This is a genomic window from Erythrobacter sp. RANMB8 (assembly GCF_056848235.1).
Map to the genome: position 1 here is coordinate 110,740 of NZ_JBREHG010000005.1, position 85,053 is coordinate 195,792.

Sequence of the window (85,053 nt, forward strand, 5' to 3'; positions counted from 1 at the left end):
AGCTGCTTCGCCAGCTTCTGCGCCTGCTTGTTGAGATCGCCCTGCAGCTTCAGCGCGAAGGCCACGGCACGGCCGTGGTGCGGCTGGAAGCCCTGTGCCGGATCGACAGTGAAGGTGGTGATCAGTTCGGGCGTGTCATGCGCCACGGTTTCGATGTCCATCCCGCCCTCGGTCGAAACCACGAAGGCGACGCGGCCCGTCGCGCGGTCGACCAGCAGCGAGAGGTAGTATTCCTTGGCGATGTCCACGCCGTCGGTGATGTAGAGGCGGTTCACCTGCTTGCCCGCTTCGCCCGTCTGGATCGTGACCAGCGTGTTGCCGAGCATTTCCTCGGCGTGGGCGCGCACTTCATCGAGGCTCTTGGCGAGGCGCACGCCGCCCTTGGCGTCGGGGCCGAGTTCCTTGAATTTGCCCTTGCCGCGTCCGCCTGCGTGGATCTGCGCCTTCACGACATAAAGCGGCCCGGGCAGCTTCTTGGCGGCTTCCACCGCTTCCTCGACGCTCAGCGCGGCGTGACCGGCGGGCACCGCGATCCCGTGCTTGGCGAGCAGTTCCTTGGCCTGATATTCGTGAACGTTCATTGCGTATCGATCCCTTCAATGCGTGTCTCTGGGGAGAGGTTCGTCCACGCGGGGCCTAAGCACGGATCGTCCCTCTTGAAAAGTGCCCAGTGCAGGGGCAACACCGCAGGCTCTCATGATTGACAGGTCGCACCTTCTGGCCATCGTCCGCGAGGCGGGCAGGATCGCTCTTTCCCGCTGGCCGGGGGCGGGCCATGCCTTGCACAGCTGGGACAAGACGCCGGGCAGCCCGGTGAGCGAGGCCGATCTGGAGGTCGACCGCTTCCTCAAGCGCGAGCTGGGCCGGTTGCTTCCCTCTGCCGCCTGGCTTTCCGAGGAAACGGCGGACGACAAGGGGCGCACCGCCAGCGGGCTCATATGGCTGGTCGATCCGATTGACGGCACCCGCGATTTCGTCGCCGGAAGGCCGGGCTGGGCGGTGTCGGTCGCGCTGGTGAGTTCGGGCAGGCCGCTGATCGGGATGCTGGCGGCACCCGCCCGCCGCGAGGAATGGGTGGCGGTCGCAGGGCAGGGCGCGACGCTCAACGGCGTGCCGATCCGGGCCAGCCAGCGCACCCAATTTGCCGGAGCCCGCGTGCCGACCCACACGCTGATGAGGGACGACAGCGATCTGGTCGCGGTCGAACAGCCCAATTCGATCGCGCTGCGCATCGCGATGGTCGCCGATGACCGCGCCGATCTGGTGGCGACGCTGCGCTGGGGTTACGAGTGGGATATCGCCGCCGCCACCCTGATCGCACGCGAGGCGGGGGCCGAGGTCACCGACGCATTCGGCAACCCGCTCGCCTATAACAAGCACGACCCGCGGGATTTCGGCGTGCTGGTGTGCTCGCCCGCGATCCACGCGGCGGCGGTGGAGCGGCTGGCGGCGCGGGCTGCGGCGCTGCGGTAAAGCACCACTGATCCCAACTTCAATGTGTCAGAACGAAAACGGGCCACCCACCCGGGCGGCCCGCAAGGCCGGAGTCGAAGCCGAAGGCGCAGACGTGCGAAGCACACCTGCACGGCCGCCCGCAGTGACCAGAGGGAGCGAGGAAGCGGGGCTGCGGAGGCAACCCCGCTTCAATCATTGCGAACGCGCGGCGGAAACATCTTCCTGGCTGACCGGGATGATCTTGATTTCGACCCGGCGGTTGAGCGGTTCGTTGACATTGTCGCCGGTCTTGACGCGCAGGTAATCATACTGCTCGCCAAAGCCCTGCGTCGCGATGCGGGCACGGGCCACACCGCGCGCTGCAAGGTAATCGGCCACCGCCTGTGCGCGCTGTTCGGACAGGCGCTGGTTGGTGGCGGGCGATCCGGTGGTGTCGGTGAAGCCGTAAACGTCGATCAGGCTGTTGGGATAGCGGATCAGCGTTTCCGCGACATTGTTGAGCGTGTCGAGGAAGCCGGGATTGATCGCGGCCGAACCGGTGGCGAAGGTGACGCCATCGGGCAGGCGGACGAGGATCGCGTCCTGATCGCCCACTTCCTCGACATCGACGCCGCTGCCGGCGGTCTGTTCCTTCAGTTCCTTGATCTGGTCGTCATACTGCTTGCCGAGGATCGCCCCGGCCGAACCGCCGATGCCTGCGCCGATGATGCGGCCCGTGTCGCCGCCAATCGCCCCGCCCAGCAGATAGCCGAGCGTGCCGCCGAGGCCGGTGCCGATTGCGGTGCGCGAAATCTTCTTTTCGCCGGTGTTGGGATCGGTGACGCAGGCGGTGGTGGTGCCCAGCAGCGCGAGAGCCGCCGTGCCGGACATCAGGATACGCGAAAAAGTCATGTGAATTCCTCCCTCAATTCTCGTGCCGACAATGCCACGCCGCCCGGATGGCGACAAGGCCGCGGCCTGTCGGGGATGGCATCCCCTGCGCCGCCCCGCATTGACCTTGGTTGAACAAACCGCACGAATTGCCGGCAGACAGGCGTTTTGTGCGCCCTACGATTGCACAGATGGCAAGGCCGCCGGTTTGTGCTAGCGGCCTTGGCGTGACACCTTTTCCCTGGACCGACCTCGCCATCATCATCGGGCTCGTCGTGCTCAACGGCGTGTTCGCCATGTCCGAACTCGCCATTGTTTCGGCCAAGACCAGCGCGCTGGAGGCCAAGGCCGAAGGCGGCTCGTCCAGTGCGCGCATCGCGATCGCGCTGGCGGCTGACCCCGGCAAGTTTCTGTCGACCGTGCAGATCGGGATCACCCTGATCGGCATTATCGCGGGCGCCTATTCGGGTGCGAGCCTCGGCGGGCCGATGGGCGAGCGGCTGGACGCGCTCGGCCTGCCCGAACGCTATGCCGATGAAGCCGGGTTCGCCGTGGTGATCGCGCTCACCACCTATCTCAGCGTGGTGGTGGGCGAGCTGGTGCCCAAGCAGCTGGCGCTGCGCAATGCGGTGCCGCTGGCGCTGATCATGGCGCGGCCGATGGCGTTCCTGTCGCGCGCCGCCGCGCCGCTGGTGTGGCTGCTCGATTCGAGCTCTGCGGCGATGATCCGCCTGTTCGGCATCCGGCGGACCGATGAAGCCTCGGTCACCGCCGAGGAGCTCCAGATGATCTTTGCCGAGGCGACGCGGTCAGGCGTGATCGAGGATGAACAGCGCCAGATCCTCACCGGCGTGGTGCGGCTGGCCGAGCGCCCCGTGCGCGAGATGATGACCCCGCGCACCGAAATCGACTGGATCGAAGCCGATGCCGATGCGGAGGAAATCCGCGAGACGATCGAGGACAGCTCGCATTCCCTGATGCCGGTGGCCGAAGGTTCGCCCGACACGATCCTTGGCGTGGTCAAGGTGCGCGATGTGCTCGCGGCGCTGGTGCGCGGCGAGCCGGTGTCGATCCGGGCGATGATGCGCAAGCTTGAAGTCGTGCCCGACCAGCTTGACGCGATGGACGCGCTGCGGGTGCTGCAATCCGCCGAAGTGGCGATGGCTGCCGTGACCGACGAATATGGCCACTTCGAAGGGATCGTCACGCCGGTCGATCTGCTGACCGCGATTGTCGGCAATTTTGCCAGCGATTCGGACGATGGCGATCTGCCTGCCGTGATCGAGCGCGAGGACGGATCGCTGCTGGTGTCGGGCTCGCTATCCGCCGATGCGCTGGCTGACCGGCTGGGGCTGGACTATGGCGAGGACCGCGAATTCGGCACGGCGGCGGGCTATGCCCTGTCGGTGCTCAAGAAGCTCCCGTCCGAAGGCGAACACTTCCACGATCAGGGCTGGCGCTTCGAAGTGGTCGACATGGACGGCCGCCGCATCGACAAGCTGCTGGTGAGCAAGGCGGGCGAGGAAGGTTAGAGCCCCTCTAGCGTTCGCGTGGAAGCACCGGTCGCACAGCGACCGCAAGCGCGACCGCGCGCCCGAGCTTACGCGAGGAAAGCCAAGGCGGACGGATGTCCGCCGCCCGGCGTTTGAGGGTCAAATCAGGAAGGTATAACAGTCGAGGCCGACTGCCCGTCACCTTCGGGTGCGGCGATGATGTCGCGGGTGACGCGGCCCTTGGCGACCGTGTTGGTGCCGGTATCGCCCACCTGGCTGCGGATGCTCGGCGCGGCGCTGCCTGCGCGGTCGAGCACGCTGGCTTCGATCCGGCTGCGCGGGGCGGGGCCGCCGAACAGGGCTTCGAGCGCCTGCTCGGACGCGGTGCCTTCGGACGGGCGCGGGGCGCCGGGCGCGGGCGGGGTGAGCGAGAAATCGGGCGGCACCACCAGCGGAGCCTGCCGCTGCACCGCGAATTCATCGGGCCGGTCGCGGTTGAACACGCCGCCGCCACCGCCACAGGCCGCCAGCATGGCCGAAGCTCCGGCAAGCAGGATTACGGGTGCAAACTTACGCATTGTCAGGCTCTCCACGGGGCGCATCCCCGTCTGCGGTTTCCTCCTTGTCGCGCACGAACAGGCTGCGGGCAAGGATTATGACGACACCGATGGTAATCGCGGCATCGGCAATGTTGAAGATCAGGAAGGGGCGGAAATCCCCGATGTGGAAATCGGCAAAGTCCACCACGTAGCCGAGGCTGTAGCGGTCGCGGATATTGCCCAGCGCCCCGCCAAGGATCAGCGCGAGGCCGGCGATGTCGCCCAGCCGCTTTTCGCGCATCATCCACACCAGCACCACCACCGCGATCGCCGCTGTCATCAGCACCAGCAGCCAGCGGGTTTCCATATTGGTCGCCTGCAACAGCCCCAGCGAGATGCCGCGGTTTTCGGTATAGGTGAGATCGAAGAACGGCAGCAGATCGATATTGCCGACCTGCCGCAGCGCGAGCGGCCCGGTGACATACCACTTCGACACCTGATCGATCACCGCGACAAAGGCAGCGAGCACCAGCCCGATCACGCGGTTGCGGGTGAACAGACCGGTCATGCGCCCGAGCCCTCCGATGCATCCATCGCGCCGACCACATCATCGCAGCGCCCGCACAATTCGCCCTCGCCCGCCACATCGGGAAGGTGGCGCCAGCAGCGGCCGCATTTGTGGTGGCTGGTCTTGGTCACGATCACGGCATCGCCCTGCCCGCGGGTAACTGTCGCGGTGATGAACAGCTCGGCGAGGCTCTCGTCGCTGACGCCTTCGGGCACCATGCTGGCGGGGACGATCACTTCGGCTTCGAGGCTGGAGCGGATGGTCTTGTCGCGCCGCAGCGGTTCGATCGCCTCGTTCACGGCATCGCGCAACAGCCGCAGCTGCGCCCACTTGGCGGTGTCCACCGCCACGCCGGGAACGCTCGGCCATTCGAGCAGGTGGACGCTCCCGCGCTGGCCGTTTTCGTCAGCCTCGCCATCTTCGGGATAGCGGCTCATCCACACTTCTTCCGCCGTGAACACCAGCACCGGCGCGGCGTAGCGCACCAGCGCGTGGAACAGCAGGTCGAGCACGGTGCGATAGGCGTTGCGCGTGGTGCTGTCCGGCCCGTCGCAGTAGAGGCTGTCCTTGCGGATATCGAAGAAGAAGGCGCTGAGGTCCTCGTTGCAGAAATCGACCAACAGGCGGGTGTAGGTGTTGAAGTCGTAGGCCTCTGCCGCCGCCTTCAGTTTCCCGTCGAGGTCGCCCAGCAGGGCGAGGACATAAAGCTCCAGCTCCGGCAGTTCGCCCGCATCGCTCATGTCCCCCACGAACCCGTCGAGCGCGCCCAAGAGGTAGCGGAAGGTGTTGCGCAGCTTGCGATACTGGTCGCCGACGCCTTTCAGGATTTCATCGCCGATGCGGTGATCCTCGGTGAAGTCGACCGAAAGCGCCCACAGCCGGATGATGTCCGCGCCGTAGGTCTCCATCACCTTCAGCGGATCGACCGTGTTGCCGAGGCTCTTCGACATCTTCTTGCCCTTGGCGTCCATGGTGAAGCCGTGGGTGAGAACCTGATCATAAGGCGCGCGGCCCCGCGTGGCGGCCGATTGCAGCAGCGAGGACTGGAACCAGCCGCGATGCTGGTCGCTACCTTCGAGGTAGAGGTCGGCGGGCCATTGCAGGTCCGGCCAGCGCCCGCTTTCGAGCACGAAGGCGTGGGTGCAGCCGCTATCGAACCACACGTCGAGAATGTCGGTGACCATGTCGAATTCGTCGGGGTTGTAATCGGGGCCGAGGAAGGCGGCCTTGTTGGCGCTGTTCCACGCGTCCATCCCTTCCGCGTTCACGGCGGCGACGATGCGGGCGTTCACTTCCGGGTCTTGCAGATACGAACCATCAGGCCGCACGAACAGCGTGATCGGCACGCCCCAGGCGCGCTGGCGGCTGAGCACCCAGTCGGGCCGCCCCTCGACCATCGCGCCGATGCGGTTGCGGCCCTTTTCGGGGATGAACTGCACGCGCGCGATTTCGGCGAGGGCGGTGTCCCTCAAAGTCCCCCTCCCGCTTGCGGAAGGGGCTAGGGGTGGGCCTGTCTCCGCACCGTCGGTTGTGGACGCTCCCACCCCCGACCCCTCCCGCAAGCGGGAGGGGAGTTCCTTGTCCATCGGCACGAACCACTGCGGGGTGCAGCGGAAGATCACCTTGGCCTTGGAGCGCCACGAATGGGGGTAGGAGTGCGCGTAATCCGCGCTCGCGGCGAGCAGCGCGCCCGCTTCGCGCAGGTCCGAGCAGATCGGGCCGTCGGGCGCGTTGAACTTGGGGTTGATGACGCTCATGCGCCGCTCATCCGCGCCGCCGAGCCAGCCCCAGTCGTCACGGTAGCGCCCGTCGTCCATCACCGCGAAGACGGGGTTGATCCCTGCCGATTTGCACAGCTCGAAGTCGTCCTCGCCATGATCGGGCGCCATGTGGACGAGGCCCGTGCCGCTGTCGGTGGTGACGAAGTCGCCGGGGAGCAGCGGGCGCGGGGCCGCGTAGAACCCGCCGAGGTGATGCATCGGGTGGCGGGCGAGGGTGCCGGCAAGCGTCTTGCCCGCGTAGAAGCCGAGCGTGGAGTAGTTTTGTTTCGGATCGCCTTGTGCGCGAACTCGCGAGCGGAAATTGTCGTAGAGTTCAGTCGCAACGAGGTAGCGCCGACCGGTCGGCTCGGCCATGTCGTCGAGCGCTTCGATCAGAGCGTAATCAACCTCAGGCCCATAGGCCAAAGCCTGGTTCACCGGGATCGTCCACGGCGTCGTCGTCCAGATCACCGCATGGGCGCCGACCAGTTCAGGGATCGGCGATTCAACAATCTCGAACGCCACATCGATCTGGGTCGAGGTGATGTCCTCGTATTCGACCTCCGCCTCGGCCAGCGCGGTCTGTTCGACGGGCGACCACATTACCGGCTTCGAGCCGCGATAGAGGTTCCCCGCCTCGGCCAGCTTGAGCAGCTCGGCGACGATCACCGCCTCGCTCTCCTTCTGCATGGTGAGGTAGGGGTGGTCCCAATCGCCCATGATGCCGAGGCGCTTCAGCTGCCCGCGCTGCACGTCGACCCAGTGCTGCGCATAGGCGCGGCACTCGTCGCGGAACGCCTTGACCGCCGCCTCGTCACGCCCCTGCCCGGTGAGGACGGGCTTGGCCTTCTTCTCCTTGCGGTACTGCTCCTCGACCTTCCACTCGATGGGGAGGCCGTGGCAGTCCCAGCCGGGCACGTAAGGCGCGTCCTTGCCCAGCAGGTTCTGGGTGCGGCAGACCATGTCCTTGAGGATGTGGTTCAGCGCATGGCCGATATGCATGTCGCCATTGGCGTAGGGCGGGCCATCGTGGAGGATGAACTTCTCGCGGCCAGCCCGCGCCTTGCGCAGCGCGTCATAGAGCCCGATCGCTTCCCAGCGCGCGGCAATGCCCGGCTCCTTCTGGGGGAGGCCGGCCTTCATGGGGAAATCGGTCTTCGGCAGGAAGACGGTGTCCCGGTAATCGCGCTGTGTCGTCTCGTCAGTCATGGTCGCGGGGCCTTAGCGGGCGGGCGGGCTTTGCGCAATTTGTCTTGGAAGAAGGGGTTCACGCGAAGACGCGAAGGCGCGAAGAGGTCAATCCTTGCGGCGAAGCCGCGCCCAAGGTCGAACGACGGTTCCGAAAACCGGATACGGCCTGCGGCCGGGTGCGCGCTCTTCGCGCCTTCGCGCCTTCGCGTGCCCCAATCAGCCGAGCAGCCGCCGCGCCCGTTCGCAATCCTTGTCCATCTGGGCGATCAGTGCCTCGAGCGAATCGAACTTCGCCTCGCCGCGCAGGTAGTGGTGGAAGGCGACTTCGATTTCCTGCCCGTAAAGGTCTCCGGAAAAATCGAAGAAGAACGGCTCCAGCAGCTCCTTGGGCGGTTCGAACTGCGGGCGGATGCCGATATTGGCCGCGCCGTGGAGCACCTGCCCCGTCGCCAGAATGCGCCCCGTCACGGCGTAGATGCCGTATTTTGGGCGCAGGTAATTGTCGATCGCGACATTGGCGGTGGGATAGCCGATGGTGCGCCCGCGCTTGTCGCCGTGTTCGACGATGCCCCTGATCGCGAAGGGGCGGGTGAGCAATTGCGCCGCCAGCTGCGGATCGCCGTCGCGCAGCGCCTGACGGATGCGGCTGGAGGAGACGACCTCCTCGCCCGCCGTCACCGCCTCGACCACCCGCGCTTGCAGGCCCAGCTCTCCGCCGAGGGTGCGCAGCAGTTCCACGTTCCCCTTTGCGCCCTTGCCGAAGGTAAAATCACCGCCCGTGACCACCCCGTGCGCGCCGAAACGCTCGATCAGGATTTGCGCGATGAAATCCTCCGCACTGGTGCCGGCGAGGTCCGCATCGAAGTGGAACACCAGCATCGCGGTGGCCCCTGCGGCGAGATAGAGCTCCTGCCGCTGTTCGAGCGTCGTCAGGCGGAAAGGCGGCACATCGGGGCGGAAGAAGCGCACCGGATGGGGATCGAAGGTGGCGATGATCGAGGGGCGGCCCTCGGCCTTGGCCCAGCCGATCGCCTCGCCCGCCACGGCCTGATGCCCGCGGTGGAACCCGTCGAAATTGCCCAGCGCGATCACCGCGCCGCGCAGTGCCTCGGGAATGGCCTTGCGGTGATCGAGCCAGCGCATCAGCTCTGCGCCCGCCGGAACGTCAGGAAGGAAAAGGCCGGGTGCGGATCGCTGGCGGCGTGATCCTCGCGCGCGGTCAGCACCCATTCGCGGCCCGGCTCGGCCATAAAGGTATCGCCCTTGTAATCGGCGTGGATCTGCGTGAGTTCGATGCGGTGGGCGAGCGGCAGGAACACGTCATAGATCGCCGCCCCGCCGATAATCGCGATCTCGCCGCTGTCATTGCCCTGCGCGGCGAGCGCCAGCGCCTCCTTGACCGAACCGGCCATCTCGACCCCTTCGGCCTTCAGATCGTCGCGCCGCGACAGCACGATGTGGCGGCGGCCGGGCAGCAGGCCGGGCAGGCTCTCGAAGGTCTTGCGGCCCATGATCATCGGCTTGTGCATCGTCAGCGCCTTGAAGCGCTTGAGATCGGCCGGCAGGCGCCAGGGCAGATCGCCCTCATTGCCGATCGCGCCATTGGCGGCGCGGGCGTAGATCAGCACGATTTCAAGCGTCATTTCAGCACGTGTCCGACGCGGGTGACATGGCCCATCTTGCGTCCTTCGCGGGCTTCGGCCTTGCCGTAGAGGTGGAGGTGCGGCTCGCCCGGTTCGGCCAGGATGGCGTGGGCCTTCAGCGCATCCTCGCCCACGATATTGCGCATCTCGATCGCCTCGAAGCGGGTCTTGGTGACGCCCAGCGGCAGGCCGCAGATGGCGCGGATGTGGTTTTCGAACTGGCTGGTGGCCGCGCCCTCGATGGTCCAGTGGCCCGAATTGTGGACGCGCGGGGCCATTTCGTTGAACACCGGGCCTTCGCGGGTGGCGAAGAATTCCAGCGTCAGCACCCCGACATAGCCGAGCGCGTCCGCGACCTTCGCCGCCAGTTCCCGCGCCGCGCCGACCTGCGCTTCGACCAGCGGGCCGGCGGGCAGGACCGACACCGCCAGCATCCCGCCTTCGTGGATGTTCGCGGTCGAATCCCAGAACTTCACCGCCCCGTCGCGCCCGCGCACGAGGATCACCGAGAATTCGGTCTCGTAGGTGACGAAGCCTTCGTAGACGCAGGGCACGCCGGGGAAGGGCAGGCCCGCCGCCTCCAGCGCGGATCGGGCGCGCCACTGGCCCTTGCCGTCATAGCCGTCGCGCGCGGTCTTGAGGATGCCGGGGGTGCCGATCCGGGCGATGGCGGCGACGAGGTCCTCCGCGCTCGTCACCTCGGCATAGGGCGCAGGCGTACCGCCCAACCCGGCGACAAAGCGTTTTTCGTTGAAGCGGTCCTGCGCCACCTCGAGCGCGCGCAAGGGGCAGGCGAGCAGGGCCTGCGGCAAGGCAGCGACCGTGCTGACGGGCACGTTCTCGAACTCCCACGTCACCACATCGCAGCGCCCTGCGAAATCCGCCAGCGCCGCCGCATCGTCCCAATCGGCGGTGATGAAGCCGGAACAGGCGTCGGCGGCGACATTGTCGCCCTCGGGCGCATAGCCGACGACGCGGTAGCCGAGCTGGAGCGCGGACATTGCCATCATCCGGCCCAGCTGCCCGCCGCCCAGAATGCCGATGGTGGAACCCGGTTGCAGCATCAGTCTGCGGGCACCTCTGCCACGGCAGCGCTGTTGGCGGCGCGCCAGTCCTGCAGCCGTTCGGACAGCGCCTCGTCTCCCAGCGCGAGGATAGCGGCGGCCAGCAGCCCCGCGTTCTTCGCCCCGGCCTCGCCGATCGCCAGCGTGCCGACCGGAATGCCGCCCGGCATCTGCACGATCGAGAGCAGGCTATCCATGCCCGACAGCGCCTTCGACTGCACCGGCACGCCCAGCACCGGCAGGTGCGTCATGCTGGCGATCATGCCCGGCAGATGCGCCGCGCCGCCGGCCCCGGCGATGATCACGCTGAACCCCTCGCCCTCGGCGCCCTTGGCGAAGGCCACCATCCGGTCGGGCGTGCGGTGGGCCGAGGTGATCCGCGCCTCATGGGGCACTTCCAGCTCGTCCAGCACATCGGCAGCGGCCTTCATGGTCGGCCAGTCCGACTGGCTGCCCATGACAATCGCGACCTTGCCCCCCGTGGCTTCCATCATGCGTCCTTCAGGTAATAGCGGTCACCCGCAACCGCGCCGCCTTCGAAGTCATAGATGATCGGCTGGCCGGTGGGAATCTCCAGATCGGTGATGTCCGCATCGGAGATGTTCGACAGGTGCTTGACCAGCGCGCGCAAGGAATTGCCGTGGGCCGCGATGATCACTGTCTCGCCGCTGGCCAGCACCGGCAGGATCGTGCTTTCCCAATAGGGCAGCACGCGTTCAATCGTCAGCTTGAGGCTTTCGGTGTTCGGGATCGGGATCCCGGCATAGCGCGGATCGGCGGCGAGATCGAAGGTGCTGCCCGCTTCGAGCACCGGCGGCGGAATGTCGAAGCTGCGGCGCCAGATCTTGACCTGATCCTCGCCATGCTTCGCCGCTGTCTCGGCCTTGTCGAGCCCGGTCAGCCCGCCATAGTGCCGTTCATTGAGGCGCCAGTCCTTGATCTCGGGGATCCACAGCCGCCCCGCCGCCTCCAGCGCCAGATGCAGCGTCTTGATCGCGCGGGTCTGGAGCGAGGTGAAGGCGTAGGAGGGCAGCACGCCCTTGTCCTTCAGCAGCGCGCCCGCCGCGGTCGCTTCGGCCACGCCCTGCGCGGTCAGATCGACATCCCACCAGCCGGTGAAGCGGTTTTCGAGGTTCCACTGGCTCTGGCCGTGGCGGACAAGGATCAGCTTGGGCATTTTGACTCCGGGGTTCCGTGCCGCCCGCACCCCTATCAGGCGGATCGAGCGGGCGGGTTAGCTTTCGCGGGACGGATTGGGAAGGGGCTGTGTTGCATCCGAATCGCCCATCTGGCGCGCCTGCGCCTTCCTGCGCCGCAGGTTTTCGCGCAGTTTGGCCGCGAGGCGCTCCTCGCGGGACAGGGGCGAGGACATTTTCTTGCGGGGTTCTTCACTCATGCGCAACGCATTGGCGTTATCAGGGGCGCTCCTCAAGTGGCAAAGCGATAGGAGAGCAGGGACTCTTCAAGTATGCTTGACATCGCGAGGCAGCGCGACAATAGGGCGCGCCTGTTCCGGCGCTGCTGTAGCTCAGTGGTAGAGCGCACCCTTGGTAAGGGTGAGGTCGGGAGTTCAATCCTCCCCAGCAGCACCATCTTCGCCCCAATGGGGGCGAAGATGAGTCTTTGGCGTTTCGTCGGCGCCTCCGCGCCGACGTCCTCGGTGCCGATCCTCCACTTCGCTACGCTACGTTCCGGGCACCTGCGGGCGCGCAGTCGCGCTTGCGGTCGCTGTGCGACCGATGTCATTTCCAATTTTCGATGCCTTTGGAAATGCTAACACTGATTTTCTGAATTGCGTCTTCAAGGTGAGTGCGCAACTCGGGAAGTGAAAAGACATCACCGAAAAGCTGTACGGTTTGATTTGCCGCATCGTATATAATTGCTGTCGACTCGATAAGTTGATCCCGCATATCGCCGAGCGGAGGCATGTCATCATGGATCACGATTTCGATTGTTGTGAAAAGACGGGGCGATTTTGCAGTCCATGCATCCAATCTTTCATCGATATGCTCGATGTGATTTCTAAGTGTCCGATCACTAAGGCCGTGATCATTCGCTAAATCCACAAGTTCTCTTAAATGTGCCCCCCGCTCTGAATTGCGCGGAGGCCAGAAAAGACGAGAGGCGTTCGCCGCCATCTGCAATCCCAAACGAATATGGTCGAAGATTCGTCCGTTCTCTCGCACTTCTAGACCGTGGTCGCTCACAGTGCGCATTGCGGCAAGAGCCTCGACCTCGGCCAAATTGTCTAGCGCTCTACGACATTCGGTCAGCGCGAACGACAGCATGATAAATTCTCGATCAACCTCTGTTGCTACCATTGTATCCTCCGCTGCTTATTTGACGCACTTAAGCTGGGCGACAGGCGGGAGCTATTTCTCCATCCCCCCAAAAGTGCCAATCCGCCCCGCCCCTTCACTCGGCTATCCCCTTTCCCCATAACGGCAAGCCGGGGAGAGGCGCTATGGATCTGGGATTGAAGGGCAAGAAGGTCATCATGAACGGCGGGGCGCATGGCCTTGGCTTTGAATCATTGAAGCTGTTCGCTGCCGAGGGCGCGGATGTCGCCTTTTTCTCCCGCAAGGAAGACAAGATCGCCGCCGCCGTGGCCGCGATCGATGCCGCAGGGCCGGGCAAGGTCTTCGCCGAAGTGTTCGACATGGCGAGCGGGACCGAGGCCTATCAGGCGTGGCTGGAAAAGGCCGCCCAGGAACTCGGCGGGTGCGACATCTTCGTCCACACCGCTTCTGCTTCCGGAACCGGCGGCGCGGGCGACTGGCAGGCGTGCCTCGACATGGACCTGAAAGGCGCGGCCTATGCGGTCGAGACGCTCACGCCTTACCTCGAAGCTTCGGACACCGGCTCGATCGTGATGCTGTCCTCCACCGCCGCGCTTGAAACCTTCATCGCACCCAACCCCTTCAATGCGATCAAGGCGGCGCTGATCACCTATGCCTCGCAACTCAGCCAGGCGCTCGCGCCCAAGGGCATCCGCGTGAACACGGTCAGCCCCGGCGCGGTCTACTACAAGGGCGGCAACTGGGAGATCATCGAGGAGCACATGAAGCCGCTGTTCGATGCCACTCTCGCCAAGATGCCCACCGGCCGCTTCGGCGAGCCGGTCGAGGTCGCCAAGGCGATCGTCTTCGTCGCCAGCCCGGCGGTGCCCTACATGACCGGCGCGAACATCGTGGTGGACGGCGGGTTCACCCAGCGCGTCCAGTTCTAAATCTCCCTCAAGAAGGCTCAAAACCATGGCGCAGATCGACCGCGACAAGCTGCTCGACATCTACACCCGCACGATGAAGGTGAACCGCACCGACGAGAAGTTCCGCGAGCTTCTCATGGGCGGCAAGGTGGCGGTGATGTATTACTGCGTGCGCGGGCAGGAGCTGGTCTCGGCCGCGGCGATGGCGGCGCTGGAGAAGGAGGACTACGTCGTCTGCACCTATCGCGGGCAGGGCGAGCAGACCGCCAAGGGCATCCCGATGGAAAAGTGGTGGGGCGAATGCCTCGGCAAGGCGACCGGCACCTGCAAGGGCAAGGGCGGCACCATGCACATCACCGATCCCGAAACCGGGATCATGGTGACGACCGGCGTGGTCGGATCGGGCCTCCCCATCGCCAACGGCCTCGCGATGGCGAGCCAGAACAACGGCGACGGGCGCGTGACGCTGGTCAGCTTCGGGGACGGAGCGGCCAATATCGGCGGCTTCCACGAAGCGATGAACATGGCCCAGCTCTACAAGCTGCCGGTCATTTTCCTGTGCCAGAACAACCGCTACGGCGAACACACGGCCTATGCCGACCACACCGACAGCCCCAATATCGCGAGCCGCGCGGCGGGGTACGGGATGCCGGGGGTGACGGTTGACGGCAACGACGTCCACCAGATCTACCCCGCGGTGAAGGAAGCGGTCGACCGCGCGCGCCGGGGCGAGGGGCCGACGCTGGTGGAAGCCATGTGCTACCGCATGATGGGGCACTTCTTCGGCAGCGATTTCAGCTACATGCCGCCCGAACACATTGCCGAAATGAAGGCCGAGGACCCGCTGCCCAAGCTGCGCAAGGTGATGCTCGAGCACCAGTTCACCGAGGAAGAGCTGGACGCCATCGTTGCCGACATCGACGCGCAGATCAACGCGGCGGTCGAACACGCGCTGGCCGCGCCGCTGCCGGACGTGAACGAAATCTACAAGGACGTGCTGGAGGAGACCGCCTGATGGCCCAGATCACCATGACCCAGGCGCTGAACCTCGCAATCGACGAGGCGATGGCCGATGATCCGGGCGTGTTCTGCCTTGGTGAGGATGTGTCCGCCAAGCAGGGCGGCGGGGTGTTCAAGGTCACCGCCGGCCTGACCGAGAAATATGGCGAACACCGCATCCGCGCGACGCCGATCTCGGAAACCGCGATCATCGGCGCCGCTGTCGGCGCGGCGCTCGCGGGCCAGCGCCCGATTGCCGAGATCATGCTGATGAACTTCGTCGGCGTGTGCATGGACCAGATCGTCAACCACGCGGCCAAGCTGCGCTTCATGTCGGGCGGGCAGACGCCGTGCCCGATGGTGATCCGCACCACCACGGGCGTCGGCGTCGGCTTTGGCGGGCAGCACTCGGACATGCTGGAGGCTTGGTTCGCCCACGTCGCGGGGATCCATGTGGTGACCCCCTCCAACCCCGCCGACGCGCGCGGGCTGATGCGGGCGAGCATCGACGCCAATGACCCGGTGATCTTCATCGAGAACATCCTGTGCTACGGCCTCAAGGCTGAGGACCCCGGTCCGGGCTACCGCGTGCCGCTCGGCAAGGCGGCGATCGCGCGCGAGGGCACCGACATCTCGATCATCACCTATGGCCGCACCGTGCTTGACGCGCTGGCCGTGGCCGATGATCTCGCCAAAGAGGGCATCAGCGTCGAGGTCGTCGACCTGCGCACCATCGCCCCCTACGACGAGGCGACCGTGCTAGCCTCCGTCCGCAAGACCGGCCGCGCGCTGACCCTGCATGAGGCTGTGCGTCCCTTCGGCACCGGTGCGGAGATTGCCGCGAACATCCAGGAAAAGTGCTGGGACAGCCTGAAAGGCCCAGTCCGGCGCGTGGGCGGGACGTTCTCGGCGGTGCCCTTCGCCAGCCACCTCGAACAGGCGTGGATCCCGAACAAGGGCCAGATCATCGAACAGATCAAGGCGAGCATGGGTAGACTCTAGATGGCAACCGAAATCCGCATCCCCAAGCTCGGCATGAGCGCCGTTGAAATGACCCTCGTCGAATGGATGTTCGGCGATGGCGAGCGTGTCGAGAAGGGCGACATCATCTACACCGTCGAAACCGACAAGAGCACCACCGAGATCGAAGCCCAGGCCAGCGGGATCATCCGTCCGACGGGCGAGGAAGGCGCGGTCTACAAGGTGGGCGATCTGATCGGGACGATTGAGGAGTGACAACTCCGCGTGAGATGCTGGCGCGGGTCTACGCGACCGCCGGCACCCGCGACTGGGCGGCGGTCGAGGCGCTGATCCACCCCGATTTTGTGCTCTACGAGGCCCATTCGCTGCCCTTCGCAGGCGAATGGCGGGGGAAGGACGCGCTGCAACGCTGTGCGGCGGCGATGTATGGCACCTGGGCTAACACCGATCTCGAAATTCTCGACTGCACCGGGGGCGAGACGCACGCGGTGATGGTGATCCGCCTCACCATGCACCCCAAGGACGGCTCCGAGCCCTTCACCCAGACCATCTGCGAGGCGGGCACATTCGAGGACGGGCTGCTCAGAACCCTGCGCATCCACTATTTCGACGCCGCCGAGGTCGCCGCCCGCGCCTGACAGCGGGCGGCCAGCTGTCAGCGCGGCAGTTCGCTGACCCCCATCAACGCCTCGTCCACCGCCCGCGCCGCCTGACGCCCTTCGCGGATCGCCCAGACGACGAGGCTCTGCCCGCGCCGCATGTCACCGCAGGCGAAGACGCCCGGAACGCTGGTGGCATAGCTGTTGGTGTCGGCATCGACATTGCCGCGCGCGGTCAGATCGACACCCGCCTGTTCCAGCAGCCCGGCCTTCTTCGGCCCGACAAAACCCATGGCGAGCAGGATCAGATCGGCCGGCAGGGTGAACTCGCTGCCCGCGATTTCCTGCATCTGGCCGCCGACCCACTCGACGCGCACGCATTCAAGCCCGGTGACCTTGTCGCCATCGCCGATCACCCGCTTGGCCAGCACCGCCCAGTCGCGCTCAACGCCTTCCTGGTGGCTGGAGGAGGTGCGCAGCTTCATCGGCCAGTCGGGCCAGGTCAGCGCCTTGTCTTCCTTTTCCGGCGGCTTGGGCATGATTTCCAGCTGGGTGACGCTGAGGGCACCCTGCCGGTTCGAGGTGCCGACACAGTCGCTGCCGGTATCGCCGCCGCCGAGCACGATCACATGCTTGCCGGTGGCGGTAAGGCTGCCGCGCGGGGCGGCGCGCAATTCGTCATCGCCTGCCACGCGCTTGTTCTGCTGGGTCAGGAACTCCATCGCGAGGCGCACGCCGGGCATTTCCGCGCCGGGGATCGCCAGCTGGCGCGCATCCTCCGCGCCGCCTGCCAGCACCACCGCGTCAAAATTCTCCTGCAGGCTCTTGAACGAGATATCGACGCCGACTTCCTTGGAGGTTTTGAACGTCACCCCTTCGGCTTCCATCTGTTGGCAGCGGCGGTTGATGAGGTGCTTTTCCATCTTGAAGTCGGGGATGCCGTAACGCAGCAGCCCGCCGACACGGTCGCTCTTTTCGAACACCGTTACCGAGTGGCCGGCGCGGGCGAGTTGCTGGGCGCAGGCCATGCCGGCGGGGCCGGAGCCGACCACCGCGACCGATTTGCCGGTCTTCTTCTCGGGAATCTGGGGCGCAATCCAGCCTTCCTTCCACCCGCGATCGACGATGGCGCATTCGATCGACTTGATCGTCACCGGCTGGTCGATGATGTTCAGGGTGCAGGCTGCCTCGCACGGGGCGGGGCAGATGCGGCCGGTGAATTCGGGGAAGTTGTTGGTGGAATGGAGGTTGGCCAGCGCCCGCTTCCAGTCCGCCTCGTAGACGAGGTGGTTCCAGTCCGGGATCATGTTGTTCACCGGACAGCCGTTGTGGCAGTAGGGGATGCCGCAATTCATGCAGCGCGAGGCCTGCGCGGTCAGCGTTGCATCATCCGGCTGGATGACGAATTCGCGGTAGTTCTTCAGGCGTTCCTTGGGATCGAGATAATCCCGCTCGCGGCGGTCCAGCTCGAGAAATCCGGTTTCCTTGCCCACTGTTCGTTACCTTCTCATGTTCCAGAGGCCCACCCCGCTGCGACTAGGCGGCTGCGCCGCCAAGTCTCGCTCCCCTCCCGCTTGCTCCCGGCTCAAGGCCGGGGCAGGTATCGGAGTTGGGGGGTGGGAACAATTCACTCCGCCGCGACGCTCTCCGCCTCCTGGCGTTCGGCTTCGAGCTTCTTCAGCGCCGCCGCGTAGTCACGCGGCATCACCTTCACGAACTTGCCCAGCGCCGCATCCCAATCGGCCAGCAGCGCGCCCGCCAGCTTGCTGCCGGTGTGGAGCTGGTGGCGTTCGACCAGGATGCGCAGGCGTTCGGCATCGTGGCGCAGCATGTCGCCCATGCCGAAGTCGTTGACGCTGCGCGGGCGCTGCGAGGGGCGGCCGGTGCCTTCATCGGCATCCGGCGCGGCCGAAACCGGCAGCAGATCGACCTGCGCGTGGTTGACGAGATCGGTGAAGGCTCCTTCGGGGTCATAGACATAGGCGACCCCGCCGCTCATGCCTGCCGCAAAGTTGCGCCCGGTCTTGCCGAGCACGACGACCACGCCGCCGGTCATGTATTCGCAGCCGTGATCCCCGGTGCCCTCGACCACCGCGATGGCGCCCGAATTGCGCACCGCGAAACGCTCGCCCGCGACCCCGTTGAAATAGGCCTCGCCCGCGATCGCGCCGTAGAGCACGGTGTTGCCGACGATGATGTTGTCCTGCGAATTGCGCGGCGCTTCGGCAGGTTGGCGCACGATGATGCGCCCGCCCGAAAGCCCCTTGCCGACATAGTCGTTGGCATCGCCCACCAGATCGAGCGTCACGCCGTGGGCGAGCCATGCGCCGAAGCTCTGTCCGGCCACGCCCGTCAGGTTGATGCGGATCGTGTCGGTTGGCAGGCCTTCGTGCCCGTGGGCCTTGGCGACCTCGCCCGAAAGCATCGCGCCGACCGTGCGGTTGACGTTGCGCACCTCGTAGGTGAGTTGCACCGGCGCCTTGGTGTCGATGGCGGTGCGGCAATCGGCGATCAGCCGGTTGTCGAGTGCGCCTTCGAGCCCGTGGTCCTGCACGCCCCGCTGGCGCAGCGAGGCGCCTTCCTTGAGCGGCACCTGATGGAGGATGCGCGACAGGTCGATGCCGCGGGCCTTCCAGTGGCGCTCCATCCGCCGGGTGTCGAGCCGGTCGACCCGGCCCACCATCTCGGCTACCGTGCGGAAGCCCATTTCGGCCATGATCTGCCGCAGTTCCTCGGCGACGAAGAACATGTAGTTGACCACGTGCTCCGGCTGCCCGGTGAAGCGCGCGCGCAGCACCGGGTCCTGCGTGGCGACGCCGACGGGGCAGGTGTTGAGGTGGCACTTGCGCATCATGATGCAGCCCGCCGCAATCAGCGGCGCGGTGGCAAAGCCGAACTCGTCTGCACCCAAGAGCGCGCCGATGGCGACATCGCGGCCCGTGCGCAGGCCGCCGTCGACCTGCACCGCGATGCGTTCACGCAGATCGTTCAAGAGCAGGGTCTGCTGGGTCTCGGCCAGGCCGATTTCCCACGGCGAACCGGCGTGGGTCAGCGAGGTCAGCGGCGAAGCGCCCGTCCCGCCGTCATAGCCCGCGATGGTCACATGATCGGCGCGCGCCTTGGAAACGCCCGCCGCGACCGTGCCGACGCCCACTTCGGACACCAGCTTCACGGAGATGCGCGCCACCGGATTCACGTTCTTCAAGTCGTGGATCAGCTGCGCGAGATCCTCGATCGAGTAGATGTCGTGGTGCGGCGGCGGGCTGATGAGGCCCACGCCCGGGGTCGAGTGCCGCACCGCGCCGATGCGCTTGTCGACCTTGTGCCCCGGAAGCTGCCCGCCTTCACCGGGCTTCGCCCCCTGCGCCATCTTGATCTGGATGTCGTCCGAATTGACGAGATATTCGGTGGTGACGCCGAACCGGCCCGAGGCAACCTGCTTGATCCGGCTGCGCATCGAATCGCCATTGGCGAGCGGCTTGAACCGGAACGGCTCCTCCCCGCCTTCGCCGGTGTTCGAGCGCCCGCCGATGCGGTTCATCGCGATCGCCATGGTCGAATGCGCTTCGTGGCTGATCGAGCCGAGGCTCATCGCGCCGGTCGAGAAGCGCTTCACGATTTCGGAGGCGGGTTCGACCTCTTCGAGCGGGATCGGCTGGTCGGCCTTCCTGAATTCGAGAAGCCCGCGGATCGTCAGCAGCCGTTCCGACTGCTCGTTGATCGACTTGGCGAATTCCTCGTAGTTCTTCGGGTCGTTGCCGCGCACTGCGTGCTGCAACTGCGCGACGTTCTGCGGCGTCCAGGCGTGCTCCTCACCGCGCAGGCGGTACTGGTAGATGCCGCCGACATCGAGCATCCCGTCATAAAGCGGGTTGTCGCCGTAAGCCTGCCCGTGGCGGCGCAGCGCTTCCTCGGCAACTTCGGCAAGGCCGATGCCTTCGATGGTGGTGGCGGTGCCGGTGAAATACTTCTCGACGAAGGCGCTCGACAGCCCGACCGCGTCGAAAATCTGCGCGCCGCAGTACGACTGGTAGGTCGAAATGCCCATCTTGGACATGACCTTGCGGATGCCCTTGCCGATCGCCTTGATGAAGTTCTGCTGCACCTTGTAGGCGGCAAGGTCAGGGTGCCGCTTGGCGCGCAGGGCCTCCAGCGTCTCGAAGGCGAGATAGGGGTTGATCGCTTCCGCGCCGTAGCCTGCCAGCACGCAGAAGTGATGCACTTCGCGCGCCTCGCCGGTTTCGACCACGAGGCCGGTCTGCATCCGCAGGCCCTGCCTCACGAGGTGGTGGTGCACCGCTGCCGTGGCGAGCAGCGCGGGCATCGGCACGCGGGTTTCGGACTGCCCACGGTCGGACAGGACGAGGATGTTGTGATCCTGCAGCACCGCCTCGGTCGCGGCCCAGCACATTTCCTTCAGCGCCATTTCGAGGCCATCGGCCCCGCTGGCGGCATCCCAGGTGATGTCGATCGTGGCACAGCGGAACGCGCCGTCCAGCGCCTCTTCCACCGAACGGATCTTGGCCAGATCCTCGTTGGTGAGGATCGGCTGGTCGACTTCGAGGCGCTTGTGCGTCCCCGCATCGCGGCCGAGCAGGTTCGGACGCGGGCCGATCATGCTGGTGAGGCTCATCACCAGTTCTTCACGGATCGGGTCGATCGGCGGGTTGGTGACCTGCGCGAAGTTCTGCTTGAAGTAGTCGTAGAGCAGCCGTGCACGGTTGCTCAGCACCGCAATCGGGGTGTCGGTGCCCATCGACCCGATCGGATCATCGGCATCCACCGCCATCGGTTCGAGGAAGCGCGAGACATCTTCCTGCGTGTAGCCGAACGCCTGCTGGCGTTGCAGCAGGGTGGTTTCCTCGGCCGGAATTGCCGCCAGTTCGGGCACGATATCGGTGATGTCGGCCAGCTTGTACTGCGCCTGCGCCAGCCACCTGGCATAGGGCTCGGCATTGGCGAGATCGGCCTTCAGCTCGTCATCCTCGATGATGCGGCCCTGTTCGAGGTCGATCAGCAGCATCTTGCCGGGCTGGAGCCGCCACTTGCGCACGATGTCTTCCTCGGCAAACGGCAGCACGCCGCTTTCCGAGGCGAGGCAGACGATGTCGTCCTTCGTCACGCAGAAGCGCGCCGGACGCAGGCCATTTCTGTCGAGCGTCGCGCCGATCTGGCGGCCATCGGTAAAGCACACGGCGGCCGGGCCGTCCCACGGCTCCATCAGCGCGGCGTGATATTCGTAAAAGGCGCGCCGGGCAGGGTCCATCAGCGCATTGCCGGCCCATGCTTCGGGAATCAGCATCATCATCGCATGGGCGAGGCTGTATCCGCCCGCGATCAGCAGTTCGAGCGCATTGTCGAGGCAGGCCGTGTCCGATTGCCCGTGCGGGATGATCGGCCACATCTTGTCGAGGTCCGGCCCCAGCAGCTCGCTTTCCATGGTGCGGCGGCGGGCGTTCATCCAGTTGACGTTGCCGCGCACCGTGTTGATTTCGCCATTGTGGGCGATGAACCGGAACGGGTGGGCCAGCCGCCAGCTGGGGAAGGTGTTGGTGGAAAAGCGCTGGTGCACGAGGCCCAGAGCCGAGACGCAATCGGGCGAGCGCAGGTCATCGTAGAAGCTGCCGACCTGCGTCGCCAGCAACAGCCCCTTGTAGACCAGCGTGCGGGTCGAGAAGCTGGGGATGTAGGTCTCGGTCACGCCCGGCAGGCCGTGCTTTTCCGCGAGCTGCGCCAGCGGGTTCTGCACCTGCTTGCGGATGGTCAGCAGCTTGCGTTCGAACGCGTCCTGATCGGCGCAGTTTTCGCCGCGCGCGATCACCGCCATCTGGATCACCGGCATCGAGGCGATCACCGCTTCGCCGAGACCGTCCATCGTGGTCGGCACATCGCGCCAGCCGATGAAACGCTGGCCTTCCTTGGCGGTAAAGGTTTCCATGCGTTCGCGCACAAAGGCGCGGGCCGCATCGTCCTGCGGCAGGAAGCACATGCCGACGCCGTAATCGCCGGGGGCGGGCAGATCATGGCCGTTCGCTTCGGCCCAGCCGCGAATCAGCGGATCGGGAATCTGGATGAGGATGCCCGCCCCGTCGCCCAGCAGCGGATCGGCCCCCACCGCGCCGCGATGGTCGAGCTTCTCGAGAATCTCCAGCGCCTGCGCAATAATCGCGTGGCTTTTCTCGCCCTTGATGTGCGCAACCATGCCGACGCCGCAGGCGTCATGTTCGTTGGCGGGGTCATAAAGACCCTGGGAGGAGGGGTATCCCATGGCAAGAGTCCGATCTTTCAGATGCCGGCAAGCGTGCATCGGCAGGAACTGCCTAACGGGCGCGTGACGGCGATTGTTCCGGACAAGTGTTACCGCAGGCGGCGTGCCTTACCCGTTTTCGGGCCCCTCATGCCGACAGGAAGCGGGTTTGGCAATGGGTTTGCGCGAAGTATTATTTCTCGCAGAGGTATTCAAACTATCATTAGATTGCGCTGCGCTCATCAGCCGGTGGCGGCAGTTGCAGCTTTTGCGCGACTGGCGGCGGCCTCAGGCGGCCCCGCGCAGGCCCTGCAACTGGCTGAGCGCATCGCGCAGCGGCTCGTCGCGCCGGGCCGGAGTGCTCTGCCCGCTGAGCGCGGCAAGCGCTTTCAGCGCCTCTGCCAGCGCGGCTTCGCGGGCGGACAGGTCCTGACCGCTGTGAGCCTGGCCCGAGGCACCCTCGCGGTGTTCGTGGAGCGCGCCGGCGAAGCGCTCGACCATTTCGGCAAGGCTCAGCGACTGCGGCGGCGCCGCGCGCAGGCGCGCCAGCGCGGCGGCGCTGGGATGGGCAGGGCGCGAGCCGGGAGCGGGGGGAGCTTCGGCTGCGACGGGCGCGGTCGCAGGCGGGGCCACCGGCTCCGGCTCCGGCTCCGACTCCGGCTGGGGCTGGGCCGCCACCGGTGCCGTGGCAGGCTCTTCCACCCAAACGGCGTTGCGGCCCGGCAATTCGGCAAAGGCGGCAAGATCGAGCTCAACCGGTGCTTCGGCGAGCACAGGCTCCTCATGGCGCGGGCGAAACGGCCTGGCTTCGGCGAATGGCATGGCTGCCAGCGGTTCGTCGAGACTGGCGCTGCCGAGATCGCGCTGCGGATCGATGGCGCGCACATGGCGGGCAGCAGTCGCGACGATCGACGGCGCATCGGCGTAGCGCCGCACCTCGCGCCTGACCCCGCCGGACACGAGATAGAGCGCACTGCCGAGCACCACAGCACCCAGCGCGGCCAGCACCGGCTGGGCATGATCGCCGAGCAGCATCAGGCCGGTGCCCTTGGCGGCGCCCGCAATCAGGCTGGCGGGCATCACCATCACCGACAGGCCGGCCAGCGCCGCGCCCCACAGCCCCATGACCGGCGCGAATGCGGGGTGGGCCGAAAGCTTGTGATTCTGCCGAGACTTGCCGTTGCGCCCGAGTTTCATTGGAATCCTATCCCGCTGTTGCTGCGGCGGCCTGCGCGCCCCGCGCATTGCCGCCATGGCTCCGGGCTAACAAAAGATGGTAAACAGAAAGATAATCGCGGGCGTTGGTGGCCCAGTCGTGGCGGGTGCGGACATGGGTTTCGGCGCGCATCCGCATCGCATCCCAGCCTTCGCGGTTGTCGAGCAACCGGCCAAGCGCGGCGGCGCAGGCTGCCGGATCGTCGGGTGCGAACAGCGTGCCGGTGTCGCCATCGGTGATCAGTTCGCGGTGCCCGCCGACACTGGAGGCCGCCACCAGCCGCCGCTGGGCCATGGCTTCCAGCGGCTTCAGCGGCGTGACCAGATCGGTGAGGCGCTGGCCTTTGCGCGGATAGGCGAGCACGTCGACAAGCGAATAGTAACGCTCGACCTCGGTGTGCGGCACGCGGCCGGTGAAGAATACCGCTTGCGGATCGGGCAGGGCCGCTGCCGCTGCCCGCCAGGCCTCGGCCATCGGCCCAGCGCCGACCAGCAGCAACCGCGCGTCGGGGTGCGTCCGGCGCAGCAGGGGCATCGCCGCGATCAGATCGTCTACCCCTTCGTAGGCATAGAAGCTGCCGATATAGCCGATCACCGGTGCCCCCGGCGCAATGCCCAGCTGCTCCGCCAGCGCCGCATCGCGCTCGACAGGCACGCCGAACAGCTCCAGATCGACCCCGTTGCGCATCACCCCGATCCGGTCAGCCGGGATACCGCGCGCGACCAGATCGCCTTTCAGTCCCTCGCAGATCGTGAACAGCGCATCGGCGGATTTCGCCACCCGCGTTTCCAGCGCGCGGGTGAGGCGGTATTTGAGGCTGCCTTCGGTGCCGGTCAGGTTGCCGACTGCCGCATCTTCCCAGAAGGCGCGGATTTCATAGACGAAGGGGATGCCGAGCGCCCGCGCCGCCCGTTGCGCCGCCGCGCCGCATAGGGCGGGGCTGTGGGCGTGGATGATGCCGGGCCGCCATTCTTCGGCCAGATCGTGGATCGCCGCCGTCAGCGCCTCGATCTCGCCCATCTCGCGCAGCGGCGGCGGGCCTGCGGGTGTGCCGGGGGTGCGGTGGAACAGCAGGCCATCGGCTTCCTCGGGCGAGCCTGCCAGCGCCGCTTCGAGATTGTGCCGCTGGCCGGTGATACCGCGCACTTCCAGCCCAAGCCCTTGCTGCGCCTTCAGAATGGCGCGGGTGCGGAAGGTGTAGCCGGAATGCAGCGGCAACGAATGATCAAGGACATGGAGAATGCGGGTCATGCCCGCGTGCTTATCGTAGGCGTGCTTAACGCCGCGTCAACTGCATCGCGTTATGGATGCGCATTGACCGCGGCCCGGAGCCTGTGACTGATGATCGATTATTTCGCGCTTGCCCTCGGCCATGGCCTGCTGGCCATTGCGCTGCTGCGGCTGATGCTGCGCGAGGGCCTGGACGAGGATCCGCTGATCGGCTCCATCAAGAACGAGACGGCGGAGAACCGCAAGGCGGTGAGTGTCGCCGGTCGCAACGCCGCGCGCCGCGAACGCGGGCACGGCGGCGAGAGTGACGATGCCGACACGGCAGGCCGGTCGCGCAAGGCCCGCGCCAGGGCAGCGAAGCGGTAGCGCCCCTCCATGCTCGATCTCGTTTTCCTTGCCTTCATCGGATATGTGCTGGTGCTCGGCCTCAGGCGTCCGTTCCTGTGGGTGCTGCTCTATGTCTATATCGACATCATCGCGCCGCAGCGCATCGGCTATTCGATCATCGCCAGTCTGCCGGTTTCGCTGATCGCCTTTGCGGCGGCGTTTGGCGGCTGGATCGCGCTGGACCGCAAATCGGGGGCGCGCTTCACGCTGCGGCAGGGGCTGATGCTGGCGCTCTTGGTCTATTGCTTCTGGACGACGGGCAATGCCGATTTCCCGCTCGATGCGCAGACCAAATGGGACTGGGTGTGGAAGGCGCTGCTCTTCGCGATCTTCCTGCCGCTCACGCTGACCACCCGCGCCCGGATCGAAGGGCTGGGGCTGGCGCTGCTGCTGTCGGTGGCGACCATCGTGATCGGCACGGGGATGAAAACCGTGCTGGGCGGCGGGGGCTATGGCAACCTCAAGTTCTTCGTGAACGACAACAGCGGCATCTATGAAAGCTCGACCCTCGCGACGGTGGCGATCGGGCTGATCCCGATGCTGTGGTGGTTCGTGAAGCACGGCACGATCTTCCGTCCGCACTGGCTGGTCACCGCCTTTGCGGTGGCGCTGACCTTTGCCTGCCTGCTGGTGCCGATCGGCACCGAGGCGCGCACCGGCCTGCTCTGCATCGCCGCGCTGGGCGTGCTGATGCTGCGCTATACCAAGCGCCGGTTCCTGTTCATCGCAGGCGCGGGCGTGCTGGGCCTCACCGCGCTGCCTTTCCTGCCGCAAAGCTATTACGACCGCATGGCCACGATCGCCGCGCCCGGCGGAGACGAAAGCGCATCGACCCGTGTGGCGGTGTGGAAGTGGACGCTCGATTACGTCGCGCAAAAGCCCTTCGGCGGCGGGTTCGATGCCTATCGCTCCAACAAGTTCACCTATGTCATGCCGGTGACCGAGGTGGACGGGAACACCACCAGCGTGACCTATGCCCAGGTCGAGGACAAGGGCCGTGCGTTCCATTCATCCTTCTTCGAGATGCTGGGCGAACAGGGCTGGCCGGGGCTGTTGATCTGGCTGGCGCTGCACGGCGTGGGCCTGTGGCAGATGGAGCGCATCCAGCGCCGCTGGCGGGGCGCCACCGACGAGGCGGAACGCTGGATCGCGCCGCTCGCGGCGGCCTTGCAGATGGGCGCGCTGATCTATCTGGTGGGCGCAACCTTCCAGGGGATCGCCTATCAGCCGGTGATGCTGATGCTGGTGGGCCTTCAGATCGGGCTCCATACCTATTGTCGGCGAATCGATTCGGCGCGCGAATCGCTCCGGCGCAGCACCGAACGCAAGCAGGCGATCCATGGCCAGATTGCCGGTGCCGTAGCGGCATGATCGCCGCCTTGGCGCAGGCGTTGCGCTCCCCTTCGTGATACGCCATGAAGCCCCTCGCAACGGACGCGGCGGGCACGGGATTCCGCCGGCGCGAAACAAGGAGGAGGAACCCGATGACCCCCCAGGAAGTAGCCGCCAAGGTCGGTGAACACTTCGCCACCAGCGAATGGGTGGAGATGAGCCAGGAACGCATCAACCAGTTCGCCGATGCGACCGGTGATCACCAGTTCATCCACATCAACGAAGAAGCCGCCAAGATGACGCCGTTCGGCGGCACCATCGCCCACGGCTTCCTGACACTGTCGATGATCCCCTACCTGTCGGCCAACAGCGACATGCCGCGCGTCGACGGGATCAAGATGGCGGTCAACTACGGCGGCAACAAGACCCGCTTCATCGCCCCCGTGCGTTCGGGCAAGCGCATCCGCGGCCACTGGAAGCTGCTGGAAATGGCCGAAAAGCGCCCCGGCCAGTGGCAGCAGACCGTCGAGATCACCATCGAGATCGAAGGCGAGGACAAGCCCGCCCTGATCTGCGAATGGATGACGATGTTCTTCGTCTGAAGCCTTTGCTGCCGCGCCCGCCAGTTGCGGGCAGCGGCAGCAGGACAACAATAAATCAAGGATACCCTCAACATGGCACGTGACGCCGTTATCGTCTCCACCGCCCGCACCCCGATTGGCCGTGCATACAAGGGCGCTTTCAACGCCACCCCCGGCGCCACCCTCGGCGCGCTCAGCCTTGCCCCGGCGATCGAACGCGCCGGGATTGAGGCCGGTGCCATCGATGATGTGGTGTGGGGCGCTGTTCTCACCCAGGGCACCCAGTCGGGTAACATCGGCCGTCAGGTCGCACTGCGCGCCGGTTGTCCGGTGGGCGTTTCGGCCCAGACCATCGACCGCCAGTGCTCTTCGGGCCTGATGGCGATTGCCACTGCGGCCAAGCAGATCATCGTCGACAACATGGACATCGTCGTCGGCGGTGGCCAGGATTCGATCTCGATGGTGCAGACGCCGGAAATGCGCGTGTCGCCCGATCGTTCGCTGATCGCGATGCACGCCAACGTCTACATGCCGATGCTGCAAACCGCCGAGACCGTCGCCAAGCGCTACAATGTCAGCCGCGAGGCGCAGGACGAATACGCCTTCCAGTCGCAGATGCGCACCGCCGCGGCGCAGGCTGCGGGCAAGTTCGATGACGAGATCGTGCCTGTCACCACCACCATGAATGTGGTCGACAAGGAGACGAAGGAAGTTTCGCAGCGCGAGATCACCCTCTCCAAGGACGAAGGCAACCGTCCCGAAACGACGCTCGAAGGCCTCCAGAGCCTCAATCCGGTGATGGGCCCCGGCATGAATATCACCGCCGGCAACGCCTCGCAGCTGTCGGACGGTTCCTCGGCCGCGGTGCTGATGGAAGCCAAGCTGGCGGAGCAGAAGGGCCTCCAGCCGCTGGGCCGCTATGTCGGCATGGCGGTGGCCGGCACCGAGCCTGACGAAATGGGCATCGGGCCTGTGTTCGCGATCCCGAAGCTGCTGAAGCAGACCGGCCTCAAGATGGACGACATCGGGCTGTGGGAACTGAACGAGGCTTTCGCGGTGCAGGTGCTGTATTGCCGCGACACGCTCGGCATCCCGAACGACATCCTCAACGTCAACGGCGGCTCGATTTCGATCGGCCACCCCTACGGCATGACCGGCGCACGCTGCACCGGCCACGCGCTGATCGAAGGCAAGCGTCGCGGGGCGAAGTATGTCGTCGTCACGATGTGCGTCGGCGGCGGCATGGGCGCAGCGGGCCTGTTCGAGGTGTTCTAAAGCACGCCACAAGGCGAAAAGCAGAGCGGCGCGGGAGGCATCCTCCCGCGCCGTTTTTCTTTTCTAGCCGACGGTGCGTTCGGCCTTGTCCTTTTCGTTGGTGCCCTTGATCATCGCCCGCATCTGGTCCCACTCGGCATCGCCCAGCGCGTGGAGCATCGGGTAGAAGGTGCCGCCATTGGCCTGATAGCCCGCGCCGTCGATGGCGATGGTCTGGCCGTTCACATATTCCGCGCCCGGTCCCATCAGGAACACCGCAAGATTGGCCAGCTCGTGCATCTCGCCTGCGCGGCCCATCGGGTTGAGATCGTTCTTGGAATTGCCGCCCTGCCCGCCGGGCGAAAGACGCGCGCTCATGCCCTTGGTCGGGAAGAGGCCGGGCGCAATCGCGTTGAAGCGCAGGCCATAACGGCCCCATTCGGTCGCAAGGCTCTGGGTCATGGCGTTGATCGCGGTCTTGCTCATCGCGCTTGGCACCACGAAGGCGCTGCCCGACCACACCCACGTGGTGAGGATCGAGAGGAAGCTGGCGCGCTTCTTCTCCGCGATCAGCCGCTTGCCGATATCGAGCGTGACGTAGAAGGTGCCGCGCATGACGATGTCGGCGATGGCGTTGAAGCCGTTCACCGACAGGTCTTCGGTGCGGCTGATGAAGTTGCCGGCGGCATTGTTGACCACGCCGGTCAGCGCGCCGCCATCGGCCCAGATGCTATCCACCATCGCGTGGATCGCGTCCGGATCACGGATATCGCAGGCAATACCGACGATCTTCCCGCCGTGGAGCGCGGTCAGTTCCGCCGCCGTCTCGTCGAGTTTCGATTGCCGCCGCCCGCAAATATAAACGGTCGCGCCCAGTTTGAGGAAGGCCTCAGCCATCTCGCGCCCGAGGCCCGTGCCCCCGCCGGTGACGAGGATACGCTCGCCCGCCATCAGGCCTTCGCGGAACATCAGTTTTGAAACGTCCATTTCTCAGCGTCCTCTTTGTTCGTCATTGCGAGGAGCGAAGCGACGCGGCAATCCATGGCCCGTCGCTCACGCCTTGTGGTCAGGCCATGGATTGCTTCGCTTCGCTCGCAATGACGAGCTTTAGCGCAATCAAAGCCCCAGAACGGTCTTGGCGATGATGTTCTTCTGCACTTCGTCCGACCCGCCGAAGATCGTGGCGGCGCGGTTGTTGAGATAGCGGCCCATTGCGGTCTGGGCATATTCGCTGCCAACCGGCTCGGGCGCCTCGTTGCCATAGAGCGGGCGTTCGAGCGGCAGTTGCAGCGCGTCCGGGCCGAGCAGTTCGAGCCGCAGCACATCGACCTTCTGGCCGATATTCGAGCTCAGCAGCTTGACCAGCGAGGTCTGCGGGCCGGGCGCCTTGCCCTTGGCAAGTTCGGCGAGGATGCGCAGCTCGGTCACCTCCAGCGCCTCGGCCTCAAGGCGCACGCGGGCGAGGCGGTCGCGGAAGCGCGGGTCATGCGCGATTGCGCCGTTGACGCCCGAGGGCTGCGTCTGCGCCAGCCTTTCCAGCCGGTCGATGCTCTGGAGCAGGCGCGGGGCAAAGCACGATCCGCCGCGTTCGTTTTCCAGCAGGAACTTGGCGATGGTCCAGCCCTGACCTTCCTCGCCGATGCGGTTTTCCGCGGGGGTGCGGGCGTCGGTGAAGAACACCGCGTTGACCTCGTGATCGCCCGACATCGAGTAGATCGGGGTTACTTCCACCCCCGGCTGGTCCATCGGCACCAGCAGGAAGCTGATGCCCTGCTGCTTCTTCACGCTGGCATCGGTGCGCACCAGCGCGAAGATCCAGTCGGCATGATGGGCGTGGGTGGTCCAGATCTTCGATCCGTTGATGACATACTCATCGCCATCCAGCCGCGCACTGGTCTTGAGGCTGGCAAGGTCCGATCCGCTGCCGGGTTCGGAATATCCCTGGCACCAGTAATCCTCGCCCGAAAGGATGCGCGGCAGGAAGCGCGCCTTCTGTTCGGGCGTCCCGAAGGCGCAGATCACCGGGCCGACAAGGCGCAGGCCAAGGATTGCCAGCGCGGGTGCACCGGCCAACGCGCATTCCTTTTCGAAGATGAACTTCTGCGTCGGGGTCCAGCCCGTGCCGCCATCCTCCTTGGGCCAGTGCGGGGCGACCCAGCCCTGCCGGTAGAGGATGCGGTGCCATTCCATGCCGATGTCGGGCTCGACAAAGACGCCCGGCGTGCGCCGCGCCCCGTCGCGCAGCCGGTCCGGCAGGTTGTCCTTGAGGAAGGCGCGCACTTCTTCGCGGAAGGCGATGTCTTCGGGGGAGAAGTCCATGTCCATGTCAGTCGATCCCGTCGGTCTGTCTCAGTCCCCGTCTCGCATGGCCCAGCGGATCGTGCGCCGCAGCAGGTCATAATAGACGTCGTAATTCCAGGCGCACATTTCCTTGTGCGGGTAGAAATCCGCCATTCCCGGCAGGTCATAGTGACCGCGGCAATGGCCCAGTGCGTTGTAAACGATCCGCCCTTCGCCAATATCCCTCGTATAAAGGACAGGTACGGTGGTTTTTTCCCATTGGCTGCAGGTGAAGCCGGTCGCCTCGCCTTCGAAGGTGGTCTGCATCAGGATGTCGATCGGCGCGGTGGTCTTGGACAGGTAAAGCTCGTCCACCACCTCGAAGTCTTCGATGCCCCTGGTAAGTTCGTGGTCCTTGTTGACCACTTCCACCGGAAACTTGCCGATCGGCGGGTGGGCGACGAACTGCGTGCCGAGCATTGCCATAACATCGGGCCGGTCATCAGGCGCATCGACCAGACCCTCGGCGGTAAAGACGAGGATCGAATTGGTGCCGTGCAGCGCCATCCACTTGCCGCCCTTTTCCATCCACGCCCTGATCTGCGCGGCCTGTTCCGGTGTCGGCATCAGATCGCAGGTATAAGTAATCAGGAAGCGGCAGGCATCGAGCCGCTCCAGCCCCGAATAATCCGCCGCCACCGTGGTGCGGATATGCGGATGTTCGGCCAGCAGCTTGAGGATTTCGAGCCGGGCATAGTCGATATCGTGATACTTGCCCGCAGCGATGAAATGCGCGTCGATGCGGGTGGCGGGTTGCTGGCTCATGTTAGCTCCTGATGCTGCCGCCGCCGTCGACTGGCCGGCGGCGCTGGCGCCAATGCTGAAACCGGGTGGTCAGGCGGATGAAATGAACTTTGGTCACGTTAGCTCCGAATGCTCCCGCCGCCATCAACAGTAAGATCGCACCCCGTTGTGAAGCTGGCATCGTCGCTGGCGAGGAAAACGACAGCGCGGGCGACCTCGTCCGGCTCGCCGATGCGGTTCATCGGGTGGGTGGCGGCAAAATTCGCCTCGATATTCTCCGGCGTGTCGGCGCCCGAATACTGGTAGCGTTCATACATCGGCGTGCGGATCGCGCCGGGGTGGACCATGTTGACGCGGATCGGCAGACCCTTTTCGGCGCAGTCGAGCGCGGCGCTCTGGGTAAGGCCGCGCAGACCGGTTTTCGACGCGCTGTAGGCGGCAACGAAAGATGCAGGCCGCAGCGCGATCATCGATCCGATGTTGACGATGGCGCATGGCTCGCCGCTCGCCGCCATCGCAGGGATCGCGGTTCGCATGCCGTAGAACGGGCCGTTGAGGTTGATGTCGATGGTGCGCTGCCACACGTCGAGCGTCCCGTCGGTGATCGTGCCGGGTTCGGAAATGCCCGCGATGTTGCACAGCACGGTCAGCTTGCCGAAGCGCGCCTGCGTGGCGGCGACGGCGGCTTCCCACTGCGCGAGTTCCCGCACATCGAGGTGCACGGCGGATGCCCGTGCGCCCAGCTCGTCAGCAAGGCCCTGCGCCTTTTCGAGCTGCACATCGCCCAGCATCACGCTGCCACCTTCGGCCACGATCAGGCGCGCGACCGCCGCTCCGATCCCTTCCGCGCCGCCCGTCACCAGCGCGACCTTGCCCTGCATCCGCATGGCTATTCGCGCTCCAGAATTGCGACCGCCGAAAGGCCCGGCGCGCCATAGACGTGGGAATAGCCGAGGCGCGGACCCCTGCCGTTCTTCTCCGGCACCTGCCGCTGGCCCGCCCGCTGGCGCAGCTGTTCGACATTCTCGTAAACCTGCCTGAGGCCTGAAGCGCCGATCGGCTCCCCGCAGGCGAGGCATCCGCCATCGGTGTTGACCGGCAGCTTGCCGCCGATCTCGGTCCAGCCGTTGGCGAGCCATTCTTCCTGATCGCCATCCTTGCAGAAGCCGTTTTCGGCCATGTGCATGATTTCCGCGCCGCTCTCGGTGTCCTGCAGCTGGGCGACCGAAATGTCCTCCGGCCCGATCCCCGCCTTCTCGAATGCGGCCTTGCTGGCGAGGACGGTCGGCTTGCCGCCTTCCTCGATGCTGATGCCGGCCTGGAACACCTCGAAGGAGTTCGGCGGGCGGGTCTTCACCGAAACCGCGCGGATCTTCACCCCGTCCGCGCCGAGTTCCTTCATCTTCTTCTCGGACGCGAGGATCAGCGCCACCGCGCCCTCTGCCGGAGAGCAGAACATGTATTTGGTCAGCGGGTCATTGATCATCGGCGCGTTCATGATCGTGTCGAGATCGACCGGGCTGCGCCGCCATGCGTGGGGCGTGATCGTGCCGTTGCGGAAGGCCTTTTCGGCCACCCGCCCCAATGTCGTGCGGCTGATGCCGTGGAGCTGCATGTAACGCTGGATCTTGAGCGCAAAGAACTGCGTGGTCAGCATCATGCCGGTCTGGCCGTACCATTCGGGCAGGCCATAGTCCGAGGGCTTGGCGTTGAACGCGCCCCGCGGATGCTTGTCGAACCCGACGGCGAGCGCAAGATCATACATGCCGCTGGCAATCGCCTGCTGCGAGGCGGCAAGCGCGCTGCCGCCGGTGGCGCAGCCATTGGCGACATTGGTAAAGGGCAGGCTGGTGAGGCCCAGCTCGTTGACCATGATATCGGCATTCCCGGCCGCCGCGCTGCCGCCATAGGCGCATTCGATATCGGGCCAGTCGAGCCCCGCATCCCTCAAGGCCTCGCGCACCGCATAGACCCCCTGTTCGCGGCCTGACCGGCCGTCTGTGCGCCCGAAGGGATGGATGCCGGCACCGATGATATAGACATTCTCGCTCATGCGGCTTTGCTTTCGGTTGCAGCGAGGGGACGGAAGGCGAAGGTGTCGTGCGTCGCGTTGAACGGCACGATGCAGAATTCGAGGTCCATGCCGAGGTGCAGGTCTTCCAGCCGCGCATCGACGATCCGGCTTTCGACGATCACCTCGCCGGGCAGTTCGACATAGCCGAGGAGGAAGGGCACGAAATCGGGCGGGCCTTCGCCGGGGCCGCTGCCGGGGCCTTCGTAAGGCTCCTTGGGCAGAAATCCCTGCGAGGTCCACGACCACAGCTTGCCGCGGCGCGAGAGCTTGTAAGGCTCCACGCCCTCGGCCGCATCGCCCACCGGCATCGGGAACACGATCTCGCCCGAAGGCAGCCTGCCACCCATCAGGTGCGGTTGCGGATCATCGCTCCACAGGTCCGGATCGATCTTCTGTCCCATCCCCAACCCCCTCAGGCAGCCAACGCATATTCGGCGAGCACCGTGTCGACATCGCCGAACAGCCGGGCAAGCAGCAGCACGCGCTTCAGCGCATGGCCGATGGCGAGTTCATCGGTGATCCCCATGCCGCCGTGCATCTGCACCGCCTCGCGCGCGATGGCGTCGATATTCTCGCCGATGAAAGCCTTGGCCCCGGCGGCGGTGCGCTGCCACTTTGCGGCATCGGCGCGGTCGGTCAGCGCGGCGCGGTAGAGCATCGAGCGCGATTGTTCGGCCTTCGCATAGCAATCGACCAGCCGGTGCTGGAGCGCCTGAAAGCTGCCGATCGCCACGCCGAACTGCTCGCGCTCCTTCACATAGGCCAGCGTATCGTCGAGCAGCCGCTGGCCGAGCCCGACCATTTCCGCCGCCGCATAGAGCCGCAGATCGGCGACGACCGCATTGAGCGCGGCGGCATCGACCGCCAGTTTTGCAGCGGGTGTGCGGGTCAACTTCAATTCGCCCGCGATGCTGCCATCGGCGAGGCGATAGGCCCGCACCTCCAGCCCGGTCGCGTCCCTGGGCACGAGGAAGCAGGCGGTCTCGCCGCCCAGATCGGCGGTGACGATGAACAGGTCTGCCAGCAATGCGCCCATTACCATGGTCTTTTCGCCGGTCAGGGTGAAGCTGTCTCCGGACTCTTCCGCCTTCATGCCTTTCGCCTTGAGGCTGTAACGTTGGCCCCTTTCGGTCCATGCCAGCGTGGCGATGGTCTCGCCCGACAATACGCTGTCCAGCGCCGCGCCAGCGCCGCCGCGTTCGAGCAGCAGTGCGGGGCAAATGCCGTGTTCGAGCAGCGGGTCGGGCGCATTGGCCTTGCCCAGCGCCTCGGCCACCAGCGCAAGGTCAACCGCCGATCCGCCCATGCCGCCGGCATCCTGCGATGCGGCAAGCGCGATCAGGCCCATTTCGGCAAGGCTCTGCCAGCGCGCCCGGTCATAGCCGGTGGGCGAAAGCCGCAACCGCCGCCGCGCTTCGACATCGACGGGCGCGGCGAAGCGCTCCACCGAAGTCACGAACATCTGCTGTTCTTCGGACAGATCGAAATTCATGGGTGTCAGGCTTTCCGCGTAAACGTGATCGGCAGATGGGTGACGCCGCGCAGCAGGATGTTGGGCAGGATGCGGATGGCGTTCTCGTCGGCCACCGCGAAGTTATCGAGCCGTTCGAGCAGCTCGTCGAAGGCGACCAGCATTTCCTTGCGGCTCAGCATGTTGCCCACGCACATATGCGGCCCCTTGCCGAAGCTGAGGTGGGTGCGGGCATTGGCGCGTTCGATGTCGAACCGGTCGGGGTCGGGGAATTTCGACGGGTCGCGGTTGGCCGCGGCATAGCGCAATTGCACCACCGCGCCCGCCGGAATGGCAACGCCGCCCAGTTCGGTATCCGCCTTGACGATGCGCCACATCCCCGCCGTGGGCGTTTCGTAGCGCAAGGCTTCCTCAACAAGGTTCATGATCACCTTGGGATCGCGCCCGCCCGCCGCCGCCTTGGCCTTGGCCATCTGGTCGGGGTTGCGGATCAGCTGGAGCAGCCCGCCGGCCAGCGTCGAGGTGGTGGTTTCATTCCCCGCCACCATGAACTGCTGCATCAGCGACATGATCTCGGGATCCGACAGCGGCGTTTCCCCCTCGACCCGCGCCTCGACCAGATCGGTGAGGAGGTCATTGCCGCCGTTCGCCTTGCGGTCGTCGATCAGGCCCTTGATGTAGTGCTGAAACTCGACAAGGCTCTTCGCGCATTCGAGCTTGCGGTCGTGATCGACCATCTGGCTGAAGCGGTCGACCGCCGCATCCGACCAGCGCTTCACCCGCCCCGGATCATCATCCAGCCCGATTTGCCCTGCGATCATCGCCACCGGCAGCGGCACCCCGAATTCCTCCACGAATTCGCAATGCCCCCGATCGGCAAAGGCCTCGATCAGTTCGATCGACTTATGCCGCATATCGGCCTCGATCGCATTCACGCGCGGGGCCGAGAAGGCGAGGTTCACCAGCTTGCGGTTGCGGGTGTGGACCGGGTGATCGGCGGTCAGCAGGGTCGGCAGATCGGGCCAGCCTTCGGCCAGGATGGCCTGAATGTCCTCGTCCGCCTCGCGGCCCATGAGAGCGGTGAAATCGTTCGAGAACACCTCGGGCTTCGCCGCCGCTTCGCTGCACAGGTCGTAGGAATAGACCACCCAGGTGTTCATCCCTTCGAGATGTTCGATGGCGATGCCGGCTTCGTGGATGGCGCGGTAATAATCGAACGGATCGATCAGCGTTTCAGGCGCAAACACATTGCCTTCGGGCTTGTTCATGGCAGGCGGCTCCAGACCCCTTGGAATTATGGCGCAAGCCTAGCCACGACAGCCCCCGCGATGCGATGCACGTTTGTGTTAGGATTGCGCGCTTCGCATCACGCGCCGAGGAACTCGCGCTGGAATTCTTGGCTGTCGAAATAGTCGCGCCATGCGGTGATCAGCCCGTCTGCGCCCACTTCGAAGGTGCCCATCACGCGGATCGCTGCCTTGCGACCGTCGTTGAAGGTGAAGCCGTCGGTGCGCTCGGTCAGGACGGTCTTGCCGTTGGCTGCGATGGCGTGGATCTGCCAGTCGCACGCGGCAACATTGCCCATGAACCCGTCCACCGCTTCGCGCATGGCGGGTTTGCCCGGGATCGGGTCCATCGGGATATTGTGCCACACGATGCTGTCGGCACACAGGGCATACATCGCGGACATGTCGCCGCTGTTCCAGTGGCCGATGAAGGTGGTGACAGTCTCTTGCGGGGTCATGCGGTTCCTCCTGCGGTGTAATCGAGTGCGTTCGCCAGCATCCGGCGAACGTGCGGGTTGGTGTAGGTGGCGGGGCCATCGCCGCATTGCAGATAGACGAGGCGTGCGGGGCAACGGCGGCTTTCCCACGCGACCAGGTTGCTGCCCGGCGGATGGTCCCAGCCCTCGCGGCTGAACATGGCACCGGCGACGGCACGGGCGGCGGAGTAGAAATTGTCGGCGGTGAAGGCGAAGCCTTCTGCGCTGGCGAGGGGGATGACCGCGCCTTCGTCAATCGGGCAGAGGTAAAGCTCGTCGGTGACGGGGAAGCTTGGCGGGAGGCCGCGCGTCACCGGATGATCGGCGATGATCTGCGCCGCATAGGCGACATCGTGGCGGTAGCCCGAATCCGGCCCGTGGCGGCCCGGCTGGTAATGGAACTGCCCGCCCAGCCAGTCGTGCCATTCGGGCCACAGCGCCCAGCCCGCCAGCGCATGGTGCATCGCCACCGCGCCCTTGCCGGCGGCAAAGCGGGCGGTGATCGCCTCGCGCAAGGCGGGCGAGGGCGGGCGCATCGTCACAGTGCCCGCGCCGAAGCTGTAGCCCGCCATGTCGTAGAACAGCAGGGCGTCGGCGGTGCGGATCGCGTCTGCCGCATCGGCCTCGCCGCCTTCGGGGTGGACGAGGTGGGTGATGTCCCACTCGCCCAGACCCGCCAGCAGCTGCGCAAAGGGTTCGGCCTCATAGGGGTGTCCCCCCGACAGGACGAGCAGGCTCCTGTCAGCTTGGGGCATCAGGCGATCTTGAGGATCATCTTGCCGTCATTGGTGCCCGCGAACAGCCGCATGAAGCTGTCGAAGGCGTTCTCCAGCCCCTCGTCGATATGCTCGTCGATGGTCAGGCGGCCCTGCGCCGCCCATACGCCCATCTGCGCAGCACCCTCGGCAAAGCCCGGCACGTAGTCAGCCACCAGCAGGCCCCGGATATGCGCCCGCTTGACAATCAGCTGCCACAGGTTGCGGATGCCGCGCGGCGCGGTGTTGTATTCGCTGATCAGCCCGCACAGCCCGACGCGGGCGTGAAGATTGAGGTTCATCAGCCCGGCATCGAGGATGATCCCGCCGACATTCTCGAAGATCACATCGACCCCGTCCGGGCAGGCTTCCGCGATGGCGGCGGTGAGCGCGGCCTCATCCTTGCCGCGATAGTCGATGGCGGCATCGAAACCGTATTTTTCGGTCAGGCGCGCGCACTTGGCCGGCCCGCCCGCGATGCCGACCGCGCGGCAACCGTGGATCTTGGCGAGCTGGCCGACAAGGCTGCCCACCGCACCCGCCGCGCCGCTGACCAGCACGGTCTCGCCCGCTTTCGGCTCGCACACCTCGAGGAAGCCGAAATAGGCCGTCATCCCCACCGCCCCGAAGATCGAGAGGTAGTTGGTGACACTCGGCACCAGCGACGGGTCGATCGGCTGGGTAAACCCGCCTGCGACGCCGATCGAATAATCCTCCAGCGCGTTGAGGCCCATCACCCACTGGCCCGGGGCGAACCCCTCGGCGCGGCTGTCCTCGACCACGCCGATGGTGCTGGCGCGCACCGGATCGCCCAGCGGGATGGGCGGCATGTAATTGCCTTCCGCATCCATCCAGCCTCTCATGGCCGGATCGAGCGAGGCGTAGTGGTTGCGGATCAGGAACTGGCCCTCGGCGAGGGCTGGGGTCTCTTCGGTGACGAGCGCAAAGTCTTCGGGAACCGGCGTGCCGTTGGGGCGGCGCTGGAGGAGGAAGCGGCGGTTGGTGGGCATAATGGTCCTTGGGTTGAGAGAGGATCAGGCCGGTTCGAGCTTCACCGGAATGGCGCTCTGGAGCGATTGGCCGGTGATCGGATCGTAATCGACCACCTCGCTCACCAGCCGGTTGGTGGAAGAGCCGCGTGTCCGCACATCGTCCTTGCCTGCGTCGGCATCACCATAGGCATGGGCCATCGACACGATCCCGCGGCGCACCTTGTCGCTCGCCTTGACCACGCCGTGGATGGTGGCGTGGGGGCTGGTGATCGCGACCAGCCCGCCTTCCTCCAGCCCCAGCGCGGCGATGTCGTCAGGGTGGATATAGGCCGGGTTGGTGGTGGTCTTGGCTTGCAGTTTCTTGAGCGGGTGGCCGATCGAATTGAACCGCGTCTTGGAGCGGCGCGAGATCAGGCGGAAGTCGAAGCCCTCCTTCGCAGCGCGGTTCTCGGCATATTTCAAAAGTTCCGAAGGCATCGCGCCGACCGCCAGATCGAAACGGTGAAATTCGCTTTCATCCAGCGGTTCGACCTTGGGGTGCGCTTCGGGATAGACCATCGCCGCGCCGCCATTGGCCTGACAATCCTTGCGCACCTCCGAGGGTTTCTTGAGGCTGCCTGCGACCATCAGATCGAGGAATTCCTGCTTGGAGGGTTTGCGGTCCATCGGCAGCGGGCCGCCGTTCAGCACCATCGTCAGGCCGAGGTGGTGCGCCAGCGTCCAGAACATCTCGTATTCGTCGATGCAATCGCCCGGCGCTGCGACCACCGCCTCGGTGTAGCGGGCGTAAGGCTCTTCATGCCACCATTCGGAAAGGTTGGTGATGTCCTCGCGCTCGAGGCATTGCGAGGGCGCGAGCACCACGGTGGCACGCTTGGCGCTGGCGCTCATCCACGGGTCGATCTGGACGAACAGCTCCAGATCGTCGAGCGCCCGCACCATCTTGGCCTGATCGGGGAAGCCGACCACAGGATTGCCGCCGACCGAAATCAGCGCCCGCACCTGCCCTTCGCCGGGGGTAAGGATCTCGTCGGCCAGCACGTTGCAGGGCATTTCCCAGCCGAGATGGCCGAGGCCGCGGAAGCGTGACTTGGGCATCCCTTCCGCGCCGAACATCGGCACCGGCGGGGCGACCTGTGCGCGCCGAGCCGTCTGGTAGGGGCTGAACACGCCGGGGATCGCGGCCTTCTCGCCTTCCTGCTTGAAGCGGGCGCAGATGGTGTTGAGGCAGGTGACGAGATATTCGGTCAGCGTGCCGTTGCCCGCCATTTCCGGCCCTGTGCCGGTGGTGGCGCAGCCCTTGGAGCCGCTGGCGAACATCCTCGCGGCGGCGACGAGCTGATCCCTGTCGAGCCCCGCCCGTTCGGCGGCGACTTCGGGCGGGAAAGCCTTCACCGCTTCGGCCAGTTCGTCGAAGCCATCCACGTGGAGGGCGACGAAATTGCGGTCGTAGAGCCCTTCGGAAATGATCACGTTGAGCATCCCCGCCAGCATCGCCGGATCCTCGCCCGGCTTTACCGGCAGGTAGATGTCGGCCAGCCGCGCCACATCGCTCTCGCGCGGGTCGGCGACGATCAGCTTCAGCCCTTCCGCCTTCTTGTCGCGAATGCGGCGCGAGGGGCTGAAGGGCGGCACCCCGCCGACCGGCGCATAGTGCGACACGATCGGGTTGTTGCCGATGAACAGCGCGACATCGCTTTCGCTGAAGGTGTTCGGTCCCGCCATCCACTTGCCGTAACGCGCGGTGGTGAACACCTTGGCGGGCTGATCGAGCGTCACCGAGGTGTAGAAATTGCGGCTGCCCACCGCGTTCGCGAAGCTGAGCGAAGCCGCCATCGCTGCGGAGTTCTGGAAGCCCCCCGATCCCATGAACACCGCCACCGAATGGGGGCCATGGGTGTCGATGATCCGGCGCAGTTCGCTCGCGACATGGGCCAGTGCCTCGGGCATCGGGGTTTCGACAAATTTGCCGTCGGCATTGCGCACCAGCGAGTGATGCAGGCGGTTTTCCGAATTGTGGCTGTCCGGCAGCTCGCGGCCTTTCATGCAGGTGTAGCCGCCATAGGCCGGATCGTCGGGATCGCCGCGCACCTCGATCACCTTGCCGTTTTCGACATCGACTTCCATCGCGCAGTTGGCATGGCAGAAGCGGCAGAAAGTCTTGTGAGTCTGGGCGCCCATCGTCTCTCTCCTTGAGGCAGTGAAACTACCACAGGGGGCGCGGCGCTCGACTGATACTTTTGTCCGTGGAGAGCCGCGCCGCGCGCCCGCAATAGGGCAGGCGAACCTGAGGAGACGCCCCCATGCCCACCACCACCCGCCAATGGCTCTTGAACGGTCACCCGCGCGGCCGCGGGATCGCAATCGACAATGATTTCCGGCTGGTCGAAACCCGGCTGCCCGACCCCGCGCCGGGAGAGATGCTGCTGAAGGTGCACTATCTCGGCTTTGACCCGGCGCAGAAGGGCTGGATGGAGAACATCGCCGATTACGTCGCCCCGATGAACATCGGCGACGTGATGCGCGGCAGCGGGATTGCCGAGGTGGTGGCCAGCAACGGCGGGCGCTTCGCGGTCGGCGACATGGTGTTCGGCACCACCGGCTGGACCGAGTGGCTGGTCACCGACGGCAAGGAGCTGACGAAGGTCGAAACCGATCTGTCGCCCACCGCCGTTCTGTCGGTGCTCGGCACCACCGGGCTGACGGCCTATTGCGGGCTGTTCAAGGTCGGCAAGCCCGTGGCGGGCGATACCGTGCTGGTTTCGGGCGCGGCAGGCGCGACGGGGAGCATCGTCGGCCAGCTCGCCAAGATTGCCGGCTGCCGCGTGGTCGGCATCGCAGGCGGGCAGGACAAGTGCGACTGGCTGGTGCGCGAGGCCGGCTATGACGCCGCGATCGATTACAAGGCGGGCAATGTGAAGGCGCAGATCCGCGAACTCTGCCCCCGCGGCGTGGACGTGATCTACGACAATGTCGGCGGCAAGATTTTGAATGACATGCTCGCCTGCATCGCCACCGGCGCGCGGGTGGTGATCTGCGGCGGGATCAGTCGCTATGAAACCGGCACGCTTCCCGCCGGGCCGGAGAACTACTTCAACCTCGTGTTCCGGCGCGGCACCATGGCGGGCTTCATCGTGCTCGACTGGGCGAGCGAATTCCCCGGCATCCGCAAGCGGCTCGAAGGCTTCGTCAAGGACGGCAGCCTCAAGTATCAGGAAGACATCCAGCACGGTTTCGAGAACGCGCCGGTGACGCTGCAACGCCTGTTCAGCGGGCAGAACCGCGGCAAGCAGCTGCTGAAGCTTTAGAACCCTTCGGGGACCCACCCCCAGCCCCTCCCGCAAGCGGGAGGGGAGCGAGACTTGGCGAACCGAAGGTGAGCCTAGTCGCAGCGGGGTGGGTCAAGATCCTCAGGCCGGTTGACGTTCATCAGCGGCGCGGGAAGCTCCACCCGCCTTGCGCCGAGCGCATCGGCGCAGCGGTAAAGCGAGCGGCCACCCCCAGCGATGAAGGCTTCCAGCACGGGCAGCACTGCCACCGGCCAAAGCCCGACCACCGGCTGGCTTTCGACAATCGCGGCACCTTCTCCTGCAAGGGCCTCCGCCAGATCGAGCGGCAGGTCGGGCGCGTCCACGCCCGTGGACAGGACATGGGAAAAGCCCGCCTTTCGCGCGTGATGCAGCGCCGCCGCCAGTCCGCCGAGCGGGCCGAGCCCCGCTTCGGGCCAGTCGGGAATGCAGCGGAACCCCGGTTCCTCGCGCCCGCACACCACAACGCTCGCGCACTGGGCCGAAAGCGCCGCCGCGACGCGGTCGATCAGGCGGGTGCCCTGATAAAGCGCCTGCGCCTTGTCGCTGCCGAAGCGCCGCGCCTGTCCGCCGGCGAGGATCGCGCCGAGAAGCCTAGTCAAAGGCCTCGGTCGCCTGCCCTTCGGCATTGTAGACCGGCCCTTCGGCGTCGACGCGATACTTCTTGCTGACCGCCGCCGTGATCCCGAACTGCCCGATGTGATCGCGCATTCCGGTATAGGCCGGATCGCGGAAGTGGGCGGCGAGGTCTTCCTCGCTCTCCCATTCCTCGAACACGTTGACGCGGGCGGGGTTCATCGAACAGGCGCTCCAGTCGTAGTGGATGCAGCCCTTTTCGGCGAGCGCGGCCTCGATATGCGGGCGAGCGGAGCGCAGGGCTTCATCGCGCTGCGCCGGATCGAGGTCGATCTGCGCGGAGATAACAATCTTTGCCATGGTCAGCCTTCCACTCCGAATTCTGCGACGATCCTGAACACCCGGCTGGTGAACACCCAGCGCCCGCCAATCTTCGCCAGCGTGTCTTCATAAAGCCCGCCGACATGGCGCGCCTTGCCCTCCTTGGGCTTGAGGATCTCCTGCGTCTGCACGCGGGCGCGGGCGGTGTCGCCGGTGACTGCGATCATGCAGGGCACGCAGTGGAAGCTCACCGCCTCCAATCCGCCCATCGCCCCGTTCCAGAAGGCGACGATCGCTTCCTTGCCCTTGGTTTGGTGGCCCAGCAGATCCCAGTCGGCATCATCGGCCCAGACACTTGCCCAGGTATCGGCATCGAACCGCACCACGCCATCGGCATAGGTGCCGTTCAATTCCTGAATCGCGACGCGATCTTCCAGCGGTCCTGTGAACATGCCTGCGCTCTCCCCGTGACTATTGCCCCGCTATCAGGCGCGGGCAGGCGCGGGACAATGCCCACTTTTGGGAAGGGTGGAGGCAGCATCGCCCGTGGTAATCGCCGGGCAGAGGAGAGACATGATGGGACAATTGCAGGGCAAGACCGCAGTGGTGCTGGGCGCGGCATCGGAGGGCAACATGGGCCAGGCCATCGCCCGCCTGTTCGCCAGGGAAGGCGCGAGGGTGATGGTGGCGGGGCGCAAGGAAGCCCCGCTCGCCGCGCTCGCCAGCGAGATCGGCGGCGAGTTTGCCCTGTGCGACATCACCAGCCGCGCCGAGGTCAACGCCATGGCGGACAAGGCGCGGGACACCTTCGGCCGGGTCGATATTGCGATCAACACCACCGGCTGGGGCCTGCTCGCCAGCCTTGAGGAGATCACCGAGGAACAGCTCGACGCGATCGTCGATCTCCAGTTCAAGGGTGTGCACCACTTCCTGCAGGCCTTCGTGCGGGTGATGAGCCAGCAGCAGCCGACCGGCGGTTCGCTGATCAGCCTGTCGTCTGCCACCACCAAGGCGATCATCACCAACCACGCCGCCTATATCGGCACCAAGCGCGGCAGCGAGGCGCTGATCGAGTGCGTTGCCAATGATTACGGGCATCTGGGGATCAAGGCCAACACCGTCTCCCCCGCCTTTACCGACAGCCCGATGACGCACGAGAGCTTTCAGGTGCCGGGGCTGACCGATGCCTTCCTGCCGCGCTACCCGATGGGGCGGCTGAACACGGTGGACGATGTCGCCTATGCCTGCCTGTGGCTGTGCACCGATACCGCCTATGTCACCGGCGCGAATATCCAGCCCAACGGGGGCCTGATCATGCGCGGCAATCCGCAGGCCGGAGACGTAGCCGCAGCGGTCGGCGCAGCCATGGCGAAGTTGCAGCAGTAAGCCGGATTTCCCGCCAATGTTTCACGTGAAACATTGGCGGAAACTGCGCGAAAAGGGGCCTAGAAGGGGTCTAGAAGGGGTCTAGAGGGGGTCTAGAGCGACCTAAACCCCTCAATATTGCGCCGTTCCGCCGTCCACGCTGATCTGCGCGCCGGTGATCCCTGCCCCCGCCTTGCTCGCCAGCAGCACCGCGACGGCGGCGATTTCCTCGACCTCGTTGGGCCGCTTGATCGCGGCTTCCTGCGCGAAGAGTTCGATCATCTCTTCCAGCTCCATCCCCATTGCCTTGGCGGTGGCGGGGCCGTTGTTCCTGATGATGTCGGTGATGACGAGGCCGGGGCAGATCGCGTTGACGGTGACGCCTTGCGGCCCGACTTCGCGCGCAAGGCTCTTGGTCATGCCGTTCACTGCGTGCTTGGCGGCGGAGTAGGCGGTCAGCACCGGCTTGCCATGCTTGCCCTCCATGCTGGAGATGTTGATGATCCGCCCGTCACCCTTGGCGAGCATGGTGGGCAGCGCGCGGCGGGTGGCCCAGAAGGTCGAATAGACATTCCACTTCATCGCCTCGTCAAAGGCGTGATCGGACAGGTTGACCAGCGGCTGCAAATCCCCCGCGCCGCCCGCATTGTTCACGAGGATGTCGAGCGTGCCGAAATGGGCGATGGTCCGGTCGATGAAGCCTTCGAGGTCGGCCTGCTCCATCACATCGCCCGCCACGAAGATCGCGTTGTCGCCCGCTCCCAGTTCCTCCAGCACCTTTGCGCCCTTTTCGGGGTTGCGGGCGAACAGCGCGACCTTTGCGCCTTCTTCAAGGAAAGCCTCGGCGATCCCGCGTCCCATGCCCGCCGTGCCCCCGGTGATCGCGGCGATTTTGCCTTCGAGTTTCATAATGTTCAGCCCTTCCTCGTCATTGCGAGCGAAGCGAAGCAATCCATGGACCGAAGCGCGCAATCGCGGAGGGTGGGCCATGGATTGCCGCGTCGCCTGCGGCTCCTCGCAATGACGAGTAGGGGAGGGGCGGCACAAACGCACCTTGCCAAAATGACGGGTTGCCGCCGGGGTCACGCACGGCGTCTAATCCCGGCATGAGCGAAGTCGATGTCATTATCCTTGGGACAGGCGCAGCGGGCATGAGCGCGGCGCTGGCAGCCCACGAAGCGGGCGCGAGCGTCGCGCTGATCGAAAAGTGGGACCGCATCGGCGGCACCTCGGCCATATCGGGCGGGGTGATCTGGGTCGCGGACAATCCCCGCATGCGCGCCGCCGGCTTGGCTGACAGCCGCGAGGAAGCGCTCGCCTATTTCCGCAGCCTTGATCACGGCGATGTGGTGGACGAGACGCTGGAGGCCTTCGTCGACCGGGGGCCGGAAGCGCTGGCCTTTCTCGAAAGCATCGATGCGCTGAAGGTGGCGGTGCTGCCGGGCTATCCCGATTATTATCTCGACCGTCCCGGCGCGAAGCCGCAGGGGTCGCGCGCGCTCGACCATGATCTGTTCGCTCTCGATGCGCTGGGCGAATGGGCCGCGAAAATCTACGCGATCGAGGAACCCAAGCCGCTGATGCTGCGCGAAACGCCGCTTGGCGGAGCCACCGCGACTCCGCCGCCCGAAGTGCTGGGGCAGCGCATGGCAGCGCGGCAATGCGGGTTCGGGCAGGCGATGGTGGCGCGGTTGCTGAAAGCCTGCCTGACACGCGGGATCGCGCCGCTGCTGGGCCTCACCACCCGCCGCCTGCTGCACGAAGGCGGGCGGATTGCGGGGATCGAGGGAGAGCAGGGCGGCGTCCCTGTCACCATCAGGGCGCGGCGCGGGGTGGTGATCGCCACCGGCGGGTTCGAATGGGACGAAGACCTGCGCCAGACCTTCCTGCGCGGCCCCGTGACCGCACCCGCCAGCCCGCCGACCGCCACGGGCGAGGGGCTGAAACTGGCAATGGCGGCAGGTGCGAAGCTGGGCAACATGACCAGCGCATGGTGGGCGCCCACGCTTGTCACCCCCGACGCGCCGTGGGCCAGCGGGCACCAGCGCGCCCAGATCATCCTGATCGAACGCACCGTGCCGCACTCCATCATGGTCAACCGCAGCGGGCGGCGCTTCTGCAACGAGGCGGCGAATTATTCGGCATTGGGCGGGGTGTTCCACCAGTTCGATCCGGCCAGTTACGATTACCTCAACCTGCCCGCATACCTGATTTTCGACGCGCAATATGCGGCGCGCTATCCGCTGGGGACGCGGATGCCGGGGCAGCCGATCCCCGACTGGGTGATGCGTGCCGAAAGCCTCGAAGGGCTGGCCGCGCAGATCGGCATCGACGGCGCGGTGCTGAGCGAAACCGTGGCGCGTTTCAACGCCCATGCCGATGCAGGCCACGATCCCGATTTCGGGCGCGGGACCAGCGCCTATGACCATTTCTACGGTGACCGCTCGCGCGAGGGCACCGCCGTCACGCTCGGCGCGCTTCGGCAGGCGCCGTTCTATGCGGTGGAGATTGCCTCAGGCCTGCTCGGCACCAATGGCGGGCCGAGGACGGACGGCGCGGGCCGCGTGCTGGGCCATGACGGCGCGCCCATCGCCGGATTGTTCGGCGCGGGCAATGCCATCGCCTGCCCGACGGGGGGCATTTACGCAGGCGCGGGCGGGACGCTCGGCCCGGCGCTGACCTTCGGCTATCTGGCGGGGCGGGCGGCGGCCGGGGGGAACGCCTAGTTCGTCATTGCGAGCGTAGCGAAGCAATCCATGAACCGTTCGTCGCGGCTCTCGATCCGGTCGTTTTGGCGTCCAACCTCAGGCCATGGATTGCTTCGTCGCCTTCGGCTCCTCGCAATGACGAAAGAGGCTATCTCTTCGCCACAAACTCGATGTTCAGCTGCTTCAATGACCGCAGCAGGAAGTGCGGGTGGTAGCGGAAATCGTTCTGCCCTTCGGCGAACCACATGTCCTCGAACCGGTCGACCACCGCCTGAAAGCCCCAGGTCAGCTCGCGCCGGGCGAGCGGCGCGCCGAGGCAGTGGTGCGTGCCGGACCCGAAGGCCATGTGCGCGCCCGCCTTGGGGCGATCCAGATCGAGCTTTTCGGGACATTCGAAGAAGCGTTCATCGCGGTTCGCTGCGCCGTAGCGGACGTTGACGACCGAGCCTGCGGGGATCGTCACCCCGTCCAGCTCCACATCCCTGTGGGTGAAGCGCATCAGCGATTGCACCGGGCTTTCGAGCCTGAGCACCTCCTCGACGAAATTGCGCATGTAGCGCTCGGGATCGGCCTTCAGCTTCACCCACACATCCTTGTTCTCGATCAGCAGCTTCATGCCCGCCGCGAGCGCGTTGGTGGTGGTCTCGCTGCCGCCCACGAAGGTGTCGGCCATCATCTCGGCGTGGAGCTCGTTGTCGTTCAGCGGACGGCCCCAGCCTTCGATCACGGTGTTGACGAGGACGCTGATGAGGCTGCCGTCCGGCTCCTCGCGCAGGCGTTCGAAGATCGGCTGGAAGTAATGCTGCGCCTCGATTTCGCGGTCGACCATTTCGAGGTGCTTGTCTTCGGGCAGCATCATCGAAATGCGGTGGAAAAAGGCGTCGGTCCAGCCCTTGATCCGCCACATGTCCTCACGCTTGGCGCCCATCTGTTCGCCGATGATGAACAGCGGCAGGGGCACGCAGAACTGGCGCACCCAGTCGCAGCGGCCATCCTCCACGAATTCGTCGATCAGCTCGTAGGCGAGGGTTTCGACGCGCGGGTCGATTGCCTTGATGCGGCTGGGCTTGAACGCCTCGTTGAACATCGCGCGCATCTGCTTGTGGTTCGGGTCATCGCGCCCGGCAAGCGTCGGCGCGGGGAGCCAGCCTTTCTCCCTGAAGCGCTCGGCCACCTTGCGCCCGCGCTCCATATCGACGGGGCTGGCGCGCATCAGTTCATTGGCGGCGGCGGAGGGGAAGCGCTGCGGGTCCATCAGCACCTCGCGCACGTGGTCATAACGGGTGACGACGAAAATCTGCGTGCCGGGGATGTTGTAGACCGGCGCCTCGTCGCGCAGCTGCCGGTAGGCGGCATAGGGGCATTGTTGCAGCTCGGGATCGAACAGGTTGATCTGCGGCGTGTTCATCAAAGCCCCTCCTGCGCCGGCACTGGCATTTTCGCCCGTTCCCGCGACGCCAAGGCTGCGGGACAAGGGCCGCACCAGCAATTGGCGGATTCGCTAAGCGGCACGGGGAGAGCGCGCATGGGCAACGAGGCAGGCTTGCAGCAACTGCTCGACCGGCAGGCGATTGCCGATGTGCTGCAACGCTATTCGCGCACGCTCGACTGGCTGGATGATGAAGGGCAGGCGCGCTGTTTCTGGCCCGATGCGCCGGTCGATTACGGCTTTTTCACCGGCGCTGCGGCGGATTTCATTCCGGTGGTGATGGCCATCGAGCGCGCCAGCCAGCGGCGCTGGCATTTCCTGTCCGCGCCCTCGATCGCGTTCCATGGCGCGGACCGGGCGAGCGTCGAATGCTACGGCTTTGCCACCGGCATCCGCCAGGCCGAGGACGGCAGCTGGTCGGGCGGGCTTTACGGCGGGCGCTATCTCGATGAATTCGAACGGCGGGCAGGCGAGTGGCGGATCGCGGCCCGCCGCTACATCATGGACTGGAAGACCCCGCTCGAAAACCAGCCCCCGAACACGCCCGACCCGGCATTGCCGCTGCCGGTGTTGCAGATCATCGCCAGCGGGCACCCCGATTACCGCGTGATGTAAGGAGAGGCCCCATGTCCACCATCCCCCGCGTATCATCGGCCATTGCCGGGCAGCCGGCGCATTTCGGCACGGTGCTGGCCCACCAGCCCGCCATCGCGGCGAGCTTTGCCGCGCTCTATGGCCGTTTCTGGGATTCCGATGTGCTGGCGGCGCGGATTAAGGAAGTGGCGCGGATGCGCAACGCCCGCGTCACCCAATGCGGGTTCTGCCGCAATGTCCGTTTCGACAAGGCGGTGGCGCAGGGGCTGGGCGAGGAGGTGGTGGACGATATCACCGATGGTTACGAAGCCTCGGCGCGGCTGACCGATGCCGAAAAGGCAGTGCTGAAATTCACCGACGCGCTGATCCACGATCCCGATCTGCTGACCGGCGATGCGAAGGCCGCCTTGCAGCGCCATCTCGCGCCGGAGCAGATCGCCGAACTGGGGCTGGGGGTGACGCTGTTCCTCGCGCTCGCCAAGGCGCTGATCACGCTGGGGCTGGAGCCGGAGCAAATGGACCGCACCGTGCTGCCCACCCCGAAAGAGCCGGAGGCTGCGGCATGAGCGGCGGGCCGCTGGTGGCCGCGCTGGCGGGCAATCCGGTGCTGGCTGGGCACTACGCCGCCTTTCGCGGACACGCAGAGGCAGCGCTCGATCCCGCCTTGCTGGCGCTGGTCCGGCAGGCGGTGGCGGGGGTGCACGGCATGGCAGCCGCACCCGACGAAAGCAGCCTTGATGAAGGCACGCGGGCTTGCCTCGCCTATGCGCGGCGGATGCCGTTCGAACACACCGCGATCACCGATGCGGAAGCGGCCGCCGTAGCCGCGCATCTGGGCGAGCCGGGGTTCGTCGCCTTCTCGGTCGTGGCGGCGCTCGCCGATGCGGAATGCCGGGTGGAGCTGATCGGGCTGGCAGAGCTGGCGGCTAATTGACCGCCCGGTCTTTCCCCGCCCAATAGGGTGCGCGCAGCTCGCGCCGCAGGATTTTCCCCGAAGGGTTCCTCGGCAGGGCGGGGATGAAATCGACCGATTTGGGGCACTTGTAACCCGCGATCAGCGTGCGGGCGTGGGCGATCAGTTCGGCCTCGGTCAGGGTCTCGCCCGGCTTCACCACCACGCAGGCCTTCACCGCTTCGCCCCATTTGGCATCGGGCACGCCGATCACCGCCACATCTGCCACCTTGGGGTGCGAATAGAGCGCGTTTTCGACCTCGGCGGGATAGACGTTCTCCCCGCCGGAGATGATCATGTCCTTCACCCGGTCGTGGATGTAGAGATAGCCGTCCTCGTCGAGATAGCCCGCATCGCCGGTGCGCAGCCAGCCATCCTTGTCGATGGTGGCGGCGGTGGCATCGGGGTTGTTCCAGTAGCCGCGCATGTTCTTGTTCGAGCGCGTGGCAATCTCGCCCACGGTGCCTGCGGGGACTTCGTTGCCCGCCTCATCGATCACCTTGATCTCGACCCCGGCGAGCGGCTTGCCGACGCTCCGCATCCGCACCGATCCTTCGGGCACGTGGTCTTCAGGATCGAGTGCGACGATGGTGCCGCTGGTCTCGGTCATCCCGTACATCTGCACGAAACCGCAACCGATCACGCGGATCGCCTCGCGCATCAGTTCGAGCGGGATCGGCGAGGCGCCGTAGGTGATGTATTTGAGGCGGCTGAAATCGACCTCGCCCACCTTCGGGTGATTGAGCAGGATCTGCAGCGCGGCGGGCACGAGGAAGATCTTCGAGATGTTGTAATTGGCGATCAGATCGAGCGCTTTGGTCGGATCATATTCGGGCAGGACGATCGAATTGGTCCCCGCCACCAGCGTGCCGATGCCGGTGCCGGTGCCGCTGATGTGGAAGCACGGCATGGCGAGCAGGGTGACATCGCCGGGGATCGGTTCCTGCCATTGGCGCATCTGGTCACCCGCCGCGGTGCCATCGCGGCTGGAGAGCAGCGATCCGTGGGTGATCACCGCGCCCTTGGGCTTGCCGGTGGTGCCCGAGGTGTAAAGCTGGAGCGCGTCGTCTTCGGCGCGGACGCGGTGGGCAGGGGGCGTGGCCGCAAAGCCATCGCGCCAGGTGCGGTAATCGGTACCGGGGTAATCGGGCGCGTCGATGCCGATCACCTGCTCGACATGGGGGCAATCGGGCCGGATTTGCGCGAGCACCTCGGCAAACCCCTCTCCCACGAACACCACCTTGGCGCAGGAATTGTCGAGCACATAGGCGACTTCGGGCGCGGCCAGCCGCCAGTTGACCGGCGTCATCACCGCGCCCACGCGGTTCGCGCCAAGGAAGGCCTCGAAATAGAGCGGGTGGTTCCTGCCGAGGAAGGCGACGCGGTCCCCCGGTTTGACGCCCAGCGCGACGAGGCCGTTCGCCACCCGGTCGGCGCCTGCGTCGATCTCGGCGAAGCTCAACTCCTCGCCCGCATAGGTGAAGGCGATCACCTCGCCAGACACGCGGGCGTGTTCGCGGACGACGTCGCAGAAGCTTTCTGCGGCCAGTGCTGTTGTCTCTCCCATGGCGCGAGGGGATACCGCGCAAGGCTGCGCCTGTCATTGGCACAATTCATAGCGGGCATGGCGACGCGGTGCGGGGTAGGGTGGCGGGATGGATGTTCCTTCAGGCTTCGAACCGGCTGGCTTCACGCCGGGCTTTCTCGACCATGGCGGGCCGTATTACCTCGGCCCTGCGGTGGAGGGGGTGCGTGTTGTCGGCCTCCTTATCTGCCCCCACCACATCAACTATCAGGACGCAGCCCACGGCGGGGTGCTCTCGACCTTCGCCGATGTGGCGCTTTCCCACGCGGTCTATGATGCAGAACGCCCCCGCCTTGCGCCGTCAACCGTGACGCTGACGGTCAATTACCTGTCGGCGGCGCGGCTGGGAGACTGGCTGGAAGCCCGCGTGCGGATCGACCGGCTGGGCGGGCGCACCGCCTATTGTTCGGGCGGGGTATGGCGCGGGGACGAGCAGATTGCGACGATGAGCGGGGTGTTTGCGATCCGGCGGTGAAGTCCCCCTCCCGCTTGCGGGAGGGGCTAGGGGTGGGCGCGAGCAAAGCGAGCCGTGTGACAGGCCCACCCCCGACCCCTCCCGCAAGCGGGAGGGGAGATCAGCCCAGCCACCGCCGCACTGCCGCCGTCGAAGGATCGCGCGCGTCATGGTATCCCGCCGCGCCCTCCGGCGTGTCGGAGAGGTCCACGCCCTCCACCACCCGGAATTCGCGCCAGTCGTAAAGCCCCGTGCGCTGGGCGAGCCGCCACTCCGCCCCGTTTGGGCCGCCACGCTTCTCGAGCCGGTCCACGTATCGCCCCGCGACGATGGCGGAATAGATCACGCCCTTGTCCGGAAACACCGCCGCCAGCGGGTAGCCGGGGGGGATGGTGTGCATCGCGGTCATGTAGGTTTCGGTGTGGCAGGTATCCGGCCCGTCAAAACCGAAGATCGTCTGGCCCAGCTGGTGCTGGGTCGCAAGGCAGGGGTCGATCACGGCGCGGGCCTGCTCCACGAAGCCGCGCCAGTCGCCTTCGATCACCCCGAAGCGGAAGGTCGCGTCCGGGTGGAACAGCCGCTCCATCATCCCCCAGCGCCGCCGGTCGATGGCATGGGCATAGGCGGCGAGAATGTCGCGGATCGCCTCGCGGTCTTCGAGCGTGCCGGTCATGGGTTCAGCTCCACGATCACCTTGCCGATATTCGCGCCGGTGAACAGTTTGGCATAGGCGGTGAGGGTGTTTTCGAGGCCCTGTGTCACGTCATAGGGCATCACCAGCGCGCCGCTTTCGGTCCATGCCCGCAAGCGGCGAGTGAGGGCGGGGCCTTCGTGCATGAAATCGGGCGAGAAAAACCCCTCGATCCGGAGCCGCCGCATCAGCACCTGATCGAATTCGCGGGGGCTGGTGCGGGTGCCGGCGGTGTAATCGGCCAGCAATCCGCACACCGAGATGCGGCCATAGTGGTTCATGCGGGTGAGCACCGCATCGAGCAGCGGACCGCCGACATTGTCGAAATAGACATCGAAGCCGCCGGCCTTGTCCAGTTGCGCCCCCACATCCGCCGCCTTGTAATCGACCGCCCCCGCGATGCCGAGGTCCTGCGTCAGGTAAGCGCACTTCGCCGCCCCGCCCGCGATGCCCCACGCCTCGCAGCCGAGCAGTTTCGCGATCTGCACCGCCAGAATCCCGGTTGCGCCCGCTGCCGCAGAGACCAGCACCCGCTCCCCCGCCTTCGCCGCGCCGGTCTGTTCCACGCCCCACAGCGCGGTCCAGCCGTTCATGCCGAGCGGGCCGAACCACGCGCGCCGGTCAGCGACCGAGGGATCGAGCACAATCGCGCCGGACATCACCGCGTCCACCGTGGAAACATCGGCCCACTGGCCGAAGGCACGCACCAGATCGCCCGCTCTGAAGCCATCGGCGCGGCTTTCCATCACTTCGCCCAGCACCAGCCCCGTCATCGGCCCGCCCAGCGGCAGGGGCGGCTGGTAGCCATCCTCGCGGCTGGTCAGCCACATGCGCGTGCCGGCATCCATCGAAAGATGGGTGTTGCGGATGCGGATCTCGCCCTCGCCCAGCGGGGCAAGCGGCGCATCGACCAGTTCCAGCGCGCTGGCGAAATCGGTGCCTTCGGGGCGGCGGGCGATGCGCCAGATGCGGTTGTCCATCCCGCCACTGTCCGGCGGTCACGCCGCTACGGCAACCCCGCCTTTTCGCTAGGGCCGCCAAGCCCCCCGCTATCACTTTGGCGCGGTGCGAGGGGGCGGGTGGCTTCCTAGTCTCCCGGCACAAGAACACGAGGGAGAGAGGAACAATGGCACTCATCACGGTTATCGGCGCGAGCGGGCGGCAGGGGCTGGCGCAGGTGCGTCAGGCGCTGGCCGCAGGATACGACGTGCGCGCCATCTCGCGCCGTCCGGATGCGCTGGAGGGCGCGCCGGTCGAAGGGATCGAGCGGGTCGAGGTGCGACCGATGGACCTCTACGATACCTCCACCTTCGAAAGCGCGCTCGAAGGCAGCGACTACATCTTCTACACCCACCCGCTGCAGGCCCGCGCCGATCGTGCCTATCTGATCGGCGAGGTCGGCAAGGTCGCCGCGCATCTGGGCGTCAAGCGCGTGGTGTGGAACACCTCCAGCTGGATTCCCGACAAGCCCGGCGATCCCTTCACCTATGGCGAAAACACCCGCGGCATCAACGCCCTGTGGCGTTCGGGCGCGCCGGGGACGGTGTTCGGGAGCGTGCTGTTCATGGACAACCTGCTGACCAACTGGGCGCGGCCCTTCATCGTCAACGAAGGGCGCTACGTCTATCCGCACAACCCCAATCTCGAAGCCAACTGGATCAGCCTCGACGATGTCGCCCGCTTCATGCTGGCGAGCCTCGAGCGGCCCGACATGGAGGGCGCGTGGCTCAATATCGGCGGGCCGGAGCGGCTGGTCGGCAAGCAGGTGACGCAATACCTGTCCGAAGCGCTGGGCAAAGAGATCGCATATGATCCCTGCACGCCGGAGGAATTCGGCCGCTATCTGGTCGAGGCGGCGGGCGATTCGATGCCGGCCGAAATGCGCGAGGATTTCGCCAAGGGCATTCAGGCCTTCTACGAATACAACAACGATGCTCCCACCCGGCCCTTCGCGGTCGATATGGACCACGTTTACGAGCGCTTCCCCGAGCTTGAAGGCAAGCTGGAGCCGATGGGCGCATGGACCAAGCGGCAGGACTGGGGCGAAAGCAACTATCGCCCGGCTTTCGGCTGATGCGAGCGGCCTCTCCCCACCGCGGGGAGAGGCTGTTCAGCGGGCGGTGGCCGCCGTCACCTGCCGGCCATCGGCGGCAAAGGCGGCGAGGTCATAACCGGCCTCGCCCCGCTTCATCGCCAGATGCAGCGGCTCGCCCGCGATGGCGGGGGAAAGGCCGCGGAATGCAAAGCTGCGCAGGCGGTTTTCACCCAGCTCCTGCGCTGCCAGTTGCAGCAGCAGGCTGGCGGTCAGCGGGCCGTGGACGACGAGGCCGCGATAGCGCTCCACGGCTTGCGCGTAAGGCGCATCGTAGTGGATGCGGTGGGTGTTGAAGGTCAGCGCCGAATAGCGCAGCAGCAGCCGCGCATCGGGGGTGAGAGTGCGGGTCGCCTCCCACGCCGCAGGATCGAACGCCCCCTCGCCCGGCGGGGGCGGGGATAGCGGCGCATCGGGCGCGGCCGCCTCGCGATAGACCAGCGTCTGCGTCTCGATCACCGCCACGGTGCCGTTGGCGCGGGTCATGTGCTCGACATCGACGAAAGCGAGCCGTCCGGAGCCGCCCTCCTTCTCGCTGATCGCGGCAACGCGGCTGGTGCGCTCGACAACGGCGCCGATGGCGATGGGGGCGTGAAAGGCGATCTTGGAGGAGGCCCACATCCGGCGCGGCATGGGAAAGGGCGGGAGGAAGCTGTCGGCGCTGTCGTCCCGCGCCGGATGCCCGTCCTCGCCCAGCGTGGCGGTGGGAGCCTGCGGCGTGCAGAGCGCAAAATGGATGCCCTGCGGCATGATTGGCGGATGCGGGCGCGGCAGATCGAAGGTCGCCAGCCAGCGCGCCGCCAGCCCCTCGTCAAGGCGATCCGTGGCGCGCTGTTCGCGCCCGATCCACGCCGCGAAGCTCATTGGGCGCGCTCGAACACCGCCGCGATCCCCTGACCGCCGCCGATGCACATGGTCTCAAGCCCGTAGCGCACCCCGCGCCGGTGCATTTCATGGGCCATGTCGGCAAGGATACGCCCGCCGGTCGCGCCGATGGGGTGGCCCAGCGAAATGCCCGAACCATTGACGTTGAGGATCTCGCGGCGGGAATCGTCCGCGCTCCAGCCCCAGCCCTTGAGCACCGCGAGCACCTGCGGGGCGAAGGCCTCGTTCAATTCGACCAGCCCGATATCGTCCCACGAATAGCCGCGCCGTTCGAACAGCCGCTCGACCGCAGGCACAGGGCCGATGCCCATGCGCGAGGGATCGCAGCCCGCCGCTGCCCAGCCGCCGAACCACAGCATGGGGGTGAGGCCCAGCTCCTCCAGCTTGTCTTCCGCGACCACAAGGCAGGCGGCGGCCGCATCGTTCTGCTGGCTGGCATTGCCGGCGGTGACGATGGCGGCGGGATCGCGCTTCAGGTCGATTGCGGCAAGCTTGCCGAGCGTCTCCATCGACGCATCGGCGCGGTAGCCTTCGTCATGGTCGAAGATCACCGGATCGCCTTTGCGCTGCGGGATCGCCACGGGGACAAGCTGCTGCGCGAACTTGCCCTCGGCCCACGCCTTTGCCGCGTTCTGGTGGCTGCGCACCGCGAAGGCATCGGCTTCCTCGCGGGTGATGCCGTAATCCTTGGCGAGGTTCTCGGCGGTCTCGATCATGCCGGTGATCACGCCGAAGCGTTCGATCGGCTGGCTCATCAGGCGCCCGCGGCTGAGGCGGTCGTGCAGGGTCATGTCGCCCATCCGCACCCCGCCGCGCAGGTCGGTGGTGTAGTGTTCGACGTTCGACATCGATTCGACCCCGCCCGCGACCACGACATCGGCCATGCCGGTCTCGACCATCATCGCCGCGGTCGCCACCGCCTGCACGCCCGAGCCGCAGCGCCGGTCCAGCTGGAAGCCGGGGACTTCGATGGGCAGGCCCGCCGCGAGCCAGCTCCAGTGACCGATCGCGGGCGCCTCGCCATTGCCATAGCCCTGGCTGAATACCACGTCATCGACCCGCGCCGGATCGATGCCGCTGCGCTCCATCAGCGCCTTGAGGATCACCGCGCCCAATTGGCCCGCGTTGAGGCTCGAAAGCCCGCCGAGGAACTTGCCCACCGGGGTGCGCAGGGGCGAAACGATGGCGGCGCGTCTGGTCATTGGGTTTCCTTGTCTGAAAGAGCCACAGTCCCCGCATCGACCAGCTTGCCGATGGTGCCGGAGGACAGCCCCAGCTTTTCGCTCAGCACCTCTTCCGAATGCTGGCCGAGGTAGGGCGCAGGGGCCGGATCGCCGGCCTCGCGTCCGGGCAGGTTGGCGAAGCTGCGGGTGGCGGGGTAATCGAAGCCGCTCGGATTGGCGGGCGACGGGCCGAACAGCGGGTTGTCCGCGATCAGTAGCCTGTCGTTCGCCGCCTCGTAGGCGGTGCGGTAGCGTTCAAAGGTGCAGGTTTCGGCGGCCATGCGCGCTTCGAGCGTGGCATAGTCCATCGTCTCCGCCGCGCTCTGGAACAGCGCGAACAGCGCGGCGCGGTGCCGGAAGCGGGGCGTATCCCCATCGGCAAAGCGCACACCAACCTCGGCCTCCAGCGCGGCGATGCTGTCTGCCACGCCGAACGCCTTGACCAGCCCGCTCCACTGCTTGGGCGTCAGCGCGGCGACCATGAATCGCACCCCGTCACGGCTGCGGAAATCGCGCCCGAACGCGCCCCAGATCGCATTGCCGAGCCGTTCGCGGTCACCCCCGCGATAGAGCACCTCGGCGAGCAATCCGGCGTTGGCCATCGTCCCGATCGCGACATCGCCCAGCGGCAGGCGGACCTCGCTGCCCTCGCCGGTGCGGTCACGGTGGCGCAGCGCGGCGAGCATGGCGAAGGCGCCATAGGCTCCGGTGATGAAATCCCATGCGGGCAGCACCTGGTTGACCGGCGGGGCAGTGGCGGGGTCCCAGTCTTCCGGCCCGCACATCAGCGGGTATCCCGCGGCGGCGTTGACGGTGAAGTCCATCGCCTGCCGCCCGTCGTGCCAGCCCATGACGCGCAGGGAAATCATGTCCGGGCGCTTTGCCTGCATTGCGGCGTGGCTGAGGAAGCTCTGTTCGGGCAGGTTGGTGATGCACTGACCGACCTTGGCCGCCAGTTCCACCAGCAACTCGCGCCCCTCGGGAGATTGCAGATCGAGCGCGACCGATTTCTTGGCGCGGTTGAGGTTCTCCCAGCTGAGCGAGCGCCCCTCGCGGGTCAGCATGTAGCGGTTGTAATCGAGCCCGCCCGCCTTGTGGTCGACGCGGATCACCTCCGCGCCCAGCTGCGCGCAATAGAGCCCCGCGGTGGGCGAGGCGACGAAGCTGGAGACTTCGACGATGGAGAGGTCGTTGAGGAGGTTATACATATTGTCTCGGACCCACCCCCACCCCCTCCCGCAAGCGGGAGGGGAGCGAGACTTGCCAGCCTGCTGGCTCGTCGCAGCGGGGTGGGCGCTGCTCTCCCTTAATTCAATTCCCTCCACTCGCGCAGCATGTGCTTGGCGATCTGGAGCTGGAGGATCTGGGTCGTGCCTTCGTAGATGCGGTAGATGCGGGCATCGCGAAAGAACCGCTCGGCATCGTATTCGGCAAGGTAGCCCGCGCCGCCATAGACCTGCACCACGCGATCGACCACGCGGCCGCACATCTCGCTGGCGAAGACCTTGAAGGCGGCGGCCTTAACGAGGATGTTCTCGCCGCGATCGGCGCGGGCAGTGACATCGGCCATCATCGCTTCGGCGGCGTAGATCTCGATCTCGCTGTCGGCGAGCATCTGCTGGATCAGCTGGAAGTTCGCGATCGGTTCGCCAAAGGCCTTGCGTTCATTGGCGTAACGCAGCGCGCTGTCCAGCGCCCGGCGGGCATAGCCGGTCGCTGCCGCGCCCACCGAAATGCGGCCATTGTCGAGGCTCTTCATCGCAAAGACAAAGCCCTTGCCGGTCTCCCCGCCGAGCAGCGCATCGCCCGGCACGCGCACATCATCGAGCATGATGTCGGAGATATGCGAGCCGGATTGCCCCATCTTGCGGTCGGGCGAGCCGCGCGAGACACCGGGCGTGTCCATCGGCACCAGAAAGGCGCTGACATGCGCGTTCTTGGGCAGGGCTTCCTTGTTGGTGCGCGCCATGATCAGCGCGACATCGGCGTGGGGGGCGTTGGTGATGTAGCGCTTGGTGCCGTTGAGGATCCAGCCGTTGCCGTCGGGATCGGGCACGGCGGTGGTCTGCAATCCCGCGCTGTCGCTGCCCGAACCCGGCTCGGTCAGGCCGAAACAGGCGATCCGGCCTTCGGCGATCTTCGGATACCATTCGGCCTTTTGCGCCTCGGTAGCGCCGTTCTTCAGCGCGCTGGCAAACATCCCGACGTTGATCGAGAAGATCGAACGGTAGGCGGGCGCGGCATAGGCCATGATGTTCACCACGCGGGCATATTGCGTCAGGTTCAGCCCCGCGCCGCCATATTCTTCCGGCACGGTCAGGCCGAACAGGCCCATCTCGCGCATTTCCTTGAGAATATCGTCGGGCACGCGGTCTTCGGCGATCACCTGCGCTTCGGCGGGGATCAGCCGTTCGCGGACATAGCGGGTGAGCTGTTCGGCAAACTGTTCGAACACGTCCTCGTCCATGCCCGGAGTGGAGGCGCTGGAGATGGTGGCGGGGGCATTCATGGCATCAGGATCCTTGGTGCTGGAAGCCGCTGCGTCGACGCGCGGCTATTGGCTGGCGTCAGCGGCGGTGTCGCCTGTCATTTCTTCAGGCACCGCGCCCTCGGCGGCTTCGGGCGGCAGGGCTTCGGGCGGCAGGCGGCGCTCTTCGAGCATTTCCGCCGCCTCCTCCAGCGCCTTGGCCTCGCCCTCGCTGACCCCGCCGGGCGCGCTGGCGCCCTGGCTGCCGCATGCGGCAAGCAAGCCAGCAAGTCCGGCGGCGATCAGCAGGCGCATGGCGGGCAAGCCTTACTGCTCTGCCGCTGCGGCAGCGGCCTCGGCGGCGACATCGGCAGCCGCATCGGCGGCCTTTTCGGCAGTGGCCTCGGCTTCGGCATCGGTGGCCGGAGCATCGGTTGCGGTCGCGGCGGGATCAGCCACGGGTTCTTCGGTGACCGGAGCCAGCGCCTCGTCAGCGGGCATTTCGACCGTGTCGGCGCTCGCTTCGGTCGAGGCGTCATCGGCACTGCCGCAGGCGGCAAGCGCCAGCGTGGCGGCGGTCAGGGCGGCAAGAGTGGCAGACTTGCGCATCGGGGTTCTCCTCTCGTCGATGGCGTGGTTGCGGGGGTTTAGCCATGCAACCCCGCCAACGCCAAGTGCCAAATGGGCACACCCCTGCCGGAGCGCATGGCAGCGGGCACCGCGCGTGATAGTATCGCGCCCATGACCCATACCGCTCCGCTCTCCCGCACCGCCGTTTTTGCCATGGCTGCCGCACTGGCCTTGCCTGCTGTGACCCTCAAGGCCCAGCCGGTGCCGGGAGCCTTCACCATCGTCGAAAACGGGCGCAGCTTTGCGACCTTGCAGGAAGCGGTGAATGCCGTCGGCAATGCCCGCGCCACGATCCGCATCGCGCCGGGCCTCTACCGCCAGTGCGCGGTGCAGGAACAGGGCGTCATCATCTACGAAGCCGCAGAACCCGGCAGCGTCACCTTTGCGGGCCGTTCGTGCGAGGGCAAGGCGGCGCTGGTGCTGCGCGGCACCGGCGCGGAAGTGCGCGGGCTGACCTTCAGCAACCTGCGCGTGGCCGATGGCAACGGCGCCGGCATCCGGCTGGAACAGGGGGCGCTGAACGTCGCCTATGCGCGGTTCGAGGACAGCCAGCAGGGCATCCTTACCGGCAATGACCCCAATGGGCGCATCTACATCACCCGTTCGACCTTCACCGGCCTTGGCACCTGCGAGAACGACGCGGGCTGCGCCCATTCGCTCTATATCGGCGATTACGGCTCGTTCACGGTGCGCGAAAGCCGCTTCGAACGCGGCACCGGCGGCCATTACGTCAAGGCGCGTGCGACCGAAGTGGTGATCGAAGGCAACAGCTTCGACGATGCGAACGGGCGCGGCACCAATTACATGATCGATCTGCCCGCAGGCAGCGTGGGCCGGATCGCCGACAACTGGTTCGTGCAGGGGCGCGACAAGGAGAATTACTCGGCCTTCATCGCGCTGGGGGCGGAAGACCTGCTGCACCCCTCGGACGGCCTGCAGGTGGTGAACAACGAAGCCCGCTTCGTCCCCGGCCTCAACCGCCAGACCACCTTTTTCGCCGACTGGACGGGATCTCGCATCGTGATGCAGGGCAATCGTCTGGCAGCGGGGCTAAAGCAGTACGAGCAGCGTTAGGCGGCGCGGAAGGCGGGGGGCGCCGTGTTAATGGCGGGAGGTGGGCGATTGTTGCCCTGTCGTCATCCCAGCGAAAGCTGGGACCCGGGGCCCCATTGTGCAGCGCTTGCCGCCCAAGGCCCCAGCTTTCGCTGGGGTGACGATTTTGGCTGATATGGGCTTGCTTCCAGAATGTCCGCTTGCAGGCCGGGAGTGTGCAAACCGGACGCAACCATCCACCGGTTCACGGCCTGCCGGATCACGCGACCGTCTTCAGATCAGCAGATGCCCCGACCGGTCGCGCTTGGTCGCCAGATAGCGGGCGTTGTGCGGGTTTTCGGGGAGCTGGTGCGGCACCCGCTCGCTGATCGTGATGCCTGCCGCCGATAGTGCGGTGACCTTCGCCGGATTGTTGGTCAGCAGCCGGATCGTGCGCGCGCCCAGCAGTTCCAGCATCCGCGCCGCCACCGGAAAATCGCGCGCTTCGTCGGGCAGGCCGAGGCGCTGGTTGGCCTCGACCGTGTCGAAGCCCTGATCCTGAAGGCGGTAGGCGCGCAGCTTGTTGACGAGGCCGATCCCGCGCCCTTCCTGCCGCATATACAGGAGCACGCCCCATCCGCCTGAGTCCTTCGCCTCATGCGCCATCGCATGGAGCGCGGCGTCGAGTTGCGGGCCGCAGTCGCACTTGAGGCTGCCGAGGATGTCGCCCGTCAGGCACTCCGAATGGAGCCGCACCAGCGGCAGGCGGTCGCCCGATTGCCGGCCGATGATGAGCGCGACGTGCTCGCGCAGATCGGCGGCAGAGCGGAAGGCGACGATCTCGGCATCCTCTGCGGCCGAAACCGGCAGGCGGGCGCGGGTGACGATGCGCAAGTGCCCGGCATCGGCATAGGCGGCGAGATCGCTTGGCGCGACCGGCACCGCCTCGCCCGCATCCACCGGATCGACGAGGAAGGCGGGCAATATCCCCGCAATCCGCGCCAGTTCCAGCGCGGCGGCGGCGGTTTCGGCCCAGTCGAGCGTGACCGCCCTGAACGGGCCTTTCAGCGGGTTGCCAAGGTCCAGGGCAGGATCGGCCACCGGCAGGGCATCGCGCAGGGTGAAGTCCTCGCCCCCGGCAATCAGCACCGGCGCGTGCGGGACCGCCGCCTCGCGCTGGTTGGCGAGTTTGAGCGTCGCGGCGCGCGCGGCGGAGATCAGCATGCGCGGGGCGGAGGCCCCCTGTGCGATGGCAGTCTCGACCGGCAGCAGAACCGGCCCGCCCGCAAACGCCACCGGCCAGCCGTGGCGCAGCGCATCCACCGCCTGCGCGGCGCGGCGTTCAGGCGACGGGGCGGGTGGGGGTGTCAGAGGTCGAACTCCGTGATCAGCGGCACGTGATCCGACGGCTGCTCCCACGCGCGCGCATCCTCCAGCACGCGGTGCGCGCGCGACTGCGCGGCGACCGCGGGCGAGGCCCACATGTGATCGAGGCGGCGGCCCTTGTCGTTCTCCTGCCAGCCGGGATTGCGATAGCTCCACCACGAATAATAGCGCTGCGGCGCGGGAATGTGCTGGCGGCCGAGATCGACCCAGCCGTGCGCGTCCTGAAACCGACCCAGCGTCTCGACCTCGATCGGCGTATGGCTGACGACCTTCAGGAGCTGCTTGTGGCTCCACACGTCGCTTTCCAATGGGGCAATGTTGAAATCGCCGACGATCAGCGTGGGCCGGTCAAGCGTGTCGGCCCAGCGCGTCATCCGCTCGAGAAAATCGAGCTTCTGGCCGAATTTGGGGTTCACCTCGCGGTCCGCAACATCACCGCCCGCCGGGACATAGACGTTCTCGATCACCAGACCCCGCCCCAGCACCTCGACCCCGATGTGCCGCGCCTCGCCATTCGCCTGCCAGTCGTGACGGGTGACCTCGCGGATCGGGACGCGGGCAACCGTGGCGACGCCGTGATAGCCCTTCTGCCCGCTCACCGCCTGATGGGTGTAGCCCAGCGCCGCCAGCGCCTCGGCGGGGAACAGGTGGCTCTCGCACTTGATTTCCTGCAGGCACAGGATGTCGGGCGCGGCTTCGGTAAGCAGCTTTTCGATCAGGCCCACGCGCAGGCGGGCCGAATTGATGTTCCAGGTGGCGACAGACAGCATGGGGGCGGACTTAGGGGGGTGTGGGGCAGTTTTCCAGCTTTCACTTTATTGTCGCATCCCGCCGCGATACGGCGAGGCAACCTTTTCGGAGCTTGCCCATGACCCGCACCATCCTCGCCGCCCTGCTGCTGACCACCGCCGCCGTCCCCGCCTTTGCCGGTGACGCGCCGAAAGAACCGCGCGCGAAGAACGTGATCCTGTTCATCGGCGACGGCATGGGCATTTCCACCATCACCGCAGCGCGCATCTACGAAGCGCAAAAGCGCGGGGAAACGGGGGAGGAAAACAGCCTCAGCTTCGAAAAATTCGAGCATGTGGCGCTGGTCAAGACCTACAACACCAATGCGCAGGTGCCCGATAGCGCAGGCACGGCCACCGCGATCCATTCGGGCGTGAAGACCCGCATCGGCGTGCTCGGCATCGGGCCGGATGCGGAAAAGGGCGTGTGCAAGGACGCGCTTGAACACCCGCTGCCGCTGCTGGGCGAGGAAGTGAAGGATCGCGGGCTGGCGCTCGGCATCGTCACCACCACCCGGATCACCCACGCGACCCCGGCGAGCGTCATCACCCGCTCGGCCGACCGCGACTGGGAAAGCGACACCAACATCCCCGCCGACCAGCGCGGCGACGGGTGCCGCGACATCGCGCTGCAGTTTGCCGAAGGCGCATTCGACGTCGCGCTCGGCGGGGGCACGGCGATGTTCTATGGCAAGGAAAAGGGCGGGCGGCGCGGCGATCCTGCCGCCGATCTGCCCGCGGCCTGGGCGGCGAAGAACGGCGGCGTGGTGGTGAAAACCGCAGCCGAACTTGCCGCCGCGCCGCTGGACAAGCCGGTGCTCGGCCTGTTCAGCCCCAGCCACCTTGCCTTCATGGCCGAACGCCGCGAGGATTCACCCGAACCGACCCTGACCGACATGACCGCGCAGGCGATTGCGCGGCTCAAGACCGATCCCGACGGCTTCTACCTGATGGTCGAAGGCGGGCGGATCGATCATGCCCACCACGCAGGCCAGGCGGGCTTCGCGCTGGAGGAAGCGGTCGAGTTCGCCCGCGCCGTGCAATATGCGGTCGACAACACCGATCCCGCCGAAACGCTGATCATGGTCACTGCCGATCACAGCCACGTGTTCACCATCGCGGGCTATCCGCAGCGCGGGAACGACATTCTCGGGCTGGTGGTGCCGCCCAAGGGCAATGGCGAGGATGGCGGCGACGGCACTTCGCCGCTGCTGGCGGCGGACGGCAAGCCCTATACCACGCTCGGCTATGCCAACGGGCCGGGCGGGATTCGCGCTGGCGACGGGGATGATCACGATCATGGCCGCCCGATGCCCCAGACCGGGATCAACGCCCGCCAGCAGGCGCTGGTGCCGCTGGGCAGCGAGACCCACGGCGGCGAGGATGTCGCCCTGTTCGCCACCGGCCCCGGCGCAAGCCGCGCCCGCGGGGTGATCGAGCAGAACCTCGTCAACGACATCATCCGCAAAGCGTTCGGCTGGAAGAAGTAAGAGCGGAGTTTTTTGTTTAGACCCTCAAGCGCCGGGCGCGGGCCATCCGGCCCGCTTGGCTTCCGCGCCACAAGGCGCGGCGGCCGGTCGGCCTTGCGGTCGCTGCGCGACCGATACAGCCAACCATTCTCAATTCCCTCCAAACAAAAACCCTCGACCCGGGGGCGGTGGGTCGAGGGTTCCATGGAGCGTTCGTCACGCTTGTTACAAGGCAGGCCCTTGTGGAAGGGTGGGCAACAGGGGGGAAACCTCCCTTCGGCCCGCCTTGTTGAGAATGATTAGCCGTTGGAGCCTTTCATTCACATGAACGCGGACGAAATTTTGTCGTTTCCATACAACCGTTCGTCGATGTCCGCCCTATCCGGGGCGACGGGCCGAGCGGCGCGGGTCCTTGAATGTAAAGGTGGAATCGGCCACCGCCACGCCATAGCGCTGGTTTGACAGCTGCACGCGGGTGCGGTTGTTCTGCGCATCGAGCGCGACCCAGTGGGTCAGCATCAACCCGCCGGGGGCCGAAGCATTGCGCACGAAGATCAGGTTGATCATCCCGAATTCGGGCTTCTTCGGATCGCGCACCTCGACACTGAACACATCGGGATTGCCGGTCGGCACCATCTTGCCGAAGCGCTTCACATCCTTCTGCGGATCGAACAGCGCGCCCAGCGGCGAATTGCCGATCGGCCAGCGTTCGACCTGCCGGACCTCGTAATCGATCATGTAGAGCGATTTGCCGTTCGAGATGACGAGGAAATCGGCATCCTTGCCGTAATCGAAGCGGATCTTGCCGGGGCGCTTCAGGGTCATCACCCCGCGCATGGTGTTGCCCTGCCGGTCGGTCTGGGTGAAATCGGCCTTCATCGTGCCGATGTCGCGCAGCGCGGTGACCACGCGGTCGAGATCGCTGGCGGACTGGGATGCGCTCTGGGCGGCAACCGGCGCGGTCAGCGCAGTGGTGGCCACGGGCGCAAGGCCCAAGGCGAAAACCCCGGCACCAAGGCCGAGGATTGCCGTGCGAACGGGAGTGTGAAGCTGTTTCATGCCACGCCGGTTAGGGCCGCGGGCTTGAACTGTCGATGAATTATCGCGCCCGCGACCGGTGCCGCAGGCGCGCGGAGCATATCTAACACCAGCGCGCTAAGATGCTGACGCATCACGCGCTGGAAATGCTCAGGCGCCGCACGGGCTTAACCAAAAGGCGATGAGCGGAGCTCATAGCCTTTTGGTATTACTTGATCTTGGCTTCCTTGAATTCGACGTGCTTGCGCGCCACCGGATCATACTTCCGGAAGCTCATCTTTTCGGTGATGTTGCGCGGGTTCTTCTTGGTCACGTAGAAGAAGCCGGTGCCCTCGCTCGAAACGAGGCGGATCTTGACGGTGGTGGGCTTCGCCATGGCGGGTTCCTGTCAAACGATTGGCCCACAAGACGGATCGCAGCGGGCGTCAAAAAAGCAAACGCGGTGCACCCGGAAGGCCCGGCACACCGCACACGGTGCGGCCTCTCGCCGATTCACGGGGAAAAGTCAAGGAGTGTGGCGGGGTGGCTTACCAGTCCCCGGCGCGGGGCTTGCCGCGATTGGCCTTCACCGCGCCACGCACCTTCTTGACCTTCAGCCGCTCGGTCTTGCCGACGCGGTTGAGGCGGGTTCTGGCGCGGGGCTTGGGCCGGGTCTGGGCCTCCTCCAGCAGCGCTGTCAGCTTGGCGCGGGCATCCTGCCGGTTGGCGTCCTGCGTACGGTGCGCCCTGGAGGTGATGATCAGATCGCCGTTCCCGGCCAGCTTCGATCCCGCCAGTTCGCGCAGCCGCGCAAACACCTGCGGGGCAAGGCGCAGCGCGTAGATATTGACGCGCAGTTCCACCTCGGTGGCGACCTTGTTGGCGTTCTGCCCGCCCGGCCCCGATCCGGCGAGGAAGCTTTCGCTCGCCAGTCGCAGGGCGCGGTCGGTCAGGGGTTCATCATCCATCCTGCGCCCCCAGCGCGAGGAAGTCCGCCGGCAGGGGCGCACGGGCCTCGATCGCGGTCTTGCCGGGGCGGGTGACAGTCAGGCTTTCGGCGTGGAGCATCGTGCGCCTCGCACCCGGCGCATTGCCCGCGCCATAAACCGGATCGCCCAGCAGCGGTGCGCCCAGACCCTTCAGGGCGTGGACCCGCAGCTGGTGCGTCCGGCCGGTTTCAGGGCGGAAGCGGATCAGGCTGTGCGGCCCCAGTTCCTGCACCAGTTCCCAGTGCGACACCGCGGGCTTGCCCTTCTTCGCCGGGATCATCCGCCAGCCCTTTTCCGCCGAGCTGATCTTCGACAGGGCCAGTTCGATCGTGCCTTCGGTGCCCGGCGGGTGGCCTGCAAGGATCGCGAGATAGGTCTTGCCCACCAGCCGGTCCTCGAAGGATTTGTTGAACCGCGCCAGCGCCTTGGGGTTGCGCGCCAGCAGCAGGCAGCCCGAGGTATCGGTATCCAGCCGGTGCACCGCCACGGGCGCGCGCTGGAAGCCCAGCTTCAGCCGGTCGAGATGGTCATCAAGGCAGATTCCGCCCTTGCGCGGACGGTCCACCGCCATGCCTGAAGGCTTGTCGATCACCAGCGCTTCGCCGTCTTCGTAGAGGATTTTTATGTCGGTCATGCGCCCCGTTACCCGCTCGGGCCTGACTTGTCGAAGCCTGCGTCAGACCAGCACGGCCCGCATCAGCCCGCGCAGGGCGTTGCCGATCAGGAAGCCGCCCGCAAGGTCATCGAGCGTGAGCGCCGCCTCGCGCGCCTTGCCTTCGGCGATCAGGTGCGCGCGCAGCACGCCGGGCAGCAGGCCAAGGTTGACGGGAGGGGTCAGCAGCACGCCGTCCGGCCCCTCGACAAAAACGCTGGTCCAGCTGCCTTCGGTGACAAGACCATCGGCGCGCACCAGCACCGCCTCGCCAGCGCCGAAACCGCGCGCGGCTGCCAGCGCGTCCTCGTAAAAGCCGCGGTCGGAGGTCTTGTGCGCCAGCCGCCAGTCCGACGCATCGAGCGGGTGGGGGAGCGCGGCGACTGTCACCGGTTCGGCCAGAGCAGCCGGCAGCGGGCCGGTTTCCAGCGCACTCGCCCCGCTGCGCGATACCATCAGCCGCACCCTGGCGGGCGCATCCAGCTCGAAACACAGCGCCTGGATCTGGTTGCGCAGCGCATGGCGATCGAAGGCAAAGCCGAGCGTCGCGGCGCTTGCCTTCATCCGCGCCAGATGGCCTTCCAGCAGCGCGATGCCGCTGTCGGGCTCGAACCGCATGGTCTCGATCAGATCGCATTGCGGCGCGGCGAGGCCGGGCGCGGCGCGGCGCAGGAACCCTGCCTTGACCTCGCATTCGCGCCGTTCCGCCATCGGCTCGCTATCGGCGACAATCGCCGACCCGATGCCCAGCACCGCCGACCCCTGCCCGTTTTCGACCGGAGTGAGGCGCAGGGTGCGGATGGCGACGCTGAAGGCGGCGTTTCCGTCCGGATCAATCCGCCCGATCGCCCCGCAATAGGCCCCGCGGGCATCGCGTTCGACCGCGGTCAGCAGTTCCATCGCCCTGATCTTGGGCGCGCCGGTGATCGATCCGCACGGGAACAGCGCCCGCACCAGATCCATCGCGCCCTTGCCGGGGCTGAGCCGCGCGCGCACGGTGGAGACCATCTGGTGCACCGTGGGGTAGCTTTCGACCGCGAAGGGCGCATCGACCACCACGCTCCCCGCTTCGGCCACGCGGGACAGATCGTTGCGCATCAGATCGACGATCATCAGGTTTTCGGCGCGGTCTTTCACCGAGGTGGCAAGCTCCTCCACCGCCGCGCGATCCGCCGCGGGGGAAGCGGCACGCGGGCGCGTGCCCTTCATCGGCTTGACCTTCGCCTCCGCGCCGTGGAGCGCCACGAACAGTTCGGGCGAAAAGCTCAAAAGCCAGTGCGACCCGTCGAACACCAGTCCGCCATAGCCCGCCTGCGCCGCCGGACGCAGCGCGGCATAGAGCCCGACGGGATCGCCGCGATAGGATCCGGCGAGCGGATAGGTGAGGTTCGCCTGATAGATATCGCCCGCGTGGATCGCCTCGCGCAAAGCCGCGAACGCCGCCGCATAGCCGCCGGGGGAAAGCTGCGGCTCCAGCGGGCCGAGCGTGCCGGTGCCCTCCGCCCGCTCCGCCAGAAATGCCGCCACATCGCCGGCGGCAATCCTGCGCGGCGCATCGAACAGGCCGAGCCACACCAGCGGCCCCGCCGCGCCAGAACGGCTGGCGGCGTGTGCAGCCAGCTTCGGCTCCAGCGCCAGCCCGGCCTCGTAGGCGATGAACCCCGCCAGCGACCCGCCCTGCGCCACCCGCGCTGCCTCTGCCGCGTCCAGAACGGCGGCAACATCGGCCGGGCGGTGCGCGGCGAAGACCGCGCGCGGGGCCTCGTAAAGCAGCGCATCGGCCCCCGCCTCTCCGGCGCGGGCATCATCGAGCAGGACGAATGGCAGCGGTTGACCCATGGCGCGATCCTTAGCCCAATTCGCTGCCAAGTCGAGAACTTGACCGCCGCCGCCCGCGCCTGCACATCAGCTTCAACGACTTCAAAGGGGACGCAAGACATGGGCGAGCAGGCGGGCGATATCTATCTGGGACTGGGGGCGGACGGATCGCGGCAGGCACTGGCGCTGAGCCGGTCGAACCGCCACGGGCTGATCGCGGGCGCGACCGGCACCGGCAAGACCGTGACCTTGCAGGGCATCGCCGAAAGCTTCTCGCGCGCCGGGGTGCCGGTGTTCGTGGCGGATGTGAAGGGCGATCTTTCGGGCATCGCCATGGCCGGTTCGCCCACCTTCAAGCACGCCGAAAAGCTCGAATCGCGGGCGAAGGAACTCGGCATCACCGATTATGCCTATTCCGATAATCCGGTGATCTTCTGGGACCTGTTCGGCCAGCAGGGCCACCCGATCCGCACCACGATTTCCGAAATGGGCCCGCTGTTGCTGGCGCGCCTGCTCGATCTCAACGAGACGCAGGAAGGCGTGTTGCAGATCATCTTCCGCTATGCCGATGAAAACGGCCTGCTGCTGCTCGACCTCGGCGATCTCACCGCGCTGCTGCAATGGGCGAACGAGAATGCGGCGGAGCTTTCGGGCAAATACGGCAATGTCACCAAGCCTTCGGTCGGCTCGATCCAGCGGCAGCTGCTCTCGTTCGAGGCGCAGGGCGCGGAGCATTTCTTCGGCGAACCGGCGCTGGAGATCGATGATTTCCTGAAGGTCGATGATCAGGGGCGCGGCTATATCAACGTGCTGGCTGCCGACACGCTGATGCGCAGCCCCAAGCTTTACGCCACCTTCCTGCTGTGGCTGCTGGCCGAACTGTTCGAATCGCTGCCCGAAGTGGGCGATCCGGAGAAGCCCAAGCTGGTGTTCTTCTTCGACGAGGCGCACCTGCTGTTCGACGATGCGCCCGATGCGCTGCAGGACAAGATCGAACAGGTGGTGCGCCTGATCCGTTCGAAGGGCGTGGGCGTGTTCTTCGTCACCCAGAACCCGATCGACATTCCCGAAAAGGTCGCAGGCCAGCTGGGCAACCGGGTGCAGCACGCGCTGCGCGCCTTCACCCCGCGGGACCAGCGCGCGATCAAGGCGGCGTCCGAGACGTTCCGGATCAATCCGAAGCTGGATGTGGCGACCGCGATCACCGAGCTTAAGGTGGGCGAGGCGCTGGTCTCGACGCTCGATCTGGATGGGGCGCCCACGATTGTCGAGCGCACCCTGATCAAGCCGCCGCGCTCGCGCCTTGGCCCGGTGACGCCCAAGGAGCGGGCGATCATCCAGTCGATCAGCCCGGTCGAAGGCAAGTATGACACCCGCGTGGACCGCGAAAGCGCCGAGGAAGTGCTTGCCGCCAAGGCCGCCGATGCCGCCGCCACCGCCGAGGAAGTCGCCGAAGCGGGCGAGGAGGAAGTCGGCAAGCGCGCCCGCAAGAGCACCAATATCTGGGGCAAGGCGATTTCGAACGGTGCCAAGGTTGCCCTCGGCGGGGCAGCGGGGGTCGCGGCGTCCAAGGTGCTCGGCAAGAAGAGCAAGGCCAATCCGATCGCATCGGGGGTGACCTCTGCCGCAGGGTCGATCGCGACCGATCTGGCCGGGCCGATCGTGGGCCGCTTTGTCCGCAACCTGATCGGCGGGCTGATGCGCTGAGGCCGTCTCGCCATTGGCAATGTTTCACGTGAAACATTGCCAATGGCAGGGCTAAACAGGGTCTAGAGGGGGTCTAAACGGACCTAAGCGGGGTCTAAACCGGCCTAACCCTCGGCTGGCGGCACCATGCAGAAGGCATTGAGCTTGTTGCCATCGGGATCGCGGAAATAGCCCGCGTAGAAGCCGTCATCCCCGCGCGGGCCGGGCGCGCCTTCGTCGGTTCCGCCATGGGCCATGGCCGTGGCATGGATCGCATCGACCTGTTCGGGCGATTTGGCTTCCAGCGCGACCATCACGCCGTTGCCGACGGTGGCGGCATTGCCATCGAACGGCAAGGTCGCGGCAATCCCCGCGCCGCCGCCCCATTCGCCCCAGGCGATGAAGGCTTCGGTATCCATCATCCGCCCCAGCCCGAAATGCGCCGCCAGCGCATCATAGAACGCCGCCGCACGCGGCAGATCATTGGTGCCGACTGTAACGTAACCGATCATGCGTGTTCCTCCCCATTCATTGCGACTCGCGAATGAGGGAACATTACAGGAACATTGGCGGTGTCACAAGCAGGCGCAAAAAGCGACCCCGGCCCGCCGCAGGACGGGGCGCAAGGGCGACCGCCCGCCCGCAACTGCTCGCGCTGCACGCGCGAAACCGCAGCGAGGACTGCGCGCCGGAGGGTGCGCAGCACACAAGAAGCGCGACCCCGGCACGCCGCAGGACGGACTGCGGAGGCGGGCGCGCAAACAAAAAAGCCAAGCCCCGTGTCAAGCACGGGGCGACGGTTGGGAGGGCGGCAGAAATCCACCCATCATCGGCAACAGAAGTGGCCGCCGCGTGGCCCCGGGAAGCGGCATGCCGGCTTTGCCTGACTTATGAAAAGTTCCTGCAATTCGGGAAGCGACCCCAGATTGGTCGCCACACAATTCAGATGGTTCGTATAGCTAACGCAAGGATACGATTCAGCGTTGCCCGTCCCGAAACATGTCGCTGAAGCGCCGTTTCTCCGGTTTAACGATACCTTTTATATTGGGTAGGTCGAGATACCAATCGGTTACCACATAATCATCTCCATAAAGGTATATGCAGATTGGCTGGACGTAGAATGAGACCGTTGTAACGCTTCGATCTTTTGGGACCTCTAGGCTAGGTTCAAACCAAGCCTTTTCAACTTTGATTCCAGACCGAGCAAAACCGCCCAGAACACCAATCTTCATAGATTGCTTAAACGATGAAGCGAAATTTCTTGGAACGTAGAATTCCTTCGGAGCATCCTTAAAGTGAAAGGCTGAAAAGCGCAGACTATATTCGATTTGCTCCACTTTTTCAATATATTTGCTGACACCAAAAGCATTTGATGCTCGGTAACCTCCAACGACTCTTTCAGAACTTTCGAGCTTATAATTTTTCTCTTGATAAATACGAGCTTTACTGTCTCCAAAAGTGCTAATTCTATGTCGGAGCATCATGAACTCTCTGTCGGCATCGTATTCCAAGTCTGTCCTAGAGACGGGTATTGAGAAGAAAACTAAATCCCTGTGCCCCAGAGTTCCTGCCCCAACTAAAGGCTTCACCGCCTCCTGGAACCGTGCACTCCACTCGGCGGCGGTCTCAAACTCATCCTTTTGAAGCTTAGACAGGGTCCCGCTGCGATATGCTTGTTTAAAGGGCGGCAAGGCTGAAGCTTGCGTGGTAATGTTCTGCCTCAAGGCGTCACAAAGTTTCTCGTCAGACACTGGAGAAACGGTACCGGAAGTCACCGTAGCCGTGAGGAATATGGCCATCATCATAAGCGGATATGTTCCAATGTCTGATTACGTCAGCGCTTTATTGCATCAAGCGTTGCGGTATAATAGCCCTCGGATAGAAGGCGCTCACGCTCAAAGCCAATTACCCTCGTCCGCGCTTTTGTAGTGTCCTATGTCTGCTAACCACCCACGACCAGCCATGAGCGGGGCCAATGCTCCATCCTGATAGCCGTATGGCGGCTTTCCCCGGCTGCTGGAAAATTCCCGCGCTTCCGAAAGCGACTCGAATTCAGCCTTCCCCGTCACCCCAGCGGAAGCCGGGGCCTAAGGCGGCAAGCGCTGCACAATCAGGCCCGAGGTCCCAGCTTTCGCTGGGATGACGAAGGCGGCAACAAGCCCCACTTGCGGCCATAGGAGGAGCCACCGCACGGTGTCGAAAGCGGCACGGCGGCTTTTCCTCGCTGCTGACAGATTCCCGCCGCTGGGAAGGCGCTCTACAGCGGCGCCGTTTCCCGTTCCAGCCATGCCAGATCCTCGCCTGACAGACGCGGCGCGAGCAGGGCGCGGACCTTGGCGTGATAGGCATCGACCCATGCGATCTCGCCTTCGGTCAGCAGGTCACGCTCGATCAGCTTGCGATCCAGCGGCACGAAGGTCAGCGTCTCGAAGCCGAGATACTTGCCTTCCTGCCCGGCAATCTGCCGTTCCTCCACCAGCACCAGATTTTCGATGCGGATGCCGTAGTGGCCCTGCTTGTAATAGCCCGGCTCGTTCGAGAGGATCATGCCGGCGAACAGTTCCTGCCCCGTGCCGGCCTGCCCGCCTGAAGGCTTGGCGATGCGCTGCGGGCCTTCGTGCACGCCGAGGAAGCTGCCGACCCCGTGGCCGGTGCCGTGGGCATAATCGACCCCCGCCTCCCACAGATATTGCCGCGCCAGCACATCGAGCTGGCCGCCTGCCGTGCCTTGCGGGAACACGGCGCGGTCGATCTGGATATGGCCTTTCAGCACGCGGGTGTTGCGATCGCGCATTTCCGCCGAGGGTTCACCCGGGCCGACCCACACGGTGCGGGTGATGTCGGTGGTGCCGCCCGGATATTGCCCGCCCGAATCGACGAGGTAAATCGAACCCGGCGGGATCGGGATATTGCTGTCCTCGTCCACCTTGTAATGCGGCAGCGCGGCGTGGCCTGCGGCAGCCGAGATGGTGTCGAAGCTGAGATCGCGCAAGGCAGGGTCCTGCTCGCGGAAGGCCTGAAGCTGCGCCGCGGCGGAAAGCTCGTCCACCGTGCCTTTCGGCCCTTCGATTTCCAGCCAGCGCAGGAAGCGCACCACCGCCGCGCCGTCACGCGCCTGCGCATCGCGGTGGCCCTGCTGTTCGGCCGGGTTCTTGATCGCCTTGGCAAGGATCGTCGGGTCCTGCTTGAACACGAAGTGCGCCCCGCCCGTCCGCAAGCCCTGCGCGATGCCGACCACCGCGAAATCGGGATCGAGCGCGACGCTCTTGCCCGCAAGCTCGCCCGTCAGCGCGGCTTCGAAACCGGCGCGGTCCCGCACCGTCACCGCATTGCCGAGGTGCCGCACAAGTTCCGGCGTCACCTTCTCCGGCGCGATGAACAGTTCCGCGCTGCCATCCTTGTGCGCGATCACATAGGACAGGGCGACCGGCGTGTGCGCCACGTCGCTGCCGCGGATGTTGAGCAGCCATGCAATCGAATCGAGCGCGGGGATCACCACCGCATCATGGCCCTCCTTCGCCAGCCAGTCGGCCACGGCGGCGCGCTTGTCCGCCGAGGAGCGGCCTGCCAGAGCATCATCATGGACGATCGCGACGGCGGGCGAGGGCGCGGGCTGATCGGCCCACACCGCGTCGAGCGGATTGCCGTCTGCCGGGACCATGGTGATGCCCTTCGGCCCGACCTGCTTTTCCAGCGCCTCGACCCACGCCCAGGTGTGGAGCCAGGGATCATAGGCGATTTTTGCGCCCGCCTCGCACACTTCGGCCAGCCAGCCCGCGAGGGTATCGGCCGGCACGCTTTTGTAAGTGAACAGGTTCCCGTCCACCTGCTCGCGCACCTGCACGGTGTAGCGCCCGTCGACGAAGATCGCGGCGTGGGTCAGCGTGACCGCAGCGAAGCCTGCCGACCCGCCAAAGCCGGTCAGCCAGCGCAGGCGCTGGGCATAATCGCCGACATATTCGCTCATGTGTTCATCGCTGATGGGGATGATGAAGCCGTCCAGCCCCCGCCGCTTCAGCTCCTCGCGCAGGGCGGCAAGGCGGGCCTCATGGGTTTGCATCAGCATTTCGTCGATCCTCGGCTTTCTGCACAGGCACTTGCCGCGCAGGAATGTGTCAGTAGAACCGCCAGCATAGGCCCAAAGCCCGCGCCTTTCCACCCGGACGCATTTCGAAGGGACAACCGATTATGACCCGCCCGATCAGCACGCTGGCCCTTGCGACAGCACTGGCCGCCACCACCTTTGCCCCTGCTGCGGCGATTGCCGCCCCCAACGAGGAACAAGCCCGCGTGACCACCGCTTCTGCCGCCCCGTCCGAGATCAAGCCCCCCGTCGCGCAAAAGCGCCCGCATTCCTACACCCACCACGGGATCACCATCGAAGACCCCTATGACTGGCTCTACGACAAGTCCTACCCGACCGTGGATGACAAGGATGTGCTGGATCATGTGAAGGCCGAAAACGCCTATTTCGAAGCGAAGATGGCCGCCCAGGCGCCCTTCACCGAGGCGCTGTTCACCGAAATGCGCGCCCGCATCAAGGAAGACGACAGCACCGTTCCGCAGAAGGACGGCGATTACATCTACTGGAGCGAGTTCGAGGAAGGCGCGCAGTATCGCAAGCACTGGCGCAAGCCCGCGGCAGGCGGCGAGCCGCAGCTGCTGATCGACGAGAACGAACTCGCCAAGGGGCTCGAATATTTCAGCCTCGGCGCGGCATCGGTCAGCCAGAACGGGCGGTTCCTGGCCTATTCGACCGACACCACCGGTTCGGAACGCTACACCGCGCGGATCAAGGATCTGGCGACCGGCGAGCATCTGCCCGATGTGATCACCAACCTGCGCGGCGGGCTGACCTGGGTGGCGAATGACACCGCGCTGGTTTACGGCCCCTCGACCGAGGAATGGCGCACGCTTGAAGCGAAGCTGCACGTGATCGGCACCCCGGCCGAGCAGGACGTGACGCTCTACAAGGAGGAAGACCAGTCCTTCGGCGTCGGCACCGGCCTTACCGCGCAGGAAGACTGGCTGATCATCGCCACCGGCGATAACGAGACCAGCGAGGTGCGGCTTGTGCCCGCCGCCAACCCCACCGCCACCCCGATCCTCGTCAAGCCGCGCCAGAAGGGCGTCGAATATTCGGTCGACGTGCGCGATGGCGAATTGTGGGTGCTGACCAACGACGATCACATCAACTTCCGCCTGGCCAAGGCGAAGCTGGAGACGCCGGGGGACTGGCAGACGGTGATCGCCGGGTCGGACGAATTCTATCTGACCGATTTCGATCTCTACAAGGATTTCTTCGTCACCGAAGGGCGGCTGAACGGTCTCGACCAGATCCAGCTGCGCCAGTATGCCGATGCGGCCAAGGTGACGCCGATCACCTTCCCCGAAGCCAGCTACACCGCGGGCCTTTCGAACAACCCCGAATATGATGTGGCCAAGCTGCGGCTCGCCTACCAGTCGATGGTCACGCCCAGCACGGTGTTCGATTACGACGTGAAGACCGGCAAGCTGACGACGCTGAAGACGCAGGAAATCCCCAGCGGTTACGACGCCAGCCTCTACACCACCGAGCGCCTGAGCATTCAGGCGCGCGACGGGACGATGGTGCCGGTCAGCATCGTGATGCGCAAGGACCGGGCGGAGATCCTGAAGAAGGCAGGCATCGAAGGGCCGGGGCCACTGCATCTCTATGCCTATGGTGCCTATGGCTATGCCGTGCCGCCGGGCTTTTCGACCACGCGGCTCTCCCTCGTCGATCGCGGCTTTGCCTATGCCATCGCGCATATCCGCGGCGGGGACGATCTCGGGCGGCGCTGGTATCTGCAGGGCAAGCTGTTCGAGCGGACCAACACCTTCAACGATTTCGTCGATGCCGGCCGGGGCCTGATCGCCAAGGGCTACACTGCCGAGGGCATGGTCACCGCGAGCGGCGGTTCGGCAGGCGGCGAGCTGATGGGGGCGATCATCAATCAGGACCCCGCGCAATATGGCGCGATCGTCGCGCATGTGCCCTTCGTCGATGTGCTGAACACCATGCTCAACGAGAAGCTGCCGCTCACCCCGGGCGAGTGGCAGGAATGGGGCAACCCGATCACCGACAAGGCCGCCTTTGCCTACATCCTGTCCTATTCGCCCTACGATCAGGTGACGGCGAAGGCCTACCCGCCGATGCTGGTGACGGCGGGCCTCAACGATCCCCGCGTCACCTATTGGGAGCCTGCCAAGTGGGTCGCCAAGCTGCGCGAGCTGAAGACCGACGACAACCTGCTGCTGATGAAGACCAACATGGGCGCCGGCCACGGCGGGCAATCGGGGCGGTGGAACAGCCTCAGGGAGACGGCGGAGGAATACGCCTTCATCCTGTGGCAGATGGGGATGGCACCGAAGGAGTAAGTTCCCCCAAGCCCGTTCGTGTCGAGCGAAGTCGAGACACATGGCGGCAGGGTTCTCGACTTCGCTCGAACCGAACGGATTGTGTTTTGACCAACACCTTCACCCGCACCTTCGTCGCCGAGCCGCAGCACATCGACGAGCTCGGCCATGTCAACAACACCGTATGGGTGCAGTGGATTCAGGACATGGCCACCGCCCACTGGGACGCGGTCGCGCGGCCCGAGGACCGCGAAGCCTTCTTCTGGGTCGTCGTGCGCCACGAGATCGACTATCGCGGCAATGTTGCCGAGGGCGAGAGCGTCACCGCCGCAACATGGATCGAAGGCCCGGCGCAGGGGGCGAAGTCGCTGCGGCGGGTGGAGTTCACCGACGCTTCCGGCAAACGTCTCGTCAGCGCCGCCACCACTTGGGCGATGCTCGATAGGGCGACGGGGCGGCTGGCGCGGGTGCGGCCCGAAGTGCTGGAGCCGTTTGCAACGTAGCGGCGCTTACCCCGCCCGCTGGCGCCGCGCCTGTCCGGCGGCCTCGCCGAACACGGTCAGCCGTTCATAGGCGAGCCGGTTGCGGCCCGATGCCTTGGCTTCGTACATCAGCGCATCGGCGCGGGCGTAGAATTCGCTGAACGCCATCTGGTGGCGGTTCGCATCGGCCAGCACGATCACGCCCATGCTGGCGGTCACCGGCAGGTCAAGCCCCGGAACGGCCTTGGCAATCCGCATCGGGATCGCCTGCCGCAGCGCCTCGGCCCGTTCCAGCGTGCGTTCACCGCGCAGCAGCACCACGAATTCCTCGCCGCCCAGCCGCACCGCGATCGAATCGCGGTCGCTGCCGGCGCGGATCGCATCGGCGCAGGCCACCAGCGCGGCATCGCCGACCTGATGGCCGTGCAAATCGTTGATCGCCTTGAACCGGTCGAGATCGACCAGCGCGAAGGTATCGAAGCCCTGCGCCAGCAACTCGTCGAACCGCGCCTCGATGGCGCGCCGGTTCATCAGGCCGGTGAGCGAATCGCGGGTCGAAATCTGTTCGAGGATCCGCGCCTCTGTCAGCGCCGCATCGCGTTCGTGGCGCAGCGCGAGGAAGCGGTCGGAAATGGCGAGGCTGATCACCACCACCTCGATCCCGACCGCGATATAGAGCAGCTGGTCCATCCCCTGCGGCGCGACATGCCAGCCCAGCCCGCGCAGCAGGCGCTCGACCGAGGCGATGATGATCGGCGCCCACGCCACCGCGATGAACCGCGCCGAGCGGCTGCCGCGCACCAGCGCCTCGAACAGCGCGGCGGTCACCACCGCGATGAAGGGGAGGTAGGTGACGAAATAGGCCCAGTCGTCGAACGGCTGGGTCGCATCGAGTTGCAGGGCGAAAAAGCCGGGCACCGCGATCGTGAACCATCCGGTCGCGGTGGTCAGGCGTCGCATCGTCCGCGATTGCGCGCCGCGTTCTAGGAAGTGGGTCAGGAACAGCGCCGAAAGCCCGCCGCCAAAGGCATAGGACAGCGGCGCGAGCACCGCCATCGCCGCAACCGGCACGGCGGTCAGCGTCGAAACCAGCCCGCCTGCGGACATCACATAGGTCATCATCGCTGCCACCATCGCGGCATGAAGCAGCACGAAGCGGTCGCGCAGCACGAGGAAGAAGCTGATGTCGAACAAGAGCGGCAGGATCAGCATGCCCATCACGAAGGCGAGCAGCACCGGGTTGATCCATGGCCATTCGGCATGGCTGGTATCATGGGTGATCCGCGCCTCGGTCAGCAGCGGCACCGAATGCGGCCCTTCGACCCGCACCAGCAGCGTTGCGGTGTCGGCGGTGATCGCGGGCAGCGGCAGTTCGAACACCGGGCCGGCCGCGATCGGGCGGGCATCGGCCTCGCCAAAGCGGGTGCTGCGCATCGTGCCGTCGCGGTCGACCGCGGTGAAGGTGATGCTTTCGAACCGGGCAATGCGGGTGAAGAATTCTTGCGGCAATTCATGGCCTTGCCAGTCTCCCGCATCGAACCGCAGCCACACCGTCGCCTCGCCCGAACGCCATCCGGCCTGCGAGCAGATCCACGCCTCGCGGCCGTTCATCATCGCCTGCGCGGTGACATCGGGCGCGGTGGCGGCGTGGCAGGCCGGGGCAAAGCTCGGCAGGGCGCGTTCTCCGGCCACGGCGGGGCGGGCGACGCAAATCGCCAGCAGCATCGCCGCCATGCACAGCCGGAAAATCAGGCGCAGTGGTCCCATAACCTGATGGTTACCATCAAAGCCCTTACGATGCTGTTAAGGCGGTCCCCTTGCGATCCGGAGAAAATCTGCTGGCAAATGAGGGCGTTGAAGTTGCAGGCACAATCCGCCAGAGCGTGTCGCCGGAGCGTCATATTCCTGTCACGAAACGGGCCTAGCGCGCCGACAACACAACCATCGGGAACAGCCATGTCACATCGCATCACGACCCCTGCCAAAGCTGGCCTTGCCAAAACCGGCGCCGCGCTCGCGCTGGCGAGCCTTGCCCTTGCTGCCTGCGATTCCGGCGGCGGCAGCGGCGGCACCCGCAATTCGGTGCATGCGGTGGGTTCCTCGACCGTCTATCCCTTCGCCAAGCTGGTGGCGGAAAACTTTGCCCGTTCGAACACCGATGCCCGTTCGCCGCTGATCGAATCCACCGGCACCGGCAATGGCATCAACCTGTTCTGTTCGGGTCTCGGCCCCAACACCCCCGACATGGCCAACGCCTCGCGCCGGATGAAGGAAAGCGAATTCGACACCTGCGTGGCCAACGGGGTGGATGAAGTGGTCGAACTGCAGGTCGGCCTCGACGGCATCGCCTTTGCTTCGGGCAAGGGCGGGATCATGCTCAACCTGTCGCCCGAAACGATCTACAAGGCGCTGGCCGCCAAGCCGTTCGGCAAGGAACAGACCGCCAGGACCTGGAAGGATGTCGATCCCGCGCTGCCGGCCGAACCGATCCTCGTCTATGGCCCGCCTAGCACCTCGGGCACCCGCGATGCGCTGAAGGAACTGGTGCTGGAAGCGGGCTGCAAGACCGATCCGGCGATGAAGGCGCTGAAGGACAGCGACGAGAACGCCTTCAAGCAGATCTGCACCGAGGTGCGCAGCGATGGCGGCTATGTCGATCAGGGCGAGCAGGACAACCTGATCGTGCAGAAGATCACCGGCAACCCCAAGGCGGTGGGCATCTTCGGCTTCTCCTACCTCGAGGAAAACCTCGACAAGGTGCAGGGCCTGCCGATGAACGGCGTGCAGCCGACCTATGACAACATCGCCAGCTTCGCCTATCCGGGCGCGCGGCCGCTGTATGTCTACATCAAGAAGGCGCATATGCGCGCCATTCCGGGCCTTGGCGGGTTCGTGGCCGAATGGGCCAAGAGCTGGAACAAGGACGGCCCGCTCGCCAAGATCGGGATGGTTGCCATGCCGGCCGACGTGATGGCTGCCAACGCCGCCAAGGTCACCGAACTGCCGGTGCTGACCAAGGCCGATCTCGCCGCCAAGTAATCTGCCGATTGCAGCGCGCATCATGGCGGGCTAGCCTGCCGGCCATGAGCGCGCGCAAGATCGCAGAATGGCATGACGCCGGCCTGATCGACGCGGCCACCCGCGACCGTCTGACCGCTTACGAAGCTGCCCATGCCCGCCCGCTGCTGTTGTGGGCGGTGTGGGGTATCGGCGCGCTCGCCATCGGGCTGGGGCTGGTGTCGGTCATCGCTGCCAACTGGGAGTATATTCCCGGGCTGGTGCGCCTTGCGGTGCATCTGGCGCTGATTGCGGGTCTGCTGGCGCTGCTGTTCACCCGCGAGGATCGGCTGGCGGCGAAATCGCCGTGGGCCATCGAGGCGCTGCTGTTCGTCACCGCTGCGCTGGGCCTCACCTTTTTCGGGCATCTCGGGCAGGTCTACCAGACCTCGTCGCCGCTGTGGCAGCCGCTTGCCGTGTGGCTGGCGCTGTTCGCGCCGCTGCTGCTGCTTGGCGGGCGCAGCTGGCCGACCGCGCTGGCGGTGCTGGGCGGCATGGTGTGGTGCGTGTGGGACTATGTCTTTTCCGTCACCGGTTATGGCAGCCCGCAGCCGGGCACCGCGATGGTGCTGTGGCTCGGCGCGGTTGCCGCCTTGCCCGTGCTGTTCGCGCCGCTTGCCGCATGGATGCGCGCCCGCAGCAGCCGCCCCGATTTCTGGCGACGGCTGGAGCAGCTGGCGCTCGCCTATGCCGTGGCGGCGGCGTCCTTTGCCGCTGCGGTGGCGAGCGCGGGGGAACTGGTCGGCAGCGGGATGACGCAGGATGCGTCGGGACTGGCGCTGGCGGGCGCAATCGGCGTGCTGGCAGGGCTCGGCACCGCGCTGGCACGGCCCGGCATGTCGGGGCGCATGGCCGGCGCGATCATTGCAGGCGCGGGGCTGCTGCTGCCGCTGGCCTATGGCGCGGATGACCTGACGGTGCCCGCTGCGCTCCTGTTCATGGCGCTGTGGGCCGGCATCGCCGCCGCCGCGCTGGCCGCGCACTGGCGCGGGGTGTTCCAGCTGGCTGTCGCGGCAATCGCGCTGAGGCTCATCATCCTCAGCTTCGAACTCGCCGCCGATCTGCTGACGAGCGGCTTCGGGCTGATGCTTGCTGGGCTGATGATCCTTGGAGTGGCATGGGTCGCGGTGCGGGTGTCGAAGCGCTTTGCGCCGCCCTCGGAGGCTGAGGCATGATCCGGCTTGCGAAACTTGCCGCTGTGATCCTGCCCGCTGCCGGCCTTGCCTCCCTGTGGCTTCAGAGCGACCGCACCTACCACACCGGCACAGAATGGGAGGTGCCGATCCAGGGCTATGACCCGCGCGATATCCTGCGCGGGCACTATGTCGAATTCAGCTATGACTGGCCGGGGCTTGGCGCGTTCTCGGGCAATGGGCTCGAGACCCTCTGCCTCGAAGGCGAGGCACCCCTGATCGCGCGGGTCGACGTGCAAGAGACCGACGCCGACTGCGCCCATCCGGTGCGGGCCGACACCACCGGCGTTTACGGCTGGGACGCGCTGACCCGCGGGCGGCTGTATGTCGATCAGAACCGCGCAGCGAAACTCGAACAGGAATTGCGCAAGGCGGACCAGCGCGGGTTTATCACTATCCGCCAGCGCAATGACGGCAGCTTTACCCCCGTCGCCATCCGCTTCCGCCCGCTGACACCGCAAGAAATCGCCGAGCGCGACGCACAAATTCAAGGGGCGGAGGACTTGCGCCCCCCGCCCCCGATCATGTCGCCGTCAGCCGATCAGAACCGTGCGGTCACTTCCACCCCGTAGAAGCGCGGCTCGGCCGGGATGAAAGTGGGGATGGTGAAGGCCCCGCCGGTGTTGCCGGCATCGAGCAGATAGTCCTCGTCAAAGGCGTTGCGGATGAAGCCTGCGACCTCATACCGGCCATCGCCAAAGCCGAGGCCGAAGCGTGCGTTCACCAGCGTCACCGCCTTCTGGCTGATCAGCGGATTGTTCGGCACTTCGAAGAAGATCCGGCTGCGATGGGTGATGCTGGGCGTGGCGAAGAAGCGCATCCCGTCACCGAATTCATGGTCCACCGTGAACCCGGCCGAGGCCTGCCATTCCGGCTGAAGGCGGAAGCGCGCACCCGAAAAGGCGGGCGAGAACGCGCCGTCACGATCGATCCCGCCGTCGATATAGCCGAAATTGCCGAACACGTTGAGCCAGTCGGTCACGTCCACCGCCAGTTCCGCCTCGACCCCGAGGTTCGAAGCCTTGCCCGCGCTCGCGGTGACGAAGGCGCCGGTCGGATTGCCATTGGCATCCAGCTGCGCGACCGAGACCTGGAAATCGTCATAGATCTGGTAATAGACCCCGACCGATCCCGACACGCGGCCCGAAGCCAGCTTGATGCCGCCTTCGTAGTTCCACACGGTTTCTTCCGCGATGGTCTGCACGTTCGGCACCGGCTGGCCGCCTGCGCGGGCGGCATTGACCTGCACCACCGGCGAGCGGCGGCCCTTGGACACGGTCGCAAACACGTTCACATCATCGCTGATGCGGTAGAGCGCGTTGAAGCGCGGCAGCCAGGCATCGAAGCTCTTTTGTGCGGTGAAGGTCTGCCCGGCGGTGTCGATCTGCCCCGCAATCAGCGGCGCGCGGCTGAGCGTGCTGTTGGGCACCACGGCGAAGAAGCCCGAACGGCGCGATTCGTTGAGGAAGCGGACGCCCGCGGTCAGTTCCAGCGCATCGGTGGCGATCCATGTGACATCGGCGAAGACCGAATAGGCTTCGTTGCGGCCCTGGTTCTCGAACACCGAGGTGTAGGGGATCGCGGTTGCCGCGCCGCCGGTGGCAAGGCCGGTCACGGCGGCGGCAGGCACGCTGCCATCGGGGGCGACGCAGGGGATGCCGGGGATCAGCGGCGCGCCGAACAGGGTGGTCAGGCACTGGAGGAAGATGCCCTCCTCGGTGGCGAAGGGCACGTTCTGGCGGCCATCTTCGATGAACACGTTCCACCCCGCGCTCGCCCGCAGGCTGGCGCCCTGATAGGTGAAGCGGCCTTCATGGCTGAACTGCCAGCCGTCGGCGATTTCGGCGAATTCGAGGAAGGGCGCGGCCGATCCATCGGCGTCGAACACCTCGGCGCTGTCGAATTCGCGGTAGCCGTTGACGGTGGTGAAGCTCCAGCCATCGCCGAAGCTGTAATCGGCGGTGAGGTTGAGGTCATAGACCTCGCGGTTCAGCCCCAGCTGATCGTCGCCCAGCGCCGCCGCGCCTGCCGGATTGCCGCCAAGGTTGGCATCGACAAAGGCATTGGCCGGGCCGCCCGGTGCGCCCGCAAAGGCGGGGAAACGGGCCGAGATGAACGGGGTGCCGCCATTCCTCTGCTGGTCATATGTGGCGACCAGATCGAGCGTGAAATCCGCGCTCGGCGTGAAGCGCAGCGATCCGCGCAGGCCCAGCTGGTCTTGTGCATAAAGGTCTTCGCGCTGGTTGGGGCTGAGGTTTTCGACATAGCCATCGCGCGTGCGCCATTCGCCCGCGAGGCGCACCGCGATCACATCGGAACCGGCATTGATGAAGCCGCCCAGCAGGGTCTGGTTGAAGTTGCCGTAACCGCCGCGCACTTCGCCCGAAAAGCCTTCGCGGGGCTTGGCCGAAACGAGGCTGATCGCGCCCACCGCGCTTGCGGTGCCGAACAGGGTCGCTTGCGGGCCCTTGATCACCTCGACGCGCTCGAGATCGTAGATCGCCTGATAGGACCCGCGCGAACGCGAGATATCGACGCCGTTGTAATAGAGCGTGACCCGCGGGCCCTGCTGCGCCGAGCCGGAGTCCGAGGTGATGCCGCGGATCACCACGCCGGGGTTGTTGGCGCTCTGCTCCTGGATCAGCAGGCCGGGGGTGTAATAGGACAGCTCGTCAAGATCGCCCACGCCCAGCTCGCGGATACGCTCGCCGCTGGTGGCGGAGATGGTGATCGGCACATCCTGCAGGCGCTGTTCGACCTTTTGCGCGGTGACGATGATCTGGTTGCCCGAAGCGGCGCCATCGTCTTCCGGCGCGGCGTTGTCCTGCGCAAAGGCGGCCTGCGGGGCGGCGGCGAGGGTGGCGGTCAGCGCGATCAGCGAGACGCGGGTGAAGGGGGTGCGGGTCATGTTGTGGCTTCCCTGTTGCATGAGAGAGGCCCTGCCCGTGACAGGCGATGGTGACGGGGAAGCGACGGTTGGATGAAGCCCGCGTTACGCCCGATTTACAGTTTCGGGACGTTGCAGAAATGTAACCTGGTCGGCTTTGGATCGCGCTGGCGCGCGATGCAGA

The 85,053-nt window shown here is 66.0% G+C and carries 81 protein-coding genes and 1 tRNA gene (1 of these 82 only partly in view); 28 read left to right on the forward strand and 54 right to left on the reverse strand.

The window, feature by feature from the left end; genetic code table 11:
• On the reverse strand, nucleotides 1-581 hold the start of the coding sequence (sucC, locus tag ACU0AG_RS09175) for an ADP-forming succinate--CoA ligase subunit beta (RefSeq protein WP_482781972.1). The gene continues 619 nt to the left of window position 1, outside the view; only the first 581 of its 1,200 coding nucleotides appear in the window; the start codon lies at nucleotides 579-581; its stop codon lies beyond the left edge, outside the window.
• Between the two features lie 115 nt (nucleotides 582-696).
• Between sucC and ACU0AG_RS09180 the strand changes: the two genes are divergently transcribed.
• Nucleotides 697-1,473, forward strand: a complete 777-nt coding sequence (locus ACU0AG_RS09180; RefSeq protein WP_482781973.1) for a 3'(2'),5'-bisphosphate nucleotidase CysQ — start codon at nucleotides 697-699, stop codon at nucleotides 1,471-1,473.
• Nucleotides 1,474-1,647: 174 nt separating this feature from the next.
• Here the strand turns inward: ACU0AG_RS09180 and ACU0AG_RS09185 are convergent, their stop codons facing one another.
• Nucleotides 1,648-2,346 carry a YiaD family glycine zipper/OmpA-like lipoprotein gene (locus ACU0AG_RS09185; RefSeq protein WP_482781974.1) on the reverse strand — a complete coding sequence of 233 codons (699 nt, stop codon included), beginning with the start codon at nucleotides 2,344-2,346 and terminating at the stop codon, nucleotides 1,648-1,650.
• Between the two features lie 206 nt (nucleotides 2,347-2,552).
• On the opposite strand from ACU0AG_RS09185, the gene ACU0AG_RS09190 reads away from it, so the two are divergent.
• The gene (locus ACU0AG_RS09190; RefSeq protein ID WP_482781975.1) at nucleotides 2,553-3,857 is read left to right on the forward strand and encodes a hemolysin family protein; all 1,305 of its coding nucleotides are present in this window, start codon (nucleotides 2,553-2,555) and stop codon (nucleotides 3,855-3,857) included.
• A gap of 125 nt (nucleotides 3,858-3,982) precedes the next feature.
• Here ACU0AG_RS09190 and ACU0AG_RS09195 read toward each other — a convergent pair whose 3' ends face one another.
• The 9 genes from ACU0AG_RS09195 to ACU0AG_RS09235 form a co-directional block, all read right to left on the reverse strand.
• Entirely contained in the window at nucleotides 3,983-4,396 is a 414-nt protein-coding gene (locus ACU0AG_RS09195) for a DUF3035 domain-containing protein (protein WP_482781976.1), read from the reverse strand.
• Complete coding sequence (gene lspA, locus ACU0AG_RS09200; protein ID WP_482781977.1) at nucleotides 4,389-4,925, reverse strand: signal peptidase II; 537 nt, start codon at nucleotides 4,923-4,925, stop codon at nucleotides 4,389-4,391. The genes ACU0AG_RS09195 and lspA overlap by 8 nt, the downstream gene beginning before the upstream one ends.
• Nucleotides 4,922-7,894: an isoleucine--tRNA ligase gene (gene ileS / locus ACU0AG_RS09205; protein WP_482781978.1), complete on the reverse strand. Its 2,973-nt coding sequence runs from the start codon at nucleotides 7,892-7,894 to the stop codon at nucleotides 4,922-4,924. The genes lspA and ileS overlap by 4 nt, the downstream gene beginning before the upstream one ends.
• A gap of 198 nt (nucleotides 7,895-8,092) precedes the next feature.
• The gene (locus ACU0AG_RS09210; RefSeq protein ID WP_482781979.1) at nucleotides 8,093-9,019 is read right to left on the reverse strand and encodes a bifunctional riboflavin kinase/FAD synthetase; all 927 of its coding nucleotides are present in this window, start codon (nucleotides 9,017-9,019) and stop codon (nucleotides 8,093-8,095) included.
• Nucleotides 9,019-9,519 carry a dihydrofolate reductase gene (locus tag ACU0AG_RS09215; RefSeq protein WP_482781980.1) on the reverse strand — a complete coding sequence of 167 codons (501 nt, stop codon included), beginning with the start codon at nucleotides 9,517-9,519 and terminating at the stop codon, nucleotides 9,019-9,021. The genes ACU0AG_RS09210 and ACU0AG_RS09215 overlap by 1 nt, the downstream gene beginning before the upstream one ends.
• On the reverse strand, nucleotides 9,516-10,583 hold the full coding sequence (locus ACU0AG_RS09220) for a 5-(carboxyamino)imidazole ribonucleotide synthase (RefSeq protein WP_482781981.1): 1,068 nt from the start codon (nucleotides 10,581-10,583) through the stop codon (nucleotides 9,516-9,518). The genes ACU0AG_RS09215 and ACU0AG_RS09220 overlap by 4 nt, the downstream gene beginning before the upstream one ends.
• The gene (gene purE / locus ACU0AG_RS09225) at nucleotides 10,583-11,074 is read right to left on the reverse strand and encodes a 5-(carboxyamino)imidazole ribonucleotide mutase (protein WP_482782053.1); all 492 of its coding nucleotides are present in this window, start codon (nucleotides 11,072-11,074) and stop codon (nucleotides 10,583-10,585) included. Before purE ends, ACU0AG_RS09220 begins: the two co-directional genes overlap by 1 nt.
• Nucleotides 11,074-11,760 carry a 2,3-diphosphoglycerate-dependent phosphoglycerate mutase gene (gene gpmA / locus ACU0AG_RS09230; protein ID WP_482781982.1) on the reverse strand — a complete coding sequence of 229 codons (687 nt, stop codon included), beginning with the start codon at nucleotides 11,758-11,760 and terminating at the stop codon, nucleotides 11,074-11,076. Before gpmA ends, purE begins: the two co-directional genes overlap by 1 nt.
• Nucleotides 11,761-11,817: 57 nt before the next feature.
• The gene (locus tag ACU0AG_RS09235) at nucleotides 11,818-11,979 is read right to left on the reverse strand and encodes a hypothetical protein (RefSeq protein WP_482781983.1); all 162 of its coding nucleotides are present in this window, start codon (nucleotides 11,977-11,979) and stop codon (nucleotides 11,818-11,820) included.
• A gap of 121 nt (nucleotides 11,980-12,100) precedes the next feature.
• Between ACU0AG_RS09235 and ACU0AG_RS09240 the strand changes: the two genes are divergently transcribed.
• Nucleotides 12,101-12,175 (forward strand) — tRNA-Thr (locus ACU0AG_RS09240).
• Between the two features lie 150 nt (nucleotides 12,176-12,325).
• Here the strand turns inward: ACU0AG_RS09240 and ACU0AG_RS09245 are convergent.
• Complete coding sequence (locus ACU0AG_RS09245) at nucleotides 12,326-12,871, reverse strand: hypothetical protein (protein WP_482781984.1); 546 nt, start codon at nucleotides 12,869-12,871, stop codon at nucleotides 12,326-12,328.
• A 176-nt stretch (nucleotides 12,872-13,047) separates the two neighbouring features.
• On the opposite strand from ACU0AG_RS09245, the gene ACU0AG_RS09250 reads away from it, so the two are divergent.
• Genes ACU0AG_RS09250 through ACU0AG_RS09270 form a run of 5 tightly spaced genes read left to right on the forward strand, consistent with a single transcriptional unit; the run spans nucleotide 13,048 to nucleotide 16,409 of the window.
• On the forward strand, nucleotides 13,048-13,812 hold the full coding sequence (locus ACU0AG_RS09250) for an SDR family NAD(P)-dependent oxidoreductase (protein ID WP_482781985.1): 765 nt from the start codon (nucleotides 13,048-13,050) through the stop codon (nucleotides 13,810-13,812).
• Nucleotides 13,813-13,837: 25 nt separating this feature from the next.
• A complete protein-coding gene (locus ACU0AG_RS09255; protein WP_482781986.1) occupies nucleotides 13,838-14,806 on the forward strand; it encodes a thiamine pyrophosphate-dependent dehydrogenase E1 component subunit alpha in 969 nt (322 codons plus the stop codon).
• Nucleotides 14,806-15,792, forward strand: a complete 987-nt coding sequence (locus ACU0AG_RS09260; RefSeq protein WP_482781987.1) for an alpha-ketoacid dehydrogenase subunit beta — start codon at nucleotides 14,806-14,808, stop codon at nucleotides 15,790-15,792. The genes ACU0AG_RS09255 and ACU0AG_RS09260 overlap by 1 nt, the downstream gene beginning before the upstream one ends.
• Nucleotides 15,793-16,026 (forward strand): biotin/lipoyl-containing protein, encoded by a 234-nt coding sequence (locus ACU0AG_RS09265; protein ID WP_482781988.1) that lies wholly within the window; start codon nucleotides 15,793-15,795, stop codon nucleotides 16,024-16,026.
• Nucleotides 16,023-16,409, forward strand: a complete 387-nt coding sequence (locus ACU0AG_RS09270) for a nuclear transport factor 2 family protein (protein WP_482781989.1) — start codon at nucleotides 16,023-16,025, stop codon at nucleotides 16,407-16,409. Before ACU0AG_RS09265 ends, ACU0AG_RS09270 begins: the two co-directional genes overlap by 4 nt.
• 17 nt (nucleotides 16,410-16,426) lie before the next feature.
• Here the strand turns inward: ACU0AG_RS09270 and ACU0AG_RS09275 are convergent, their stop codons facing one another.
• The 4 genes from ACU0AG_RS09275 to ACU0AG_RS09290 all read right to left on the reverse strand — a co-directional run bounded on the left by ACU0AG_RS09275 (nucleotide 16,427) and on the right by ACU0AG_RS09290 (nucleotide 25,084).
• On the reverse strand, nucleotides 16,427-17,863 hold the full coding sequence (locus tag ACU0AG_RS09275; RefSeq protein WP_482781990.1) for a glutamate synthase subunit beta: 1,437 nt from the start codon (nucleotides 17,861-17,863) through the stop codon (nucleotides 16,427-16,429).
• A gap of 134 nt (nucleotides 17,864-17,997) precedes the next feature.
• Nucleotides 17,998-22,638 carry a glutamate synthase large subunit gene (gene gltB / locus ACU0AG_RS09280; protein WP_482781991.1) on the reverse strand — a complete coding sequence of 1,547 codons (4,641 nt, stop codon included), beginning with the start codon at nucleotides 22,636-22,638 and terminating at the stop codon, nucleotides 17,998-18,000.
• A 267-nt stretch (nucleotides 22,639-22,905) separates the two neighbouring features.
• On the reverse strand, nucleotides 22,906-23,814 hold the full coding sequence (locus ACU0AG_RS09285; RefSeq protein ID WP_482781992.1) for a hypothetical protein: 909 nt from the start codon (nucleotides 23,812-23,814) through the stop codon (nucleotides 22,906-22,908).
• 7 nt (nucleotides 23,815-23,821) lie between these two features.
• Nucleotides 23,822-25,084 (reverse strand): TIGR04063 family PEP-CTERM/XrtA system glycosyltransferase, encoded by a 1,263-nt coding sequence (locus ACU0AG_RS09290; protein WP_482781993.1) that lies wholly within the window; start codon nucleotides 25,082-25,084, stop codon nucleotides 23,822-23,824.
• A gap of 90 nt (nucleotides 25,085-25,174) precedes the next feature.
• Between ACU0AG_RS09290 and ACU0AG_RS09295 the strand changes: the two genes are divergently transcribed.
• From ACU0AG_RS09295 to ACU0AG_RS09310, 4 genes are all read left to right on the forward strand, one after another.
• Complete coding sequence (locus tag ACU0AG_RS09295; RefSeq protein ID WP_482781994.1) at nucleotides 25,175-25,429, forward strand: hypothetical protein; 255 nt, start codon at nucleotides 25,175-25,177, stop codon at nucleotides 25,427-25,429.
• Nucleotides 25,430-25,438: 9 nt separating this feature from the next.
• Nucleotides 25,439-26,821 carry a DUF5935 domain-containing protein gene (locus ACU0AG_RS09300; RefSeq protein ID WP_482781995.1) on the forward strand — a complete coding sequence of 461 codons (1,383 nt, stop codon included), beginning with the start codon at nucleotides 25,439-25,441 and terminating at the stop codon, nucleotides 26,819-26,821.
• A 113-nt stretch (nucleotides 26,822-26,934) separates the two neighbouring features.
• The gene (locus tag ACU0AG_RS09305; protein WP_482781996.1) at nucleotides 26,935-27,384 is read left to right on the forward strand and encodes a MaoC family dehydratase; all 450 of its coding nucleotides are present in this window, start codon (nucleotides 26,935-26,937) and stop codon (nucleotides 27,382-27,384) included.
• Nucleotides 27,385-27,456: 72 nt separating this feature from the next.
• The gene (locus ACU0AG_RS09310) at nucleotides 27,457-28,638 is read left to right on the forward strand and encodes an acetyl-CoA C-acyltransferase (protein ID WP_482781997.1); all 1,182 of its coding nucleotides are present in this window, start codon (nucleotides 27,457-27,459) and stop codon (nucleotides 28,636-28,638) included.
• A gap of 63 nt (nucleotides 28,639-28,701) precedes the next feature.
• Here the strand turns inward: ACU0AG_RS09310 and ACU0AG_RS09315 are convergent, their stop codons facing one another.
• The 12 genes from ACU0AG_RS09315 to ACU0AG_RS09370 form a co-directional block, all read right to left on the reverse strand.
• Nucleotides 28,702-29,604 carry an SDR family oxidoreductase gene (locus tag ACU0AG_RS09315; protein WP_482781998.1) on the reverse strand — a complete coding sequence of 301 codons (903 nt, stop codon included), beginning with the start codon at nucleotides 29,602-29,604 and terminating at the stop codon, nucleotides 28,702-28,704.
• Nucleotides 29,605-29,733: 129 nt separating this feature from the next.
• Complete coding sequence (locus ACU0AG_RS09320; protein WP_482781999.1) at nucleotides 29,734-30,942, reverse strand: acyl-CoA dehydrogenase family protein; 1,209 nt, start codon at nucleotides 30,940-30,942, stop codon at nucleotides 29,734-29,736.
• A gap of 24 nt (nucleotides 30,943-30,966) precedes the next feature.
• Nucleotides 30,967-31,722: a ThuA domain-containing protein gene (locus tag ACU0AG_RS09325; protein WP_482782000.1), complete on the reverse strand. Its 756-nt coding sequence runs from the start codon at nucleotides 31,720-31,722 to the stop codon at nucleotides 30,967-30,969.
• Nucleotides 31,723-31,820: 98 nt separating this feature from the next.
• The gene (locus tag ACU0AG_RS09330) at nucleotides 31,821-32,588 is read right to left on the reverse strand and encodes a glucose 1-dehydrogenase (RefSeq protein WP_482782001.1); all 768 of its coding nucleotides are present in this window, start codon (nucleotides 32,586-32,588) and stop codon (nucleotides 31,821-31,823) included.
• Between the two features lie 2 nt (nucleotides 32,589-32,590).
• Nucleotides 32,591-33,754 carry a thiolase family protein gene (locus ACU0AG_RS09335; protein WP_482782002.1) on the reverse strand — a complete coding sequence of 388 codons (1,164 nt, stop codon included), beginning with the start codon at nucleotides 33,752-33,754 and terminating at the stop codon, nucleotides 32,591-32,593.
• Complete coding sequence (locus ACU0AG_RS09340; protein ID WP_482782003.1) at nucleotides 33,751-34,176, reverse strand: Zn-ribbon domain-containing OB-fold protein; 426 nt, start codon at nucleotides 34,174-34,176, stop codon at nucleotides 33,751-33,753. The genes ACU0AG_RS09335 and ACU0AG_RS09340 overlap by 4 nt, the downstream gene beginning before the upstream one ends.
• An 11-nt stretch (nucleotides 34,177-34,187) precedes the next feature.
• Complete coding sequence (locus tag ACU0AG_RS09345; RefSeq protein ID WP_482782004.1) at nucleotides 34,188-35,267, reverse strand: acyl-CoA dehydrogenase family protein; 1,080 nt, start codon at nucleotides 35,265-35,267, stop codon at nucleotides 34,188-34,190.
• Between the two features lie 5 nt (nucleotides 35,268-35,272).
• Nucleotides 35,273-36,514, reverse strand: a complete 1,242-nt coding sequence (locus ACU0AG_RS09350; protein WP_482782005.1) for a cytochrome P450 — start codon at nucleotides 36,512-36,514, stop codon at nucleotides 35,273-35,275.
• A 98-nt stretch (nucleotides 36,515-36,612) separates the two neighbouring features.
• Nucleotides 36,613-36,990, reverse strand: a complete 378-nt coding sequence (locus ACU0AG_RS09355; protein WP_482782006.1) for a nuclear transport factor 2 family protein — start codon at nucleotides 36,988-36,990, stop codon at nucleotides 36,613-36,615.
• The gene (locus ACU0AG_RS09360; protein WP_482782007.1) at nucleotides 36,987-37,763 is read right to left on the reverse strand and encodes a ThuA domain-containing protein; all 777 of its coding nucleotides are present in this window, start codon (nucleotides 37,761-37,763) and stop codon (nucleotides 36,987-36,989) included. Before ACU0AG_RS09360 ends, ACU0AG_RS09355 begins: the two co-directional genes overlap by 4 nt.
• A complete protein-coding gene (locus ACU0AG_RS09365) occupies nucleotides 37,763-38,773 on the reverse strand; it encodes an NADP-dependent oxidoreductase (protein WP_482782008.1) in 1,011 nt (336 codons plus the stop codon). The genes ACU0AG_RS09360 and ACU0AG_RS09365 overlap by 1 nt, the downstream gene beginning before the upstream one ends.
• A gap of 24 nt (nucleotides 38,774-38,797) precedes the next feature.
• Nucleotides 38,798-40,936 (reverse strand): molybdopterin-containing oxidoreductase family protein, encoded by a 2,139-nt coding sequence (locus ACU0AG_RS09370; RefSeq protein WP_482782009.1) that lies wholly within the window; start codon nucleotides 40,934-40,936, stop codon nucleotides 38,798-38,800.
• A 122-nt stretch (nucleotides 40,937-41,058) separates the two neighbouring features.
• On the opposite strand from ACU0AG_RS09370, the gene ACU0AG_RS09375 reads away from it, so the two are divergent.
• Entirely contained in the window at nucleotides 41,059-42,063 is a 1,005-nt protein-coding gene (locus ACU0AG_RS09375) for an NADP-dependent oxidoreductase (protein WP_482782010.1), read from the forward strand.
• A gap of 74 nt (nucleotides 42,064-42,137) precedes the next feature.
• Here ACU0AG_RS09375 and mobA read toward each other — a convergent pair whose 3' ends face one another.
• The 3 genes from mobA to ACU0AG_RS09390 are packed head-to-tail and all read right to left on the reverse strand — an operon-like array spanning nucleotide 42,138 to nucleotide 43,412.
• The gene (mobA, locus tag ACU0AG_RS09380; RefSeq protein WP_482782011.1) at nucleotides 42,138-42,665 is read right to left on the reverse strand and encodes a molybdenum cofactor guanylyltransferase; all 528 of its coding nucleotides are present in this window, start codon (nucleotides 42,663-42,665) and stop codon (nucleotides 42,138-42,140) included.
• On the reverse strand, nucleotides 42,658-42,999 hold the full coding sequence (locus tag ACU0AG_RS09385) for a putative quinol monooxygenase (protein ID WP_482782012.1): 342 nt from the start codon (nucleotides 42,997-42,999) through the stop codon (nucleotides 42,658-42,660). The genes mobA and ACU0AG_RS09385 overlap by 8 nt, the downstream gene beginning before the upstream one ends.
• A gap of 2 nt (nucleotides 43,000-43,001) precedes the next feature.
• Nucleotides 43,002-43,412: a nuclear transport factor 2 family protein gene (locus ACU0AG_RS09390; RefSeq protein ID WP_482782013.1), complete on the reverse strand. Its 411-nt coding sequence runs from the start codon at nucleotides 43,410-43,412 to the stop codon at nucleotides 43,002-43,004.
• 121 nt (nucleotides 43,413-43,533) lie between these two features.
• Here ACU0AG_RS09390 and ACU0AG_RS09395 point away from each other — a divergent pair, with 121 nt between their 5' ends.
• On the forward strand, nucleotides 43,534-44,346 hold the full coding sequence (locus tag ACU0AG_RS09395; protein ID WP_482782014.1) for an SDR family NAD(P)-dependent oxidoreductase: 813 nt from the start codon (nucleotides 43,534-43,536) through the stop codon (nucleotides 44,344-44,346).
• A 111-nt stretch (nucleotides 44,347-44,457) separates the two neighbouring features.
• Here the strand turns inward: ACU0AG_RS09395 and ACU0AG_RS09400 are convergent, their stop codons facing one another.
• Nucleotides 44,458-45,234: an SDR family NAD(P)-dependent oxidoreductase gene (locus ACU0AG_RS09400; RefSeq protein ID WP_482782015.1), complete on the reverse strand. Its 777-nt coding sequence runs from the start codon at nucleotides 45,232-45,234 to the stop codon at nucleotides 44,458-44,460.
• 197 nt (nucleotides 45,235-45,431) lie between these two features.
• Here ACU0AG_RS09400 and ACU0AG_RS09405 point away from each other — a divergent pair, with 197 nt between their 5' ends.
• On the forward strand, nucleotides 45,432-47,051 hold the full coding sequence (locus ACU0AG_RS09405) for an FAD-dependent oxidoreductase (RefSeq protein WP_482782016.1): 1,620 nt from the start codon (nucleotides 45,432-45,434) through the stop codon (nucleotides 47,049-47,051).
• Nucleotides 47,052-47,181: 130 nt separating this feature from the next.
• Here ACU0AG_RS09405 and ACU0AG_RS09410 read toward each other — a convergent pair whose 3' ends face one another.
• A complete protein-coding gene (locus tag ACU0AG_RS09410) occupies nucleotides 47,182-48,441 on the reverse strand; it encodes a cytochrome P450 (protein WP_482782017.1) in 1,260 nt (419 codons plus the stop codon).
• A gap of 117 nt (nucleotides 48,442-48,558) precedes the next feature.
• Here ACU0AG_RS09410 and ACU0AG_RS09415 point away from each other — a divergent pair, with 117 nt between their 5' ends.
• From ACU0AG_RS09415 to ACU0AG_RS09425, 3 genes are read left to right on the forward strand one after another with little or no spacing between them, the layout of a single operon-like run.
• Nucleotides 48,559-49,077, forward strand: coding sequence for a nuclear transport factor 2 family protein (locus ACU0AG_RS09415; protein ID WP_482782018.1), 519 nt, complete (start codon nucleotides 48,559-48,561; stop codon nucleotides 49,075-49,077).
• Between the two features lie 11 nt (nucleotides 49,078-49,088).
• Nucleotides 49,089-49,622, forward strand: a complete 534-nt coding sequence (locus ACU0AG_RS09420) for a carboxymuconolactone decarboxylase family protein (RefSeq protein WP_482782019.1) — start codon at nucleotides 49,089-49,091, stop codon at nucleotides 49,620-49,622.
• Nucleotides 49,619-49,990, forward strand: coding sequence for a hypothetical protein (locus ACU0AG_RS09425; RefSeq protein ID WP_482782020.1), 372 nt, complete (start codon nucleotides 49,619-49,621; stop codon nucleotides 49,988-49,990). Before ACU0AG_RS09420 ends, ACU0AG_RS09425 begins: the two co-directional genes overlap by 4 nt.
• Here the strand turns inward: ACU0AG_RS09425 and ACU0AG_RS09430 are convergent.
• Nucleotides 49,983-51,575, reverse strand: a complete 1,593-nt coding sequence (locus ACU0AG_RS09430; protein WP_482782021.1) for a fatty acid--CoA ligase — start codon at nucleotides 51,573-51,575, stop codon at nucleotides 49,983-49,985. The genes ACU0AG_RS09425 and ACU0AG_RS09430 overlap by 8 nt on opposite strands.
• Nucleotides 51,576-51,663: 88 nt before the next feature.
• Here ACU0AG_RS09430 and ACU0AG_RS09435 point away from each other — a divergent pair, with 88 nt between their 5' ends.
• Entirely contained in the window at nucleotides 51,664-52,068 is a 405-nt protein-coding gene (locus tag ACU0AG_RS09435; RefSeq protein WP_482782022.1) for a PaaI family thioesterase, read from the forward strand.
• A gap of 100 nt (nucleotides 52,069-52,168) precedes the next feature.
• On the opposite strand, the gene ACU0AG_RS09440 is transcribed toward ACU0AG_RS09435, so the two are convergent.
• Both ACU0AG_RS09440 and ACU0AG_RS09445 read right to left on the reverse strand, forming a co-directional pair.
• Nucleotides 52,169-52,720, reverse strand: a complete 552-nt coding sequence (locus ACU0AG_RS09440; protein WP_482782023.1) for a nuclear transport factor 2 family protein — start codon at nucleotides 52,718-52,720, stop codon at nucleotides 52,169-52,171.
• Nucleotides 52,717-53,718: an NADP-dependent oxidoreductase gene (locus ACU0AG_RS09445; RefSeq protein ID WP_482782024.1), complete on the reverse strand. Its 1,002-nt coding sequence runs from the start codon at nucleotides 53,716-53,718 to the stop codon at nucleotides 52,717-52,719. Before ACU0AG_RS09445 ends, ACU0AG_RS09440 begins: the two co-directional genes overlap by 4 nt.
• Nucleotides 53,719-53,864: 146 nt before the next feature.
• Here ACU0AG_RS09445 and ACU0AG_RS09450 point away from each other — a divergent pair, with 146 nt between their 5' ends.
• Entirely contained in the window at nucleotides 53,865-54,812 is a 948-nt protein-coding gene (locus ACU0AG_RS09450) for an SDR family oxidoreductase (protein ID WP_482782025.1), read from the forward strand.
• Nucleotides 54,813-54,848: 36 nt separating this feature from the next.
• Here ACU0AG_RS09450 and ACU0AG_RS09455 read toward each other — a convergent pair whose 3' ends face one another.
• The 6 genes from ACU0AG_RS09455 to ACU0AG_RS09480 form a co-directional block, all read right to left on the reverse strand.
• Entirely contained in the window at nucleotides 54,849-55,694 is an 846-nt protein-coding gene (locus ACU0AG_RS09455) for an HTD2 family dehydratase (RefSeq protein ID WP_482782026.1), read from the reverse strand.
• Nucleotides 55,691-56,917: an acetyl-CoA C-acetyltransferase gene (locus ACU0AG_RS09460; protein WP_482782027.1), complete on the reverse strand. Its 1,227-nt coding sequence runs from the start codon at nucleotides 56,915-56,917 to the stop codon at nucleotides 55,691-55,693. Before ACU0AG_RS09460 ends, ACU0AG_RS09455 begins: the two co-directional genes overlap by 4 nt.
• Entirely contained in the window at nucleotides 56,914-58,146 is a 1,233-nt protein-coding gene (locus ACU0AG_RS09465) for a CoA transferase (protein WP_482782028.1), read from the reverse strand. The genes ACU0AG_RS09460 and ACU0AG_RS09465 overlap by 4 nt, the downstream gene beginning before the upstream one ends.
• 98 nt (nucleotides 58,147-58,244) lie before the next feature.
• Entirely contained in the window at nucleotides 58,245-59,447 is a 1,203-nt protein-coding gene (locus ACU0AG_RS09470; protein ID WP_482782029.1) for an acyl-CoA dehydrogenase family protein, read from the reverse strand.
• A gap of 45 nt (nucleotides 59,448-59,492) precedes the next feature.
• Entirely contained in the window at nucleotides 59,493-59,720 is a 228-nt protein-coding gene (locus tag ACU0AG_RS09475) for a hypothetical protein (RefSeq protein WP_482782030.1), read from the reverse strand.
• 12 nt (nucleotides 59,721-59,732) lie between these two features.
• Nucleotides 59,733-60,014 (reverse strand): hypothetical protein, encoded by a 282-nt coding sequence (locus tag ACU0AG_RS09480; RefSeq protein ID WP_482782031.1) that lies wholly within the window; start codon nucleotides 60,012-60,014, stop codon nucleotides 59,733-59,735.
• Nucleotides 60,015-60,086: 72 nt separating this feature from the next.
• Here ACU0AG_RS09480 and ACU0AG_RS09485 point away from each other — a divergent pair, with 72 nt between their 5' ends.
• Entirely contained in the window at nucleotides 60,087-61,109 is a 1,023-nt protein-coding gene (locus tag ACU0AG_RS09485; protein WP_482782032.1) for a right-handed parallel beta-helix repeat-containing protein, read from the forward strand.
• A gap of 252 nt (nucleotides 61,110-61,361) precedes the next feature.
• On the opposite strand, the gene ribA is transcribed toward ACU0AG_RS09485, so the two are convergent.
• Nucleotides 61,362-62,390 carry a GTP cyclohydrolase II gene (ribA, locus tag ACU0AG_RS09490; protein ID WP_482782054.1) on the reverse strand — a complete coding sequence of 343 codons (1,029 nt, stop codon included), beginning with the start codon at nucleotides 62,388-62,390 and terminating at the stop codon, nucleotides 61,362-61,364.
• A gap of 44 nt (nucleotides 62,391-62,434) precedes the next feature.
• Nucleotides 62,435-63,223 carry an exodeoxyribonuclease III gene (locus tag ACU0AG_RS09495; protein ID WP_482782033.1) on the reverse strand — a complete coding sequence of 263 codons (789 nt, stop codon included), beginning with the start codon at nucleotides 63,221-63,223 and terminating at the stop codon, nucleotides 62,435-62,437.
• A 98-nt stretch (nucleotides 63,224-63,321) separates the two neighbouring features.
• Between ACU0AG_RS09495 and ACU0AG_RS09500 the strand changes: the two genes are divergently transcribed.
• Complete coding sequence (locus ACU0AG_RS09500; protein ID WP_482782034.1) at nucleotides 63,322-64,731, forward strand: alkaline phosphatase; 1,410 nt, start codon at nucleotides 63,322-63,324, stop codon at nucleotides 64,729-64,731.
• Between the two features lie 357 nt (nucleotides 64,732-65,088).
• Here ACU0AG_RS09500 and ACU0AG_RS09505 read toward each other — a convergent pair whose 3' ends face one another.
• The 5 genes from ACU0AG_RS09505 to pabB form a co-directional block, all read right to left on the reverse strand.
• On the reverse strand, nucleotides 65,089-65,769 hold the full coding sequence (locus ACU0AG_RS09505) for a LolA family protein (RefSeq protein ID WP_482782035.1): 681 nt from the start codon (nucleotides 65,767-65,769) through the stop codon (nucleotides 65,089-65,091).
• Nucleotides 65,770-65,956: 187 nt separating this feature from the next.
• Nucleotides 65,957-66,124, reverse strand: a complete 168-nt coding sequence (rpmG, locus tag ACU0AG_RS09510) for a 50S ribosomal protein L33 (RefSeq protein ID WP_017664380.1) — start codon at nucleotides 66,122-66,124, stop codon at nucleotides 65,957-65,959.
• Between the two features lie 151 nt (nucleotides 66,125-66,275).
• Nucleotides 66,276-66,695 carry an alternative ribosome rescue aminoacyl-tRNA hydrolase ArfB gene (gene arfB / locus ACU0AG_RS09515; RefSeq protein ID WP_482782036.1) on the reverse strand — a complete coding sequence of 140 codons (420 nt, stop codon included), beginning with the start codon at nucleotides 66,693-66,695 and terminating at the stop codon, nucleotides 66,276-66,278.
• On the reverse strand, nucleotides 66,688-67,350 hold the full coding sequence (locus ACU0AG_RS09520; protein WP_482782037.1) for an RluA family pseudouridine synthase: 663 nt from the start codon (nucleotides 67,348-67,350) through the stop codon (nucleotides 66,688-66,690). Before ACU0AG_RS09520 ends, arfB begins: the two co-directional genes overlap by 8 nt.
• A gap of 42 nt (nucleotides 67,351-67,392) precedes the next feature.
• The gene (gene pabB, locus ACU0AG_RS09525; protein ID WP_482782038.1) at nucleotides 67,393-69,207 is read right to left on the reverse strand and encodes an aminodeoxychorismate synthase component I; all 1,815 of its coding nucleotides are present in this window, start codon (nucleotides 69,205-69,207) and stop codon (nucleotides 67,393-67,395) included.
• Between the two features lie 99 nt (nucleotides 69,208-69,306).
• Here pabB and ACU0AG_RS09530 point away from each other — a divergent pair, with 99 nt between their 5' ends.
• A complete protein-coding gene (locus ACU0AG_RS09530) occupies nucleotides 69,307-70,893 on the forward strand; it encodes a helicase HerA-like domain-containing protein (RefSeq protein WP_482782039.1) in 1,587 nt (528 codons plus the stop codon).
• Nucleotides 70,894-70,997: 104 nt separating this feature from the next.
• Here ACU0AG_RS09530 and ACU0AG_RS09535 read toward each other — a convergent pair whose 3' ends face one another.
• From ACU0AG_RS09535 to ACU0AG_RS09545, 3 genes are all read right to left on the reverse strand, one after another.
• Nucleotides 70,998-71,384, reverse strand: coding sequence for a VOC family protein (locus tag ACU0AG_RS09535; protein WP_482782040.1), 387 nt, complete (start codon nucleotides 71,382-71,384; stop codon nucleotides 70,998-71,000).
• Nucleotides 71,385-71,849: 465 nt separating this feature from the next.
• Nucleotides 71,850-72,677: a hypothetical protein gene (locus tag ACU0AG_RS09540; RefSeq protein WP_482782041.1), complete on the reverse strand. Its 828-nt coding sequence runs from the start codon at nucleotides 72,675-72,677 to the stop codon at nucleotides 71,850-71,852.
• Nucleotides 72,678-73,129: 452 nt separating this feature from the next.
• Complete coding sequence (locus tag ACU0AG_RS09545) at nucleotides 73,130-74,938, reverse strand: aminopeptidase P family protein (protein ID WP_482782042.1); 1,809 nt, start codon at nucleotides 74,936-74,938, stop codon at nucleotides 73,130-73,132.
• A gap of 122 nt (nucleotides 74,939-75,060) precedes the next feature.
• Here ACU0AG_RS09545 and ACU0AG_RS09550 point away from each other — a divergent pair, with 122 nt between their 5' ends.
• A complete protein-coding gene (locus tag ACU0AG_RS09550) occupies nucleotides 75,061-77,271 on the forward strand; it encodes a S9 family peptidase (protein WP_482782043.1) in 2,211 nt (736 codons plus the stop codon).
• An 86-nt stretch (nucleotides 77,272-77,357) separates the two neighbouring features.
• The gene (locus tag ACU0AG_RS09555) at nucleotides 77,358-77,753 is read left to right on the forward strand and encodes an acyl-CoA thioesterase (protein ID WP_482782044.1); all 396 of its coding nucleotides are present in this window, start codon (nucleotides 77,358-77,360) and stop codon (nucleotides 77,751-77,753) included.
• 6 nt (nucleotides 77,754-77,759) lie between these two features.
• Here the strand turns inward: ACU0AG_RS09555 and ACU0AG_RS09560 are convergent, their stop codons facing one another.
• A complete protein-coding gene (locus ACU0AG_RS09560) occupies nucleotides 77,760-79,499 on the reverse strand; it encodes a diguanylate cyclase (protein ID WP_482782045.1) in 1,740 nt (579 codons plus the stop codon).
• Nucleotides 79,500-79,688: 189 nt separating this feature from the next.
• Between ACU0AG_RS09560 and ACU0AG_RS09565 the strand changes: the two genes are divergently transcribed.
• The 3 genes from ACU0AG_RS09565 to ACU0AG_RS09575 are packed head-to-tail and all read left to right on the forward strand — an operon-like array spanning nucleotide 79,689 to nucleotide 82,554.
• Entirely contained in the window at nucleotides 79,689-80,771 is a 1,083-nt protein-coding gene (locus ACU0AG_RS09565; protein ID WP_482782046.1) for a substrate-binding domain-containing protein, read from the forward strand.
• A gap of 44 nt (nucleotides 80,772-80,815) precedes the next feature.
• The gene (locus ACU0AG_RS09570; RefSeq protein WP_482782047.1) at nucleotides 80,816-81,964 is read left to right on the forward strand and encodes a DUF2157 domain-containing protein; all 1,149 of its coding nucleotides are present in this window, start codon (nucleotides 80,816-80,818) and stop codon (nucleotides 81,962-81,964) included.
• Nucleotides 81,961-82,554 (forward strand): GDYXXLXY domain-containing protein, encoded by a 594-nt coding sequence (locus ACU0AG_RS09575; protein ID WP_482782048.1) that lies wholly within the window; start codon nucleotides 81,961-81,963, stop codon nucleotides 82,552-82,554. Before ACU0AG_RS09570 ends, ACU0AG_RS09575 begins: the two co-directional genes overlap by 4 nt.
• Here ACU0AG_RS09575 and ACU0AG_RS09580 read toward each other — a convergent pair.
• On the reverse strand, nucleotides 82,524-84,890 hold the full coding sequence (locus ACU0AG_RS09580) for a TonB-dependent receptor (protein WP_482782049.1): 2,367 nt from the start codon (nucleotides 84,888-84,890) through the stop codon (nucleotides 82,524-82,526). The genes ACU0AG_RS09575 and ACU0AG_RS09580 overlap by 31 nt on opposite strands.
• Between the last annotated feature and the right edge of the window lie 163 nt (nucleotides 84,891-85,053).

Bases quoted from the DNA above. Each gene is read 5' to 3' on its own strand.
- ACU0AG_RS09215 (WP_482781980.1), bottom strand. From the start codon at position 9,519: ATGACGCTTGAAATCGTGCTGATCTACGCCCGCGCCGCCAATGGCGCG.
- ACU0AG_RS09210 (WP_482781979.1), bottom strand. From the start codon at position 9,019: ATGCGCTGGCTCGATCACCGCAAGGCCATTCCCGAGGCACTGCGCGGC.
- ACU0AG_RS09310 (WP_482781997.1), top strand. From the start codon at position 27,457: ATGGCACGTGACGCCGTTATCGTCTCCACCGCCCGCACCCCGATTGGC.
- ACU0AG_RS09440 (WP_482782023.1), bottom strand. From the start codon at position 52,720: ATGACCGGCACGCTCGAAGACCGCGAGGCGATCCGCGACATTCTCGCC.
- ACU0AG_RS09520 (WP_482782037.1), bottom strand. From the start codon at position 67,350: ATGACCGACATAAAAATCCTCTACGAAGACGGCGAAGCGCTGGTGATC.
- ACU0AG_RS09495 (WP_482782033.1), bottom strand. From the start codon at position 63,223: ATGCTGTCTGTCGCCACCTGGAACATCAATTCGGCCCGCCTGCGCGTG.
- ACU0AG_RS09455 (WP_482782026.1), bottom strand. From the start codon at position 55,694: ATGAGCTTCGCGGCGTGGATCGGGCGCGAACAGCGCGCCACGGATCGC.
- ACU0AG_RS09300 (WP_482781995.1), top strand. From the start codon at position 25,439: ATGCTCGATCTCGTTTTCCTTGCCTTCATCGGATATGTGCTGGTGCTC.
- ACU0AG_RS09570 (WP_482782047.1), top strand. From the start codon at position 80,816: ATGAGCGCGCGCAAGATCGCAGAATGGCATGACGCCGGCCTGATCGAC.
- ACU0AG_RS09355 (WP_482782006.1), bottom strand. From the start codon at position 36,990: ATGACCCCGCAAGAGACTGTCACCACCTTCATCGGCCACTGGAACAGC.
- ACU0AG_RS09435 (WP_482782022.1), top strand. From the start codon at position 51,664: ATGGATGTTCCTTCAGGCTTCGAACCGGCTGGCTTCACGCCGGGCTTT.
- ACU0AG_RS09450 (WP_482782025.1), top strand. From the start codon at position 53,865: ATGGCACTCATCACGGTTATCGGCGCGAGCGGGCGGCAGGGGCTGGCG.
- ACU0AG_RS09340 (WP_482782003.1), bottom strand. From the start codon at position 34,176: ATGGGACAGAAGATCGATCCGGACCTGTGGAGCGATGATCCGCAACCG.
- ACU0AG_RS09505 (WP_482782035.1), bottom strand. From the start codon at position 65,769: ATGAAACAGCTTCACACTCCCGTTCGCACGGCAATCCTCGGCCTTGGT.
- gpmA (WP_482781982.1), bottom strand. From the start codon at position 11,760: ATGCCCAAGCTGATCCTTGTCCGCCACGGCCAGAGCCAGTGGAACCTC.
- ACU0AG_RS09250 (WP_482781985.1), top strand. From the start codon at position 13,048: ATGGATCTGGGATTGAAGGGCAAGAAGGTCATCATGAACGGCGGGGCG.
- gltB (WP_482781991.1), bottom strand. From the start codon at position 22,638: ATGGGATACCCCTCCTCCCAGGGTCTTTATGACCCCGCCAACGAACAT.
- purE (WP_482782053.1), bottom strand. From the start codon at position 11,074: ATGGAAGCCACGGGGGGCAAGGTCGCGATTGTCATGGGCAGCCAGTCG.
- ACU0AG_RS09365 (WP_482782008.1), bottom strand. From the start codon at position 38,773: ATGCCCACCAACCGCCGCTTCCTCCTCCAGCGCCGCCCCAACGGCACG.
- ACU0AG_RS09550 (WP_482782043.1), top strand. From the start codon at position 75,061: ATGACCCGCCCGATCAGCACGCTGGCCCTTGCGACAGCACTGGCCGCC.
- ACU0AG_RS09285 (WP_482781992.1), bottom strand. From the start codon at position 23,814: ATGAAACTCGGGCGCAACGGCAAGTCTCGGCAGAATCACAAGCTTTCG.
- ACU0AG_RS09420 (WP_482782019.1), top strand. From the start codon at position 49,089: ATGTCCACCATCCCCCGCGTATCATCGGCCATTGCCGGGCAGCCGGCG.
- ACU0AG_RS09410 (WP_482782017.1), bottom strand. From the start codon at position 48,441: ATGAACACGCCGCAGATCAACCTGTTCGATCCCGAGCTGCAACAATGC.
- ACU0AG_RS09395 (WP_482782014.1), top strand. From the start codon at position 43,534: ATGATGGGACAATTGCAGGGCAAGACCGCAGTGGTGCTGGGCGCGGCA.
- ACU0AG_RS09325 (WP_482782000.1), bottom strand. From the start codon at position 31,722: ATGAGCCAGCAACCCGCCACCCGCATCGACGCGCATTTCATCGCTGCG.
- ACU0AG_RS09180 (WP_482781973.1), top strand. From the start codon at position 697: ATGATTGACAGGTCGCACCTTCTGGCCATCGTCCGCGAGGCGGGCAGG.
- ACU0AG_RS09290 (WP_482781993.1), bottom strand. From the start codon at position 25,084: ATGACCCGCATTCTCCATGTCCTTGATCATTCGTTGCCGCTGCATTCC.
- ACU0AG_RS09350 (WP_482782005.1), bottom strand. From the start codon at position 36,514: ATGAACAAGCCCGAAGGCAATGTGTTTGCGCCTGAAACGCTGATCGAT.
- ACU0AG_RS09345 (WP_482782004.1), bottom strand. From the start codon at position 35,267: ATGAATTTCGATCTGTCCGAAGAACAGCAGATGTTCGTGACTTCGGTG.
- ACU0AG_RS09385 (WP_482782012.1), bottom strand. From the start codon at position 42,999: ATGGCAAAGATTGTTATCTCCGCGCAGATCGACCTCGATCCGGCGCAG.
- ACU0AG_RS09530 (WP_482782039.1), top strand. From the start codon at position 69,307: ATGGGCGAGCAGGCGGGCGATATCTATCTGGGACTGGGGGCGGACGGA.
- ACU0AG_RS09220 (WP_482781981.1), bottom strand. From the start codon at position 10,583: ATGCTGCAACCGGGTTCCACCATCGGCATTCTGGGCGGCGGGCAGCTG.
- ACU0AG_RS09390 (WP_482782013.1), bottom strand. From the start codon at position 43,412: ATGTTCACAGGACCGCTGGAAGATCGCGTCGCGATTCAGGAATTGAAC.
- ACU0AG_RS09475 (WP_482782030.1), bottom strand. From the start codon at position 59,720: ATGCGCCTGCTGATCGCCGCCGGACTTGCTGGCTTGCTTGCCGCATGC.
- ACU0AG_RS09360 (WP_482782007.1), bottom strand. From the start codon at position 37,763: ATGCCCCAAGCTGACAGGAGCCTGCTCGTCCTGTCGGGGGGACACCCC.
- ileS (WP_482781978.1), bottom strand. From the start codon at position 7,894: ATGACTGACGAGACGACACAGCGCGATTACCGGGACACCGTCTTCCTG.
- ACU0AG_RS09320 (WP_482781999.1), bottom strand. From the start codon at position 30,942: ATGGACATGGACTTCTCCCCCGAAGACATCGCCTTCCGCGAAGAAGTG.
- ACU0AG_RS09400 (WP_482782015.1), bottom strand. From the start codon at position 45,234: ATGAAACTCGAAGGCAAAATCGCCGCGATCACCGGGGGCACGGCGGGC.
- ACU0AG_RS09445 (WP_482782024.1), bottom strand. From the start codon at position 53,718: ATGGACAACCGCATCTGGCGCATCGCCCGCCGCCCCGAAGGCACCGAT.
- ACU0AG_RS09195 (WP_482781976.1), bottom strand. From the start codon at position 4,396: ATGCGTAAGTTTGCACCCGTAATCCTGCTTGCCGGAGCTTCGGCCATG.
- ACU0AG_RS09370 (WP_482782009.1), bottom strand. From the start codon at position 40,936: ATGGGCGCCCAGACTCACAAGACTTTCTGCCGCTTCTGCCATGCCAAC.
- ACU0AG_RS09545 (WP_482782042.1), bottom strand. From the start codon at position 74,938: ATGCTGATGCAAACCCATGAGGCCCGCCTTGCCGCCCTGCGCGAGGAG.
- ACU0AG_RS09305 (WP_482781996.1), top strand. From the start codon at position 26,935: ATGACCCCCCAGGAAGTAGCCGCCAAGGTCGGTGAACACTTCGCCACC.
- ACU0AG_RS09465 (WP_482782028.1), bottom strand. From the start codon at position 58,146: ATGTATAACCTCCTCAACGACCTCTCCATCGTCGAAGTCTCCAGCTTC.
- ACU0AG_RS09425 (WP_482782020.1), top strand. From the start codon at position 49,619: ATGAGCGGCGGGCCGCTGGTGGCCGCGCTGGCGGGCAATCCGGTGCTG.
- ACU0AG_RS09470 (WP_482782029.1), bottom strand. From the start codon at position 59,447: ATGAATGCCCCCGCCACCATCTCCAGCGCCTCCACTCCGGGCATGGAC.
- ACU0AG_RS09575 (WP_482782048.1), top strand. From the start codon at position 81,961: ATGATCCGGCTTGCGAAACTTGCCGCTGTGATCCTGCCCGCTGCCGGC.
- ACU0AG_RS09185 (WP_482781974.1), bottom strand. From the start codon at position 2,346: ATGACTTTTTCGCGTATCCTGATGTCCGGCACGGCGGCTCTCGCGCTG.
- ACU0AG_RS09335 (WP_482782002.1), bottom strand. From the start codon at position 33,754: ATGAGCGAGAATGTCTATATCATCGGTGCCGGCATCCATCCCTTCGGG.
- ACU0AG_RS09235 (WP_482781983.1), bottom strand. From the start codon at position 11,979: ATGAGTGAAGAACCCCGCAAGAAAATGTCCTCGCCCCTGTCCCGCGAG.
- ACU0AG_RS09460 (WP_482782027.1), bottom strand. From the start codon at position 56,917: ATGACCAGACGCGCCGCCATCGTTTCGCCCCTGCGCACCCCGGTGGGC.
- rpmG (WP_017664380.1), bottom strand. From the start codon at position 66,124: ATGGCGAAGCCCACCACCGTCAAGATCCGCCTCGTTTCGAGCGAGGGC.
- ACU0AG_RS09535 (WP_482782040.1), bottom strand. From the start codon at position 71,384: ATGATCGGTTACGTTACAGTCGGCACCAATGATCTGCCGCGTGCGGCG.
- ACU0AG_RS09255 (WP_482781986.1), top strand. From the start codon at position 13,838: ATGGCGCAGATCGACCGCGACAAGCTGCTCGACATCTACACCCGCACG.
- pabB (WP_482782038.1), bottom strand. From the start codon at position 69,207: ATGGGTCAACCGCTGCCATTCGTCCTGCTCGATGATGCCCGCGCCGGA.
- ACU0AG_RS09375 (WP_482782010.1), top strand. From the start codon at position 41,059: ATGCCCACCACCACCCGCCAATGGCTCTTGAACGGTCACCCGCGCGGC.
- ACU0AG_RS09315 (WP_482781998.1), bottom strand. From the start codon at position 29,604: ATGGACGTTTCAAAACTGATGTTCCGCGAAGGCCTGATGGCGGGCGAG.
- ACU0AG_RS09265 (WP_482781988.1), top strand. From the start codon at position 15,793: ATGGCAACCGAAATCCGCATCCCCAAGCTCGGCATGAGCGCCGTTGAA.
- ACU0AG_RS09415 (WP_482782018.1), top strand. From the start codon at position 48,559: ATGGGCAACGAGGCAGGCTTGCAGCAACTGCTCGACCGGCAGGCGATT.
- ACU0AG_RS09560 (WP_482782045.1), bottom strand. From the start codon at position 79,499: ATGGGACCACTGCGCCTGATTTTCCGGCTGTGCATGGCGGCGATGCTG.
- ACU0AG_RS09540 (WP_482782041.1), bottom strand. From the start codon at position 72,677: ATGATGATGGCCATATTCCTCACGGCTACGGTGACTTCCGGTACCGTT.
- ACU0AG_RS09405 (WP_482782016.1), top strand. From the start codon at position 45,432: ATGAGCGAAGTCGATGTCATTATCCTTGGGACAGGCGCAGCGGGCATG.
- ACU0AG_RS09430 (WP_482782021.1), bottom strand. From the start codon at position 51,575: ATGGGAGAGACAACAGCACTGGCCGCAGAAAGCTTCTGCGACGTCGTC.
- ACU0AG_RS09480 (WP_482782031.1), bottom strand. From the start codon at position 60,014: ATGCGCAAGTCTGCCACTCTTGCCGCCCTGACCGCCGCCACGCTGGCG.
- ACU0AG_RS09295 (WP_482781994.1), top strand. From the start codon at position 25,175: ATGATCGATTATTTCGCGCTTGCCCTCGGCCATGGCCTGCTGGCCATT.
- arfB (WP_482782036.1), bottom strand. From the start codon at position 66,695: ATGGATGATGAACCCCTGACCGACCGCGCCCTGCGACTGGCGAGCGAA.
- ACU0AG_RS09500 (WP_482782034.1), top strand. From the start codon at position 63,322: ATGACCCGCACCATCCTCGCCGCCCTGCTGCTGACCACCGCCGCCGTC.
- ACU0AG_RS09580 (WP_482782049.1), bottom strand. From the start codon at position 84,890: ATGACCCGCACCCCCTTCACCCGCGTCTCGCTGATCGCGCTGACCGCC.
- ACU0AG_RS09330 (WP_482782001.1), bottom strand. From the start codon at position 32,588: ATGCGGATGCAGGGCAAGGTCGCGCTGGTGACGGGCGGCGCGGAAGGG.
- lspA (WP_482781977.1), bottom strand. From the start codon at position 4,925: ATGACCGGTCTGTTCACCCGCAACCGCGTGATCGGGCTGGTGCTCGCT.
- ACU0AG_RS09565 (WP_482782046.1), top strand. From the start codon at position 79,689: ATGTCACATCGCATCACGACCCCTGCCAAAGCTGGCCTTGCCAAAACC.
- ACU0AG_RS09260 (WP_482781987.1), top strand. From the start codon at position 14,806: ATGGCCCAGATCACCATGACCCAGGCGCTGAACCTCGCAATCGACGAG.
- ACU0AG_RS09245 (WP_482781984.1), bottom strand. From the start codon at position 12,871: ATGCTGTCGTTCGCGCTGACCGAATGTCGTAGAGCGCTAGACAATTTG.
- ACU0AG_RS09485 (WP_482782032.1), top strand. From the start codon at position 60,087: ATGGGCACACCCCTGCCGGAGCGCATGGCAGCGGGCACCGCGCGTGAT.